Here is a 112,474-nt window from a genome sequence, read left to right as displayed (position 1 = left end):
CTGAACAGCGACCAGCTGCGCGCCATCGAAACTGCCGACATCAAGGCGCTGTCCACCACCGACCTGCGTGCGCTGGACAGCGACCAGGTCAACAGCCTCACCACCGATCAGTTGCGCGCCCTCACCTCCGCGCAACTCGCCGCGCTGACGACCGCGCCGCAAGTGGCCGGCCTGAGCACCAGCAACCTCAACGCGCTGACGACCGACCAGCTCGCGAAGCTGACGACCGGCCAGATCAAGGCGCTGACCAGCGACCAGATCCAGAACCTGACGACGACCAACCTGGATGCCCTGGGCACCGGCCAGTTCGCCGTCATGAACTCCGACCAACTGGCCGCGATGACGACGGCCCAGGTCCGCAACCTCGAAACGGCCGACCTGCGCGCCGTCACGACCGCGGCCCTGCGTGGCCTGAACTCCGACCAGATCAAGGCACTGAACACCGATGAAGTCGGTGCGCTGACCACCGGCCAGGTCGCGTCGCTGACGACCGACCAGCTGCTGGGTCTGACCACCGCCGACGTCGTCGCACTGTCCTCGGGCCAGGTTGCGGCGATGGGCTCGGCCCAGGTCGCCTCGCTGAACACCGACCAGCTGCGTGCCATCGAAACGGCCGACGTCAAGGCACTGACGACCGGCGACATCCGCGCGCTGAACTCGGACCAGCTCAACGCACTGACGACCGATCAACTGCGTGCGCTGACCAGCGCCCAGATCACGGCGCTGACGACCGACCAGGTCCAGACGCTGTCGACGGCCAACCTGAACGCGCTGACGACCGAGGAGCTGTCGCGCTTCACGACGGCCCAGGTCAAGGTGCTGACCACCGACCAGATCCAGAACCTGACGACGGCCAACCTGGACGCGCTGGGCACCGGTCAGTTCGCGGTCATGAACTCCGACCAACTGGCCGCGATGACCACCGCCCAGGTGCGCAACCTGGAGACGGCCGACCTGCGCGCCGTCACGACCGCCGCGCTGCGCGGCCTGAACTCCGACCAGATCAAGGCGCTGAACACCGATGAAGTCGGTGCGCTGACGACCGGCCAGGTCGCCTCGCTGACGACCGACCAGCTGCTGGGCCTGACCACCGCCGACGTCGTCGCGCTGTCGTCGACCCAGGTCGCCGCCATGGGCTCCGCCCAGGTCTCGTCGCTGAACACCGACCAGCTGCGCGCCATCGAGACGGCCGACATCAAGGCGCTGACCACCGGCGACATCCGCGCGCTGAACTCCGACCAGCTCAACGCGCTGACCACCGACCAGCTGCGCGCCCTGAGCAGCAGCCAGATCGTCAGCCTGACCACCGACCAGGTGCAGTCGCTGAGCACGGCTAACCTGAATGCGCTGACCACCGAGGAACTGAGCCGCTTCTCGACCGCTCAGGTCAAGGTGCTGACGACGGATCAGATCCACAACCTGACCACCGCCAACCTGGACGCGCTCGGCACGGGCCAGTTCGCGGTGATGAACTCCGACCAGCTGGCCGCCATGACGACGGCGCAAGTGCGCAACCTGGAGACGGCCGACCTGCGCGCCGTCACCACGGCCGCCCTGCAAGGCCTGAACTCCGACCAGATCAAGGCGCTGAGCACCGACGAAGTCGTCGCACTGAGCACCGGCCAGGTCGCGTCACTGAACACCGATCAGCTCAAGGGTCTGACCACCGCCGACGTCGTCGCGCTGTCGTCCGCCCAGGTGGCCGCGATGAACTCGGCGCAAGTCTCGTCGCTGAACAGCGACCAGCTGCGCGCCATCGAGACCGCTGATGTCAAGGCGCTGACCAGTGCCGACATCCGTTCGCTGAACTCCGACCAGCTGAACTCGCTGACGACTGACCAGCTGCGCGCCCTCACCAGCGCCCAGATCACCAGCCTGACGACCGACCAGGTCCAGACGCTGTCCACCGCCAACCTGAACGCGCTGACGACGGAAGAGCTGAGCCGCTTCACGACCACCCAGGTCAAGGTGCTGACGACCGACCAGGTGCAGAACCTGACGACGGCCAACCTCGCCGCGCTGGGCACCGGCCAGTACGCCGTGCTGAACTCCGACCAGTTGGCCGCGATGACGACCTCGCAGGTGCGCAACCTGGAAACGGCCGACCTGCGCGCCGTCACCACCGGCGCTCTGAAGGGCTTGATCTCCGACCAGGTCAAGGCGCTGACGACCGATGAAGTCGTGGCCATGACCACGGCCCAGGTGGCCGCGCTGTCGACCGACCAGCTCATCGGCATGACGACCGCCGACATGGTCGTGCTGTCGTCGGCCCAGGTCGCCGCGATGGGCTCCGCCCAAGTGGCCTCGCTGAACACCGACCAGCTGCGTGCCATCGAGACCGCCGACATCAAGGCACTGACCAGCGCCGACCTGCGCGCGCTGAACTCCGACCAGCTCAATGCGCTGACGACCGACCAGCTGCGCGCCCTCACCAGCGCCCAGATCACCAGCCTGACCACCGACCAGGTGCAGAGCCTGTCGACGGCCAACCTGAATGCGCTGACGACGGAAGAGCTGAGCCGCTTCACGACGGCCCAGGTCAAGGCCTTCAGCACTGACCAGATCCACAACCTGACGACGACCAACCTGGACGCGCTGGGCACCGGTCAGTTCGCCGTGCTGAATTCCGACCAGCTCGCGGCCATGACGACCGCCCAGGTGCGCAACCTGGAGACCGCCGACCTGCGCGCCGTCACAACCGCTGCCCTGCGCGGCCTGAACTCCGACCAGATCAAGGCCCTGACCACCGATGAAGTCGGCGCGCTGAGCACCGGCCAGGTGTCCACGCTGACGACCGACCAGCTGGTGGGCCTGACGACGGCTGACGTCGTCGCGCTGTCCTCCGCCCAGGTCGCCGCCATGGGCTCGGCCCAGGTCGCCTCGCTGAACAGCGACCAGCTGCGCGCCATCGAGACCGCTGACGTGAAGGCCCTGACCTCGGCCGACATCCGCGCGCTGAACTCCGACCAGCTCAACGCGCTGACGACCGACCAGCTGCGTGCGCTGACCAGCAGCCAGATCGTCAGCCTGACCACCGACCAGGTCCAGACCTTGTCGACGGCCAACCTGAACGCGCTGACGACCGAAGAGCTGAGCCGCTTCTCGACCGCCCAGGTCAAGGTGCTGACCACCGACCAGATCCAGAACCTGACGACGGCCAACCTGGACGCGCTGGGCACCGGTCAGTTCGCGGTCATGAACTCCGACCAGCTGGCCGCGATGACGACGGCCCAGGTCCGCAACCTGGAGACGGCCGACCTGCGCGCCGTCACCACGGCGGCCCTGCGTGGCCTGAACTCCGACCAGATCAAGGCGCTGACCACCGATGAAGCCGTGGCCCTCAGCACCGGCCAGGTCGCCTCGCTGACGACCGACCAACTGGTGGGCCTGACGACGGCCGACGTCGTTGCGCTGTCGTCCGCCCAGATCGCCGCGATGGGCTCAGCCCAGGTCTCGTCGCTGAACAGCGACCAGCTGCGCGCCATCGAGACGGCCGACGTGAAGGCGCTGACCAGTGCCGACATCCGTTCGCTGAACTCCGACCAGCTCAACAGCCTGACGACCGACCAGTTGCGCGCCCTCACCAGCGCCCAGATCACGGCCCTGACGACCGACCAGGTGCAGACCTTGTCGACCGCCAACCTGAATGCGCTGACGACGGAAGAGCTGTCGCGCTTCACGACCGCCCAGGTCAAGGCCTTCAGCACCGACCAGATCCACAACCTGACGACGGCCAACCTGGACGCGCTGGGTACCGGCCAGTTCGCGGTGATGAACTCCGACCAGCTGGCCGCGATGACGACCGCCCAGGTGCGCAACCTGGAGACGGCCGACCTGCGCGCCGTCACCACGGCCGCCCTGCAAGGCCTGAACTCCGACCAGATCAAGGCGCTGAGCACCGACGAAGTCGTCGCACTGAGCACGGCCCAAGTCGCGTCGCTGAACACCGACCAGCTCAAGGGACTGACCACCGCCGACGTCGTCGCGCTGTCGTCCGCCCAGGTGGGCGCGATGAACTCGGCGCAGGTGGGCTCCTTGAACAGTGACCAGCTGCGTGCCATCGAGACCGCTGATGTCAAGGCGCTGACCAGCGCCGACATCCGTGGCCTGAACTCCGACCAGCTCAACGCGCTGACCACCGACCAGCTGCGCGCCCTGACCAGCGCACAGATCACCAGCCTGACCACCGACCAGGTTCAAACCCTGTCGACGGCCAACCTGAACGCGCTGACGACCGAGGAGCTGACGCGCTTCACGACGGCCCAGGTCAAGGTGCTGACGACCGACCAGATCCAGAACCTGACGACGGCCAACCTGGACGCGCTGGGTACCGGTCAGTTCGCGGTCATGAACTCGGACCAGCTGGCCGCGATGACCACGGCGCAAGTGCGCAACCTGGAGACGGCCGACCTGCGTGCCGTCACCACGGCTGCCCTGCAAGGCCTGAACTCCGACCAGGTCAAGGCGCTGACGACCGATGAAGTCGGCGCGTTGACCACGGCCCAAGTCGCCTCGCTGAACACCGACCAGCTCAAGGGTCTGACCACGGCCGACGTCGTCGCACTGTCGTCGGCCCAGGTCGCCGCCATGGGCTCCGCGCAGGTGGCCTCGCTGAACAGCGACCAGCTGCGTGCCATCGAGACGGCTGACGTCAAGGCGCTGACCAGTGCCGACATCCGCGGCCTGAACTCCGACCAGCTCAATGCGCTGACCACCGACCAGCTGCGCGCGCTGACCAGCGCCCAGATCACCAGCCTGACCACCGACCAGGTGCAGACGCTGAGCACGGCCAACCTGAACGCGCTGACGACCGAAGAGCTGACGCGCTTCACGACGGCGCAGGTCAAGGTGTTGACCACGGATCAGATCCAGAACCTGACGACGGCCAACCTGGACGCGCTGGGCACCGGTCAGTTCGCGGTCATGAACTCCGACCAGCTGGCGGCGATGACCACGGCGCAGATGCGCAACCTGGAGACGGCCGACCTGCGCGCCGTCAGCACCGCCGCGCTGCAAGGCCTGAACTCCGACCAGGTCAAGGCGCTGACGACCGATGAAGTGGGCGCACTGACCACGGCCCAAGTCGCCTCGCTGAACACCGACCAGCTCAAGGGTCTGACCACGGCCGACGTCGTCGCGCTGTCGTCCGCCCAGGTCGCCGCCATGGGCTCTGCCCAGGTGGCCTCGCTGAACACCGACCAGCTGCGTGCCATCGAGACGGCTGACGTGAAGGCCCTGACCTCGGGTGACATCCGTGCGCTGAACTCCGATCAGGTCAACGCGCTGACGACCGACCAGCTGCGTGCCCTCACCAGCGCCCAGATCACCGCGCTGAGCACCGACCAGGTCCAGACCTTGTCGACCGGCAACCTGAACGCGCTGACGACCGAAGAGCTGTCGCGCTTCACGACCGCCCAGGTCAAGGTGCTGACCACCGACCAGATCCAGAACCTGACGACGGCCAACCTGGACGCGCTGGGCACCGGCCAGTTCGCGGTCATGAACTCCGACCAGCTGGCTGCGATGACGACGGCCCAGGTGCGCAACCTGGAGACCGCCGACCTGCGCGTCATCACCACCGCTGCGCTGCAAGGCCTGAACTCCGACCAGATCAAGGCGCTGAACACCGACGAGGCGGGCGCGCTGACGACCGGCCAGGTGGCTTCGCTGTCCACCGACCAGCTGCTGGGCCTGACGACGGCCAACGTCGTGGCCCTGTCGTCGGCTCAGATCGGCGCGATGGGCTCGGCGCAAGTCGCGTCCTTGAACACCGACCAGCTGCGTGCCATCGAGACCGCGGACGTCAAGGCCCTGACCTCGGGTGACATCCGCGCGCTGAACTCCGACCAGGTCAACGCGCTGACGACCGACCAGCTGCGCGCCCTTACCAGCGCACAGATCACCAGCCTGACCACCGACCAGGTGCAGAGCCTGTCGACGGCCAACCTGAACGCGCTGACGACCGAAGAGCTGTCACGCTTCACGACGGCCCAGGTCAAGGCCTTCAGCACCGACCAGATCCACAACCTGACGACGGCCAACCTGGACGCACTGGGCACCGGTCAGTTCGCGGTCATGAACTCCGACCAACTGGCCGCGATGACGACCGCGCAGCTGCGCAACCTGGAGACGGCCGACCTGCGCGCCGTCACCACCGCCGCCCTGCAAGGCCTGAACTCCGACCAGATCAAGGCCTTCACGACGGACGAGGCCAGCGCGCTGACCACGGCACAAGTGGCCGGCCTGAACACCGACCAGATCGCCGGCCTCACGACCGCCAACCTGGTGGCGATGACCTCCTCGCAGTTCGCGGCGATGGAAGCGGTGGACGTGCAGCAGCTGAACACGGACCAGATCCGCGCCATCGAGTCGGCCGACCTGCGCTCGCTGACCAACGCCTCGCTGCAGAAGCTGTCGGATGCCCAACTCGAGGCGCTGACCTCCGACCAGGTCGTCGGTCTGGCGGGCAAGGTAGCGGTGCTGACGACCGACCAGATCCACGATCTGTCGACCGCTCAGATCAACGTCTTCAGCACCAACCAGTTCGCGGTCATGACCACGGCGCAGATCGCCAACCTGACGGCGACTCAGGTCGGCAACCTGCAGACCGACGATCTGCGCGTGCTGTCCACGGCCAACATCCAGGCCATCGGCACCGACCAGTGGCAGGCGCTGACGACGGCCCAGTTCGCGACGCTGAAGGAGACCCAGATCGCCGCCATGACCACGGCCCAGGCCGCGGCACTGACGACGGACCAGGTCCACAGCATCACGTCGGACCAGATCCACAGCCTGAGCACCCGCGACATCGCCGCGATGAGCATGGCCCAACTGGATGCGCTGAGCACCGACGCCTTCCATGAGATGAGCGACGCGCAGTACAACGCCTACTTCGCGGTCACCCCGATCGCGCTGGATCTGGACGGCCACGGCGTCAACACGCTGGCTGCGGCCCAGGGCGTCAACTTCGACCTGCTGGGCACCGGCCACACCAACAAGGTGGGCTGGGTTGCCGGCAACGACGGTCTGCTGGTCCTGGACCGCAACCACGACGGCGTCATCAACAACGGCAGCGAGCTGTTCGGCATGGGCACCGTGCTGGCCAACGGCAAGCACGCCAAGGACGGCTACGTGGCCATGGCTGAGCAGGACAGCAACCACGACGGCAAGCTCGATGCGCATGACGCCAACTGGAAGCAACTCCAGGTCTGGGTGGACGGCAACCACGACGGCAAGACCGACGCGGGCGAGCTGAAGTCGCTGCAAGAGCTGGGCATCGCCTCGCTGGACCTGAACGCCGCCAAGGGCACGGGTGTGGACAACGGCAACCTCGTGGGGCTGGTCTCCAGCTACACGACGACCGACGGCAGCCAGCACCAGATGGCCGACGTGTGGTTCGCCAAGGACGTGCAGCCGCAAACGGCCCAGGCCCCTGTCACGGTCAGCCTGACCGATGTGCTGGCCGCGCCGGCCGATCCGCTGCTGGGCGCCGCACCGGTCGACCTCGCCAAGGCCGCCGTGCTGCCCGCGCCGGACGCCCACCTCGCGGCCATCGACCGCAAGCTGGCCGAGGACGACGAGCAGCGCCGCAACGGCAGCGCCTGGATCTGACGCCCGGCACCACTTTCTGATCTCCTGACGCCGGCACGGCGGTGCCGGCCCACCCAGGCCCTGCGGAGCAATCCGCAGGGCCTGTTCTTTTGCCGGTGGGTTTGCGCCCTCCTCCACCGTCCCGCAGGCCGTCGGCCGCGGCTGCAGTTCGTCAGGCGGCACTGCAGCCCGTCGGCAGCCCGGCGACCGCGACGGGTCAGCTCAGAAGAATGCCGCCCTGTCCGTCACGCCACGGGAGGCCTGCCTTGCACACCACCACCCAGCCCAGCCGGCCGCTTGCCAACGCGGCCGGCCTTTGGTTCCTCGTTGCTGCCACCGGCCTGAGCATCTTCGCCAGCTACATCGGCATCAGCTACGGCCGGGCGGCGATGGGCGGGCCGCCCGGCGAGTCGCGATGGGTGAGCGGCGACTGGCTGGGCAACTCGCTGCTCAGCGTGCACCTGGTGTTTGCGCTGCTGCTGACCGCCATCGGGGTGGCGCAGCTGGTGCCCGCCATCCGCCGCCGGGCGCCGGTGGTGCACCGCACGCTGGGCCGCGTTTTCATGAGCGGCGTGGTGCTGGGCACGCTCAGCGGCTTTTACCTGCTGTGGGTGCGCGGCACCGTCGGCGGCGTCGCGATGCATGTGGCCACCAGCCTGAACGGGCTGCTGATCCTTGCGTTCGCCTGGCTGGCGTGGCGCACCGCACGGGGCCGTCGCTTCGCCGAGCACCGGCGCTGGGCGTTGCGCCTGTTCATCGCGGTCAACGGCGTCTGGTTCTTCCGCGTCGGGCTGATGCTGTGGCTGATGGTCTGGCAAGCCCCGGTCGACTTCGACCCCAAGACCTTCACCGGCCCCTTCGTCAATGCGCTGAGCTATGGACAGTTCCTGCTGCCGCTCGCGGTGCTGGAGCTCTACCTGCGCGCACGCGGCCGCAGCATGGCGCTCGCCATCACACTGGGGCTGCTGAGCCTGGCGACGGCCGCGGGCATCTTCGGCGCGACGATGGGCCTGTGGTTACCCCGCCTTTGAGGCTTCAGCGGTAGTTCGCGAAGCTGGGCGCGATCTGGTCGTGCAGCACGCGCTCGTGCATCTCCAGCACCAGCGGGTGGAAGACATTGCCCAGCAGCTCGGTCCAGGCCAGCGGGTACGCGCTGGGGGTGCCGTCGGGGAATTGCACGCCGGTGCGGTCCTGCGGGTGGCGGGCGGGGTGCTCGCGCAGCGCGGCGAACTTGGCGTCCAGCACGGCATGCGTGCGCGACAGCCAGGCCGTCGTGAAGGGCGAGTAGCGCCGGCACACGAAGGCGCACAGGCCGATCAGCTTGTCGTAGTTGGCGCGCAGCACATCGCCCAGCGGCGGCGGAACAGGCGCCACGCCCTGCGGGCCGATCTCGGTGTAGCCGAGCACGTCGTGCCCGGGGTTGGCGCGCAGCCGCGCGAAGAACGGTGCCCACGGCCGCGACGTCTGCTTGACGTCTGTGTAGCCGCCGCCGTAGTGGTGCATCAGATAGACACGCAGGTAGTCCGCCTGGTGCGTGGCACTCAGGAAGGGGAATGCCGGGTGCAAGGGATGCTCCGGGTGCTGCCACGCTGCCAGATTGGCCGCGGTGAGCAACTGCACCGGGCAGCCCGCCTGGGTCTGGATGGACAGCAGCGCCTGCACGCGCTGGGCCGACATCGGGTTCAGCCCCGTCCATGTGCAGAACAGCAGCCCGCTGCGCAGCCCGTCGAACGCCCTCAAGTCTTCAATGGCTTGCATGCCCCATCGTAGGCGCCATCGTCGGCGTCCAAGCCAGGAATTCGCCCGGCCTGTGCAGGCTGTTCACGGCCCCTGCCGAGGTCGCCTGCGTCTAGCATCGCGGCATGCCTGCCTCGTCCACGCCGTTTTTCTCCATCGTCATGGCCACGCACCACCGGCCGGCCACGCTGGCGCGCGCGCTGCGCTCGCTGCGGGCGCAGCAGTGCGTCGACTTCGAGATCCTGCTCATCGCTGACGCACTGGACGCCGAAACGGCCCAGGTCGCCGCCGCCGAGCTGGGCCCGGCCGACACGTTCATGAAGCGCACGGGCGCCAATGGCCCCGCCGAAAGCCGCAACCGCGGCCTGGCGCTGGCGCGCGGCGAATGGGTCATCTTCCTGGACGACGACGACACGCTGGAGCCGCACCACCTGGCCACGCTGCAACCCCATTGCGAGCGCCCGGGCGCCCAGGTGCTGTTCACCGACATCACCATCGTCACCGAGGACCGGCAGCAACCGGGCATCCCCGAGCTGAGCCGCACGCCCACGCCGCTGGGCGACCGTGACCTGAACTCGCTGTGGGTCAAGAACTTCATCCCGCTGCACTGCCTGGCCTACCGGCGCGGGCTGCTGCAGGGGCTGTCGTTCGACGCCCACCTGGCGTCGCAGGAAGACTGGGACTTCCTGCTGGGCGTGTGTTCGCGGGCGATGCCGGTATTTGTGGCCGGTGGCGGCGCGGTCATGCACAAGGACTACGTGACCCCCGGCGCGAGGCGCGGCCAGCAGGAGACGTCCAACAACACCACCGTGGTGCTGGACTTCCTGCACGCCTACCGCCGCTGGCCGGCACCCTCCCCCGAGCTGAAGGCCGCGCGGGCGCAGCTGCTGCAGAGCGTGGGGCTGGCCTTGCCGGTCGAGTGGTTCTAGCCGCCCCGCGGGCCGAGCGCAGAACCGCTCCCAAGCCGGCCCGCCCTTGGGGGACCGACCCCGTACCCGCGGGCGAGGGGCTTCAGTTCAGTCGCCCCACTTGCCGATGTACTTCTTGTAGCTCTCCAGCCAGGCGTTGGAGCCGAAGCCGCCCTCGCTCTGGTGGGTGATGGCAATGGGCCAGGTCGACAGCCGCAGCCCGGCGTTGCGGGCCGTGCGGCAGAAGTCCATGTCGTAAAAGTGGAACTCGAAACGCTCATCAAAGCCCACCTGCTTCTCGCGCAGCACGTCGCGGCGCGCCGCCAGCAGCACCCCGTCCAGCAGCTCGCACTCCGCCGGCACCGGGCCGAAGGCCGAGATCTGGCCGAACGGTGACGGGCCGTGGGAGACGACGCCGCTGAGGTTGACGCGCTCGTCCCACTCGAACTTGGTGGTCGGGAAGGCCCAGGACGGCTGGCCCGGCACGCGACGGCGGTTGCCGGCCACGCCGATGACCTCGAAGCCGTGCACCGCGGCCATCACGTGCTCGAAGAAGAAGAAGTCGTCCAGCCAGACATCGTCGTGGATGAAGGTCAGCACGGGCGACGCATCCTGCGCGGCGATGCGCTCGTTGTACAGCGCCGGCAGGCCACGGCGGTTCTCGAAGAAGACGCGCGGCTTCAGGCGGTTGTCATGCGCCATGCGGCGCAGCGACAGGCCCAGGGCCGAGTGGCCCCAGAACTCGTCGGACGTCAGGCGGGTCGCGCAGACGAGATCGATCATGGCTTGGGTGCCAGTTCTCGCAGCACGCGCGCGGGGTTGCCGACGACCACCGCGCCGGCCGGCACGTCGCGCGTCACGACGGCACCGGCGCCTACCATCGCGCCCGCGCCGATGGTCACGCCTGGCAGGATGGTGGCGTTGGCGCCGATGCTGGCGCCGGCGCACACGGTCGTGCGCGCGAAGCTCTCCGGTCGCTGGCGGGAACGCGGGAAGGCGTCGTTGGCGAAGGTGGCGTTGGGGCCGATGAAGACGTCATCCTCCACGCGAAGGCCGTCCCACAGCTGCACGCCGCTCTTGACGGTGACGCGGTCGCCGACGATGACGTCGCCCTCGATCAGCACCTGCGCGCAGATGTTGCAATCAGCGCCGATGCGCGCCCCCTTCAGCACGACGCAGAACTGCCAGACGCGCGTGCGCTCGCCGATGTCGCTGGTCTGCACGTCGGCCATGGCGTGGATCTGGGCGCTCATGCGGCGGCTCCCTGCAGTTGGTCGGCACCGCAGTAGGCGTGCCAGGCGGCCAGGTAGTCGGCCTCGGCCGCGTCGCTGGTGCCCAGCGCCAGCGCGAGCTGCGCGACCTGGCACATGCCGGCGTCGCCCGCGTAATGCTGCAGCACGACCGCGCCCATGCGGCGAGCGACGGCGCTGCACTGCGCGGCGCTCAGGTGACCCAGCCGCTGCGCGGCCAGCGCCAGCGCGATCCAGGCCAGCACGCCCAGCTTGAAGATGCGGCCGCTCGTCTGCGACGTGTTCTGCTCGGGGCTGGTACGGAAGTAGCCCAGGTGTTCGTTGATGAAGATCAGCGGCGCCTGCTGGCTGGCCACCAGGAAGGCGCCGATGTCCTCCAGCCCCGTGAAGCTGACGCCGGCCAGGCGCGTCGTCAGCAACTCCTCACGCATGCCGGCACGGAAGGTGGCGTTGGAGAATTCGCCCAGCCAGTTGTTGGTGCCGGCCACCGTCTGGCCGAACAGCACGTCGGCGCCCAGCGTGAACAGGCGCTGCGGCTGCGCGGCCACGGCCGTGGGCACCGGCAGGCTGGCGATGGGCTGGCCCGACTCCAGCGCCGTCCAGCGGCGGCTGACGGCGCAGCTTGCGCGCGCCAGCGCATGGGCCTGCGCATGCTGCGCGTAGAAGTGCGGGTAGGGAATGTCGTCGTCGAGCTGCAGGTGGAAGAACTCGGTCTCGCCGCGGTAGTGCTGCAGCAGATGCCGGAAGTTGGCCCAGGCCCCCTGCCGCGGGCCGGGGATGACCTCGATGTTCAACGCCGGGTAGGCCGAGCGCGCGGCTGCGCTGCCGAGCGCGCTGACAAAGGCCTGGTCGGGGCTGTCATCCGACAGAACGACGCGGGCCGGCGGCAGCGTCTGGCTTTGCAGCGCCTGCATCAGCTCGCCGAGGTACTTGGCCTTGTAGGCCGGCACCAGCACCGTGATGTCGAAGCTCATGCGCAGGCCTTGACCGCGTCGATGACGGCGGCGATCTGCGCGGCCTGCATGCCGGGCCACAGCGGCAGGCTCAGCACCTCGGCATGGATGGCCTCGGCGATGGGCAGGTCGCCCGGACCCAGGCCCAGCTCGGCGTAGGCCGGCTGCAGGTGCGGCGGCACCGGGTAATGGATCATGGTGCCGATGCCGCGCTCGGTCAGCGCGGCCTGCAGCCGGTCGCGCGCCTCGTGGCGGATGACGAACAGATGCCAGGCCGGCTCGACGTCGTCCGGCACAAACGGCAACTGCAACGGCAGGCCGGCCAACGCCTGCAGGTAGTGCGCAGCAATCGCGCGCCGCTCGGCGGTGGCGGCCTGCAGGCCGTCCAGCTTGGCCAGCAGCACGGCGGCCTGGATCTCGTCCAGCCGCGAGTTGTAGCCCTTGATCTCGTTGTGGTACTTCTGGCGCGAGCCGTAGTTGCGCAGCACGCGCAGGCGGTCGGCCAGCGCTGCGTCCGATGTCGTCGCCCCGCCGCCGTCGCCAAAGGCGCCGAGGTTCTTGCCCGGGTAGAAGCTCCAGGCCGACAGGTCCGCCAGGTTGCCCACCGCGCGGCCCTTGTAGGTGGCCGCATGCGCCTGGGCGCAGTCGTCCAGCACGCGCAGACCGTGCTGTTTGGCGACGGCATTGATCGGGTCCATGTCGGCGGGCTGGCCGTACAGGTGCACGGGCAGGACGACCTTGGTCCGCGGCGTGATGGCCGCTGCGATGCGGGCAGGGTTCAGATTGAACGTTGCCGGATCGCATTCCACCGGCACGGGCGTCGCGCCGCACTGGCTGACGGCCAGCCAGGTCGCGATGTAGGTGTTGGACGGCACGATGACCTCGTCGCCCTCCCCCACGCCCAGCGCGCGCAAGCCCAGGTGCAGCGCATCCAGCCCGTTGGCCAGGCCCACGGCGTGGGCGCTGCCGCAGAAGCTGGCGTAGGCCGCCTCGAAGGCCAGCAGTTCCTGGCCCAGCAGATACCAGCCGCCGGCCGCGACGCGAGCCATGGCGGCGTCGATGGCGTCCTTGCTGGCCGCGTAGACCGGCTTCAGATCCAGGAAGGGAACGGCCACGCTCATCGTTGCGCCCCCTGCACGGCAGCCAGGAACTCGTCGTAGTTGCGGATGTAGTCCGCTGCCTCGTAGGTGTCGGAGGCCAGCACCAGCAGCACCGCGTCGGCCGAGAAGCGGTACTGGATGCCCCAGACCATGGGCGGGATGTGCAGGCCGACCTGCGGGCTGTCGAGCCTGACCTCGTCGCGGTGCTCGGCGTCGTCCAGCACGATGGTGCAGCTGCCCTTGATGCAGACGAGGAACTGGTGGCAGGCACGGTGCGCGTGCTCACCGCGCACTTCCTCGCTGGGTACGTCGTAGACGATGAAGAAGCGCTGCGGTGTGAACGGCAGGTGGGCGCCGATCTCGCCGAAGCTCAGCGCGCCGCGCAGGTCGACGATCTTGGGCAGGCGGTGCAGCGCGGCGCCGCGGGCGCTCAGCGCCGGCAGCGTGCCCGACATGGCCTGGGCCGACAGGCCTGTACCCGTGAGCGGCACCGCGGGTGTGTCCAGATAGCCCGTGATGTGCGCCGGGTTGCCGGCCACGATGGCGCGCGGCGGCACGTCGCGGGTGACCACGGCGCCGTCGGTGACCAGCGCACCGGGGCCGATGGTCACGCCGGCCCGGATGGTCGCGTTGGCGCCGATGCTGGCCCCCGCGCGGATGAGCGTGCGCAGCGGCTGGGCCTGGCGCCGCTGGCTGCGCGGCGCGGGGTCGTTGGTGAAGCTGGCATTGGGGCCGATGTAGACGTCGTCCTCGACATGCACGCCGTCCCACAGCTGCACGCCGCACTTGACGGTGACGCGGTCACCCAGCACGACATCGTTCTCGATGAAGACATGGTCGCAGACGTTCGCATCGGCGCCGATGCGGGCCCCGGGCAGCACGTGCGCGAACGCCCAGATGCGGCTGCCGGCACCGATGTGCGGCGTCTCCACCAGCGCATGCGAATGCACGAAGCAGTCCGCCGGCGGCTTGGCGCGCGGGTCCTTCCCGTCTGGCACGTTCATCCCTGAAGACCTTTCATTGGTGCGGCGTCCTCGTCGAGGCTGCCAATGATTTTCGCCGGATTGCCTGCAATGACGGACAGCGGCGGTGCCTGGAACCTGGGCGTCACGACGGCGCCCGCGGCCACCACGCTGCCGCGGCCGATGCGCGCGCCCTTCAGGATGATGGCGCGCGCGCCGATGAACACGTCGTCGCCGATCTCCACGTCCAGCGGGCCGGGGTCGGGTTGGCGGCGGTGCGCCAGGCGCAGGTCGTGCGAATTGCTGTCGCTGACGAACACCTCGGGCCCGACCAGGCAGCGCTCGCCGAAGCAGATGGCGGCACCCTCGGCGATCAGCACCAGCCGGTTGTTGAAGGCGCAGTCGGCGCCCAGCTCGATGAGCGAGGTCGGCGTGCGCGACTCGACATAGCTGCAGGCATAGCTACCCGGCGAGCGCACCACGCCGAACACGGCGCTGCCATGCACGCGGATGCGGCCCTGGCCCTTGAAGGACGTCGGCGTGAGGACGTTGAGCATCGGCTTGTCCATGCCGAACAGCTCAAGGCGCCCGCGGTCAGAGCAGTGGAAGTGGTAATGGACCAGCAGCGTGCGTATCCACGTCTCCAGCTCCAGGGGGTTGCTGCGTGCCAGCAGCCCGCGCAGACGTTCGATTCGCCGTTGCATAGGCACCTGTGACTCAGGACATGTCGGACAGGCGCAGTGTCTGCGAATTGATGGGGTCGTCCACGGTCGCGACGACGCGATGCGGCTCGTCGATGTGCTCCATCAGGCTCAGGCCGCGCGCGCCGGGCGCCGCAGCGCCGGTGTAGCGGATCTGCGAGGTGGGCTGGGCGTCCAGCATGGCGCTGTTGCACAGGCCGATGTTTTCCCACGAGGCGCGGCGCATGTGCGCCGTCCAGACATCGGGTTCGCTGTCCATCGGGTCGTCGATGGCGCGGCACACCACCGACAGGTAGCCGCTGTCCAGCCCCGGCACGTGGTTGTTTGGGTTGACCGCCGTGTGCGGGCAGAACAGGAAGTCGATGGGCACCAGCTTGAAGGTGCGCAGCAGGTAGTCCAGCATGGGCACCGAGTGGTACCAGAAGGTGTTCAGTTCGCGCTGCAGCGAGCCCTGGTGGTTGAAGGTGAGCGTGTGGTCGCCGCGCTTGATGACGTTGGTGGAGACCACCATCAGCCCGTTCTTCCTCAGCAGCGGCCGGATGCCGGCCAGCACGTGCATGGGCGAGAACACGTGGTACAGCACGCCCGAGAGGTTGATGAAGTCGAAGCCGCCGTGCGCGGCCAGCTTCTGGCTCAGGTCGTAGATCAGGCCGATCTGCTGGAACTCGAAGTCCACGCCATAGGCCTGCTTCAGCACGTTCATCTTCTTCTGGCAATGCGGAATGGCGTCGGTTGCCAGCACCTTGCGGGCACCCTTGCGTGCCATCAGCGCGGGCATCAAGCCTTCCATGCTGCCGATATCCAGGCAATCCATGCCGGACAGGTCGCAGTTGCGCATCATCATGCGCGGCAGCATGGGCGTGCGTGGCGTGTCGGCGCCCTGGGTGATGATGCCCGGCGCCAGTTCGACGCTGTAGTACCACCAGTCGCGCAACACCGACGCAAGCAGTTCTTCAGAAATCATGGGCTCTCCGTTGTCAGGCCGAATGTTTGGTTTTTACCGCAGTGGTGCCGACACGCCGCGGCCCATGCTCCAGATCAACGCCACGATCTGCTGGGCGTCGAACATCGCGTTCACGTGGGCCACGCGCATCGAGTAGTAGTCGCCCTCGGCGGCCATCACGTCGAAGAGGGAGCGGCGGCCCAGTTGCTGCCACTGCTGCAGCGTGGACGCGCGCACGCGGTCGCTGTTGCGCAGGATGTCGACGATGCGGCGTGCTCGGTCCAGCGTCGACGTGCCGACCTCGTGCATCTCCAACAAGCGGTAGCGCTTGGCCTCGATGGCTTCATCGCGCTGCAGCACGGTGGCGCGGTAGCGCTGCACGGCAGCACTGGCCTGGGCCTGGGCGCCGGGCTGCAGGATGGGAATGGTGACGGACACGCCGGCACCGATGTCGGTGGAGCGCGATTCGCCGGGGCCGCCGCCGGTGCGGAACAGCGCACTGGCGCTGCCGGTCAGGTTGACGGTCGGCTTCTGGCCGGCGATGACGGACTCGGCAAAGCTGCGCTGCGAGCGCGCCTGGGCTTCGGCCTGGGCCACGTCGGCGCCGATCAGGATGTCGCTTTGCATCTGCTCCAGGTCGGGCAGCACGGACAGCTGGGCCGTCATGCCGATGCTGGGCGGCAGCGGCTCGCCCACTAGGCGACGCATGCGCACCTCGGTCTGGCGCAGCGCCGACATGGTCTGCTCCAGCGACAGGTCGGCCTGCTGCAGGCTCTTCTGCGCCTGCACCAGCTCGCTGGCACGGCCGCGGTCGGCCTTGGTGATGATCTCCAGCGCGTCGACCAGGCAGGCCATCTTGCGCACGTACTGCGTGTAGACCTGGCCTTGCAGCACGTAGCGGCTGCGGTCCAGCGCCAGCGTCACGACATTGAGCGAGAGCTGTTCCTCGGCACTGCGCTGGCCTTGCTGCGCCACCTCGGCCAGCTCCTTGCGCCATTCGGTCAGCTTGGCGATGCGGCCGAAGTCGAACAGCGGCATGCTGGAGCTCAGCGTCGCATTGGCCTGCACACCTCGATTGACGGCCACGCCGCCGATGGTCTGGTGCACGCCGTTGGCGCCCAAGCTCAGCGTCGCCGTCGGCAGGCTCATCGCGCGCGTCTCGTCGAGGTCGGAGCGGGCCGCGTCGGTCAACAGGCGCACGGCGCCCAAGGCCTTGCTGCGCGTCATCGTCGCGTCGATCAGCGACTGCAGCGCGGCGCGCGGATCGGTGCTGGTCGTCTCCAGCGCGCTCATGTCGCGACCCAGGCGGGACAGGCCGGCGTCGTCTTCGTTGCAGCGCCCCTGGGACGGCGTCGTCGCGGCGGCCGCTGGCGGCGGTGCGGCAGCCTTGGGCGGACGCGACTGCGCGAGCGCAAGCGGCCCGGCGGCAACGAGACTGATGACGAGGAGATGGCGGATGGGGTACAGCATGGCCCCGTCACTAGACCATCCGCCCTCGCACCCCAAAGCCCGGAAAAGCGCCGCGACGCCCTGCCTGTTACCGTTCGCGCAGCGCTTCCTGTGACTTCATCATCGGCCGCAGCAGATAGCTCAGCACGGAGCGCTCGCCCGTCTTGATCTCGACCACCGCCGTCATGCCCGGGATGACCGGCAGCGTCTCGCCCTTGAACTTCAGGTTGTTGCGCTCGGCGGTGACGATGACGCGGTAATGGCCCTCGCCGCTCTTGTCGCCTTCGGTGACGGCGTCGGGGCTCATGTAGGTGACCTTGCCTTCCAGCCCGCCATAGGTGTTGAAGTCATAGCCCGCCAGTTTCACCTCGGCCGTCTGGTTCAGGCGCACGAAGCCAATGTCCTTGGGTTTGATCTTGGCCTCCACCAGCACCTTGGGGCCGATGGGAGCGATCTCCAGGATGGGCGCGCCGCTGGGCACGATGCCGCCGGTCGTGCTGATCTTCACGGTCTTGACGACGCCATGCACCGGCGACTTCAGCACCGTGCGCGTCAGCGCATCCTGGCGCACCACCATCTGCTCGTCCAGCTGCGACATCTCGCTCTGCACGCGCACCAGGTCCTGGCTCGCCTCCTGGCGGTAGCGCGACAGGCGCTCGGCGCGCTGCTGCTGGATCTCGTTGACCTGGCGGTTCAGGCGCATGACCTCGACGTCGCTCATCAGGCCGCTCCTGGACATGTCCTGGGCCAGCTTGAGCTCCTTGGAGATCAGCCCCAGGCTGCGGTTGATGGCCGAGACGGCCTCGTCCAGCACGCGCTTGCGGGCCTCGAAGGATTCGGCCTCGCCCTGCACGTAGCGGGCCTTGACGTCCACATCGGCCGGCCACTGCACGGTGGCGCGGCCGTTGGCCTCGGCCGTCAGCCTTGCGGCGGCGGCCTTCAGCGCCAGCAACTTGGCCTGGCTTTCGTTCTGCTGCGCCTCGACGCGCGTCGGGTCGAGGAAGGCCAGTTCCTGGCCGGCCTGCACCTCCTGGCCCTCGCGCACCTTCAGCTCGCGCAGGATGCCGGCGTCCAGGCTGGCAATGACCTGCTCGCGCCCGTCCGGCACGATGCGGCCGTCGCTGCGCGTGATCTCGTCCACTTTCGCCAGCGCCGACCAGGTGATGGCCACCGTGACGACGGCGCACAGCAGGTACAGCGCCCAGGTGGCGCGCGGCAGCGGCTCGTCGATCTGCGCGGCGTGGATGGCGCTGACGAACAGGCCTTCCTCCTTGGTCAGGGCCTTGCTGCTCATACGCTCGCGGAGCGCTGCACGGGCTGCGCCGACGGGTGCATGTGCACGCCCTCGCTGGGCGCAGCCGGGCGCACGCCGGACAGCGCCGCCAGCACCTGGTCGCGCGGGCCATCCATGACCACGCGGCCGCCATCGACGACGGCGATGCGCTGCACCAGCTCCAGCACGGCCGGGCGATGGGTCACGACGACCAGCGTGGCCGTGCCGGCCGCGTCGCGCAGCTGGCGCAGGAAGGCCATCTCGCTCTGCGCGTCCATGGAGCTGGTAGGTTCGTCCATCAACAGGATCTGCGGCCGCGTGACCAGCGCGCGCGCCAGGGCCACCAGCTGGCGCTGGCCGCCGGACAGCAGCTGGCCCATCTCGCCCACGGGCAGGTCCCAGCCCATCGGGTGAGACGAGACGACACGGTCCAGGCCGGTCAGCTTGGCCACTTCGACCAGACGGCTGGCGTCCAGGTGGGCGCGGCCCATCAGCACGTTGTCGCGCAGCGTGCCCAGGAACAGGCGCGGCTCCTGGCTGACGAAGCCGACGCGGGCGCGGTATTCGGCCGGGTCGACCTGGCGCAGGTCGATGCCGTCGACCTCGACCATGCCTTCGGTGGGCTGGTACAGGCCGCCCAGCATGCGCAGAATGGTGGACTTGCCGCTGCCGATGCGGCCCAGGATGGCGACGCGCTCGCCGGCCTCCAGGCGCATCGTCACGTTGCGCAGCACCTTGGGCGAGGCGGCGTCGGCCGACGGATGGCCGTGCGAGGTGGCCGCGGCCGGGTAGGAGAAGCCGACGTCATGCAGGCCCACCTTGCCGGTCACGGTGCCCAGCGGCACGTAGTTGCGCGAGCCGTCGCGCTCGACCGGCGCGTTCATCATCTGGTTCAGCGACAACATGGCCGCCTGCGCGCCCTGGTAGCGGGTGGCCAGGCTGACCAGGCTGCCCAGCGGCGCAACGGCGCGGCTGGCAAACATGACCGAGCCGATCAGCGCACCGGCGGTGATCTGCCCGTCATGGATCAGGTAGACACCCCAGACCAGGATGATCAGGTTGACCGCCTGCTGCAGCGTGGCGGACAGGTTCATGCTCCAGCTGGACAGCGCGCGCGACGTCAGCGCCGTCTCGGCGACGATGGCCGTCGTGTGCTCGTAGCGGCGCAGGAAGCGGCCCTCGGCGCCCGAGGTCTTCAGGTCTTCCAGGCCTTCCAGCGACTCCACCAGCGTGCCGTGCAGGTCGGCCGTCTCCTGCATGTTGGTGCGCATCGCGCGGCGCATGGCGCCCTGCATGGCCCAGGACATGCCCATGATGATGGGCACCGCCAGCACCAGCACCCAGCCCAGTGGCCCGCCAATGACGAAGGTCATGCCGATGAAGATGATCAGGAACGGCAGGTCCGACAACGCCGACAGCGTGGCGCCGGTGAAGAACTCGCGCACCATCTCCACCTGGGCCAGGTAGTGGGCATAGGAACCGGCCGACGCGGGCTTGTGCTCCATGCGCACGCCAAGCGTCTGGCGGTAGAGCTTGGCGCCGATGATGAGGTCGGCCTTGCGGCCGGCCAGGTCGATGAGGTGCGAGCGCAGCTGGCGCGCGAACAGATCGAACAGCAGCGCCACGGCGGCGCCTACGGCCAGCGTCCACAGCGTGACCATGGCCTGGTGCGGGATGACCTTGTCGTAGATGACCGACGTGACCAGGCCCGACACCAGCATCAGCACGTTGGACAGCAGCGCCGCCAGCATGGATGCGCGGTAGTAGGGGGTGAAGCGCTTCAGCGTGCCCCACAGCCAGTGCGAGGACAGGCCCTGGTCGCCCATCTTCAGCAGCGGCGATTCGGCACGCGGCCCCTGGGCGGACTCCAGCGGCGACACGGCCAGCATGAAGCCGCTGTACTCGGGCTCCAGCTCGGCCGTCGTGGCCGGCACGGCGGCGGCCTCGGGGCCGGGGAAGACGACCTCGTAGCGGCAGGCGCCCGCGGCGACCGTTGCGGGATCGTCCAGGCGGCGCACCAGCACGCAGGCGTCGCCGCCACCCAGCAGCAGCACGGCCGGCAGCAGCAGGCCGTTGATGTCGTCGATGCCCTTGCGCAGCAGGCCGGCGTTGTAGCCCGCCTCGCGCATGACGCGGATGGCGCCGTCCGGCGTCAGCACGCCTTCCAGCGGCACGCCGGCCCGCAGCGACTCGGGCGAGCGCGGCTTGCCGTGATGGCGGGTCAGCCAGGCCAGCGCCTGCAGCAGCGGGTCGCCGGCCGGCTGACTCTGCAGGTCGGCCAACGGGTCCGGCGGCGGCGGCGGCTCGCCGTTGGCGGCCAGGCGCAACCCCGGCGCCTGCGGCTGGCCGTCAAAGAAGGGGTCGTGGGGGCGCTGCGGCATCAGGCTGCGATCAGGATTTCGCGCGGGCCTCGAGGGCCAGGCGCTCGAACTCGCGTTCTATATCGCGCACCAGCGTCGGGATGTCAAACAACGGCGAGCGGCGGCCGTGTTCCGCCAGGTAACGCTTGTAAGACGCCGCGCGCGCCGGCTGGTTACCGATCTGCACCGCACGCTGCTCGTATTCCTCGAGCGTCGTCGTGATCAGGTCGGGCAGGCCCACGGCCGTCAGCAGGCTGCCGGCCATGCGCGAGATGTAAGTGCGGCCCGAGCGGGTCAGGAGGGGCGTGCCCATCCACAGGCAGTCGCTGGCGGTCGTGCCGGCGTTGTAGGGGAAGGTGTCCAGGAACAGGTCGGCGAGCTGGAAGCGGGCCAGGTAGTCGGCCGGCATGGCGCGCGGCGCGAACACCAGGCGCTCGGGCGTGACGCCCTCCTCCACCGCGACCCGCGTCAGGTTGGCCTGGGCGAACGGGTTGTCGGCCAGCAGCCACAGCACGCTGCCGGGCACCTGGCGCAGCACGCGCATCCAGCAGCGCCAGACCTGCTCGCTCATCTTGTGGTTGTTGTTGAACGCGCAGAAGACGAAACCATCCTCCGGCAGGCCGGCCTCGGTGCGGGTCGGCGCCTTGTTCGCCACGCGCTTGCGGTCGCTGACCTGGTAGCTGTGCGGCAGGTAGATGGGTTTTTCGGTGTGATACGGCAGCGACTCGGGCGGCATCACGAAGCGGTCGGCCAGGATCCAGTCCACGCCCGGCAGCGCCGACGTGGCGGGCAGGCCCAGGTAGCTGACCTGGATGGGCGCGCCGCGGTGGGCCAGGATGCCTGGGCGGGCGCCGCTGGTCAGGCCTTGCAGGTCGACCAGCACGTCGATGCCGGCCTCGGCGATCAGCTCGGCCGCCTGGCGGTCGGTGACGGCGTGCAGCGGCGTGTAGCGGTCCATGGCCGCCGTGATGCGCGCGCGCAGCGGCGTGCCGTCCTCGCGGCTCCAGCTGAACGCATGGATCTCGAACTTGCTCTTGTCGTGCAGCTCGTACAGCTCGGCCGTCAGCAGGCCCACGGCGTGCATGTGCAGGTCGCCGGACAGGTAGCCGATGCGGATCTTGCCTTCGCGCTGGCGGCCCTTGTGCAGCGGCGCCTCGGTGACCTTGGCGACCTTTTCCAGCACGAAGCGTTGCGCCGTCAGCAACTGCAGCGCCGGGTCATCGCTCTCGTCCAGCATGCCCAGCAGCGAGGTGCTCATCAGCAGGTGGTTGTGCGTGACTTCGCCAAAGGTCTGGTAGACCGGCCAGGCGCACTGCTTCTGGCGGATGTGCACATAGTGCTGGGCGACGTCGGTCTGGCGCGGGTCCAGCATCAGCGAGCGGCGCATCAGCGCTTCGGACTCTTCGTAGCGCTTTTGCTGCTCCATCAGTCGGGCGGCGTTGTTCAGCGCATGCAGACGCAGGCTCTGCGGGTCGGTGCCCAGGCCCTGCGGGTTCTCGTTCTCGTAGACGGTGCGCCATTCGGCCAGCGCCTCTTCTTCGCGGCCCAGGTGCTCCAGCTGGTGGCCCAGGTTCAGGCGCGCCTGCGCGAAGGCTGGCGCCTGCGCCAGCGCCATGCGATAGACCGTCTCGGCCTCGGCATGGCGGCGCAGCTCGCCCAGGATGGCGCCCCAGTTGAAGCAGGCGACGTAGTTCAGCGGCGACGCCGTGGCGCCGACCCAGTTCTGGTACAGCAGCGCGGCCGCGTCGGCGGCACCGGCCTGCTGCAGGCGCGACGCCGCCTCCATGACCTGCGGCAACGGCCATTGGCCGCCACGGGCCAGCTCAAGCCATTGCTCGACGAGAGCAAGGCCTTGAGGGGGGGCGGTGTTGGGCGTCGACATGTCCATGCGGCGGGCGGGCTGAGCGGATCGTCTCGCGATTTTCAAGCCGCGCCGGCTTCCGGAGCGGCGGGAATAGGCTGCGGTTTGCGCAGCATTTCCCGCCCCCGCCACCTCAAACTGGGGAGTTACCCGCCCAGATAGTCGTTCTTGCCCAGCGGCACGCCCGCGTGGCGCAGCAGCGCGTAGGTCGTCGTGGCGTGGAAATAGAAGTTGGGCAGTGCGAAATGTCTCAGATAGGTCGTGCCGTCGAACTTCAGCGGCTCACCGCTGCGACGCGGGATGACGATCTCGCGGCCCGCGCTGCCCTCGAAGGCATCGGCCGGCAGCGACAGCACGTAGTCGCGGGTCTTGCGGATGCGCTCGGCCAGCTCGTCCAGCGTCGCCTCGTTGTCCTCGTACTTGGGAATCTCCTGGCCGGCCAGGCGCGCCACGCAGCCTTTGGCGGCGTCGCTGGCGATCTGGATCTGCTTCACGAACGGCAGCATGTCGGGCGCCAGGCGCAGCGTCAGGTAGTTGTCGGGCGAGAACTTGCGCGCCTCGGCGTGGGCCTTGGCAGCGTCCAGCCAGTTCAGCATGTTGTCGAACATCTTGGCGAACGCCGGCACGCTGGCGGAGTGCATGGAAATCGAGGCAGTCATCGGGTGTCTCCTTTGAGGGAAACCGATGGTAGCCATCACGCCCGGCAGGTGCGGCGGGCCACGGCACAATCCCTTCAAACATGAAGCCCCCACGCTCACGTCGCTCGCCGCCCCCCACGGGGGCTTCGGTGCCCTTTGGGCGGGCGCGCGGGCCCAGACCATGAATGTCATCATCCTCGACGACTACCAGGATGCCGTGCGCAAGCTGCGCTGCGCGGCCAAGCTGGAGCCGCTGAACGCCAAGGTCTTCACCAACACGGTCAAGGGCATCGGCCAGCTGTCCGTGCGGCTGCGCGACGCCGAGGTGCTGGTACTGATACGCGAACGCACCGCCTTCCCGCGCCAGCTGCTCGAAAAGCTGCCCAAGCTCAAGCTCATTTCACAGACCGGGCGCGTCGGCAGCCACATCGACGTCGAGGCCTGCACGCGGCTGGGCATCGCTGTCGCCGAGGGTGTCGGCAACCCGGTCGCGCCCGCCGAGCTGACCTGGGCGCTGATCATGGCCTCCATGCGCCGGCTGCCGCAGTACATCGGCAACCTCAAGCACGGCGCCTGGCAGCAGGCTGGCCTGAAGGCCGCGTCCATGCCGGCCAACTTCGGCGTCGGCATGGTGCTGCGCGGCAAGACACTGGGCATCTGGGGCTACGGCAAGATCGGCCAGCTCGTGGCTGGCTACGGCCGCGCCTTCGGCATGCAGATCATGGTCTGGGGCGGCGAGGCCTCGCGCCTGAAGGCCGAGGCCGATGGCCACCAGGCCGCGCCCAGCCGAGAGGCCTTCTTCGCCGAGGCCGACGTGCTGTCGGTGCACCTGCGGCTGTGCGATGCGACGCGCGGCATCGTCACGCCCGACGACCTGGCGCACATGAAGCCGACGGCGCTGTTCGTGAACACCTCGCGCGCCGAGCTGCTGGCCGAGGGCGCCCTGGTGTCGGCACTGAACCGCGGCCGCCCCGGCATGGCGGCCGTCGATGTCTTCGAGACCGAGCCCATCCTGCAAGGCCACCCGCTGCTGCGGCTGGAGAACGCCGTCTGCACGCCGCACATCGGCTATGTCGAGCAGGACAGCTACGAGCTCTACTTCGACGCGGCCTTTGACAACGTGCTGAACTTCATCAAGGCGCAGCCCACGAACATCGTCAACCCCGAGGCTTTGAAGGTCCACCGCTGAAGTCGCCGTGCTGAACCGTCCGCAGTCCCTCACGCACCTGTTCGTCGCGTTCACGCGGCTGGCGCTGCAGGGTTTCGGCGGTGTGCTGGCGGTGGCGCAGCGCGAGCTGGTCGAGCGGCTGAACTGGATGACGAAGGAAGAGTTCGTCGAGATGCTGGCCATCGCCCAGGTGCTGCCGGGGCCCAACGTGGTCAACCTGTCGCTGATGGTCGGTGACCGCTTCTTCGGCACCCGCGGCGCGATGGTGGCGCTGGCGGGCATGTTGTCGGTGCCGGCCGTCATCGTGCTGGTCCTGGCCGCGGCATACGGTCAGCTGTCGCAGCACCCGATGGCCGTCAACGCGCTGCGCGGCATGGGCGCCGTGTCGGCCGGGCTCATCCTGGCCACCGGCATCAAGCTGCTGCCGGCGCTCAAGAAGAACCCCATGGGCCGCGCGACGGCACTGGGCCTCGCGCTGGCGGCGCTGGTCCTCATCGGCCTGCTGCGCTGGCCGCTGGTTGCCGTGCTGGCCCTGGTGGGCGGCGCGGGCATGGCGCTGGCGTGGCGCAAGCTGAAATGAGCCTCCCCGTCGATTTCGGCAGCCTGTTCCTGCACTTCCTGGTGCTGTCGCCGATGTCCATCGGCGGCGCCATCACGACGGTGCCGGAGATGCACCGTTTCCTGGTCGTGCAGACCGGCTGGCTGAGCGAGACCGAGTTCACGACGTCCATCGCGCTGGCCCAGGCGGCGCCCGGGCCCAACATCCTGTTCGTCGCCGTGCTGGGCTGGAACGTCGCCGGCCTGGCGGGTGCGGCGACGGCCATGGCGGGCATCATGCTGCCGTCGACGCTGCTGACGCTGGCCGCCACGCGCTGGGCGCGGGCCAACCGGGAGCACATCGCCGTGCGCGCGTTCTCGGCCGGCATGATGCCGCTGACGCTGGGCCTGATCATCGCCACGGGCTGGCTGCTGGCCCTGCCCTTCCTGCGCGTCGACGACCACCGCTGGGGCACGCTGGCCCTGATCGCCGTCACTATCCTGCTGACGCTGAAGACGAGGCTGGGCCTCGTCTGGATGGTGCTGGCGGGCGGCGTGCTGGGCGCGCTCGGCTTCGTATAGGACCTGCTAACGCGGCGGCAATGGTCCGCGAAGGCCCGTCGCAAGGGGCTAATCAAGGCGCAGCGCGCAGCTCGCACGCGCGTGCGCGCCAGCGATGCAACGCCGAGTAGCCCCTTGCGACGGGCCTTCCCGAAGGGTTGTGCCCAGAAAGGCCGCGCGCAGCGTTGCAAATCCTCGCCGGGTGTGCAACCCGGCTGCGGTTTGCGCCTTGCTCGCGGCCTTTCTGGGCACAACGCGGCCCGTTGCCGCGGTGTTAGCAGGTCCTCAGACGCCGATGCCGGCTTGGACGGTGGCCGAGCGCTTGCTGACCGGCGCGGTACCCAGCGTCACCTGCGCATAGACCTCGTCGGCGCGCGGCATGTAGATGGGCGTGTTGATGTCGGCCCAGCCGACGATCTCCTTGCCGCTGTCCTCGTCGAGCTTGGCGGTGTCGATGGCGCGCTTTTCGGAGTAGTTGACGGCACCCGCGGCCAGCACGGTGACGGCCTTGTACGAGCGCAGCAGCAGGCCGCCGCTGACCCACATGAAGGTGCTGATGAGGTCGTCGGCGCCGCTGTCGCCAGAGGGCAGCTTGTCGCCGGACAGGTCTTCGCCGAACAGCTTGATCTCCAGGCGGTAGGTGCGGCCGACATCGCTGGCGTCGAAGTTCATCGTGCCGGCGACGGTCACGTCGCGCTTGTCGCCGTTGGTGGCGCCGAGGGTGACGGTGGGGGTGGAAAGTGTGGCCATGACGGGCTCCTTGGTTCAGGTCGGTGGCAGGCCAGGATTGGTCTGCCTGCCGGTAATGACGCAAGGAGGTCGCCCCAGGGATCAACTCGGTGAATGTTCACCGCCCGCGGGCCGAGCGCCGGGCCGCTCCCAAGCCGGCCCGCCTGTGGCGATGTGCGAGCGGCTCAACGCCGCGAGCATCGCCGTCCCCTCGGGGGCTGAGGCCGGACACAAGATGCCCGGTGGGCATCTTGTGCCTGCCGAAGAGCTGCGGCACTGCCGCAGCGCGGTCTGCAAGACCGGCTGGGCGCGCCCCGCGTACTGCGTGGCGCGACCAGACGAGGGGCCTCAATTCGTGCCGAAGATCTTGTCGCCGGCGTCACCCAGGCCCGGGATGATGTAGCCGATGTCGTTCAGGTGGCTGTCGATGGCCGCCGTCCAGCAGCGCACGTCGGGGTGCGCCGTCTCCAGCGCTTTCACGCCCTCGGGCGCGGCCACCAGCACCAGCGCGCGCACGTCCTTGCAGCCGCGCGCCTTCAGCAGGTCCACCGTGGCGATCATGCTGCCGGCGGTGGCCAGCATGGGGTCGATGATGAGCGCCGTGCGCGCTTCCAGGTTGCCGACGAACTTGTCGAAGTAGTTCACCGGCTTCAGCGTCTCATGGTCACGCGCCAGGCCCACGACGGAGACCTTGGCGTTGGGCAGGATGTCCAGCACGCCGTCCAGCATGCCCAGGCCTGCGCGCAGGATGGGCACCACGGTGACCTTCTTGCCCGCGATCTGGTCGATCTCGGCCGGGCCGCTCCAGCATTCGATGGTGACCTTCTCGGTCACGAAGTCGGCCGTCGCCTCGTAGGCCAGCAGGCGGGCGATCTCGCCGGTCAGCTCGCGGAACTTCTTCGTCGAGATCTCGGCCTCCCGCATCAGCCCGATCTTGTGCTTGACGAGGGGGTGTTTGACTTCGATGACGGCCATGGCGAGCTTCCTTTTCTTCCTGAGTAGTCAGAATTATCGGCGCTGGCGCAGCACCTCATACAGGCACACGCCCGACGCCACCGACACGTTCAGGCTCTCGACAGCGCCAGCCATCGGGATGCGCACCAGTTCGTCGCAGGTCTTGGCCGTCAGCTGGCGCATGCCCTCGCCCTCCGCACCCAGCACGAAGGCGATCGGGCGCTTCAGGTCCAGGTCGTAGATGGAACGCTCGGCCTGGTCGGAGGTGCCCACCACCCAGATGTCGCGCTCCTTCAGCTCATTCAAGGTCCGTGCCAGGTTGGTGACCATCAGGTAGGGCACCGTCTCGGCCGCGCCGCTGGCCACCTTGGCCACTGTGGCGTTCAGGCCCACGGCGCGGTCCTTGGGCGCGACGACGGCGTGCGCGCCGGCGCCATCGGCCACGCGCAGGCAGGCACCGAGGTTGTGCGGGTCGGTCACGCCGTCCAGCACCAGCACCAGCGGCGGGCCTTCCACGGCGTCCAGCACGTCGTCCAGAGAATGCAGCTGGGCCAGCGCCTGCACGCGGGCCACGACGCCCTGGTGGCGCGGGCTGCCGGCAATCTGGCTCAGGCGCTCGTCGTTGCTCTCCACCAGCTTGGCGCCGGCCTCCTTGGCACGCTCGACGAAGGCGCGCATGCGCTGGTCACGCCGGGACGGATCGAAATGGACCTCGGCGACCGAGGCCGGATGGGTCTTGAGGCGGACGGTGACGGCGTGGAAGCCGAACAGGACGGACTTGGGCGAACTCATGGCCGCATTGTCGTCGGCCGGGTCAGCGGGCGGGCTGCTGGCGTCGCACGTGCTCCATCACGTTGACGAAGCTGTCCGTCCAGAAGCGCTGGCGGTTCTTGGCCAGATGGTCCAGCAGCGCGTCGTGGGCCTCCTTGGTCACGCTCAGGTGCTCGGCGCCCACGCCATGGAAGACGATGGCCACCAGCGCCCGCTTGGCCGCGGCTTGCTCCACCAGGGCGATCAACTGCTCCGCCGTCCAGCCCTCGACGCCGTAGACCGGCACCGCATAGGGGTCCAGCGCCAGCGGGTCGGTCACGAGGGCACCCCAACTGGCGCGGAAGGCGACGAAATGAGGCTTCAGCGCGGCCAGGTAGTCCTGACCGCTGGCCTTGCTGTCCAGGCAGGGGGGCGTGAAGGTGCGGCGAGTCTGGCCGTCCAGCGCCTGCAGCCAGGTGTTGGCCGCCACGACCTGCTCCTGCACCTGGGCCGGCGAGACGCGCTCCAGGTCACGATGGGGCTGCACCCACTCGCGGTTGGGCGCCTTGCTGGAGCAGGCGTGGAACAGGCTGTGGTTGCCCAGCTCATGGCCCGCCGCGGCGGCGGCTTTCCATTCGTTCTGGCGGCCAGGCAGCGTGGGGCCGTTGATGGGCACGTAGAAGCTGGCCTTCAGGCCGCGCTTGTTCAGCGCCGGCACGACATGGTCCAGCTGGCTGTCCAGGCCGTCGTCATAGCCCAGGCTGACGGCCGCCTGCGCGCCGCCCGGCCAGGCCAACGGTGCGGCCTGGGCGGCCAGCGCGACGAACAGGCCAACGGCCACGGCAAAGCTTCGCATCACATCCCCTTAACGCAACGATTGAGCGGCCATCAGCAGGCCGATGAGCACCGGCTGATGGACCATGTAGAAACTCAGCGACCAGCGCCCCAGCAGGGCCAGGGGCCGCGGTGCGCCGCCCTGCCACAGCTGCGGCCGCGCGCGGGTGGCGACAAAGCCCAGCAGCATGACGCCCAGCCAAGGCAGCACGGGCACGTAGTCCTCCGTGATGGGCTTGTGCGTGACCAGGCCGACCCAGTTCGTTCCGCGCGTGTCGAAGAACGGCAGTTGCACGACGTGGGGCGCGGCGATGGCCAACGCCGCCAGCGCCAGCAGCGCCCCGCCGGGCAGCCGGCTCAGGCCTAGCCGCAACAGCAGCAGCATCAGCGCGATGCCGTGCAGCACGCCAAAGCTGATCCAGCTGCTGGGGAACATGAACCACGAGCCCACTGACACCAGCAACGCACAGGCCGCCACCTGCGCCCAGCGCTTCCAGAAGCGGCCCGCGCCCTGCCCGGCCAGCACCGCGAATGCCTGTCCGCCACCGGCGCAGAACAGGAACAGGCTGACGATGGCGGTGCGCTGCCAGGTCCAGACGGGGTTGCGGTAAAAGTCCTGCCTGATCCAGCCGAAGTGGTTCAGGTCGAAGCTGAAGTGAAAAGCCGCCATCCAGACGATGGCAACGCCGCGCAGCGCATCAAGTCGATCGAGGCGGTCGGAGCGATGGCGCGTGTCGGCGGCGGCCGCGGCGGGCATGAAGCAGGGTCAGGGAGTCGGCGAGGAAGCCGGATTCTGGCCCCTGAGATTGCCTCGCTGCACGAAGCCTTGTTGCTGGCGTTGGCGCAAGCGCTCCTCGGCAATGCGGCGGCGCGCGATGCGGTCGCCCTCGTCGGGGTCGGCGGCGCTGTGCATGGCCTCAGCGCGCAGCCGCGCGTCGCGGCGGTCGCGGTCCCCTGTGTTGGTCTGCTTGGCCTGAGCGTCACGGCTGATGCCCCAGTCCGCGTCGGTGTAGCGACCCTGGCCCTTGCGGCATTGCCAGGCACGGCGCACCTCGTCCTGGAGGAACTGGCGCTCGGGGTCGCCGAGCGTCGTGGAGTTGGCACGAGTCTCCATGCTGCGGATCTCGCCATCGCCCGGGCAGCTGTTGCCCGCTGCGGCCGTCGGGCCTGGCGCTGCCGCGCCGGATGCCGCTGAGGCCGCCGCGCGTGCCGCCTCGGGCTTGATGCTGTCCACCACATTGGGCTGCAGGCTGCGCTCGGACACCGGCTGGCCGCTCCCGGGGCAGGGCTTGTCGCTGAAGCGCACCTGGCCGCCCTCCGCACATTTCCAGACCGGCTGCGCCCACGCAGCCGTGAGCGCCAGCCACAACCCCAGACCCACGATCACGTTCACAGTCATTTGCTTCATGACGAACCACCCCTGATTTGCAATCACGGTACAACGCCAACCCATGTTGCGGCGCTGACAGCCGCCGCGGCGAACTCCCTAGATTCTCGCTACCGCAACCGCTGCCTTGCACCCGCCATGACCAAGCGTCTGCTCACCCTCACCCTCGCCGCGCTGCTGGCGGCAACCACCGCCCACGCCCAGACCAAGGCTCCACCCCGCGCCGTCAGCACGCGCGGCGCACTGGACGCCGAGGAGATGAACAACATCGGCGTCTTCAAGCGCGTGTCGCCTTCGGTCGTGCACATCACGACGCTGGCCGTGCAGCGCGACTTCTTCTCGCTGCGCACCAGCGAGCAGCCCAGCGGCACGGGCACCGGCTTCGTCTGGGACGACACCGGCCACATCGTCACCAACTTCCACGTCATCCAGGGCGGCGACCGCGCCACGGTCACGCTGGCCGACCAGAGCAGCTATCCCGCCAAGCTGGTCGGCGCCTTCCCCGACCGCGACATCGCCGTGCTGCGCATCGAGGCGCCGCGCGACAAGCTGCCGGCGATTTCGGTGGGTGCCAGCCGCGACCTGCAGGTCGGCCAGAAGGTCTACGCCATCGGCAACCCCTTCGGGCTGGACCAGACGCTGACCACCGGCATCGTCTCGGCGCTGAACCGCGAGATCGAGTCGGTCACGCGGCGGACGATCAAGGGCGCCATCCAGACCGACGCGGCCATCAACCCGGGCAACTCGGGCGGGCCGCTGCTGGATTCGGCGGGTCGGCTGATCGGCGTGAACACGGCCATCTACAGCCCCAGCGGCGCGAGCGCGGGCATCGGGTTCGCCATTCCCGTGGACGAGGTCAACCGCATCGTGCCGCGGCTGATCCGCGACGGCCGCTTCATCCGGCCGGCGCTGGGGATCACGGCCGGGCCGGCCAATTTCGCGCAGGCGCTGGGGGCGCCCAAGGGTGTGCTGCTGGTCAACGTGGCGGACGGCAGCCCGGCAGCGGCAGCGGGCTTGCGGCCCTTCGGGCGGGACCGCAGCGGGCGCATCGTGCAAGGGGACGTCATCACGGCCGTGGACGGGCAGGCCGTGGCAGACCTGGATGACATGCTGTCGCTGATCGAGACGCGACAGATTGGGGAGAAGGTGACGCTCACCGTCTGGCGGGCGGGGCAACCGAGGAAAGTGGCGGCGACATTGGGTAGTTCGGACTGACCCTCAAACTGAAAATTGAATGGCTACAAACAGCGGGGGCGCCGTGATTCGAATCGACAAGCTCACAAGATTGATTGCTGTGTTCGATCAGTTCCACAGTGCTATGGAGACGACGGACGATCCGATGGCCAAGAGATTGGCGGCGAACTGGGCTGAGGTTCGAGGCAACTATGTCGCGCCGATTGAAGCTCCCCGCTCAGCGCTCGCAGCGGGAATGGAACAGGCGCTTCGGGAGACGCCAATGCTCCTAGGGTCGATGCACCTTGCAGCAAGAAAGGTCGCGGCTGAAGCTCTCGCTTCAGCCGTCGCTGCGCACTACCCAGATTTCGCAGTTAAGGACGAAGCACAGCTCAAGAAGATCAAAGTTCGCGGATCGATCCGCGGCGCACGCGAGTTCCACCTCGTTCGCCACCACATCGACATCCTGGAGGGTAAGCCAAGCGGGAAAGAAGAGCTGTTGCAGTTGTATGTGCTGGTTGGCAGATTTGAGGCAAACGGCACCTGAGCTCACCACGTAAAGTAGCGCCCCGCCCAGGCGCCACACGGCATCGGGCTGAATCGATAACGACAGGACACCCCATGGGCGCGCAATGGAAAGCCAAACACAAAGACATCGCCGCCAATGCGAAGGGCCGGCTGTTCGGCAAGCTGGCCAAGGACATCATGATTGCCGCGCGCAGCGGCGCTGATCCCAAGGACAACGCGCGGCTGAGGCTGGTGGTGGAGCAGGCGCGCAAGGTGTCCATGCCCAAGGACACGCTGGACCGCGCCATCAAGAAGGGCGCCGGCCTGACCGGCGAGACGGTCCACTTCGAGCAGGCCATCTACGAGGGCTTTGCGCCGCACCGTGTGCCGGTGATGGTGGAGGTGCTGACCGACAACGTGAACCGTGCCGCGTCGGACATGCGCGTGCTGTTCCGCAAGGGCCAGCTCGGCACCGCCGGGTCGGTGGGCTGGGACTTCGACCACCTCGGCATGATCGAAGCGGAGGCCACGACGCCCGGCGCCGATGCCGACACCGCCGCCATCGAGGCCGGCGCGCAGGACCTGCTGCCGGCCGACGAGGACGGCGTGGTCGTCTTCCTGACCGACCCGACCGACCTGGACCTGGTCAGCCGCGCATTGCCGGCGCAGGGCTTCACGGTGCTGAGCGCCAAGCTGGGCTACCGGCCCAAGAACCCCATCGACCCGGCCAGTCTGAACGCCGAACAGTTGGAAGAGGTGGAGAGCTTCCTCGCCGCGCTGGACGACAACGAGGATGTGCAGCAGGTGTACGCCGGGCTGGCGGGCTGAGACCGCTAATCGGCTGCAGCGCACTGCTGCAGCAACCACCGCTCAAACGCCTTCACCGCCGGCCGTGACTTGGCTGCCGGGTCGACGATGAGCCGATACGCGCGCGCCGACGCGATGTCGGCGTCGAACGGCGTGACCAACTGGCCGCTGGCCAGCAGCGCGTCCACCAGCGGCCGCCGGCCCAGCGCCACGCCCTGCCCCGCGATGGCGGCGGCAATGGCCTCGGAATAGCTCGAGAAGCTCAGCCGCGCCGCCGGCCGCAGGTCGACCAGGCCCCAAGCGCTGAGCCAGGGCTCCCACTCGGCTGGCATGCCGGTGCTGTCGCCGTCCATGGCCAGGTGCAGCAGCGTATGCCGGGCCAGGTCGCGCGGCTCGCGCAGCGGCAGGCCCAGCTCGCCCACCAGGCGCGGGCTGCAGACCGGCACCATGGCTTCGGCAAACAGCTGCTGGCCTTGGGCAGCGCCGACGGGGCTGTAGCGGATGGCCAGATCGAACCCCTCGCTGGCCAGATTGCGGTTACCCAGGCCCGCATCCAGCCGCACGTCGATGCCCGGGTGGGCGCGCGTGAAGCCGGTCAGCCGCGGGATCAGCCACAGCGACGCGAAGCCGGGCGTGGTCGTCAGCGCCAGCACCTGGCGCTGGTGCGGCTCGCGCACCGTGCGCACGGCCACGCGCAGCGTGTTCAGCGCGGCGGAGCAGGCCGAGTACAGCCGCTGGCCATCCTCGGTCAGCGCCAGCGCCCGGTGGCGGCGCTCGAACAGCGTCACGCCCAGCTCGTCCTCCAACGCACGGATCTGCCGGCTCATCGCGGACTGGGTGATGAAGCGCTCGGCGGCCGCCTGCGTGAAGCTCAAATGCCGCGCCGCCGCCTCGAAGGCGGCCAGCAGCTGCAACGGCGGGAGACGGTCTATGGGCTTGGTTGACATGATCTGACGGAATGCGAAACCTTCCAAATCATCGTTTGTCGGCATGGCAGTATGCCGCCAATATCCACGCCAGACGGCCAGAAGGCAAGCATGCCAACCCTGCATGCAAGCCGCGCCGCCAGGAGCACACCATGCTGATCGACGTCGCCCACACCCAACTGCTGCTGCAACGCGGCCAGATCTCCCGCCTGCCGCAAGCCCGCGCCACCCACCTGTGCAGCGCCTCCGGCACGCTGTGGATCACCATCGACCACGATGCCCGCGACATCGTGCTGGAGCCGGGCCAATGCTTCACGGTGCGCGGCGACGAGGCCGTCACGGTCAGCGCGCTGAGCGGCCCGGCCGTGCTGGACCTGCGCCCCGCCGCCGCGGGAGCCCGGGCGTGAACACGCTGGTCGAGCGGCCGGCGGCGCCGCGGGCCGAGACCGTCGGCGAGGTCTGGCAGCTGCCGGGCGGGCGGGCCATCCGCCTGCGCCCCATCGCCGCGGCCGACGCCGCCGCGGAGCAGGCCTTCTTCAGCGGCCTGTCGCTGGACTCGCGCCACAAGCGCTTCCACGTGGGCCTGCGCGAACTCAGCCCCTCGCTGCTGAAGCTGCTGACCGACGTGGACCAGCATCAGCATGTCGCCTGGGTGGCCGAGGCGCTGGCGCCGGGCTATCCGGTCGTGGCGGATGCCCGCTATGTGCACGACGCCGAGCGGCCGGAGCGCGCCGAATTCGCCATTGCCGTGGCTGACGATTGGCAGGGGCGCGGCCTCGGCCGGCGCCTCATCGCCCACCTGGCGGCCCATGCGCGGCAGCACGGCGTCCAACGGCTGCATGGCGACGTGCTGGCCGACAACCGCCGCATGCTGGCGTTGATGCGCGACCAGGGCGCACGCCTGCAGGCCCACCCCGACGGCGCGCAACTGGTGCGGGCCGTGATGGCACTCTCCGACGGCGCCTGAACTCCAGGGCCCGGCGATCATGCGGGCATGCGACGACTCCTCATCGCCGGCCTCGTGCTGGCCCTCGGCACGCTGGGCCTGAGCCTGGCTGCCGGCGAACTGCTGACCCGGCCCGCCCCCGCCGCTGTCGGGCCGCCCCCGACCGGCCTCGAAGCCAGCGAAGTGCGCATCCCCTACGGCGACGGCCAGCAGGTCACTGGCTGGTTCCTGCCCGGCCGCGCGGACGAAGGCACCGTGTTGCTGCTGCACGGCGTGCGCGGCAACCGGTTGCAGATGCTGGCACGCGCCCGCTGGCTGCAGCGCCAGGGCATCGCCAGCCTGGCCGTGGACTTGCCGGCGCACGGCGAGAGCAGCGGCGAGCGCATCACCTTCGGTCGCCGCGAGGCCCTCGGCGCGCAGGCCGCGCTGAGCTGGCTCCGGGCGCGGCTGCCGGCCGAGCGAGTGGGCGCCATCGGCGTGTCACTCGGCGGCGCGTCGCTGCTGTTCGCCCAACGGCAACCAGAGCTGGACGCCCTGGTGCTGGAGTCCGTCTACCCCACCATCACCGACGCCGTGCAAGACCGCCTGGCCATGCGCCTGGGCGCGGCCGGCGTGTGGGTGGCACCGCTGCTGCTGATGCAGATTCCGCTGCGACTGGAGTTCGGCACGCAGGATCTGCGCCCCGTGGACGCCATGGCCCATGTCCGCGCGCCGCTGCTGGTGGCGGCCGGCACCAAGGACTTGCACACGCGCTGGCCCGAGACCGAGCGGCTGTTTGCTGCCGCCCACGAGCCCAAGGCGCTGTGGGCCGTACACGGCGCGGCCCACGTCGACCTGCATGACTTCGACGCCGCAGCCTACGAGGCCCGGCTGCTGCCCTGGCTCCAACACCATTTGCGCAAAGCCCCGCCCTGACAGGGCCAAGCCCGCGCCGGCAAGATGCCGGCATGTCTGCCCTGCCCCCGCTCTCCATCCTTGACCTGGCGCCCGTCGTCGAAGGCGCCACCACCCGCGAGGCCTTGCTGAACAGCCTGGACCTCGTGAAGCTGGCCGACCAGCTCGGCTACACGCGCTACTGGGTGGCGGAGCATCACAACATGGAGGGCGTGGCCAGCTCGGCAACCGCCGTGCTGATCGGCCAACTGGCCGCAGCGTCGAGCCGCATCCGCGTCGGCGCGGGCGGCATCATGCTGCCCAACCATGCGCCGCTGACGATTGCCGAGCAGTTCGGCACGTTGGCCGAACTGTTCCCGGGCCGCATCGACCTCGGACTGGGCCGCGCGCCCGGCACGGACCGGCCGACGATGCGCGCGCTGCGGCGCAGCCTGGAGTCGACGGGCGAGGACGCCTTCCCCAACGACGTGCTGGAGCTGCAGAGCTATCTGGCGCCGGTGAGCGCAAGCGCCGTCGTGCGCGCCGTGCCTGGCCAGGGCACCGAGGTGCCCCTCTGGCTGCTGGGCTCCAGCCTGTACAGCGCGCAGCTGTCGGCCTACCTGGGCCTGCCGTTCGCGTTCGCATCGCACTTTGCACCCGAGATGCTGATGCAGGCGCTGCAGATCTATCGCTCGACCTACAAGCCCAGCGCACGCCACCCGAAGCCGCATGCGATGGTGGGCTTGAACGTCATCGTCGCGCCGACCGACGAGGAGGCGCAGTTCCTGTTCACGTCGGCCCAGCAGCGCTTCCTGGGCATGGTGCGCGGCCACCGCGGCAAGCTGCCACCGCCGGTGGCCAGCATGGACGCGCTGTGGTCGCCAGCGGAGGCGATGCAGGTCGAGCGCATGCTGAGCGAGGCCGTCGTCGGCTCGCCGGAGACCGTGCGCGCCGGCCTGGCTGCCACGCGGGAGCGCACGCAGGCGGACGAGTTCATCGTCGCCTGCGCGGTGCATGACCATGCGCTGCGTCGGCGCTCGTACGAGCTGCTGGCAGGACTTTGAGCCGACCGGCGCACGCGGCCGTCCGCATGCATGGCCGCTGACTGCGGTCATTGCCTTCGTCAGCGGCAACCTTGGGTGGCCACGGGGCAGGATCGCCGGGAACCGACGCTCAGATGCTCGACTGGCCAAATTGGCTCAAAGCCACCTTGAGCAGCGGGCGCTCGCGTCGCGATGCGAGGCAGCACAGGAAGTAGTCGATCCTCAGTTGCCTGCGTTCAAGCGGCACGCTGACCAGCCCTTTCATGGGCGCGAACTCCACCTCGTTGACGATGCTCAGCCCCATGCCGGCACGCACGGCATGGAAGATGGCTTCGCGGCTGTTGATCTCCAGCCGCGGCTGCAGCACGATGCCCGCCACGGTCGCCGCCTGTTCGAGCACTTGCCGCGTGCGCGAGGCCGGTTCCCGCAGCAGCAGCGGCTGGCGCGCCAGTTCCTGTAGCGACAGGTCGCGCCGCCGGGCCAGCGGGTGCGCGTCGGGCAGCACGACCACCAGCGAATGGCTCTCGTAGGGCACGATGTGCAGGCGCTCGGCCTGGCCGCTCTGCGCCCAGATGCCGATGTCGATGCGGAAGTCGCACAGGCGTTCGTGCACCTCGCTCTCGGTGGCCAGCGACAACTCCACCTTCAGTCCCGGCAGTGCCTGGTTCATGCGGGCGACGAAGGCGACGCCAATCGGTGGCGACACCGCGCCCACGCGCAACACGCCCACCTGCTGCCCCTTGAGTCGCTCCAGCAATTCGATGGCCTCGACCTCGTGGCCGAACAGCTCCTTGGTGAGCTGCAGCAACTGCTCGCCGGCAGGGCTCAGCAGGACCTGCTTGCCGCGGCGAAAGAACAGCTCCACACCGAACCGATCCTCCAGGTCGCGCACCTGCTCGGTGACGGTGGGCTGACCGATGTTCAGGAAAGCAGCGGCCGCCGTGAAGCCACCACGTTCGGCGACCGCATGGAAGGAGCGAAGTTGCTTGTGGTACTGGAACACGACTGCCCCTCTCGCTGCCGACGCAATGCATCGGTTGAACCGATGGATTTCTCAGAATAACCGATTGGACCGATTCCTCCTGGATACGCAAAGTCGCGCCATTTCCAGGAGACATGCATGCCCAAGCGGTATCACAACCCGGTCGCAATCCACGTCGGCGCCGGCAGCCTCGAAGCGCTTCCCCGCCTTGTCCAGGGCCGCCCGGTCGCCCTCGTCACCTTTCCCGAGGCCCGCGACCTGGGCCTGATCGACCGGCTCGAAGCCCTGCTGCCCGGGCAGTTGCGCTTCATCGTCGAGGATGTGCGGCCCAACCCCGACGTGGCCGAACTGGCGCCGCTGTACCAGCGGTTCTGGCAGCAGGCGGGCGACGACTGGATGGTGCTGGCCCTGGGCGGCGGCAGCAGCATCGATACGGCCAAGGCGCTGATGGTGGGCACCGAGTCGGGCGACTTCGAGCAGTTGCTCGAACTGCTGGACCGTGGCGCGCCGTTCACGCCGTCACGCAGCCTGCCGCTGGTCGCCGTGCCGACGACCGCGGGCACCGGCAGCGAGGTCACGCCCTGGGCCACGATCTGGGACGCCGCGCGGCAGAAGAAGTACTCCCTGCACCTGGACTGCACCTGGCCCGCCGCCGCGGTCATCGACGCGCAGCTGATGCTGAGCCTGCCACGCTCGGTTACGGTGGCATCGGGGCTGGACGCGCTGTCCCACGCGCTCGAGTCCATCTGGAACGTCAACGCCAACCCGGTCTCCGACAGCCTGGCCGTGTCCGCCGTGCGCGAAGTGCTGGAGGTGCTGCCGGCCCTGGCTGCGCGGCTGGATGACCTGGTACTGCGCGAGCGCATGGCGCTGGCGGCGCTGAAGGCGGGGTTGGCCTTCTCCAACACCAAGACCGCGCTGGCCCATTCGATCTCCTACGACATGACGCTGCGCCTGGGCCTGCCCCACGGCATCGCCTGCTCCTTCACGCTGCCCATGGTGCTGGGCCTGGCCTGGGGCCGCAGCGCCGACCGCGACGCCGTGCTGCACGAACTCTTCGGCACCGACCTGCCCGCCGCCCAGGCACGCCTGCGCGGGCTGCTGCAGGCGCTGGGCGTGAAGACCGAATTCACCGACTACGGCGTCAGCGACGCCGAAGCCGAGGCGATGACCGCCAAGGCCCTGCAAGGCCCGCGTGGCCGCAACTTCATCGGCGCTCCCGCCTGACACGACTCCTTGGAAGGAAGAACCTTGAACCGCACCCTCACCGTCAACGGCCGCAGCTACCCGTGGCCCAACGAACCCGTCGTCGTCGTCTGCGTGGACGGCTGCGAGCAGGACTACCTGAGCGAGGCCGCCGCCGCGGGCGTCGCGCCCTTCATTGCCCGCCTGCTGCAGGGCGACGCCGCATACACGGCCGACTGCGTCGTGCCCAGCTTCACCAACCCCAACAACATCTCCATCGTCACCGGCGTGCCACCGGCCCGCCACGGCATCTGCGGCAACTTCCATTACGACCGCGAGAGCGGCCAGGAGGTGCTGATGAACGACCCGCAATGGATGCGCGCGCCCACGCTGCTGGCCGCGTTCTCCGAAGCCGGCGCCAAGGTGGCCGTGGTCACAGCGAAGGACAAGTTGCGCCGCATGCTGGGCCACGGCCTGAAGCACGGCATCTGCTTCTCGTCGGAGAAGGCGGGCGAGGCGACGCTGGCCGAGAACGGCATCGAGGACGTGCCGGCGCTGGTGGGCATGCCGGTGCCAGACGTGTACAGCGCCGCGCTGTCGGAGTTCGTGTTCGCCGCAGGCGTGCGACTCATGCAGACCCGCCGGCCGGACCTGATGTACCTGTCGACGACGGACTACATCCAGCACAAGCACGCGCCGGGCTCGGCAGCCGCCAACGCCTTCTACGCCATGATGGACGGCTACCTCGCGCAGCTGGACCGGCTGGGCTGCGTCATCGCGTTGACCGCCGACCACGGCATGAACGCCAAGCACGACCCGGTCAGCGGCCGCCCCAACGTGGTCTACCTGCAAGACCTGTGCGACGCATGGCTGGGCCGTGGCGTGCAGGCAGGCGGCGCCCGCGTGATACTGCCCATCACCGACCCCTACGTCGTTCACCACGGCGCGCTGGGCTCCTACGCCACCCTCTACGTGGCCGGCGCGGCGGACCGCGCACTGATCCGCGAACGGCTGGCCGCCCTGCCCGGCATCGAGCTCGTGCTCGACAACGCCGAGGCCGCGAGCCGCTTCGAGCTGGCGCCCGACCGCATCGGCGACCTGGTCGTCGTCTCCGCCCGCTCGGTGGTGCTGGGAACCAGCGAAAGCCGGCATGACCTCTCGGGCCTGGACGCGCCGCTGCGTTCGCACGGCGGCGTCTCGGAGCAGAAGGTGCCGCTGCTGCTGAACCGCAGCCGCCACCCGGTCGCCGGCCATCGGCTGCGCAACTTCGACGCCTTCGCGCTGGCCCTGAATCCCTGAGGAGCACCCATGATCGAATTCCCCCGCCACGAGGCGATGCGCATCGACGGCCGCAAGGTCCTGCGCGATCGCGTCATCACCGTCCACTCGCCCTACAGCGGCGCCGCCGTCGGCACCGTGCCCAAGGCCCGCCTGGACGACGTGCGCGAGGCGCTGGAGACCGCGCACGCCTACCAGCCCACGCTGACCCGCTACGAGCGCGCCAGCATCCTGCGCCGCGCGGCCGAGCTGCTGCGCGAGCGCGCGTCCGAGGCCTCGGACCTCATCACCTCCGAATCCGGCCTGGCCAAGAAGGACTCGCTGTACGAGATCGGCCGCGTCTGCGACGTGCTCGGCTTCGCTGCCGACGAGGCGCTGCGCGACGACGGCCAGGTCTTCTCCTGCGACCTGACCCCGCATGGCAAGAAGCGCAAGATCATGTCGCACCGTGCGCCGCTGCTGGGCGTCATCGTCGGCATCACGCCGTTCAACCATCCGATGAACCAGGTGGCGCACAAGGTGGCGCCGGCCATTGCGACCAACAACCGCATGGTGCTCAAGCCGTCGGAGAAGGTGCCGCTGTCGGCGCTCTACCTGGCCGACCTGCTGTACGAGGCCGGGCTGCCGCCGCCCATGTTCCAGGTCGTCACCGGCGACCCCGCCGAGATCTGTGACGAGCTGCTGACCCACCCCTGCGTCGAGCTGGTGACCTTCACCGGCGGCGTGGCCATCGGCAAATACATCGCCGGCAAGATCGGCTACCGCAAGACCGTGCTGGAGCTGGGCGGCAACGATCCGCTCATCGTCATGGAGGACGCCGACCTCGAGCGCGCCAGCGACCTGGCTGTGGCCGGCTCCTACAAGAACTCGGGCCAGCGCTGCACGGCGGTCAAGCGCCTGCTGGTGCATGAGCCGGTGCTCGCGCGCTTCACGGAGCTGGTGGTCGAGAAGACGCGCCGGTGGCGCTTCGGCGATCCGATGGACCCGGCCAACGAGATGGGCACGGTCATCGACGAGGCGGCTGCGCGCCTGTTCGAGGCGCGCGTCAACGAGGCCGTGGCGCAGGGCGCGCGGCTGCTGACCGGCAACCGGCGCGACGGCGCGCTGTACTCGCCCACGGTGCTCGACCGCGTGCTGCCGGGCATGACGCTGGTGCGCGAGGAGACCTTCGGGCCGGTCTCACCCATCCTGAGCTTTCGCACCATCGATGAGGCGATCGCGCTGTCCAACTGCACGGCCTACGGCCTGTCCAGCGGCGTCTGCACGGACCGCTTCGACCACGCGACACGGTTCGCGCGCGAACTGCAGGTCGGCACCGTCAACGTCTGGGAGGTGCCCGGCTACCGCATCGAGCTCAGCCCCTTCGGCGGCATCAAGGACTCGGGACTGGGCCACAAGGAGGGCGTACAGGAAGCCGCCAAGAGCTTCACCCAGCTGAAGACGTTCACGTTCCCTTGGGGCTGAGACCCCGGTATAACCAAACAGGAGACAAGCCATGAGCATCTCGATCGAGGCCGGCGGCATCAAGGCCGTGGGCAGCAGCATCCGCACGGCGGGGCGGAGCTTTCGCCATTACCAGTGGCGCATGCTGCTCGCCGCCATGTTCTGCTATCTGTTCTTCTACACCGGCCGGCAGACTTTCGGTTTCGCCATCCCGGGCATCCAGAAGGAATTCGGTCTCAGCAAGGAGATGCTCGGCTGGGCCTCGGCCGCGCTGCTGTGGAGCTACGCGGTGGGCCAGGCCATCAACGGCAACCTGGCCGACAAGTGCGGCGGCCGGCGCGTCATGACCGCGGGCGCCATCCTGTCCTGCATCGCCAACTGGGTCACCAGCTTCGCCGTCGGCTTCAAGAGCCTGGCGATCCCTTGGGGCGTCAACGGCTACTGCCAGGCCCTGGGCTGGGCACCGGGCAGCCGGTTGCTGTCCAACTGGTGGTCGCGCCATGAGCGCGGCATGGTCTACGGCATGTACACCTTCGCCGCGGGCTGCGCGTCCGTGCTGTCCTTCGTCACGTCGCTGCTCGTCGTGGAGGTCATGCATCTCGAATGGCGCTGGATCTTTCGCCTGCCCGTGCTGCTGATGCTGGTGGGCGGCATCACCTTCTACCTCATCGCCCGCGAGCGCCCGCAGGATCTGGGTTTCAACAGTCCGGCCGACACGGGCGCCGGCGACGAGGGCGATCGCGCCAGCGTGGAAACCGATGCGGCAGAAACCTCCATGACACGCTACGCCGGCGTGCTGAAGAACTGGCGGCTGTTGCTGGCCTCGCTGTCGATCGGCTTCCAGAACGCCGCGCGCTACGGCCTGCTGGTATGGGTGCCGGTGCACTTCCTGGGCAGCAACTGGAGCAAGACGTCGGATGCGCTGATCGACCCGAAATGGATCACCGTCGCGCTGCCGGTCGGCATGGCGCTGGGTGCGTTCAGCAATGGCTGGATCTCCGACCGCCTGTTTGGCTCCAAGCGCTACAAGGCCATCGTGCTCTTCATGGTGCTCGGCGCCGCCACGTCCTTCCTGATGCATTCGCTGACCGGCCACAGCACGCTCGCGATAGGCGCGCTGTTCCTGGCCGGGTTCTTCGTCTATGGGCCGGCATCGTCGTTCTGGGCGCTGTGTCCAGACCTGGTCGGCGCCCGCCGTGCCGGCACGGCGACCGGGGTGATGAACTTCTTCTCCTATCTGTTCGCCGGCCTGGGTGAGCCGCTGATCGGCCGCATCATCGACCGGTCGGGCAACACGGGTGACGTGTTCTTCATCGTGTCCATGGCCTGCATCGCCAGCGCGGTGGTTGCGCTGTTCGTGCGGCGGTAGCGGCAGAAGAGCGCGGCCCCGGGCGGCAGTCCGGCGTTGGACAGTGAATGCCGTCGGGCGCGGCCATGCACCCCACGGACTACATTGGGCCTCGCCGACCTGAGCCCGACGCCAGCGCATGCAAACACAGACCTATTACGCCGCCACGGCCCCGCGCCGGAGCTTCCCGGCTCTGACCGGCTCGCCCATCGACGTGGATGTGGCTGTGCTGGGCGGCGGCTTCGCGGGGCTGGCCACCGCACGCGGACTGCAGGAGCGCGGCATCGCCAGCGTCGCCGTGCTGGAGGCGCAGACCATCGGCCATGGCGCCTCGGGCCGCAACGGCGGCTTCGTCTTCGGCGGCTACAGCCGCGACGCGGCGGACCTGGTGAGCGATCTGGGCCTGGCGCAGGCGCGCGAGTTCTACGCCCACAGCCGCGAAGCCGTCACGCTGATCCGCTCGCGCATGGACCGCCATGCCATCGCCTGCGATCGGCAGGAAGGCGGCGCCCTGCTGCTCAACTGGTTCAGGCACAGCCCGCGGGCCGAGCGCCAACTGCGCGACCAGGCGCGCTGGCTGCGCGAGAACTTCGGCGTCAGCTGGGAGGAGATCGAGCCGGCGCAGGTGCGCCAGTGGCTGGACACGGCGCGCTATGGCGGTGGGCTGCTGGAACGCGACGCCTTCCATTTCCATCCGCTCAAGTACGCACTGGGCCTGGCCGGTGTCATCGAGCAGGCGGGCGGCCGGGTGCATGAGCACAGTGCCGTGATGCACATCGACCGCCTTCCGGCCGGCGGCTTCGTGCTGCGCACCGCGCAGGAGGTCGCGATCCGGGCAGCCCAGGTCGTCGTGGCGGGCGGCGCCTACCTGAAGACCGTGCTACCTCCGCTGATGGGTGCCCGCCTGCCGATCGCAACCTATGTCATCGCGACCGAGCCGCTGCCACCCACGCTGCGGCCGATACGCACGCCTGCGGCGCTCTACGACAACCGTTTTGCCTTCGACTACTACCGGGCCTTGGGCGACCACCGCCTGTTGTGGGGCGGGCGGATCTCCATCCAGGAGCGCGATGCGGCCCGCATTGCCCAGCTGCTGCAGGCGGACATGCTCAAGGTCTTTCCTCAGCTCGCCGCCGTGCGCATTGACCACGCCTGGGGAGGCCTGATGAGCTATGCCCGCCACAAGATGCCCCAGATCGGCCAGTTGGCCCCGGGCCTGTGGTTTGCGCAAGCCTTCGGTGGCCATGGCGTGGCGCCGACCACGGTGGCCGGCGAGTGGCTGGCCGAGGCCATCAGCGGTCGCGCGGACCTGCCGGCTGCGTTGCAGCGTTATGGCTTGACGCCAGTGTTCGGCCAGGCGGGCCTGCTGGCGGCCCAGGCCAGCTACAGCTGGGCCGAACTGCGGGATGCGCTCAGGGAGCGGCTCACTTGATGCGCTGCTTTTCCAGCTTTCGCGCCAGCGTGCGCCGGTGCATGCCCAGCCGCCGTGCGGTTTCGCTGATGTTGAAGTCGGTCTCGGCCAGCACCTCGTGGATGCGTTCCCATTCCAGCGTCTTGATGGACGCCGTCTGACGCTCGGTCACCTCGACCTCGGCATCGCCTTGCCTGCGCGCGAACGCGGCCTCGATGTCGTCGGTGTTGGCCGGCTTGGCGAGGTAGTGGCAGGCGCCGAGCTTGATGGCCTCCACCGCCGTGGCGATGCTGGCGTAGCCCGTCAGCACGACGATCAGCACCTCCGGGTCCCAGCCGTGCAGCGCCTGCACGCAGGCCAGGCCCGACGCGCCGCCGGCGAGCTTGAGGTCCACGACGGCATGGCCCAGTTCGTCGTCCTCGGGGAGCTCGTCCAGCAGCGTCTTCATGTCGTCAAGCCCCGTGGCGCGCAGGCAGCGCCAGCCGCGGCGCTCGAAGGAGCGGGTCAGCGTGCGGGCGAAGCTGTCGTCGTCTTCGACGATCAGCAGCAGGCGGTCTTCTTCAGCGGTGGCGGGCATGAGTCAGGATTTTCGCGGCAGCAACGACGCCAGCGGCAGCGTCAGCACGACCTCGGCGCCACCGCCCTCGCGGTTGCGCGCGTCCAGCTGGCCGCCCAGCGTGCGCGCGACGTTGACGGACAGGAACAAGCCCATGCCGCGGCCGGGTTGGCCCTTGCTGCTTTGGTAGGGCTCGCCGAAGTGCTTGAGCCGCTCGGCATCGAAGCCCGGGCCGTCATCGAGCACGCTCAAGGCGAGCGTGCCCTCGTCCGGGCATGTCGCGACGAGCGTGAGCAGCGCACCCGGCGCGGCCTCGGCGGCGTTGTCCAGCAGGTTGCCGATGACTTGCTGCAGCGCGCTGTCCGAGATGATTTCGACGTCGGGCAGGCCTTCGCAGCGCAGCGCCAGCGTGGCCTGCGGGTGAGCCTGGCGCCAGCCATGGGCCAGGCCATCGATGAACGACTGCAGCGCCGTCAGGCGCGGCGCTTCGCCGCGGGCCTCGCCGGCCGACATCAGGATGCCGGTGACGATGGCCTTGCAGCGCAGGATCTGGCGCTGCATCTCCTCGATCTCCTCGCGCAGCTCGGGCTCGCCGGCGAACGGCGCCATGTGGGCCCAGTCGCCCAGGATGACGCTGAGCGTGGCCAGCGGCGTGCCCAGCTCGTGCGCGGCACCGCTGGCCAGCAGCCCCATGCGCACGATGTGGACCTCCTCGGCGGCGCGTTGGCGCAGCTCCGCCAGCTCGGCGTCGCGCTGGCGCAGGTTGCGGTTGATGCGCACGATGAAGACGCTGAGCAGGCCCACGTTGAGCAGGAAGCACAGCAGCAGGCCGCCCAGGTAGTTGGGCGACAGCGTGGTGGGCGAGGTGGCGTCCAGCAACAGCGGGCGGTGCCACTGCGTCAGCACGACGAAGCCGGTCAGCGTGCTGAGCACGATGGCCCACAGATAGGCCGGCCGCAGCAGCACGGACGCGACCGCCACCTGCAGCAGGTAGAGGTAGATGAAGGGGTTGTCGCTGCCGCCGGCCAGGTAGAGCTGGCCGGTCAGCACGCCCACGTCGACGAGCAGCGCGACGCAGAGCTCGATCTGCGACACCGGCTGCACGAGGCGGTTGCGCCACAGGCTGAACAGGTTGAAGGCGATGAGGATGCCCAGCAGGCTGAGCATCTCGGCCCAGGGCAGCTCGATGGCCAGGCCCAGGTGCACGACCAGCACGGTGGCAAGCTGGCCGCCGACGGCCAGCCAGCGCAGCTCGATGAGCTGGCGCAGGTTGGCGCGGCCGGCGCGCCGTTCAGGCGCGATGGCTACGGGTTCGGCGGTGATCGGGAGCGACGTGGTGTTCAAGGCGGGGCGCGCCGGCGCTCCTCGCGGACCAGGTAGAAGGCCGCGGCGGCCGCCATGGCCGCGAGCGCCAGCCAGGTGGCGGCGTAGACGGCGTGATTGTTGGCGAAACGGATGACCGTCAGGCCGGGGCGCGGGTAACGCAGCGGCTGGGCGGGGTCGGCGGACTCGTCGACGAAGTAAGGCGCGACTCGCTCGGCCACACCGAGCTGGGCGGCGATGCCGGCCACGTCGCGCGAATACCAGCGGCCTTCAGCAGGCACGTTGGCGCGCAGCGGGCCGCCGCCGGTTTCGGTGAGGCGCAGCAGGCCTGTCAGCTCGACGGGGCCGGCAGGCGCGGCATGCTGCTCGGGCGCGCGCTGCTCGGGCGGCACGAAACCGCGGTTGACGAGGACGGCGCTGCCGTCATCCAGCCGCAGCGGCGCGACGACCCAGTGGCCGCCACCCAGTTCGGTCGTGGCTTGCACCAGCACCTCGCGCGGCTCGAACCGGCCGCGCAGCCGCAGGCGGCGGTACTCGTCGGCCTTGGTGACGACGGCGGAGGCCGCAGGCGGCGCCACCGGCTCCGCGTGAACCTGCCGCTCGACGCGGGCCATCAGATCTTGCTTCCAGCCCAGGCGCTGGAACTGCCAGCCGGCCAGTGCGAGAAAGCCCAGGCTGGCGAGCGCCGCAGCAACGATCAGGGCGATCCGTGCGGCGCGGCCCATACCCGGTCAGGGCATGTTGCGCATCGCCGCGGGGTCGGGCGTCGGCATCATGTTGGCGTTCATGTGATACATGACCCAGACCGAGCCGGCCAGCATGATGACGACCAGCGCCACCGTGAACAGCAGGGCCAGCATGGACCAGCCACCTTCGACCTTGGCGTTCATGTGCAGGAAATAGATCATGTGCACGACCATCTGCACGGCCGCGAAGCCGAGGATGACGAAGCCGGTGATCTTGGGGCTGGGCAGCACCTTGGCCATGACCAGCCAGAACGGGATGGCGGTCAGGATGACCGACAGCACGAAGCCGGTGACGTAGCCCTTGATGGTGGCGTGGTAGGCGTCGCCATCGTCGTGATGGTCGTCGTGGCCGTGTGCGTCGTGAGCGTGGTCGGCCATCACAGCACTCCCATCAGGTAGACGAAGGTGAAGACGCCGATCCAGACGACGTCCAGGAAGTGCCAGAACATTGACAGGCACATCAGGCGGCGGCGGTTGGCGGGCGTGAGGCCGAACTTGCCCACTTGCAGCATCAGCGTGACCAGCCAGATGCAGCCGAAGGTGACGTGCAGGCCGTGCGTGCCGACCAGCGTGAAGAAGCTGGACAGGAAGGCGCTGCGCGCAGGGCCGGCACCTTCGTGGATGAGGTGGTGGAACTCGTACAGCTCGATGCCCAGGAAGCCCAGGCCGAACAGGCCCGTGATGGCCAGCCACGTCAGCACCTGGCTCTTGCGCTTGTGCTGCATCGCGATCATCGCGAAGCCGTATGTGATGGACGAAAACAGCAGCAGCGCCGTGTTGACGGCCACCAGCGGCAGGTCGAACAGGTCGGCGCCCGACGGGCCGGCCGCGTAGTTGCGGCCCAGCACGGCATACACGGCGAACAGCACCGCGAAGATGAGGCAGTCGCTCATCAGGTAGAGCCAGAAGCCCAGCATCGTGCTGCCGGGCGGATGGTGGTCGCCGGTGTCGTAGAAAACGACCGGGGCGCCGGACGTGGGAGCGGTCACGCTTGCAGTCATGTCGTTGGTCCCCGGTCAGGCCAGCGCGTCGAGGGCGCGGGTGCGCGCGTCTTCGGAGCGGGTCACGGCGTCGGCCGGGATGTGGAAGTCGCGGTCGTAGTTGAAGGTGTGCACGATGGACGCGATGACCGTGGCGGCCAGGCTCAGCGCGGCCAGGATGTACATGTGCCAGATCAGCGCGAAGCCCATGGCCGTGGCCAGCATCGCGATGATGAAGCCGGCGCCCGTGTTCTTGGGCATGTGGATGGCCACGAAGCCCTTGCGCGGGCGCTCGGCGCCACGGTGCTTCATGTCATACCAGGCGTCCATCTCGTGGGCGACGGGTGTGAAGGCGAAGTTGTAGTCCGGCGGCGGCGAGGCGGTGGACCACTCCAGCGTGCGGCCGCCCCAGATGTCGCCGGTCACGTCGCGCAGTTGCTTGCGGCGCATGATGCTGACGGCGATCTGGATCAGGAAGGCGGCTATGCCCAGCGCGACGATGCCGGCGCCGACGGCGGAGATGACGAACCAGATCTGCAGCGACGGGTCATCGAAGTGGCTGACGCGGCGCGTGATGCCCATCAGGCCAAGCACGTACAGCGGCGTGAAGGCGACCCAGAAGCCGATGAACCAGCACCAGAACGAGACCTTGCCCCAGAAGGCATCCAGGCGGAAGCCAAAGGCCTTGGGGAACCAGTAGTTGATGCCGGCGAACACGCCGAACACCACGCCGCCGATGATGACGTTGTGGAAGTGCGCGATCAGGAACAGGCTGTTGTGCAGCACGAAGTCGGCCGCCGGCACAGCCAGCAGCACGCCGGTCATGCCACCGATGCTGAACGTGACCATGAAGCCCACGGTCCACAGCATCGGCACCTCGAACTGGATGCGGCCGCGGTACATCGTGAACAGCCAGTTGAAGATCTTGGCGCCCGTCGGGATCGAGATGATCATCGTCGTGATGCCGAAGAAACTGTTCACGCTGGCGCCCGAACCCATCGTGAAGAAGTGGTGCAGCCAGACCAGGTAGGACAGGATGGTGATGACCACCGTCGCGTAGACCATGGACGCGTAGCCGAACAGCTTCTTGCGGCTGAACGTGGACACGACTTCCGAGAAGATGCCGAACACCGGCAGCACCAGGATGTAGACCTCGGGGTGGCCCCAGATCCAGATCAGGTTCACGTACAGCATGGCGTTGCCGCCAAGGTCGTTGGTGAAGAAGTTGGTGCCGAGGTAGCGGTCGGCCGTCAGCAGCGCCAGCGTGGCGGCCAGCACGGGGAAGGTCGCGACGATCAGCACGTTGGTGCACAGCGACGTCCACGTGAAGACGGGCATCTTCATCATCGTCATGCCGGGCGCGCGCATCTTGATGATGGTCGCGATCAGGTTGATGCCCGACAGCGTCGTGCCCACCCCCGCGATCTGCAGCGACCACAGGTAGTAGTCCACCCCCACATCCGGGCTCGCCAGGATGCCCGACAGCGGCGGATACGCCAGCCAGCCGGTCTTGGCGAACTCGCCGATGAACAGCGAGATCATGACCAGCACGGCACCGCCGGCGGTCATCCAGAAGCTGAAGTTGTTCAGGAACGGGAAGGCCACGTCGCGCGCGCCGATCTGCAGCGGCACGACGTAGTTCATGAAGCCGGTCACGAAGGGCATCGCGACGAAGAAGATCATGATGACGCCGTGCGCCGTGAAGACCTGGTCGTAGTGGTGCGGCGGCAGGAAACCGGCGTTGTCGGCGAACGCCATGGCCTGGTGGGCACGCATCATCAGCGCGTCCGCGAAGCCGCGCAACAGCATCACGACACCCAGGATGATGTACATGATGCCGATCTTCTTGTGGTCGATGCTGGTGATCCAGTCGCGCCACAGATGGCCCCAGAGCTTGAACTTGGTGATCAGCGCGAACACCAGCGCGCCGCCCAGCGCAACGGCGATGAAGGTGGCGATGAGGATAGGCTCGTGCAGCGGCAGCGCGTCCCAGCCCAGCCGGCCGAGGATGGGGTGCAGCTGGTCAGCAGCCTGGTGTTGTGCAACGACGGGATTGGACATCGCTCGGTCTCAGTTCTTCTGCGTGACGGCCTGGGCCACATCGATCTCGATGGGCAGTCCTTGCGGATTGGTTGGCGTGCACAGCGCCGCGACGACGATGCGCTCGCGCTTGCCACCCTCGAAGTCGCGCCAGCCCGTGCGCATCGTGCTGGCCACACCGCCCTTGCCGGCGCCGCCGGCGGCGTCGATGGCCATCATCTGGCTGGAGCACATCTTCTTGCCGTCGACGCAGCGGTCGACGATGGCGCTCCACAGGCCCGGCTCCACGCTGGCGTAGCGGCGGATGGGTTCCTTGGTGCTGGGCTCTTCGAGCTTCAGGTAGCCTGCACGCGTCAGCGTGTTGGCACCGGCCTTGTTGGACTGCACCCAGGCCGCGAATTCCTCGTCCGACTGGCCGTGGAACTTGAAGCGCATGTCGGAGAAGCCCGCACCGCTGTAGTGGGCCGACAGGCCGTCGTAGACGCCGGCCTTGTTGATGACCGCGTGCAGTTGCGTCTCCATGCCCGGCATCGCGTAGATCATGCCGGCCAGCGCGGGCACGTAGAAGGTGTTCATCACCGACGTGGACGTGAACCGGAAGTGGATCGGGCGATCCACGGGCGCTGCCAGTTCGTTGACGGTCGCAATGCCTTGCTCGGGATAGATGAACAGCCACTTCCAGTCCATCGCCACCGCGTAGACCTCCAGCGGCTTCACGTCAGCGGCCAGCGGCCTTCCCTCGGCCACGCGGTCCAGCGGGCGGAAGGGGTCCAGCTTGTGCGTGCTGATCCAGGTGATCGCGCCCAACGCGATGATGATCAGCAGCGGCGCACCCCAGATGACGAGTTCCAGACGCGTCGAATGGTCCCAGTCCGGGGCATAGGTCGCCTCGGTGTTGGACTGGCGGTAACGGTATGCAAAGAACAGCGTCAGCGCGATCACCGGCACGATGATCAGCAGCATGAGCAGCGTCGACGTGACGATGAGCTGCGCCTGCTGTTGAGCGATGTCACCATGCGGTTTCATCACGACGGCGTTGCAGCCGCTCAGGACCAGGCCGGACATCAAGACCGGGACGCGACAGAGGAGAGTCTTGTTGGGGTACATCCTGAGGTGCGCGCGAGGGTTAACGATCTTGCACGCAGCGATGGAATGTAAGTTGATTGAGGCAAATCAACTATTGGACATTTTGTCCTAGGCAAAGACGGAGACAGGCCGCCATGGCAAGCGCAAGCAGTACCTTTCATACCCCCCAGTCCGGCCCCCTGACAACCCGCACCGACGAGGACCTGGCCCCCGGCGACATCGCCGTCGGCGTCATCATCGGCCGGGCATCTGAATACTTCGACTTCTTCGTGTTCGGCATCGCCTCGGTGCTGGTCTTCCCGCAGGTGTTCTTCCCGTTCGCGGACCGGCTGACCGGCACGCTGTACGCCTTCCTGGTCTTTGCGCTGGCTTTCGTCGTCCGACCGGTCGGCACGCTGATCGGCATGTCCATCCAGCGCCACTTCGGCCGCTCGACCAAGCTGACCGCCGCCCTCTTCCTGCTGGGCTGCTCCACGGTCGCCATGGGCCTGCTGCCCGGCTATGCGGAGGTTGGCAGCACGGCCATCGTGCTGCTGGCGCTGTGCCGCGTGGGCCAGGGCCTGGCGCTGGGCGGCTCCTGGGACGGCCTGCCCTCGCTGCTGGCCCTGAACGCACCGCCGCACCGCCGTGGCTGGTACGCCATGCTGGGCCAGTTGGGCGCGCCGCTGGGCTTCTTCGTCGCGTCGGGCGTGTTCCTGTACGTGTTCGGCAGCCTGGATGCCAAGGACTTCCTGTCCTGGGGCTGGCGCTTCCCCTTCTTCACCGCCTTCGCGATCAACGTCGTCGCGCTGTTCGCCCGGCTGCGCCTGGTCGTCACGCACGAGTACGAGAAGCGCATGGAAGAGCATGAGCTCGACCCCGCCTATCTGCGCGAGCTGCTGCCGGCCCAGGGCCATCACATCGTCATCGGCGCCTTTGCGGCCCTGGCCAGCTATGCCCTCTTCCACCTGGTGAGCGTGTTCCCGCTGTCCTGGGTGGCGCTGTACGGCACCGAGGGGGTCGAGGACTTCATGAAGATGGAGCTGCTCGGCGCCGCCTTCGCCGCCGTGGCCATGCCCATGTCCGGGCTCATCGCCGACAAGATCGGCCGGCGAAGCTACCTCGGCACGATGGCCCTGGCCATCGGCGTGTTCGCGCTGTTTGCACCCTTCATGCTCGGCGGCGGCAAACCCGGCCAAGCTGCCTTCATCCTGATTGGCTTCGTGCTGCTGGGCCTGTCCTATGGCCAGTCTGCGGGCTCGGTGACGTCCAACTTCCTGCCGCACTTCCGCTACACCGGTGCCGCGCTGACGGCGGACATGGCCTGGCTGCTGGGCGCGGCCTTTGCACCAGTCGTGGCCCTGTTCCTGTCCTCGCGCTTCGGCCTGGTGTCGCTCAGCGTCTACCTGCTGTCCGGCGTGGTCTGCACGCTGGTGGCGCTGCGGGTGAACAAGCGGCTGCAAGCGGCGGCAGTGGTCCAGGACTGACAGGCTGCGGTCCAGCGAAAGGCGGGCTGCGGTCCGCCTTTTGTTTGCGCCGACAGTTTCCTTTCAAAGAAACTGTTCATATACTTCGCCGCATCGGAAACCAACGACGACATCATGGCCCTGACGCTGCACTACCACCCGCTCTCCTCCTACTGCTGGAAGCTGCTGATCGCGCTGGACGAGAACGGCACGCCGTTCGAGGCCCGCATGGTCAACCTCGGCGACCCGGCTGAGCGCGCGGCCTACGCGGCGTTGTGGCCCACCGCCAAGATCCCGCTGCTGGTCGACGGCGAGCGCGTGGTGCCGGAGACCTCCATCCAGATCGAGTACCTGGACAGTCGCCATCCCGGGGCGGTGCGCCTGCTGCCGGAGGACTTCGACGCGCAGCTGGAAGTGCGCCTGTGGGACCGCGTCTTCGACCTGCATGTGATGACGCCCATGCAGCGCTTCATCGGCCAGCAGCTGCGACCCGAGGCCGAGCGCGACGCTGCCACGCAGACCGGCGCCGTCAACGACCTCGGCGTGGCCTACGACCTCATCGAGAGCCATCTCGGCGAGCGCACCTGGGCGGCCGGCGAGGCCTTCAGCATGGCGGATTGCGCGGCCGCGCCGGCGCTGTTCTATGCGGCCATCGTCCGGCCCTTCTCGCCCGGCCACACGCGGCTGAGTGCCTATTTCGAGCGATTGCTGGCACGCCCGTCCGTGTGGCGCGCCATCGTCCAGGCCCGACCCTTCTTCCAGTACTACCCGCTGCGCCATGCCCTCCCCGCCCGCTTCCTCGGATGAGGGGCTGAACCAGCTGTTTGCCGCGCTGGCGGACGGCAACCGCCGCGCCATGGTCGACCAGCTCGCCCGCGGGCCGGCGTCGGTGTCCGACCTCGCCAGGCCGCTCGCTCTTCGCCTGCCCTCGGCAGTCAAGCACCTGGCCGTGCTGGAAGCCAGCGGTGTCGTGCAGTCGGACAAGCTCGGCCGCGTGCGCACCTACCGCATCGCGCCCGCGGCCTTCAACGGCCTGGAGGCCTGGGTGGCCGAGCGCAAGGCGATGTGGCACCGGCAGTTCGACGCGCTCGACGCCCTTCTTGCAGAACAGGACGAATCCCAGCCATGACGACGACGCCCACCGCCCACACCAGCTTCGTGCTGGAGCGCCAGTTCAAGGCCTCGGCCGCCCGCGTGTTCGCGGCCTGGGCCGACCCGGCCACCAAGCTGCGCTGGTCCGACTGCCATGCCGAGATGAACGCGACCGAGTTCAGCATGGACTTCCGCCCCGGCGGGCAGGAGACCTATCGCAGCGCCCTGCCGGACGGCACCCAACTGGCCGTCGACAAGGTCTTCCTCGACATCGTGCCGCAGGCCCGCATCGTCTTCGCCTACTCGATGGCCGCGAACGGCCGCGCGCTGTCGGCTTCGCTCGTGACCGTGGAGTTCACGGACACGGCCGCCGGCTCGGCACTCAAGTTGACCGAGCAGCTGGCCTACCTCGACGGCCACCAGGACGTGGAACAGCGCCGGCGCGGCACCGAAGAGGGCCTGGACCGGCTGCTGCTCGAAGTCGACGCGGCCTAGCCGAGAGACTTCCGCGCGTTCTGGAACATGCGCAGCCACGGGCTGTGCAGCGCGCGGTCGCCGCTGGTCCAGCTCATCTGCACGTTGCGGAACACCCGCTCGGGGTGCGGCATCAACGCCGTGAAGCGACCGTCCGGCGTCGTCACCGACGTGAGGCCACCCGGGCTGCCGTTCGGGTTGAACGGATAGGCCTCGGTCGCCTGGCCATGGTTGTCGACAAAGCGCATCGCCGTGATGACCTTGGCCGCATCGCCCTGGCGCGCGAAGTTGGCGTAACCCTCGCCGTGCGCGACGGCGATGGGCAGGCGGCTGCCGGCCATGCCCTGGAAGAACACGCTGGGCGACGCCAGCACCTCGACCAGCGACAGGCGCGCCTCGAACTGCTCGCTCTGGTTGCGCGTGAAGCGCGGCCAGGCGTCGGCGCCGGGGATGATGGGCGCCAGCGCGGCCAGCATCTGGCAGCCATTGCACACACCCAGGGCCAGCGTGTCCTGGCGCGCGAAGAAGGCGCGGAACTGTTCGGCCAGCACCGGGTTGAACATGATGCTGCGCGCCCAGCCCTCGCCGGCACCCAGCGTGTCGCCGTAGCTGAAGCCGCCGCAGGCGACGAAGGCCGCGAAGCCGTCCAGCTTGACCGCACCGGCGTGCAGGTCGCTCATGTGCACGTCGAAGCTGTCGAAGCCGCCCTGCGCCATCGCGTAGGCCATCTCGATGTGCGAGTTGACGCCCTGCTCGCGCAGGATGGCCACCTTCGGCCGGGCACCGGTGCTGACGAAGGGCGCCTCGGGCGCGAACGTCAGGTGCACGTGCAGGCCCGGGTCGTCGGCCTTGCCGGCGGCGGCGTGCTCGGCATCGGCACCGGCGGGGTTGTCGCGCAGCTGCGCGATGCGCCAGCTCACCTCATCCCAGGTCTGCTGCAGGCTGGTGAGGTCGGCGCCGAAGACCTTCTTCGCGTCGCGCCAGACTTCCATCTGCCGCTTCGGGTTCGGCTTGGCGACCACGTGCGAATGCCTGGACAGGCCATGCGCGCGCAGCACCTGCATGACGGCGTCACGGTCGGCCGCGCGCACCTGGATCAGCGCGCCCAGCTCTTCGTTGAACAGCGCGCGCAGCGTCAGTTCCTCGCGGCGGCCGCTGACCTGGGCCGCCCAGTTCTTCGAGTCGCCCATGTCGGCGCGGCTGTCGCTGATGCCGTCGCCTTCGGTGACCAGCAGGTCCACGTTCAGGCTCAGGCCGGTCTGGCCGGCGAAGGCCATCTCGCAGGCCGCTGCCCACAGGCCGCCGTCGGAACGGTCGTGGTACGCCAGCAGCTGGCCCGCGGCGCGCAGCTCGTTGACCGCGTCGACCAGCGCCACCAGCAGCTTGGGGTCGTCCAGGTCCGGCACGTCAGGGCCGAACTGGTTCAGCGTCTGCGCCAGGATGGAGCCGCCCATGCGATGCCGGCCCTGGCCCAGGTCGACGAGGATGACGCAAGAGTCCTCGCGCTGCAGCTCGGGCGTCAGCGTGCCGCGCACGTCGGCCACGCTGGCGAAGGCGGTGACGATCAGCGACACCGGCGCGGTGACCTGCTTGTCGTCCCACTTGGTGCGCATGGACAGAGAGTCCTTGCCGACCGGGATGGAGATGCCCAGCGCCGGGCACAGTTCCATGCCGACGGCCTTGACCGTGTCGAACAGCGCGGCGTCCTCGCCCGGCTCGCCGCAGGCGGCCATCCAGTTGGCGCTGAGCTTCACGCGCGGCAGCTCAATGGGCGCCGCCAGCAGGTTGGTGATGGCCTCGGCCACGGCCATGCGGCCCGAGGCCGGCGCGTTGACGGACGCCAGCGGCGTGCGCTCGCCCATGCTCATCGCTTCGCCGGCAAAGCCGCTGAAATCGGCCAGCGTGACGGCGCAGTCCGCCACCGGCACCTGCCAGGGGCCGACCATCTGGTCGCGGTGGTTCAGGCCACCCACCGTGCGGTCGCCGATGGTGACGAGGAAGCGCTTGCTGGCGACGGTCGGGTGGCGCAGCACGTCGAACGCGGCCTGCTCCAGCTTCACGCCGGACAAGTCCAGCGCACCGCCGTCACGCGCCACGCGGCTCACGTCGCGCTGCATCTTGGGCGGCTTGCCCAGCAGCACGTCCATGGGCATGTCGATGGGGTGGTCGGTGACTTCCGTGTCGCCGTCCACCAGCTTCAGGTCGCGCGCTTCGGTGACCACACCGACCACCGCGAACGGGCAGCGTTCACGCGCACACATCGCGGCGAAGCGGTCCAGGCTGCCCGGCGCGATGGCCAGCACGTAGCGCTCCTGGCTCTCGTTGCACCAGATTTCCTTCGGCGCCAGGCCCGACTCCTCCAGCGGCACCTTGCGCAGATCAAACCGCGCGCCGCGGCCGGCGTCGTTGACCAGCTCGGGGAAGGCGTTGGAGATGCCACCTGCGCCCACGTCGTGGATGGCCAGCACGGGGTTCTCCTGACCCAGGCCCCAGCAGTGGTTGATGACCTCCTGCGCACGCCGCTCGATCTCGGGGTTGCCGCGCTGCACGGAGTCGAAGTCCAGGTCGGCCGTGTTGGTGCCCGCGGCCATCGATGACGCCGCGCTGCCGCCCATCCCGATGCGCATGCCAGGGCCGCCCAGCTGGATCAGCAGGCTGCCGGCCGGGAACGCTATCTTCTTGGTCAGGTCCGAGCGGATGGCGCCCAGGCCGCCGGCGATCATGATGGGCTTGTGATAGCCGCGCCGCACGCCGTCCACGGCCTGCTCGTAGACACGGAAATAGCCGCCCAGGTTGGGCCGGCCGAACTCGTTGTTGAAGGCCGCGCCGCCCAGCGGCCCGTCGATCATGATCTGCAGCGCCGACGCGATGTGCGCGGGCTTGCCCACCGGGTGCTGCTCCCAGCTCTCCGACAGGCCCGGCAGGTGCAGGTTGGACACCGAGAAGCCCGTCAGCCCCGCCTTGGGCTTGGCGCCCCGGCCGGTGGCGCCCTCGTCGCGGATCTCGCCGCCCGCACCCGTGGAGGCGCCCGGGAAGGGCGAGATGGCCGTCGGGTGGTTGTGCGTCTCCACCTTCATCAGCACCTCGGCCTGCTCGGCGCGGGCCTGGTAGGCGGAGCCAGGCGCATCCGCGGCCATCCAGCGCTGGATGGCGTGGCCTTCCATGACGGCCGCGTTGTCCGAGTAGGCAATGACCGTGTGCTGCGGGTTCAGCTTCTCGGTGTTGCGGATCATGCCGAACAGGCTCAGCGGCTGCGCCTCGCCGTCGACGATGAATGACGCATTGAAGATCTTGTGCCGGCAGTGCTCGCTGTTGGCCTGCGCGAACATCATCAGCTCGACGTCGCTGGGGTTGCGGCCCAGCTTCTTGAAGTTGCTCTCGAGGTAGTCAATCTCGTCGGTGGACAGCGCCAGGCCGAACTCGACGTTGGCCTTCTCCAGCGCCACGCGGCCCTGGCCCAACACGTCCACATGCGCCAGCGGCTCGGCCGTGCGCTCGTCGAACAGGTGGGTGGTGTCCTCGCGCTTGAAGCAGACCGACTCGGTCATGCGGTCGTGCAGCAGCGCGGCGCAGGCGGCCAGTTCCTCTGCGCTCAGCGGCTTCGCTCCGCCCAGCAGGCCCGACTTAGTCGCGACGCGGTACTCGACGACGCGCTCGACGCGCTTGAGCACGAGGCCGCAGTTGCGCGCGATGTCGGTGGCCTTGGACGCCCAGGGGCTGACCGTGCCGAAGCGCGGCGTGACGACGACGAGGTCGCCCTCGGCACCCGCAGCCGCCGGCTCGCCATAGGTCAACAGCGCGGCGAAGCGCTCGCGGGTGTCGGCGTCCAGCGGCGCGTCCGTCCAGACCCAGTGCACCGCGCGGGCGCTGATGCCGGTGATGCGGCCACTGACCTCTTGCAGCCGGGCCAGCAAGGCCTGGGCGCGGAAATCGGAAAGAGCGTTGCCGCCCTCGAAATGGGTCAGATGCGGGGTCAGGGCCATGGAATCCGGGGAGGCTGGGCGCGGGCGGGCGCGCGGTTCTCGGAAGGCACGGCCCCAGGGCGAGGAGCGACGTGCGGAAGCACGGGATTCTACTGAGCGCGATCAGCCCCCGGGCGCCCGCCGCCTAGGCAAGCACCACGCCGGGGTCACGTCACCCGGTAGACATCCAGCACCACGCGGTCGGCCTGGCGCTCGCCGCAGGCCAGCGCCAGCACCTTGTTCAGGTGCAGCCAGGCCGGCGCGCCGGTCTGGAAGCGCATCACCGTGCGGAAGTAGTAGGCCTCGCGCGGCACGGCCTCACCACGGGCCAGCGCCGCCATCACCTCAGGCGCGGCGTGGCGCATGCCGTCGCTCTGCACCTCGATCAACCCGCCGTCCGTGGCCCGGATCACGTAGTGCGCCGCGATGTCCAGCACGCCATCGGCGCGCTGGACCTGCCAGTCGACGCCGCCTTCGACGATCTCGCCGTTCAACTCGGCGCCACTGACCGTGCCGCCCCTCAGCGGCACATAGCGCCGTTCACCGTATTTGGCCTGGCCCAGCGTGACGATCGCGCCCACACGGCAGAACACGCGGGTCATCGGCAGCAGTTGAGGCGGTGGCGGCGGGGTGTCGGTCATGGGTCGGCTGTCGGGGTGGGGTCGGTCGCTATGGACAGGGTAGCGCTGCGGCCTAGCATCGGTTGCCAGCATGCGCGCCGCGGCGCCTGCCGGGCGTCATCCGAGAAGATGACGCCCCCGCTCCCCTCCTTCGCCTGTCGCTCCCGTCCATGAAGTTCTGGCCCCTGCCCTCGCCCGCCGATGACACCCGTGCCGCCCTGGGCGCGGCGCTGGCCACGGTGGTCGGCGACATCGGCGAGCCCGGCTTCGCGCAGTCCGCGCTGCGCGGCCTCAACGCGACGCAGCTGCGCGCGGCATCCTGGGCCGTCTACGAGCTGCGGCCCACGGCGGCGCCGCTGCTGCACCTGTCGGCCAGCATCGGAGTGGCCGACACCACGCGCGACTGCTTCGCCGCCTACGTCGGCGGCCTGTACCGCCGCGACTGCAGCTTCGACGGCGTCGCACCGGGCCATGCCGCCGTGCTGCGCATGCATGCGGACGACGCGCCGACGCGCGACCACCGCGAGGCCATCTACCGCCGGCACGGCGTGCTGGAGCGGCTGTCCGTGGTGCACCGCGCGGCCGACCACTCGCTGCTCGCCGTCAACCTCTATCACCACCAGCACCAGGGCCTCTTCGGCGACGGCGAGGTGGCCGGTTTCGCCGACGCGGCGCCCGTGCTGCTCGCCGCCGTCCAGCGGCATCTGCGTCTGACACAGGCCACCGCGGCGTCGTCTGGCGACCCAGCGGCTCCGGCCGATGCGCGCCAGGCGCTGCGCTACCGCTGCCCGGCCCTGACCGAACGCGAACTCGACGTCTGCGAGCGGCTGTTGCGCGGCTGGAGCTACGACGGCATCGCCGCCGACCTGGGCCTGACGCTGGCGACCGTCAAGACCTACCGCGCCCGGGCCTTCGAGCGGCTGGGCATGCACTTCAAGAGCGAACTGTTCGCGGCGTTCCTGCCCCGGCACTGAAGCCTGGTCGCCCGGCGCTGTCGCCCTCTGGGATGACAGCTCCCGCAAGGCCCGAGCCGGACACTGCCGGGCCCAAGAACGGAGACTCAACATGCTGCTGCCCCGCCGCCAACTGCTGCTGAACGCCGCCAGCGCGACCCTGCTCGCCACCGGCCTGCCCTTGCCCGCCGCGGCCCAGGGCTTTCCCGAGCGGCCGCTGAAGCTGGTCGTCGGCTTCCCGCCCGGCACCGGGCCCGACGTGGTGGCGAGGCTGCTGGGCCAGAAGCTGGGCGAGCAGCTGAAGCAAAACATCGTCGTCGACAACCGCGCGGGCGCCGGCGGGCAGATCGCCGCACAGGCGGTGGCCAAGAGCCCGGCAGACGGCTACACCCTGCTGCTCGGCGAAGTCGGCTCCATCAGCATCGCCCCGCCGGCCTTCAGCAAGCTGCCCTACGACCCAGCCAAGGAACTGGTGGCGCTCTCCGAGGTCGTGCGCTCCGACTTCGTGCTGGTGGTGCCGGTTGCGTCGCCGTCGCAGACGGTGGCCGACCTCGTCAAGGCGGCGAAGGCCAAGCCCGACCGCTTGAACTTCGCAACCTTCGGCGCCGGCACGCCCGGTCACTTCGGCGCCGAGATGTTCGCCGAGCAGGGCGGCTTCAAGATCGAGCCCATCCACTTCCGCGCCACGGGCGATGCGGTGACGGCCATCGTCGCGGGCGAGGTGCAGGCCGCTTTCGTGACGACGGCGCTGGGCGCCGCGCAGATCAAGGCCGGCAAGATGCGCGCGCTCGCCACGACCGCGCCATCGCGATCGCCGCTGCTGCCCGACGTGCCAACCTTCACCGAGGCGGGACTTCCCAAAGTCGATTTCTCCGCCTGGTTCGCCGTCTTCGTGCCGGCCGGCACGCCGGTCGCCGCGCAAGACCTGCTCGCCACGCAGATCGCCGTGGCCGTGAAGTCGCCGGACGTGCGCCAGAAGCTGCAGGAAAGCGGCTTCGCCGTCACCGGCACGACGCGGGCCGAGGCCGAACGCACGGTCCGCTCAGAAGCGGCGCGCTGGGCGGCGGTGGTCAAGGCCACCGGCTTCAAGGGCGATTGAGCGCTGGCCATGCGGCGCGCGGCGTGACGCACCGCGCGAGACCTTATCGCCGGGCGCGAGCGCCCCTGCTCGGCCCGCCGATGTGGCGCCGAAAGACGAGCGGCTGCCCAGCGCGGACGAGCGGAAGATCGCTCCGCCGCCGCTCGCTCGGCCAGCCCTGCCGGCTGTCGACCACCCCCCGGAGTTCGTGACATTGCGCACGGGCCGCGAGCCCTCGTCGCAACAACTCGACACAGCTCGACAGCCAGCAAACAGCTGCCATCGGCAGACTGAATTCGCGGGTTCACGAGGGGCCCGCATCCACAGGCCACAGCGCCCTTGCGGGGCCACCAGTGTCAAAGGCAGTCCAACAATGAAACAACTCAAGCAACATCTGCAGTGGGGTCTGTGCGCCCTGACCTGCGCACTCAGCACCGCCGTGCTGGTCGCCTGCGGCGGCGGCGGCGGCGGAGCAGGCGACACGACCTCACAGGCGCCCGCCACGCCGGCGCCCTCGGCGCCCGGCGCCAGCACGGCGTCCGTCGTGGACGGCACGATCACGGGCTTTGGCAGCGTCATCATCGACGGCCAGCGCTTCGACGACAGCCTCGCCAAGGTCATGTTCGCCAACCGGCCCGACGCACAGACGGCCGGCACGCTGGGCGACCTACACACCGGCATGCGCGTGCAGGGTGAGCTGAAGGACGGCGTGCTGCAGAACCTGGTCGTGAACTTCGCGCTGGTCGGCAACGTGGGCGCGGTGGATGGCGCGGCCGGCACGCTGAACGTGTTCGGCCAGACCATCAAGACCACGACGACCGGCCAGTTGCCGACCGTTTTCGACGGCTTCAACAGCCTGGCGCAGCTGGCCGTGGGCGACCTCGTCAAGGTCAGCGGCACGGTGGCCGGCGACGGCAGCATCACAGCCACGCGCATCGAGCGCAAGGCCAAGGACGGCAACGAGCTGTACCGCCTCAGCGGCGCCGTGCAAGGCCTGGACACGACGGCCAAGACCTTCAGCCTGGCCGGCAACACCAGCGTGACGGTGAGTTATGCCGATGCCAAGCTGTTGCCCACGGGCGCCGTCATCGAGAACGGCAAGCTGGTCAGCGTCGTCGCGGCGCAGGCACCCACGGCCAGCGGCGGCAAGAACGTGTTGGCGGCCACCGTCGTGGAGATCAAGGCGCGCAAGCTGCCGGATTCCTCGGACACGACGGTGGGCGGCCCGATCAATGACTTCCAGAGCCTCGCCAGCCTGCGCATCGGCGACGTGCAGGTGGATGCCAGCACCGCGACGCTGAAGGAAGGCACCACCGCCGCCGACGTGGCCAACGGCGCGCAGGCGCAGGCGCACGGCAGCATCAAGGACGGCGTCATGAAGGCCGACTGGCTGCGCGTGTTCAAGAACGACACGGCGCTGAAGGCGCTGCTGATCGGCCAGATCACCGACTACGTGTCGCTGGCCAGCTTCACGCTGCGCGGCACGGTCGTCGACGCCAGCGCCGCCAAGTTCACCAAGGGCAGCGCGGCCGACGTGGCGGCCGGCGCGTGGGTGCAGGTCACCGGCCAGCTGACGCCCGCGGGCGTGAAGGCGACCGAGATCGCCGTGCAGCCGCCGCCGGCCGACAAGCCGCAGCGCCTGGCCGGTGCGATCAGCGGCGTCGACCTGACGGCCAAGACTCTCACGCTGCTGGGCACGACGGTGAAGTGGAGCGACACGACCAAGCTCAATCTCGACGTGAAGGGCGTGGCCACGCTGGCCAATGGCCTGACGGTCAATGTCGAAGGCAGCTATTCGGCCACCACGGGCGTCTTCACCGCGACCAGCATCACCGTGACGGCAACGCCCGGCACGGCCAAGACCATGGGCTTCTCGGGTATCGCCTTCAACGTGACCGAGTCCGGCTTGCAGATCGGCGGCTACACGGTGCAGATCACGGCCAACACCGTGCTGCAGCCGGCGGGCACCAAGCTGGCCGACCTCGTCAACGGCTCGCGCCTGAGCGTGAAGGTCACCATCAGCGGCACTGAAGGCAACATCAAGCTGACCGCTCTCAGCATCGAGCTGCAGAAGCCCGAGAAGGACGACGCCGGCAACGAATACGTCTACCTGGCCGGCCTGGTGGGCGACTTCGTCAGCAGCGCCAACTTCAAGGTCGGCGGCCAGAAGGTGGACGCCTCCGCCAGCACCGTGAAGTTCATCGACGGCGACGCCGCCAAGCTGGGCAACGGCGTCAAGGTCGAGATCAAGGGCAGCGTCAAGGACGGCGTGCTGGTCGCCAGGCAGGTGCACTTCATGCCCGGTTGAGCGCCATCCGCGCAACTTGCTGATCGTCAGGCCCGGCCCGCCCCTCGGTGCCGGGCCTTTTCGTGGGCGGCTGCAAGAATCGGCCGCCCATGAAAACTCTGCTGCGCCTCCTTGCCTCTTGCGTTCCGGCCCTCTCCACGCTGGCCGCTCTGGCCGGAGACCTGCCCCGCGAGCGGCTGCACCTCTACCTGCTGATGGGCCAGTCCAACATGGCTGGCCGCGACACGCGTGACCTGGCCGCGCAGGTGGACGACCCGCGAGTGCTGGCGCTGAACGCAGACGGCCAATGGGTCGTCGCCCGCGACCCCATTCATGCCAAGACCAGCCGCATCGAGCCAGGCGTGGGCCCGGGCATCGCCTTCGCACAGGCCATGCTCAAGGCCGGCGAGCCCGCAGCCATCGGCCTCATTCCCACGGCCGTGGGCGGAACGCCGCTGCGCCGCTGGGTGAAGGGCGGCGACCTCTACGAGCAAGCCCTGGCCCGCGCCCGCGAGGCCGCGAAGACGGGCGTCATCCGCGGCGTGCTTTGGCACCAGGGCGAGTCGGATTCGGACAGCGCCGCCAACGCCACCAGCTACGGCGCGCGGCTGGCGCGCATGTTCCAGGACCTGCGGCAAGACCTTGGCCAACCGGACCTGCCCATCGTCGTCGGCGAGATCGGCCAGTTCGTGTCGCCCCAGCGCCTGCCCGAAGCGGCGACGGTGCGCGACGCGTTGCGTCGCATGCCCGAGGCCCTGCCCGGCGTGGGCTTTGCCGACTCGACCGGCCTGGGCCACCTGGGCGACGAGCTGCATTTCTCCGCCGATGCCGCCCGCGAACTGGGCCGCCGCTTCGCCCGCGCGATGCAAGCGCTGCACACGCCAAGCCAGCCGTAACCGCAAGGAACCGCAGCCAGCGGGAAAGTACGGACTGCAGCCCGTCATTCCCCGAGTAGGATAGCGCTATCCAACAGCGACCCAGCGGCCGCGCCTCACCTCAGCTCGTTCCTCCCCATGACTCAATTCGCGCCCGATTCCCTCGTCGTCATGGGGGTCGCCGGCAGTGGCAAATCCACGCTGGCGGCCGCCGTGGCGCAGCGCATGGGGCGCACCTGGCTGGAGGGCGATCTGTTCCACAGCGAGTCCAACCGCCACAAGATGGCCCAGGGCCTGGCGCTGACGGACGAGGACCGCGCCAGCTGGCTGGCCAGCTTGTGCGAGCAACTGCGCCGGCATCCGGGCGGCGTGCTGGTGGCCTGCTCGGCGCTCAAGCGTGTCTACCGGGAGCAGTTGCGCCAAGCCTCGCCCGGGCTGCGCTTCGCCTTCCTGGACATCGCCAGGACCGAGGCCAACCGGCGGGTGTCGACTCGGGGCGAGCACTTCTTCGCCGCCAGCCTCGTCGACAGCCAGTTCGAGACGCTGGAGCGGCCGACGGGCGAACCCGGCGTGCTGCCACTGGACGCCAGCCAACCGCTGGACGACCTCGCCACCCAGGTCTGCCAGTGGCTGCGTGAGCCCCAGGCGCAGCGCTGAGCCATGCGCCAAGCTCCGCTCACCAAGCGCGAAATCGTCGGCTACGGCCTGGGCGACATGGGGTTCAACTTCTACTGGACCAACATCTCGACCTTCCTGCTGATCTTCTACACCGACGTGTTCGGCATCACGGCGGGCGCCGCGGCGACGATGCTGTTCGTCGTCAAGATCTTCAACGCCTTCACAGACCCCATGATCGGCGCCTTCGCCGACCGCACGCAGACGCGCTGGGGCAAGTTCAGGCCTTATCTGCTGTTCATGCCGGTGCCGCTGGCGGTGATCGCCGTGCTGACCTATTCCACGCCCGACTTCGGCCCCACGGGCAAGCTGGTCTGGGCCTATGTGACCTACCTGCTGCTGATGACGGTCTACACCAGCGTCAACCTACCCTACAGCGCCTTGTCGGGCGTGATCTCGGGTGACGCCAGGGAGCGCAATGCGGTCAACGCGTCCCGCTTCGTCTGCGGCTTCGCGGGCGGCACCCTCGTGACGGCCGCGTCGCCACGGCTGGTGGCCTGGCTGGGCGCCGGCGACCCGGCCCTGGGCTGGACGCTGACCATGGTGTTCTGGGGCGTCGCCGCCGCGCTGATCTTCGCCTTCACGTTCAGCGCCACCACCGAGCGCGTGCAGCCCGTGCAGGCCGAGCCGTCCAGCGTGCGCCAGGACATCGTCGACCTGCGCAGCAACCTGCCCTGGATCCTGCTGTTCTTCCTCGCGCTCATCATCATGCTCAGCATCACGCTGCGCATGACCAGCGCGGCCTACTACTTCAAGTACGTGGTCAACCGGCCCGAGCTGCTGGCCACCTTCATGCCGGCCTACCTGCTGGCCGCGGCCGCGGGCACGGCATGCACGCCGCTGCTCACGCGCTTCATCGACAAGCGCAAGCTGCTGATCGCGCTGATGCTCGCCTCCACCGTGCTGTCCACGGCCTTCCTGTTCGTGCCCAGCGACCAGATCGCGTGGATGTACGCGCTGCAGATCGCGCTGGGTCTGTGCCTGGGCCCGAAGTCGCCGCTGTCGTTCTCGATGCTGGCCGACTCGGCCGACTACAACGAATGGCGCAACGGCCGCCGCGCCACGGGCATGACCTTCGCCGCCAGCTCGTTCGCGCAGAAGCTCGGCACGGCGGTCGCGGTCGCCGTCATCGGCACGCTGTTCTCGGCACTGGGCTATGTGCCCAACGTCGCGCAGTCGGCCGAGTCCCAGGCCGGCATCGTCTGGCTGATGTCCGTCATCCCGGCCGGCTTCACGCTGCTGGCCGCGGTCATCATGGTCTTCTACACGCTGGACAACCCGACCATGGCGCGCATCCAGGCCGACCTGGCCGCGCGCAAGCCCGCCCTCTCACCCGCCTGAATCCCATGCTTCGTCACCTCGGCAGCGGCGAGCGCTGCGAACTCACCAGCCCCACGGCCCTGCCCCTGGCAGGCGGCTTCCTGTGGAACCGCCGCATGATGATCCAGGTCACCTGCCGCGGCTACGCCACCGCGCAGTTCATGCAGCCCGAACCGGCCAAGTACGCGCATGCGCCCAACCTGGAAGCCAAGAGCTTCATGCAGCCGGAGCAGGCCTACTACGCCCACCACCCCGGCCGCTTCGTCTACGTGAAGGACGAGGACACGGGCGAGCTGTTCTCGGCGCCCTACGAGCCGGTGCGCGCGCCGGTCGACGCCTTCAGCTTCGTCGTCGGCCGACATGACCTGCGCTGGACCGTGGAGCACCTGGGCGTGCGCGTGGAGATGACGCTGGGCCTGCCGACCGACGATGTCGTCGAGCTGTGGGAGCTGCGCGTCACCAACCTGTCGGGCCGGCCGCGACGCATCGGCGTGGTGCCCTATTTCCCCATCGGCTACATGTCGTGGATGAACCAGTCGGCGCAGTGGCGCGCCGACCTCAGCGGCATCGTCGCGAGCAGCGTGACCCCTTATCAAAAGGTGGCGGACTACTTCAAGAACCTGCAGCTCAAGGACAAGACCTATTTCCTCTGCGAGCGCACCCCTGATGCCTGGGAGGCGAGCCAGGCGGCGTTCGAAGGCGAAGGCGGCCTGCACAACCCGAGCGCGCTGCAGGCCGAGCGCTTGGCCGGTGGCGACGCCCGCTACGAGACGCCCGCCGCCTGCGTGCAGTACCGGCTGACGCTGCAGCCTGGAGAGGAGCAGACGTATCGCTTCCTGTTCGGCCCCGCGCTGGACGATGCCGAGATCGCGACCGTGCGCGAGACGCATCTGAGCGAAGCCGGCTTTGCCCGCGCTCGCGCGGCCTATGCCGACTACATCGACGGCGGCCGCGGCTGCCTGCGCATCACGACGCCCGACGCCGACTTCGACCGCTTCGTGAACCACTGGCTGCCGCGCCAGGTCTTCTATCACGGCGACGTGAACCGGCTCAGCACCGACCCGCAGACGCGCAACTACCTGCAGGACAACCTGGGCATGGCCTACATCGTGCCCGCCGTCACGCGCGGCGCGCTGCTGCACGCGCTGAGCCAGCAGGAAGCCAACGGCGCCATGCCCGACGGCATCCTGCTGATCGAAGGCGCCGAGCTGAAGTACATCAACCAGGTGCCGCACACCGACCACTGCGTGTGGCTGCCGGTCTGCCTGCAGGCTTACCTGGACGAGACGGGCGACTTCGCGCTGCTGGACGCCGTGGTGAACGGGCTCACGGTCGCCGAGCGCCTGGACGCCGCGATGGCCTGGCTGCAGCAGGACCGCGATGCGCGGGGCCTGAGCTTCATCGCCCAGGGCGACTGGTGCGACCCGATGAACATGGTGGGCTACAAGGGCCGCGGCGTGTCCGGCTGGCTGACCGTGGCCGCGGCCTATGCGATGAAGCTGTGGGCCGGCATCAGTGCCGACGCGGATCGCGCCGACGCCGCCACGCGCTGGCGCGCCGCGGCGCAGGAGTTGAACGACGCCGCCAACCGCCACCTGTGGGACGGTGACTGGTTCGCCCGCGGCATCACGGACGACGACGTGGTCTTCGGCATCAGCGCCGACACCGAGGGCCGCATCTACCTGAACCCGCAGTCCTGGGCCATGCTCAGCGGCGCGGCGAGCGAGGCACAGCGCGTGAAGATGCTCGCCGCCATCGAGGCCCAGCTCGACTCGCCGCATGGCGTGGCCATGTTCGCGCCGCCCTATTCCCGCATGCGCGACGACGTGGGCCGCGTGACGCAGAAGCACCCGGGCTCGGCCGAGAACGGCGCCGTCTACAACCACGCCGCCAGCTTCTACGTCCACGCTTTGTACGACAGCGGCGAAAGCGACCGCGCCTGGCACGCGCTGCGCCGCATGATCCCGGGGCCGGACGAGGCCGACCTGCTGCAGCGCGGCCAGCTGCCGGTGTTCATCCCCAACTACTACCGCGGCGCGCACCGCGAGTACCCGCGCACGGCGGGCCGCTCCAGCCAGCTGTTCAACACGGGCACGGCGGCCTGGGCCTACCGCTGCGTCGTCGAAGGGCTGTGCGGCCTGCGCGGGCAGGCGAAAGGCCTGCTGGTGAAGCCACAGTTGCCCGAGGGTTGGGACCGCCTCGACGCCGAGCGCGAGTTCCGCGGTGCGCGCTTCCAGCTGCGGGTGCGCCGCACGGGCCAGGCTCGCGTGCTGCTGGACGGTCAGCCGTTGGCTGACGGCCTCGTGCGCAACATCGAGCCCGGCCGCACCTACCGCCTGGACGTCGAGCTAGGCTGACGCCCGCCGCACGACCTGGAAGCCCAGGTCCAGGTTGGGCTGCTCCACCGGCTGGCCGCGCATCAGCTTCATCAGCATCTGCGCCGCCTGCTCGCCGATCTCGCGGCGCGGCGTGGCCACGGTGGTCAGCGGCGGCACCATCTGGTCGCTGCCCGGCAGGTCGTTGAAACCCGCCACCGCGACGCGCCCGGGCACCGCCACGCCCAAGCGCAGCGCCGCCAGCAACGCGCCCTGGGCCAGGTCGTCGTTGCAGAAGAAGATGGCATCGGTATCCGGCGCCTCGCGCAGCACGCGCTCCAGCATCGCGCCGCCCAGCGCCATCGACGAGGGCTCGGCGCTCAGCACTTTGTTGACGTGGTCGCCCAGGCCGGCCTGCATCAGCGCCGCCTCGTAGCCCTCGCCGCGCTCCAGCGTGCGGGGGTCGAGCTGCGCGGCCACGTAGGCGATGCGCCGCCTGCCGCCATCCAGCAGGTGTTGCGTGATGGCCCGCCCGGCATCGCGTTGCGAGAAGCCCACGCTGTGCCCGCCCGGCTCCACCTCGACCTCCATCACATGCACGCAGGGCACGCCGCTGCCCTCGATCAGCGCCGCCGCCGCCGGGCTGCGGTCGCGGCCCGTGACGATGAGGCCGGCCGGCCGGTGCGCCAGGAAGCTGCGCAGCACGGCCTCCTCCTCACCCGCGTCGTAGTGCGTCACGCCGATCAGCGTCTGGTAGCCGGCCGGCACCAGGCTGTTCTGCACGGCGTCTAGCAGTTCCACGAACAGCGTGTTGCTCAGCTTGGGGATCAGCACCGCGACATGGGAGCTGCGGCTGGACGCCAGCGCGCGAGCGGCCGGGTCCGGCACGTAACCGAGCGCGGTGGCGGCTGCGTGGACGCGTTCGGACAGGTCCTGGGCCACCGCGCGCTCGCCGCGCAGGGCCCGCGACACGGTGATGGGGCTGACCCCCGCCTCGCGCGCCACGTCGGCCAGCGTCACGCGGCCGGTGGCCCGCGCGCGTCGGGAAGGGGCGGCTGGAGACGTCTCGGGGGTGGGCATGGCTACATGGTATCCCCCATACCGGCAGGGAGATCGAACGCCTAGGATAGCGCAATCCAAACAGTCATCCTCACCCAGAGCGCTGGGCGATTCAGGGGCGGACGGTTTGTTTTTCACAGCATTGACGAAGCGCCCGCCCCTTTTTTTTGGATCAATCGGATAGCGCTATCCATAGCGTTTCACCCAGACCCACCGATCACCGCTTTAACGGTGACCCACGAAACCAGCGACACAAGCTGCCAACCAGGAGACATCCATGCGCAACCCCGGTCACAAAACCCTGATCCACCTCGCGGCCCTCGGTGCCTGCGCCGGCCTGGCCTTGCCGGCTCACGCCCAGACCGCCGACGCCACCCCGCCGGCCACCGAAGGCCAGCCGGACGCCGCCAGCGCTGCCAACGTGCTCGGCACCGTCGTGGTGTCCGGATCGCGCATCTCCGCCCGCGGCTTCAGCCAGCCCACGCCGACGACGCGCATGGTCGCCGCCGACCTGGAAAAGGTCGCCAAGCCCAACCTCTTCAACGCGCTGGCCGAGCTGCCCGCGCTGCAGGGCAGCACCGGCCGCACGACCAGCACCAACAGCACCAGCAGCGGCATCCAGGGCCTGAGCTCGCTGAGCCTGCGCGGCCTCGGGCCCATCCGCACGCTGACGCTGCTGGACGGCCAGCGCGTCGTCGGCGCCAACGTGACCGGCGTGACGGACGTGAGCCAGTTCCCGCAACTGCTGATCAAGCAGGTGGATGTGGTGACCGGCGGCGCCTCGGCGTCCTACGGCTCGGATGCCGTCGGCGGCGTCGTCAACTTCATCACCGACAAGCGCTTCACCGGCTTCAAGGCCAACGTCGAGGCCGGTGAGACCAACTACCACGACGACCGCAACACCACGCTGCAGGCTGCCTGGGGCCGCGGCTTCCTGGACGGCCGCGCGCACCTCTCGGCCAGCGTCGAGTACGGCCGCGAGAAGGGCGTGCCCTCCCCCCGCTTCGGCGGCGCGGGCGCCAATGGCCGCGACTGGTTCAAGAACCCGGCCTTCCAGGTGCGCCCGCTGGGCCAGACCACGGACGGCAAGCCGCAGTACACCTTCATCGAGAACGCGCAGCAGTTCCAATACGCCAAGTACGGCCTCATCACCAACGGCCCGCTGCAGGGCACGGCCTTCGGCAAGGACGGCGTGCCGTTCAAGTTCAACTACGGCTCGAACGGCGTGCCCACCGGCACGGGTGCGGTCACCGGCTGCGTCACGCCGTTTTGCGTGGGCGGCGACCTGGCCGGCACCGTGGGCGGCGGCACGACGCTGGGCATGAACATGACGCGCCAGGTGGCCTACACGCGCGGCAGCCTCGAGCTCAACGACGACCACGAGGTGTTCTTCACCCTCAACTACGGCAAGGTCGACTCACGCTTCACACCCAACCCGGGCGCGGCCAAGAACGACAACCTGACCATCCAGTGCGACAACCCGTTCGTGCCCGCGTCCATCCAGGCGCTGTGCGTGACGAACAACATCACCAGCTTCAAGTACGGCACGTCCAACGCGGTCTTCCCCAAGGACATCGAGGTCAACCCGGTGCGCACGCAGTTGCGCGCCGTGGTGGGCGCCAACGGCAAGTTCGACGCCTTCGGCAAGCCCTGGACCTATGACGCCTACGCGGCGCATGGCCAGAACACCATCGACATCAGCGTTGCCAACATGTCGCTGAACGCGCGCTACAACGCCGCCATCGACGCCATCCGCGGTCCCAACAACACCATCATCTGCCGCAACCCGGCCGCGGTCGCCTCGGGCTGCGTGCCGCTCAACATCATTGGCGACGTGCCCGCCGATCCGGCGGCGATGGCGTACATCGAGCCCGCCAACGGCCCGCACCAGCACTCGCGCCAGCGCCAGTCGGTCGCCAGCTTCGCCATCAACGGCGAACCGTTCTCGCTGTGGGCTGGCCCGGTGGCCGTGGCCTTCGGCGCCGAGGTGCGCAAGGAGCAGTACTACGTCACCGGCGACCCCTACGGCAACGGCGTTTCCGCCGCCACGCCCAACACCGCCGCCTACCCCGCCGACCCGCTGCTCAACACCAGCATTGGCAACAACTGGTACGCCGGCAACTATCACAACGCCGAGGGCAGCTACAACGTCAAGGAGGGCTTCATCGAGCTGAACCTGCCGCTGTTCAAGTCGGCGAGCCTGGGCGAAGCCAACGTCAACGTCGCCGGCCGCCACACGCGCTACTCCACCTCCGGCAACGTCGACAGCTGGAAGGCCGGCACCACCTGGAAGACCGGCGTCGATGGCCTGCGGCTGCGCGCCGTCACGTCCAAGGACGTGCGCGCGCCCAACCTCAGCGAGCTGTTCGCCGCGCCGCTGGTCGTCAACAACACGGTCAACTCCGGCGGCACCACGCTCACCGTGCAGCAGCGCACCATCGGCAACACCAAGCTGCGCCCCGAGATCGGCCGCAACACGACGCTGGGCATCGTGCTGGCCCAGCCCAAGTGGGCGCCGGGCTTCAGCGCCTCCGTCGACTACTTCGATATCAAGGTCAACGACGTCATCTCCTCGCTGACCGCGCAGCAGGAGGTGGACCTGTGCGCCGCCGGCAACCAGGAGATCTGCGCGGCGATGGACCTCGTCAGCGCCACCAAGTTCGTCACGCTGCAGGCCTTCAACCTCGCGTCCATGCGCAACAAGGGCTTCGACCTGGAAGGCGTCTACCGCTTCAACCTGGGCGGTGTCGGCCTGCCCGGCAGCCTGACGCTGCGCGCGCTCGCCACGCACACACGCAGCTTCGTGACCAACTCGGGCGTCGTCGGCACCATCCCGAGCGAGGCCGCCGGCGTCAACCTCGGCAACACGCCCAAGTGGAAGGGCCAGTTCTCGCAGTCCTGGGACACCGACGCGGCCAGCTTCACGGTCTCGCAACGCTGGATCAGCAAGGGCGTCTACAGCAACGAGTACATCGAGTGCCAGACCAGCTGCCCGACCGCCACGGTCGTCCACCCAACCATCCTGGACAACCAGATGAAGGGCGCCTTCTACTGGGACATCGGCGGCTCGTACAAGCTCAACAAGAACCTGACGGTCTACTTCAAGGTCGACAACCTGACTGACGTGGACCCCGTGGCGGCGCCACAGACGGGCACGGGCTACGGCATCAACCCCTTCCTGTACGACGTGCTGGGCCGGCAGTACCGCGTGGGCGCGCGCATGTCGTTCTGACGCGGCTAGTCAACGCCCAGGCTCAGGCCGCGCGCCTTCAGCCACGCCTCCGCCGCGGCAACGCTGGCGCAGCCGTGGAAGTTGGTCATCGCGGCGGCGCGGGCCGCCATGGGCTGGATGATGAGGGCCTGAAAACTGTCGGGGATGACCGTGGCCGCGGCGACAAGGCCGTGGGCCAGGGCGTCCTCGAAGAAGGCCCAGATGCCGTCCAGCGCCTCGGGCGTCGCCCCTTCCCAGGCGGCGGTGTCGCTGAGCAGGCCCCAGGGCCGGTCGGCATGCTCGCGCGCCAGGCGGCCGCCCTCCTCGCGCAGCCGCTCGGCCGCGACCTCGTTCCAGGTGCCCTCCAGGCGCAGCACCAGCACCTCACCCCGCCACGTCAGGCTGAAGTGGCCGTGCTGGCTCCACGCCGGTTTCATGGCATCAGGCGGGCGCCTGCATGCGGCCCACGACGTCGCGCACCTCGGCCAGCAGCGCGGGGACGTCGACGGTCGTCGGCTGGCGCTCGCGCAGCACCTGGCGGCCGCCCACCCACACGTTGCTGACGTGCTCGCGGCCGGCCACGTAGACGAGCTGGGCGGCTGCGTTGTAGACCGGCTGGCATTCGATGCTGTCCAGCGAAACGGCCACGACGTCGGCCAGCTTGCCGACCTCCAGCGAGCCCAGGTCGTCGGCGCGGCCCATGGCCTTGGCGGCGCGGATGGTGGCCATCTCCAGCGCCGTGCGCGCGGTGGCCACCGTCGGATCACCGGTGATGCCCTTGGCCAGCAACGCGGCCGAACGGATCTCGCCGAACATGTCCAGGCGGTTGTTGGACGCCGCACCGTCGGTACCGAGGATGGTGTTGACGCCGGCGGCCTCCAGCGCCTTCAGCGGCATCACGCCGGACGCCAGCTTCAGGTTGGAGTTGGGGTTGTGCACCAGGTGCACGCCATTCCGGGCCATCAGCTCGATCTCGTCGTTATTGAGGTGAACCATGTGGACGGCGATCATGCGCTCGTTCATCAATCCCAGCTTAGTCAACCGTTCCAGTGGCCGCACGCCGAACTGTTTCAAACCGTCTTCCACCTCGCCCGCCGTCTCATGGATGTGGCAGTGCATCTGGATGTCCAGTTTCTCGGCCAGGTCGCGCAGCTTGATGAAGGTTTCGTCGGACACTGTGTACGGTGCATGCGGCGCGCTGGTCCAGTCCAGCAGCTTCTCGCCCTTGTACTGCTCATAGGCGGCGATGCCCTTGGCGATGTAATCGTCCGGACCGCTGGCATAGCCCGTGGGGAAGTCGATCACGTTCATCGACACGGCGGCGCGCACGCCCGAGTCCACGGCGGCACGGGCCATCGCGGTCGGGAAGAAGTACATGTCGTTGATGTAGGTCGTGCCGCTGCGCAGGCCTTCGGCGGCTGCCAGCTTGGAGCCGAGGTAGGTCCATGCCTCGCTGACCCACTTCTTCTCCAGCGGCCAGATGTGGTTCTGCAGCCAGTCCATCAGCGGCACGTCGTCGGCAACGCCGCGCAGCAGCGTCATGGCCGAATGCGCATGGCCGTTGATGAGGCCGGGGATGAGGATCTGCTCGGGCAGCTCGACGCGCTCGGCCTGCGGGTACCGGGCCAGCAGCTCGGCGCGCGGGCCGATGGCGGCGATGCGCTCGCCGTCGATCAGCAGCGCGTGGTTTTCCAGCGTGTCTTCGCCGGCCTTCATCGTCAGCAGCCAGCGGGGCAGCAGCAGGGTCTGGGACATCTCTTGTTCTCCTTGTGGGATTCAGTTCTTCTGGATGAGAAGTTGCTCGACCTCGGCGCGGCGCGGCATCGCATCCTGCACGCCGGCGCGCGACACGGCCAGCGCCGCGGCGGCCTGCGCGAACGCGAGTGCGTTCGCGATGGGCTGGCCTTCGGCCAGCGCGGTGACGAGCGCACCGACGAGGGTATCGCCTGCACCGACGGTGTCCACCGCCTTCACCGGCAGAGCCGGCACGCGGCGCGGGCCTTGGTCGTCGACCCAGCACAGGCCATCGGCGCCCAGCGACACCAGCACGGCCGAGGGCCCCTTGGCGCGCAGCGCCCGGGCCAGCGCCTCGGGTTCGGCCACGCCGCCACCCAGCGTCGTGACCAGTGCCTGGGCTTCGAGCGCGTTGACGACGAGCAGATCGACCAAGGGCAGCAAGGATTCACAGCCTGGCCGGTAAGGCGCGGCATTCAGCAGCGTCTTCACGCCCGCCTCACGGGCGCGCTCGAAGGCGCGCGCGATGCTCTGCAGCGGCAGCTCCTGCTGGGCGATGAGCCAGCGCAGGCCCGTCAAGTCCAAGGCCTCGACCTGCGCCAGCGGCAGCGTGCCGTTGGAGCCCGCGACCGTGACGATCTGGTTTTCCGCATCCTCGGCGCCGACGACGATCAGCGCCACACCCGGCACCTCGTCGGCCGGCTGGACGACGGCGCGGGTATCAACGCCCTCGCCTTTGAGCTGCTCCACCATGGCCGCGCCGTTCTCCAGCAGGCCCACGCGGGCAGCCAGCGCGACGCGGGCGCCGAGGCGCGCCGCGGCCACCGCCTGGTTCGCTCCCTTGCCGCCCAGGCAGGAGCCGAAGCGCTGGCCACGCAGCGTCTCGCCTGGCAGCGGCAGGCGCGGTGCATGCACGATGAGGTCGCGATTGACGCTGCCGAGGACGAGGATCTCAGGTGCAGTCATCCAGTCTCCAAACGAAAGAACCCCTCGGAGGACCGAGGGGTTCGCGGTGAGGCGTGAGCCGATCAGCCGGCCATCAACGTTGGGCGATGGGCTTGACGTCGCGCGGCGTGGCGCCGACGAACAGCTGGCGCGGGCGGCCGATCTTGTACTCGGGGTCGCCGATCATCTCATTGAGCTGAGCGATCCAGCCGACCGTGCGGGCCAGCGCGAAGATGGCCGTGAACAGCGGCACCGGGATGCCGATGGCGCGCTGCACGATGCCCGAGTAGAAGTCGACGTTCGGGTAGAGCTTGCGGGCGACGAAGTACTCGTCTTCCAGCGCGATCTTCTCCAGCTTCATGGCCAGCTCGAACAGCGGGTCGTTCTGCAGGCCCAGCTCGTTCAGCACCTCGTGGCAGGTCTCGCGCATCAGCTTGGCACGCGGGTCGTAGTTCTTGTAGACACGGTGACCGAAGCCCATCAGCTTGACGCCGGAGTTCTTGTCCTTGACCTTGTTGACGAACTCGCCGATGCGGGCCACGCCGCCCTGCTTCTGGATGTCGCCCAGCATGTTCAGCGCCGCCTCGTTGGCGCCGCCGTGCGCGGGGCCCCACAGGCAGGCCACACCGGCCGCGATGGCCGCGAACGGGTTGGTGCCCGACGAGCCGCACAGGCGCACGGTCGACGTCGACGCGTTCTGCTCGTGGTCGGCGTGCAGCGTGAAGATGCGGTCCATTGCGCGCACCAGCACGTCATTGGGCTTGTACTCCTCGCACGGCGTGGCAAACATCATGCGCATGAAGTTGCCGGCGTAGCTGAGGTCGTTCTGCGGGTAGATGTAGGGCTGGCCGATCGTGTACTTGTAGGCCATGGACACCAGCGTGGGCATCTTGGCGATCAGGCGGATGGCCGAAATCTCACGGTGCTCGGGGTTATTGATGTCCGTGCTGTCGTGATAGAACGAGGACATCGCACCCACCAGGCCCGTCATGACGGCCATCGGGTGGGCATCACGGCGGAAACCGCGCAGGAAGAATTGCATCTGCTCGTTGACCATGGTGTGGTGCATCACACGGTCTTCGAAGTTGGCCTTCTGGGCCGCGTTCGGCAGCTCTCCGTACAGCAGCAGGTAGCAGGTCTCGAGGTAGTCGCAGTTCACCGCCAGCTGGTCGATCGGGTAGCCGCGGTACAGCAGCTCGCCCTTGTCACCGTCGATGTAGGTGATGGTCGAGTTGCACGACGCCGTCGACAGGAAGCCGGGGTCGTAGGTGAACTTGCCGGTCTGCGCGTAGAGCTTGCGGATGTCGATGACATCCGGGCCGATGCTGCCCTTGTACAGGGGCAGTTCCATCGAGGGGCTGCCGTCGGAGAACGACAGGGTGGCTTTCACGTCGGACGGGGTCATGGTGCAGTCCTTTGAGGCTTTGAAAAACTGGTTCAGGTGCGCAGTTCGGCGAGCACGCCTCGCACGGCAGTGGTGTTGATTTCACCACTGGGTTCCTTGCGGCGCAGTAACAGGTCGAGAAGATCGTTGTCGGCCAGGTCCATCAGTGCAGTCAGGCCGTCAGCATGACTGACGCTGATGCCGTCCGGGTGACGGTTGAAGAAGCGCTCGATGAGGAGGTCGTTCTCGAGCAGGCCCCGACGGCAACGCCAGCGCAGCTTGGACAGCGCGCGTTCATCGATCAGGGCCTCTGCTGCTTCAGCCATCGTCAGACCGCGCGGCGGACCATCAATTCCTTGATCTTGCCGATGGCCTTCGTGGGGTTCAGGCCCTTGGGGCAGACGTCCACGCAGTTCATGATGGTGTGGCAGCGGAACAGGCGGTACGGGTCTTCGAGGTTGTCCAGGCGCTCGGCGGTGGCTTCGTCGCGGCTGTCGGCGATGAAGCGGTAGGCCTGCAAGAGACCTGCCGGGCCGACGAACTTGTCGGGGTTCCACCAGAAGCTCGGGCAGCTCGTGGAGCAGCTCGCGCACAGGATGCACTCGTACAGGCCGTTGAGCTCGTCGCGCTCCTCGGGCGACTGCAGCCGCTCGGTGTCGGGCGGGATGTTGTCGTTGACGAGGTAGGGCTTGATCGAGTGGTACTGCTTGAAGAACTGCGTCATGTCGACGATGAGGTCGCGCACGACGGGCAGGCCCGGCAGCGGCTTGAGCACGATGGTGCCCGGCAGCGTGCGCATGTTCGTCAGGCAGGCCAGGCCATTCTTGCCGTTGATGTTCATCGCATCCGAGCCGCACACGCCTTCGCGGCAGGAGCGACGGAAGGACAGGCTGGGGTCGACGGCTTTGAGCTTGTTCAGGGCGTCCAGCAACATGCGCTCCGAGCCGTCCAGCTCGACCTCGAGGGTCTGCATGTAGGGCTTGGCGTCCTTGTCCGGGTCGTAGCGGTAAATCTGGAAGGTGCGCTTCATGATCTTCAATGTCCTTGGTCGGCGGCCGTCAGAAGGTGCGGACCTTCGGGGGGATCGATTCAACGGTCAGCGGCTTGAGGTTGACCGGCTTGTAGTCCAGACGATTGCCCTCGGAGTACCACAGCGTGTGCTTCATCCACTGCTCGTCGTTGCGGCCGTTGGGATGGGCCGGCGTGTCGCCGTAGTCGTTGACCGTGTGGGCGCCACGGCTCTCGGTGCGAGCGGCCGCCGAGACGATGGTGGCCTGCGCCGCCTCGATCAGGTTCTCCACTTCCAGCGCCTCGATGCGCGCGGTGTTGAAGACCTTGGACTTGTCCTTGAGCGTGATGTTCTTGACCCGCTCCGCAATCGCGGCGATCTGGGTCACGCCCTCGTTCAGCATGGCTTGCGTGCGGAACACGCCGGCATGCTGCTGCATCGCGGCGCGCAGGTCGTTGGCGACGTCCTGCGCATATTCGCCGCTGCTGCTGCTGTCCAGGCGGGCCAGGCGGGCCAGCGAGCGGTCCGCCGCGTCGGCCGGCAGCGCCTTGTGCGACTGCTTGCCCAGGTCTGCGGCGACCAGGTGGTTGCCGGCCGCGCGGCCGAACACCAGCAGGTCCAGCAGCGAGTTCGTGCCCAGCCGGTTGGCGCCGTGCACGCTGACGCAGGCGCATTCGCCCACGGCGTACAAGCCCTTGATGATCTCGTTGGGGTTGCCGTTCTTGGGCGCCACCACCTGACCGTGGATGTTGGTGGGGATGCCACCCATCTGGTAGTGGATGGTCGGCACCACGGGAATGGGTTCCTTGGTGATGTCGACGTTGGCGAAGTTGTGGCCAATCTCCAGCACCGACGGCAGGCGCTTGGCGATGGTGTCGCCGCCCAGGTGGGTCATGTCGAGGTTGATGTAGTCCTTGTTGGGACCACAGCCGCGACCTTCCTTGATCTCCTGGTCCATGCAGCGCGACACGAAGTCGCGCGGTGCCAGGTCCTTCAGCGTCGGCGCGTAGCGCTCCATGAAGCGCTCGCCGTTGGCATTGCGCAGGATGGCGCCTTCGCCACGGCAGCCTTCGGTCAGCAACACGCCGGCGTTGTGCACGCCGGTCGGGTGGAACTGCCAGAACTCCATGTCTTCCAGCGGGATGCCGGCGCGCGCCGCCATGCCCAGGCCGTCGCCGGTGTTGATGAAGGCGTTGGTGCTGGCCGCAAAGATGCGACCTGCGCCGCCGGTGGCCAGCAGCACGGTCTTGCCTTGCAGGATGTGGACCTCACCGGTCTCCATCTCCAGCGCCGTCACGCCGACCACGTCGCCTTCGGCGTCGCGGATCAGGTCCAGCGCCATCCACTCGACGAAGAACTGCGTGCGCGCCTTGACGTTCTGCTGGTACAGCGTGTGCAGCATCGCGTGGCCGGTGCGGTCGGCTGCGGCGCACGCGCGCTGCACGGGCTTCTCGCCGTAGTTGGCCGTGTGACCGCCGAACGGGCGCTGGTAGATGGTGCCGTCGGCGTTGCGGTCGAACGGCATGCCGAAGTGCTCAAGCTCGTAGACGACCTTGGGCGCTTCGCGGCACATGAACTCGATGGCGTCCTGGTCGCCCAGCCAGTCCGAACCCTTGACGGTGTCGAAGAAGTGGTAGTGCCAGTTGTCCTCGGACATGTTGCCCAGGGACGCGCCGATGCCGCCTTGCGCGGCGACGGTGTGCGAGCGGGTTGGGAAGACCTTGGACAGCACGGCCACGTTCAGGCCGGCCAGCGCCAATTGCAGCGAGGCGCGCATGCCGGAGCCGCCGGCCCCGACGATCACCACATCAAACTTACGGGTCGCAAGCTGCGCCATCAGAGTCTCCACAGAACCTGGATCGCCCAGCCGGCGCATCCCAACAACCAAACGATGGTGAACACCTGCAGCACGAGGCGAATGCCGACGGGCTGGATGTAGTCCATCCAGATGTCGCGCATGCCGACCCAGGCGTGATACGCGAGCGACAGGATGGTCACGAAGGTCAGCAGCTTCATCCACTGCTGCGAAAAGATCGCCGCCCAGCGGTCATAGCCGAGGGCGCCGGGCATCAGCACCTGCGCCAGCAGCACGACGGTGAACAAGGCCATCAGCACGGCGGTGACGCGTTGCGCCAGCCAGTCGCGCAGGCCGTAATGCGCACCGACGACGATGCGCTTCGAACCAAAGGTACTCATTTTTTGTTCTCCTCAGTACAGGCCGAACAGCTTGGCGCCCAGCAGCAGCGTCAGCAGCGTGCTCAGTGCCAGCGTGACAAGCGCCGAGCTGTGGCCCTGGGCCTTACTGACGCTGTGCGTCACGTCCATCCACAGGTGGCGCACACCGGCGATGAAATGGAACAGATAGCCCCAGATCAACCCCAGCGCCACGAGCTTGACGAACCAGCCGGGGATGCCTGCGGCACCCGCGACGAAGACGTTCGTGAAGGCTTCGAAGGAGATTTCGGAGCTCAGGCTGCTGTCCAGCATCCACATCACGAAGGGCAGCAACAGGAACATCAACAGCCCGCTGATGCGGTGCAGGATGGACACGATGCCGGCCGGCGGGAGGCGGTAGCTGACGATCTGCGTGACGTGAATATTGGTGTAGACCGGTCTTTTCTTGACGCTGTCCGTCATGGTCGTGCCCGTAATCAATGTGAAACCGAAAGATTCTAGGGCAGAGAGAAAGCCCGACCTTCGCGGTTGCTGCACTGCGGCATTGTCAGATTCAGTTCAACTCATTGCGGTAGTGATCCGCTTGCGTGTGGTAGAGGCCGCGACGCAATTCGACCGGTCGGTCGCCATAGGTATAGGCCACGCGCTCGACGCTGAGCAGCGGCTCGGCGGCCGTCACGCGCAGCAGCGCCGCCGCCTCCTCACTCGCTGCGACGGCACGCAGCTTCTCCTCCGCCCGCACCATGTGCACGCCGAAGCGCTCCTCGAACAGCGCGTAGAGCGTGCCCGGGTAGGCGTCGATCAGCGGCGCTGTCAGCCCCTCGAAGTGCCGCTCCGGCAGCCACAGGTCGTCCAGCACGACGGGCTGGCCGCGCCGCAGCAACAGCCGCCGCACCTCGATGACCGGCTCGGCGGTGCGCAGCTGCAGCGCGCGCGCCGTCTCGGCCGTGGCGCGGGCGCGACGGCAATGCAGCAACTCGCGTGTGAAGCCGCTCTCACCGTCGTCGGCAACCAGGCGCAGGAAGCGATAGGAATTGCGCGGCGCCGTGTGCGTCGCGACAAAGGTGCCGCGGCCCTGACGGCGCTCGACGAGATGCTCGGCTGTCAGCTCATCCAGCGCGCGCCGCACTGTGCCGGGGCTGGCATGGAAGCGCTCCGCCAGCGCGGCCTCGCTGGGCAACGCATCGCCGGGCCGCCACTCGCCGGCCGCCAGCGCGGCGACGATCAGCTGGCGGATTTGCTCGTACAGCGGGGCGGGCGGCCTTGGCTTGATTGGGGGCATGCGCGCATTGCAGCACAGGGTATGCCCGTACACTTGACGGGATTCGCCTTCCGATTTTTCAACTGCCCCCTCGGAGACCTCCATGAGCAAGAAACCCGTTCGCGTCGCCGTCACCGGCGCTGCCGGCCAGATCGGCTACGCCCTGCTGTTCCGCATCGCTTCCGGCGAAATGCTGGGCAAGGACCAGCCCGTCATCCTGCAGCTGCTGGAGATCCCCGACGAGAAGGCCCAGAACGCGCTGAAGGGCGTGATCATGGAGCTGGAAGACTGCGCCTTCCCGCTGCTGGCCGGCATCGAAGCCCACAGCGACCCGATGACCGCGTTCAAGGACACCGACTACGCACTGCTGGTCGGCGCACGCCCGCGCGGCCCCGGCATGGAGCGCGCCGACCTGCTGGCCGCCAACGCCCAGATCTTCACCGTGCAAGGCAAGGCGCTGAACGCCGTCGCCTCGCGCAACGTGCGCGTGCTGGTGGTCGGCAACCCGGCCAACACCAACGCCTACATCGCGATGAAGTCGGCGCCTGACCTGCCGGCCAAGAACTTCACCGCCATGCTGCGCCTGGACCACAACCGCGCCGCCTCGCAGATCGCCTCCAAGACCGGCAAGCCGGTGGGCGCGATCGAGAAGCTGGCCGTGTGGGGCAACCACTCGCCGACGATGTACGCCGACTACCGCAACGCCACCATCGACGGCCAGTCGGTGAAGACGCTGATCAACGACGAAGACTGGAACCGCAACACCTTCCTGCCCACTGTCGGCAAGCGCGGCGCCGCCATCATTGCCGCCCGTGGCCTGTCGTCGGCCGCCTCGGCCGCCAACGCCGCCATCGACCACATGCGCGACTGGGCCCTGGGCACCAACGGCAAGTGGGTCACGATGGGCATCCCGTCGGGCGGCGAATACGGCATTCCCAAGGAAGTCATGTTCGGCTACCCGGTCACCTGCGAAGGTGGCGAGTACAAGATCGTCGAAGGCATCAGCATCGACGAGTTCTCGCAGGAGTGCATCAACAAGACGCTGAAGGAACTGACGGACGAGCAGGACGGCGTCAAGCACCTGCTGTAAGCGTCGTCTTCAGCCAAGACAAAGGCCTCCCTCGGGAGGCCTTTTTCGTTGCCGCCTGCGGTCAGCGCGCGGTGGGTAGGCGGAAGGTCGACACGGTCTCCACCAGCTGCTGGGCCTGCGCCTTGAGGCCGTCGGCCGCGGCGGCCATCTGCTCCACCATGGCGGCGTTCTGCTGCGTGGCCTGGTCCATCTGCGTGACGGCCGTGCCGACCTGCGACACGCCCGCGCTCTGCTCGGCGCTGGACGAGCTGATCTCGCCCATGATGTCGGTGACCCGCTGGATGCTGCTGACGACCCGGTCCATCGTCGCGCCGGCCTGGTCCACCAGCGTGTTGCCGCGGTCCACGCGCTCCATGCTCTGCGAGATCAGTGTCTTGATCTCGCGCGCCGCCTCGGCGCTGCGCCCGGCCAGCAACCGCACCTCACCGGCCACGACGGCAAAGCCCCGACCCTGCTCACCGGCCCGCGCCGCTTCCACGGCGGCGTTCAGCGCCAGGATGTTGGTCTGGAAGGCAATGCCATCGATGACCGAGATGATGTCGCCGATGCGGCGCGAGCTGTCGTTGATGCCCTTCATCGTGTCGACGACCTGCTTGACGACCTGGCCACCCTCGGCCGCCACATGCGAGGCGTTCTGCGCCAGCTGGTTGGCCTGCTGCGCGTTGTCGACGTTGTTGCGCACCGTCGCGCCCAGCTCGTCCATCGATGCCGCCGTCTGCTGCAGCGCGCTGGCCTGGCTCTCGGTACGGGCGCTCAAGTCCTGGTTGCCGCTGGCGATCTCGGAACTGGCGTTGGCGACCGACTCCGAACCATCGCGCACCTGCTGCACGATGCTGGCCATGCTGTCGCGCATCGCGCTGACACCTTGCATGACGCTGGCGCGGTCGCCAGGCTTCACGTCGATGTCGACGCTGAGGTCGCCCTCGGCCAGCCGGCGCGTGATGCTGTTGACCGCAGAGGGCTCTCCGCCCAGCTGGCGCGTGATGCTGCGCGTGATCGCCAGACCCAGCGCCAGCAGCACGCCCACCAGCACCAGCACGCCAATGCCCACCTGCCAGACGCGCTGCCAGATAGCCTGGTTGACCGTGTCCACATAGACGCCCGAGCCGATGATCCAGCCCCAGGGCGCAAAGCCCTTCACATACGACACCTTGGGCACCGGCTGCTCGCTGCCGGGCTTGGGCCACATGTAGGGCAGGAAGCCCGCGCCGCTGGCCTTGACGATGTCCACCATCTCGACGAACAAGGTCTTGCCGGTCGGGTCCTTGCTGCTCGTCAGCGGCTTGCCGTCCAGCTCCGGCTTCATCGGGTGCATGACCATGACCGGCGTCATGTCGTTGATCCAGAAGTACTCGTTGCCGCTGTACCTCAGTCCTTTCACCGCCGCGAGCGCCGCCTTCTTGGCGTCTTCCTCGGTCAGCTTGCCGCTGGCGATCTGGCCATGGAAATGCGCCACCACGCCATGCGCCGCCTCCACGGCCTGGCGCACGGCCTGCTGGCGCTCGTTCATGATCAGCGAGCGCTCGGAGAACAACAGGAAGCCGGCGACCAGCAGCACGCCAAGGACGGCGCCCAAGGTCTGCAGGGCAAGACGGCGGGAACAACTGAGCGACTCGAGCAGGGTCATTTCTCGTCTCCGTGATGTCGTGTGCGCCAATCCTGTCACGGCCGACAAACATGTGACAGTGCGGAAAGCCGCCAGTCACTCGGCAAGCGTCGCAAATGCGCGACCGGTGTCACGGCCGCAGCGGCTTGCCGGCTGAGTACAGTGGCGCGATGAGCGCCCTCCTGCATCCCCGTCAGGCCTTGTTCGGCCATGAAATCGCCCGGCCTTCCCTGCCCGTCGTCGACCACTATTGCGGCGTCGAGGCCCGCATGAGGAAGAGCCTGGCCCTGCAGTCCGAACTGGGCCCGATCTTCGACATCACGCTGGATGCCGAGGACGGCGCCCCGGTCGGCGGCGAGGCCGAGCACGCGCTGCTGATCGCCGAACTGGCCACGAGCGCTGCCAACCGCTTCGGCCGCGTCGGCGCGCGCGTGCATCCCTGGGGCCATGCGGCCTTCGAAGCCGACGTCGACACGCTGATCGCCAAGGCCGGGCAGCGCCTGGCGTATCTGATGATCCCCAAGCCGGACAGCGTCGATGACGTGGACCGCGCCGCGGCCGCCATCGACGCGGCTTGCGAGCGCCACGGCCAGCCCAAGCTGCCGCTGCAGGTGTTGATCGAGACCCATGGCGCACTGCGCGAGGTCTTCCGCATCGCCGCCCATCCGCGCATCGCCTCGCTGTCCTTCGGGCTGATGGACTTCGTGTCGGCCCACGGCGGCGCGATCCCCAAGGCGGCGATGGAGCTGCCCGGCCAGTTCGAGCATCCGCTGGTCGTGCGCGCCAAGCTGGAGATCGCCGCCGCCGCGCATGCCTTCGGCAAGACACCTTCGCACTGCGTCGTCACCGAGTTCCGCGATGCCGCCGCGCTCGCCGCCGCGGCCCGCCGTGCGGCGCGCGAGTTGGGCTACACACGCATGTGGAGCATCCACCCGGACCAGATCCGCCCCATCGTCGACGCCTTCGCGCCGGCGGCCGACGAGATCGCCGAGGCGGCCGAACTGCTGCTCGCCGCGCAAGCGCAGCAATGGGCGCCCACCTCCTTCCGTGATCGATTGCATGACCGCGCCAGCTACCGCTATTTCTGGACCGTGCTGGAGCGCGCCGAACGCACCGGACGGCCGCTGCCCGCAGAAGCCCGATCGGCGTTTTTCCCCGTAGCCATCGGGTAAAGCACGCAGCCGTGTGCAGTCCGTCACGTCGGACAATGCCTACATCTGCTCACCCACGCGCGGCAGCTTTGCGGCCATCATTCGCGGCCGTTTCCCCTCTCCCCTTCGACCTCCAAACCGATGCAGTTCTCCTTTCTTCGCGGCAGCGCCGCCGCCCTGATCCTCTGCGCCGCCCTGCCCGCCCTGGCCCAGACCGCGCCCGCCAAACCCGCCGCTGCGAAGCCGGCGCCCAAGGCCGCCGCCAAGGCCGCACCCGCCAAGAAGACGCCGCCGCCCCCGCCCGAGCCCGTCCTGGTCGACGCCGACGAAACCCAGCTCGCCGCCTCCGAGCGCGCCTACCTCGGCAACTACGCCTGCGAGTTCAAGGAGACGGTGTTCATCGAAAAGCACCCCAAGGTCGCGGGTTACATCAACGTCGCCTGGAAGAAGCACCTGTTCACGATGAAGCCCGTGCTGTCGTCCACCGGCGCGCTGCGCCTGGAAGACGTGACCGGCCGCACGCTGATGATCCAGATCGCCAACAAGTCCATGCTGCTGGACACCAAGATCGGCCAGCGCCTGCTGGACGACTGCGTCCACCCCGAGCAGGAAAAGCTGATCGCCGCCGCCAAGGCCGCCAAGATCAACGACCCCGAGGCCGAAGCGGCCGCTGCAGCGCGCAACGGCCTGGGCATCACGCCCGTGGCCGGCAAGTGAGTCATCTCGCTTGAATCTGTCGACTCCGGTATGTAGAATGAATGCATACTTTCTGATGCATACCTGAGTCGCCGCCTCCGCGGCGCCCAGCCGCTGGAGGCGCCATGGAAGCCACTGTTGCCGAGCGAGGGCAGATCACGCTGCCCAAAGCCGTCCGAGACGCCCTGGGCCTGACCAAGGGCACGACGCTCAAGGTCGAGCTGGACGGCGGGCGCATCATCCTGCGCAAGGATGTCGGCGACGCGCTGTCCAAGATGCGCGGCCGCATCAAGCTGCCGGCCGGCACCACCACCGACGACGTGATGCGCGAGCTGCGCGGCCGCGCGCCCGGCGACCCCTACCCGCCCCCTGCGGACGAACCGGCATGATCGCTGTCGACACGTCCGTGCTCGTCGACTACATCGGCGACGGCCCCTCTGCCGACGAAGCCGAGCAACTGCTGCGCAGCGCGTTGTCCAACGGGCCCGTCGTCGCCTGCGACGTGGTGGTCAGCGAGGTCGTGGCCGGCCTGGGGCACAGCGACATCGTGCTGGAGACGCTGGAGGCCATCGGCATCGGCTTCTCGCCGTTGGAGCTGCGCTCGGCACTGCGCGCCGGCGAGATGCAGCGCCGCTACCGCCAGCGCCTGCCGGCCGACGCCGCGCCGCAGGACATCAAACGCACCGTCCCCGATTTCCTCATCGGCGCGCACGCCCTGCTGCAATGCCAGGGCCTGATCACCCGCGATGCCGGTTTCTTCCGTGACTACTTCAAGGGCCTGCGCATCATTGCGCCCAGGCCCTGAGCCTTTTTCATCCCGTTCCGTTTCAGGAGTCCCCCCATGCTCACCGCCTACCGCCAACACGCCGCCGAACGCGCCGCCCTCGGCATCCCGCCCCTGCCCCTGGAAGCCAAGCAGGTCGCCGAACTGATCGAGCTGATCAAGACGCCGCCGGCCGGTGAAGACGCGTTTCTGCTGGACCTGCTGACCCACCGCGTGCCCCCGGGCGTGGACGACGCCGCCAAGGTCAAAGCCTCGTTCCTGGCCGCCGTCGCGCACGGCGATATCTCGGTGGGCCTGATTTCCAAGGCCAAGGCCACCGAGCTGCTGGGCACCATGGTGGGCGGCTACAACGTGCATCCGCTGATCGAGCTGCTGGATGACGCTGAAGTCGCCGGCGTCGCCGCGGCAGGCCTGAAGAAGACGCTGTTGATGTTCGACTTCTTCAACGACGTCGCCGACAAGGCCAAGGCGGGCAACGCCCACGCCAAGGCCGTCATGCAGAGCTGGGCCGACGCCGAGTGGTTCACGTCGCGCCCCGAAGTCGAGAAGAAGATCACCGTGACCGTCTTCAAGGTGCCCGGCGAGACCAACACCGACGACTTGTCGCCCGCCCCCGACGCCTGGAGCCGCCCGGACATCCCGCTGCACTACCTGGCGATGCTGAAGAACACCCGTTCTGATGCAGCCTTCAAGCCCGAGGAAGACGGCAAGCGCGGCCCGATGCAGTTCATCGAGGACCTGAAGAAGAAGGGCCACCTGGTCGCCTACGTCGGCGACGTGGTCGGCACCGGTTCCAGCCGCAAGTCGGCCACCAACTCGGTCATCTGGGCCACAGGCCAGGACATTCCCTTCGTGCCGAACAAGCGCTTCGGCGGCGTCACGCTGGGCGGCAAGATCGCCCCCATCTTCTTCAACACGCAGGAAGACTCGGGTTCGCTGCCCATCGAGGTGGACGTTTCAAAGCTGGAAATGGGCGACGTCATCGACGTGCTGCCCTATGACGGCAAGCTGGTGAAGAACGGCGAGACCATCGTCGAGTTCAAGCTCAAGAGCGACGTGCTGTTCGACGAAGTGCGCGCCGGCGGCCGCATCAACCTCATCATCGGCCGCTCGCTGACCGCCAAGGCACGTGAGTTCCTGGGACTGCCCGCCTCCACGTTGTTCCGCCTGCCGTCGGCCCCCGCCGAGACCAAGGCCGGCTTCACGCTGGCGCAGAAGATGGTCGGCCGCGCCGTCGGCCTGCCCGAAGGCCAGGGCGTGCGCCCGGGCACCTACTGCGAGCCCAAGATGACCACCGTCGGCTCGCAAGACACGACCGGCCCGATGACCCGCGACGAGCTCAAGGACCTGGCCTGCCTGGGCTTCTCGGCCGACCTGGTCATGCAGTCGTTTTGCCACACGGCTGCTTACCCGAAGCCCGTGGACGTGAAGACCCACCGCGAACTGCCCGCCTTCATCAGCAACCGCGGCGGCGTGGCCCTGCGCCCGGGTGACGGCGTCATCCACAGCTGGCTGAACCGCCTGCTGCTGCCCGACACGGTCGGCACCGGCGGCGATTCGCACACGCGCTTCCCCATCGGCATCTCGTTCCCGGCCGGCTCCGGCCTGGTCGCGTTCGGCGCCGCCACCGGCGTGATGCCGCTGGACATGCCCGAGTCGGTGCTCGTCCGCTTCAAGGGCGAGATGCAGCCGGGCGTGACGCTGCGCGACCTCGTGCATGCCATCCCGCTGTACGCCATCAAGGCCGGCCTGTTGACGGTGGCCAAGGCGGGCAAGAAGAACGTGTTCTCGGGCCGCATCCTCGAGATCGAAGGCCTGCCGGACCTGAAGGTCGAGCAAGCCTTCGAGCTCAGCGACGCCTCCGCAGAGCGCTCGGCCGCCGGCTGCACGATCAAGCTGAACCCGGCGCCGATCAAGGAGTACCTCACCAGCAACGTCGTGCTGATGAAGAACATGATCGCCGACGGCTACGCCGACGCGAAGACGCTGCAGCGCCGCATCGAGAAGGTCGAGGCCTGGCTGGCCAAGCCCGAGCTGCTCGAAGCCGACAAGGATGCCGAATACGCCGCCGTCATCGAGATCGACCTGGCCGATATCAAGGAACCCATCCTCTGCTGCCCCAACGACCCGGACGACGCGAAGACGCTGTCCGAAGTCGCCGGCACCAAGATCGATGAGGCCTTCATCGGCTCGTGCATGACCAACATCGGCCACTTCCGCGCCGCGGCCAAGCTGCTGGGCGGCCAGCGCGACATCCCGGTCAAGCTGTGGGTGGCCCCGCCGACCAAGATGGACCAGAGCGAGCTGATCAAGGAAGGCCACTACGCCGCCTTCGGCACGGCCGGCGCCCGCACCGAAATGCCGGGCTGCAGCCTGTGCATGGGCAATCAGGCGCAGGTGCGTGAAGGCGCGACCGTCGTCTCCACGTCGACCCGCAACTTCCCGAACCGCCTGGGCAAGAACACCAACGTGTTCCTGGCCTCGGCCGAGCTGGCCGCCATCGCGTCCAAGCTGGGCCACATCCCGACGGTGCAGGAGTACCACGAGGCCATGGGCGTCGTGAACAAGGACGGCGCGGCGATCTACAAGTACCTGAACTTCGACCAGATCGAGGAGTACGCGGACACCGCCAAGGCCGTGGCCGCCTGAGCCTGACCGGCTTCAAGAACCAGCCCGCCGCGCGCAAGCCGGCGGGCTTTTTTGCGCTCAGCGCAGCAGCGTCGCCAGCTCGGTGTGGCCTTGAGCTTCGGCGTGTTCGGCCGCCGTCAGCCCGCGGGGGTCGCGGTCCGCCTTGCGCGCGCCGGCGGCGAGCAGCAGCTCCACCACAGCGCGCTCGCCCGTGCGCGCAGCGAGCATCAGCGCCGTGCGGCCCTGTGCATCTCGCCAGTGGACCGATGCGCCGGCCTGCAGGGCAGCGCGAGTTGCCGCGCCATCCGCGCGGGTGACGGCCGTCAGCAGCATGGCATTGGCTGGCGAAGCCTGGGACGCAGCCTCGGCGACGTCCGAGGCGGCCAGGCTTTGCGACATCTTCGGCGCCATCCGCGCCCGGGCCACGGCGCCGCCGGACAGCGCCAGGGGTGGCAGGGACGCGGAAGGCATCGCTGCTTCGGCCACCGCCGTCGGTGGCGGGACGGATGCAGCAGTCACAGCCGGTGCTGCTGCGGGTCGGACCGCCGCAGGTGGGGAGGTCGCCGGGCTGTCGAGCTGTGTCGCTGGCGCCGCCGCGCGCACTTCGCTTTCCTTCATCGGCTGCGGCAGAGTTGCATCCGCCACGATCAGGGGCGCCGGCGTTGCCGCTCGTGGCCGCGGCGGGCTGGCCTTGGCGGCATTGCGAGGCGCTTCGGCGGCGCGGGCAGGCGCGGGTTCGACCGCCGGGTCCACCTGGGCCACGACAGTGCCGGCAGGGGCCGGCTGGCCGGCGGCCAAGCGCGGATCGGCTGGCGCGCGTGGCTCGGAAGGCTGGCCCCGCCAAGCGAGGACGGCAGCCAGCAACAAGCCCGTCGCCAACACGCCGAGAGCGTACGGACGCCAACGCCAGGCCAGCTCGGACTGGGCCACCGGCACCGCATAGGCCGCCTGCGGCCGAGGCAAGGCCGCCATCAGCCGCGCGCGGCGCTGCTCGCGGCCGCCGTCGTCCCCCATTAGGGCTCGCGCATAGGCGGTCTCGGCGTCGTCCTTGGGCGTGAAGGGGTCGAACTCAGCCATCGCGCCACTCCTTCAGACGATGCCGCAGCGCCTCTCGCGCATAGCGCAGCCGGGTCTTGGCCGTTTCGGGGTGGGCCTGGGTCACGTCGGCAATCTCGGCCAGGCTGAGCTCGACCACGGTGAAGAGCAGAAAAGCCTCGCGCTGCTCGACCGACAGCGCGAGCAGCTCGCGCTCCACCGCCAGCACCAGGCGCTTTTCAGCCAGCGCCTGCTCGGGCGCCGCATAGGACGAGGCCAGGCCGTCCGGATCGGCCTCATCGTCCCCCAGCGGCGGCCGCGCCCGCAGATGGTCCAGCACCCGGTTGCGCAGCACCGTGTAGAGCCACGTCGAGAACCTGGCCTTGCCCGGCGCGAAGCTCGCGGCCTTGGCCGCCACGGCCAGCCAGCCGTCCTGGTGCAGGTCTTCCACCGTGGCGCGGTCCGTGGGGTGCAGCATCTGGCGCACAAAGGCAAAGGTCTTGCGGTCGTGGCGGCGGTAGAGCCGGTCGAAAGCGCCCATGTCGCCGCGCAGATAGCTGGCAACAAGGTCTTCATCGGCGGGTTCGCTCGCGGCCATGCGGCGCGGATGCTAAGGCCGCCGCATCACCAGCGTGCCGGTGGATCGGGCACATAACCGCCGCCGCTGTTCGGGAACGCACGCGGCAGTGCGGCCATGGGGCGGGGCATGATGCCCGCGGCAACCAGGTTGACCTGGCTGTCGTAGTGGATCTCCAGCAGCTGCTCGGGCTGGCTGCTGCGCCGCTGAAAGGCGGTGTGCTGGATGGGCGCCCATTCCGAGGCGCCATGCCCCGTGCCCAGCTTGACGCGCGCCCTGCTCTCGGCCTCGACACGCCCCGCGCTTTCCCGTGCCGCGGAGGCCTGAGCGGAGTCGGCCGCGGCGCCGTTCAAGCGGCTCAGCAGGCTGGGCGCTGCCGGAGCGGCCGGCATGGCTGCAACGGGCGGCGCCACCGGACTTTCGTCGGCCACCGGCGGCGCTGCCTCGCGGAACACTGCCGCGCCGATCACGCCCACATGGGCCGGCCGCCCCGTGCGCGCGGCATAGGAATCGCCAAGCGACGTGAACTCGAAGGCGGCGATGCGCTCATCGCTCTTGCGCCAGCCCGTGATGTCAAAGCTTTCGCCCGGGCTCAGCACGTAGCCCGACTGATGCCAACTCGCGGTGTCACCCGTGATGGCATTGACGCCGTCCACCGACAACACCACCAGCACGCGCTCACCGCTGCGGTTGCTGAGCCGGATGGCGTAGCGCGCACCGGGCGTGCCCGGGCTGTAGTGACGCCCCCGGCTGGGGTACTGGGCGAGTGCCGCGCCGCTGTCGCGGTCCACCAGTTGCATGTCCAGCAGAGGCGGCGGCAAGACGGCCGCGCAGCTGGCGTGCAGGCCGGCCAGGCCCGTGAGTGCGGCCAGCTGGAGCAAGGCGGTGCGGCGACGTGGTGAACTCATGGCGGATCCTTCGCAAAGGTGGGGACCTGTGCTTGTACGGAGCCGCGCAGCAAACGGGGTGAAATCTCAGGCGTGGGCGCTGGCGCTGCGTGAGCGGTGGGCTGCCGGACGAGCGGCCTACCGCTGCCTGATGCTGGACGAGGCGGGCAAAGAAAAAGCGGCCCGAGGCCGCTTTCACTTGGGGGTTGGCCGCTCAGGCCTTGATGTCCAGCAGCGCGCCCGTCGTGTTGATCTGCGTCTGCAGCACCTTCAGGTTCGCGACAAAGGCATAGGCCGCGGACTGCTGCTCGACAACCTCGTTGGCCGGGTTGATCTCGCGCTCCGGCACCTTGTCGACGTTGGTTGGCTCAACGCTCGGGCGGGCCTGGTTGCTGCTCGCCAGATTGGCGATGTTGGCCGCCGACGCGCGCAGCCGCTCGTTGGCAGACGAGATGCCGGACAAGGCGGTGGACAGGGCAACGTTCATGGAGATTCAGTTTTTTGGCGCTCTGACCGCTACATCGGCCGCGCTGACGTGAACTTTAGAACATTCGGCAAAAAACCCTGCATTTCCAAGGATCGCCGCGTCAGCAAACGTGAAATCAGCCCGCCAACTCCTCGTAGCCGCCGGCGGAAACGAAGACCCGGACGCTGTCGCCCCCCGCCGCCTTGGCCTCGGTACAGGCCAGCGCGGCACCGCCCAGCACGGCATCGACCGTGGTCAGCGTCGGCTGGATCTGCACAACGCCCAGGCTCGCCTTCACGCGGGTGCGATGCAGGCCCCAGCGCAGCCGATAGCTGGCGACGGCCGAACGCACCTTCTCGGCAATGATCTGCGCGTAGTGCTGGTCGCAGTCGGGCAGCAGGATGGCGAAATGGTCTTCCTCCAGCCGCGCCACGAGGTCGGACGCGCGCACCTTGCCAATCAGCATCTGGCCCAGGCCGTACAGGAAATGGTCGCCCACCTCGGCCCCCATGCCCTGGATGACTTCGCCGAAACGGTCGACATCCAGCCACAGCACGGAGACGGGCTCGCTGCGGCGGCTGCCGACATGCTCGCCCAGGCGGCGCTCGAACTCGCGGCGGTTGGCCAATTCGGTGACGGCGTCGTGCTTGGCCGTCCAGGTCGGCTGCAGGCGCAGTGCGCGGGCGGCGCTGACATCCTCGACGATCCACAGCGCCTCGCCGGCCGGCGCGTCCCAGTTCAAGGGCGAGGCCTGCAGCCGGCCCCAGAAGCGATGGCCGTCGCGCTTCACGTATTCGATCTCTTCGTCAAGCGGCTGGCCGGCGGCAAAGGCCGCGGCGGCGCGTTCGTGCAGCGCCGTGTGGGCCATGTCGGTGGTGTGGACGCCGCGCGTGCCCTGGCCGCCCAGGTCGCTATCGTCGCCGAAGCCGAACAGGTGGTTGAACTCCTCGCTGACGACCTCGAAGCGCTGGCCGGACACGAAGGCCACCGCGGTGGGTGCACGAACCAGCAAGGCGCGCAGGCGCGCGACGGTGGGATCCTCGATGGGGGCAGCGCTGCTCATAAGAGTCTCCTGATCGGTCTTTAAACCCGACTATCGCAGGACTGGTCGCTTTCGACCATGCTGCAGATCACGGGCCGCGCGCCTACGGCGCGATCTGTTCGGCGTAGTCGTAAAGCGCCGACAGGATGCCCTCGCCGCGCTCGTCGGCGGCCTCGCCCAGTTGGTCGATACGCTCCATGAAGGCCGCCAGCGTCTGCGCACCGCCCTCGCCTTCATGCAGGCGAGCCGCCAGGTGTACCTGCCAGCGCTCGGCTTCCTCGGCGGACAGGCTCTGCGGAAAGTTGCGCGCGCGCCAGCGGAAGACCAACTCGTCCAGCCGCCCGTCCTGGAAGGCCAGCTTGCCCTGCGCCGCACGCTCGGCGAGTTGCTCGGGCGGCGTCGTGCGCACGCGGTTCAGCGCGCGGCGGTCTTCGTTGCCGATGAAGCCCCCGTAGAGGTCTTCGTCCACGTCGGCCGCCTCGAAGGGCTCGCGCTGGAAGACGTCGCCCCACAGGCCGTCCAGCAGCCGGCCCTTGTCGGCCAGCAGCTTAGCGTTGGCGAGCTGCGCTTCGACGTCATGCCCCCAGCGCTCGGCCATCGCGGGGCTGAGCGTCTTCAGGTTGCCGATGACGATGGGGCTCTTGTTGACGTGGATGGTCTTGATGGGCAGCCGCGTGACGCCTTCGGGCAACGCGTCCTGCTTGGTGAACATGCGCTCGCGGATGGCGGCGGCGTTCAGCGTCAGCAGTTCTTCCGGCGACACGGCGCAGTCCCAGACGATCAATTCGTTCTTGTTGGTCGGGTGCGGCGCCAGCGGCCACACCATCGCGATGCAGCCACGCTCGGGGCCGTACATGCCGGAGATGTGCAGGAACGGCTTGCCGATGCCGATCTCGTCCCACACGGCCTGTTTGGTACGCAGCTTCAGGCAGAAGTCCCACAGCTTGGGCTGCGCCAGGCGCAGCTTGCGCGCCAGCGCCACGGTGGCGCGCACGTCGGACAGCGCATCGTGCGCGGCCTCGTGGGCCAGGCCGTTGGCGGCGGTCAGATGCTCGAGCTTGAAGCTGGGGCGGCCATCCTCGTGCCTCGGCCATTCCATGCCGTCAGGGCGCAGCGCATAGGCGCAGCGCACGACGTCCAGCAGGTCCCAGCGGCCGCAGCCGTTCTGCCATTCGCGCGCATAGGGGTCGATCAGGTTGCGCCAGAACAGATGGCGGGTCACTTCATCGTCGAAGCGGATGCTGTTGTAGCCCACGCCCACCGTGCCCGGCAGCGCCATCACGGTCTCGATGCTGGCGGCGAACTCATGCTCGGGCACGCCTTGGGCCAGGCAGTGCTGGGGCAGGATGCCGGTCAGCAGGCAGGACTCGGGGTCGGGCAGGTAGTCGGGCGCCGGCTGGCAGTACAGCATCAGCGGCTCGCCGATCTCGTTCAGTTCGGCATCGGTGCGCAGGCCGGCAAACTGGGCCGGGCGGTCGCGTCGGGGAACGCGGCCGAAGGTTTCGTAGTCGTGCCAGAAGAAGCTCAAATCGGTCATAGCCGGCACGATAGCGCAGCGCTAGAGTGGCCTGCCATGAGAGTTGCCCTGCTGCTGCTCGTCGCCTGCACGGCTGCGCAGGCCGACGACGCGATCTCGCCCGACCGGCCCGACTTCACGAACGGCCCCGACGTGATGGCCGCCGGGCGCTGGCAGGTCGAGACCAGCGGCGCCTGGCAGCGCGATGGTGCCGCGCGGCTGCGCTCGACGCCGACGCTGCTGCGCCTGGGCGTGGGCCACGACCTGGAGCTGCGGCTGGACACGCAGGGCGCGCTGCGCCAGCGCAACCCGGGCGCCAGCGGCCGCGCGGACCTGGGTCTGGGTTTTAAGTGGCAGCTGCAGGACGGTGACGGCGAGCGACCGGGCCTGGGCTGGCTGTTCGAGGTGATGACGCCCAGCGGCAGCGGGCCGTTCAAGGGTCAAGGCCTGCGGTCGGCGCTGAGCTTCCTGGCGCAGTGGGAGCTGCCGGCTGGCTGGTCGCTGGGCACGATGGCGGGCCTCTTCGTCGAGCACAACGACGACGGCCAGCGCTACACCGCGGGCGTCCTGTCCGCCAGCCTCGGTATCCCACTGGGCGAGAAGCTGCACGGCTTCGCCGAGATCGCCGGCCAGCAGCTCACGTCGGTGCGCAACGGCGGCAACGTCGTCACGGCCGGCACCGGGGTGGCCTGGCAGGCCACGGCCGACGTTCAGCTTGACACGGCCGTCTTCCGCGGCCTGAATCGCCACACACCCGATTGGGCGTGGACGATCGGGCTGTCGCTGCGCTTCTAGCGCTTCTTGACGACGACGCTGCCGATGGAATAGCCGGCGCCGAAGGAGCAGATGACGCCGGCGTCACCCGCCTTCAGGTCGGCGCGGTGGTGGTGGAAGGCAATGATGGAGCCGGCCGACGCGGTGTTGGCGTACTCGTCCAGGATCAGCGGCGCGACCTCGCTGCCGGCGTCCGCCCCGACCAGCTTCTTGATGACCAGCTGGTTCATGCCCTGGTTGGCCTGGTGCAGCCAGTAGCGGCGCACCTGCGTGGGCTCCAGGCCCAGCTTGGCCAGGTGCGCTTCGATGTGCGCGGCGGCCATGGGCACCACCTCCTTGAAGACCTTGCGGCCCTCCTGGTAGAAGGTCAGGTCGCGGGCGTCGGGGTCGCGGTCCTCGGCGCGGTTCATGAAGCCGAAGTTGTTGCGGATGTTGCTGCTGAACTGCGTGGCCAGTTGGGTGCCGAGGATTTCCCACTGGTCGGCGGCCGTCGCGGTCTCGGCGCGCTCGACGATGATGGCCGTGCAGACGTCGCCGAAGATGAAGTGGCAGTCGCGGTCGCGCCATTCCAGGTGGGCCGACGTGATCTCGGGGTTGACGACCAGCACGCACTTGGACGCACCGGAGCGCACCGCGTTGAAGGCCTGCTCCAGCGCGAAGGTGGCCGACGAGCAGGCCACGTTCATATCGAAGCCGTAGCCGCCGGCGCCCAGCGCCTGCTGGATCTCGACCGCCATCGCCGGGTAGGCGCGCTGCATGTTGGCGCTGGAGCAGAGCACGGCGTCGACATCTGCCCCCGTCTTGCCGGCTGCGGCGAGCGCCTGCCGGGCCGCGTCGGCGGCGATCTCGGCCATCAGCGAGATCTCGTCATCGCCGCGCGGCGTGAAGCGCGGGTACATGCGGGTCGGGTCCAGCACGCCGTCCTTCTCGATGACGTAACGCTGCTTGATGCCCGACGCCTTCTCGATGAACTCCACGCTGGAGTGTGTCAACGCGGAACGTTCGCCGGCGGCGATGGCGGTCGCGTGCTCGGTGTTCTGCAGGTCGGCATAGGCGTTGAAGGCCTCGACCAGCTCGGCGTTGGTGATGACATGGGGCGGGCGGTACAGGCCGGTGCCGCTGATGACCACGGCCGGGAATGAAGCTTGCATATGGATGACGGAAGCCGCCGCCTGCTGAAGTACGAAGCCTGAAATTTTACCGAGCCAACCTGGTGCCCTCTCTACGCACTAGCCTGGGGCCATGCGCCAAGACATGAACGACGACAGCCTGCTCCCTCCCGACGACACCTTGCGCCTGGCGCTGCACAACGAGGTGCACGCCCGCCCGCCGGCGCGCATCCGGCTGCCGGCGGTCATCGTCCACATCGCCGTGCTGAACGACGGCATCAGCCGCGCCGACGAGCATGCGCACCTGCAGCGCCTGCCCGGCCAGCAGGGCCTGGCCGAGGCGGCGTTGAACGCCAACTTCCTGCGCCTGCGGTGCGGCGAGTTCTCGCTGAAGTGGGAGCGCCACGCCGAGTTCACGCGCTATTCGGTCGTGCAGCCGCTGCCCGCTGACGCCGAGGCCAGCGCGCAGACGCTGGATGCGCTGCCACTGCGCGTCGCGCCGGACTGGCTGGGCCGCATCCCGGGGCGCACCTTTGCGGCCATCAAGCTGGTCATGATCGAGCGGCCCTTGACCTTTGCCCCCAGCGCGCTGGCCGAAGCCCGGGCCTGGTTCGGCGCCCACGCCGTCGTCGCGTCGACGATGGGCGGGCATTCGCTGGTCGTCACCGACTTCTGCCTGCGCGCGACCGGCTTCGAGCACATCGTCGTGCTGGCCGAGCCCGGCACGCCCGAGACCCGCGCCGGCCGCATCTGCCAGCGCCTGCTGGAGCTGGAGACCTACCGGCTGATGGCGCTGCGCGGCCTGCCCGCGGCCAAGTCGCTGGGCGCAACGCTGGCGGACGTGGAGGCGACGCTGGCCGACATCACCGCGCGGCTGGAGAAACGCGGCGCGTCGGAGGCCGAGCTGCTGGACGACCTGATCTCGACGGCCGCGCGCATCGAGCATGCGACGGCCGCACACCAATACCGCTTTGCCGCGACGCAGGCCTACCAGGCCATCGTCGAGCAGCGCATCACGGAGTTGCACGAAGGCAAGGTGGCGGGCACGCAGTCGCTGGGCGAGTTCATGCAGCGCCGGCTGTCGCCCGCCATCGCCACCGTCAGCGCGACGGCGCAACGGCTGGCGGCCCTGTCGCAGCGCATCTCACGCGCCAGCGCGCTGCTGCGCACGCGGGTGGACATCGCCACCGAAGCGCAGAACCAGCAGCTGCTGGCCCAGCTGGGCGAAGGCCAGCGCACGCAGCTGCGCATGCAAGCCACCGTTGAAGGCCTGTCGCTGGCCGCCATCACCTACTACGTCGTCAGCCTGCTGCTTTACGGCGCCAAGGCGCTGAAGGCCGAGGGCTGGCTGCCGTTCAGCCCCGAGCTGGCGGCCGGCGCGTCCATCCCGGTCGTGCTGCTGCTGGTGTGGCAGACGACGCGGCGCATCCACCGCAAGATCTTCAACCACCACTGACCAGGATTTCCAGGCCCGGCGCGCGCAAGGCCTGCAGCTGCGCCTCGTCGGCTTGCGGCGTGACGATCAAGGTCGACAGTGCTGTCAGCGGTGCGACGCGGTAGGGCGACACCTTGCCGAGCTTGTCGCTGCTGGCCATCAGCACCGTCTCGGCCGCACCGGCCATCAGCAGCGCCTTGACCTGGGCCTCCTCGGCGTCGCCGGTCGACAGCCCGAAGCCGGCGTCCACGCCCGTCACGCCCAGGAAATAGCAGTCCGCCCGCAGCGCCTGGATGGCCTGGGCCACGCCAGCACCCACGGCCACGCCGGAATGCTTGAACAGCCGCCCGCCCAGCATCAACACCTCCACGCCGGGATGCTCGATCAGCGCCGCGGCAATGACCGGGCTGTGCGTGGCGACCGTCGCGCGCAGCGCGGCCGGCAGCTGCCGGACCATGGCCAGCGTGCTGGTGCCGCCATCGACAAAGACCAGCTGACCGTCGGTCACCAGCGACGCGGCCAGGCGACCCAACGCGCGTTTTTCATCGACGGCGATGTCGCTGCGGCGTGCCAGATTGGCCAGCGCCGGCGACACCGGCAGCGCCCCACCATGCACGCGCTGCAGCGCGCCGCGCGTGGCCAGGTCGCGCAGGTCGCGGCGGACGGTGTCCTCGGACACCTGCAGGCGCTCGGCCAATTCACGCGCCAGCACGCGGCCGCTCAGGCGCAGTTCATCCAGGATGGCCAGGTGGCGTTGTTCGGTCAGCATCTGTGGGGTTGCATGGTTTTGCGTTATTTTGCATGATTAATTGTCAATTCAGGGATTTTCATGCAAACACAGATCCAAACCCGCATCGCCGACCTGCCGCTGCCCGAGCGCGTTCGCGTCCAGCAGGTGAAGCTGCTCTCGGACAACTGGTACACGCTGAGGACCACGCGCTTCGACTTCCTGCGCAGCGATGGCCAGTGGCAGACCCACGACCGCGAGACCTATGACCGCGGCAATGGCGCCACCGTGCTGCTCTACCAGCGCGCGCACCGCCGCGTGCTGCTGACGCGGCAGTTCCGCTACCCCGTGTTCGTCAACGGCTGGCAGCGGCTGATGGTCGAGGCCGTGGCTGGGTTGCTGGACGCAGCCGACCCGGTCAGCTGCATCCGCGCCGAGGCCGAACAGGAGGCCGGCGTGCGCGTGCGCGAACCGCAGCCGCTGTTCGAGGCCTACATGAGCCCCGGCTCGGTGACCGAGAAGCTGCACTTCTTCGCGGCCGAGTACGAGGACGCCGACCTGGTTTCGGAGGGGGGCGGGCTGGTCGACGAGGGCGAGGACATCGCCCGCTTTGAGCTGGACTTCGACGAGGCCATGCGCCAGGTCGAGGCCGGCGAGATCGTCGATGCCAAGACCATCATGCTGCTGCGCTGGGCCCAGCGCCATGTGTTCGGCCCGCCGCCACGGCGCGGCCCGCTGCTGGTCTTCATCGCCGGCCCCTACCGCAGCGGCACCGGCGACCGCGAGGACGCCATCGCCGCCAATGTGCAGGCCATGCAGCACGCTGCGGTGCAGGTCGCGGCGATGGGCCATGTGCCGTTGCTGGGCGAATGGGTCACGCTGCCGCTGATCGCAGCCGCGGGTGGGCAGCGCGGCGACGCCGTCTGGAACCGCGTCTTCCACCCCCACGCGCAAGCCGTGCTGGAACGCTGCGACCTGCTGCTGCGCATCGGCGGCGAATCCGCCGGTGCGGACCTGATGCTCAAGGCGGCGCTGGCCCGTGGCCTGGCGGTGCACCACGGGCTGGAAAGCCTGAAGTCCCTGACCGCCACCGCAGTTGCGTAGAATCAATCACCGGGCCCAAATTTTGGCGTCCGGTTTTTTTTGCCCGCTTGAAAAGTGGGCCAAGGGAAAGCCGGCAGAGCCAAGTCAAGCGCTCGCAGCCCAGGTCGCGCACTGCCAAACGCGCGCCGCAACTGTGAACACCACTGACATGGAAATCTTCGACTACGACAACATCCTGCTGCTGCCGCGCAAATGCCGCGTGGACAGCCGCTCCGACTGCGACACCTCCGTGCAGTTCGGCCCGCACCGCTTCAAGCTGCCGGTCGTGCCGGCCAACATGAAGACCGTCATCGATGAGCCCATCACCGAGATGCTGGCCCGCGAGGGCTACTTCTACGTGATGCACCGCTTTGACCTGGACAGCCTCGCCTACGCCAAGTCCATGCGCGACAAGGGCTTGCTGGTCAGCCTGAGCGTGGGCGTCAAGCCGGCCGACTTCGAACTCGTCGACCGGCTCGCGGCCGAGGGCGTGGGCGCCGACTACCTGACCATCGACATCGCCCACGGCCATGCCGAGAGCGTGCAGCGCATGATCGGCCACATCAAGCACAAGCTGCCCGACGCCTTCGTCATTGCCGGCAACGTCGGCACGCCCGAGGGCGTCATCGACCTGGAGAACTGGGGCGCGGACGCGACCAAGGTGGGCGTGGGCCCGGGCAAGGTCTGCATCACGCGGCTCAAGACCGGCTTCGGCACGGGCGGCTGGCAGCTGTCGGCGCTGAAGTGGTGTGCCCGCGTGGCCACCAAACCCATCGTCGCCGACGGCGGCATCCGCCATCATGGCGACATCGCCAAGAGCGTGCGCTTCGGCGCCAGCATGGTCATGATCGGCTCGCTGTTCGCCGGCCACGAGGAGTCGCCCGGCACGACCGTCGAGGTCGACGGCAAGCTGTTCAAGGAGTACTACGGCTCGGCGTCCGACTTCAACAAAGGCGAGTACCGCCACGTCGAAGGCAAGCGCATCCTGGAGCCGGTCAAGGGCCGGCTGGGCGACACGCTGCGCGAGATGGAGGAGGACTTGCAGAGTTCCATCTCCTACGCAGGCGGCACGCAGCTGACCGACCTCAAGAAGGTCAACTACGTCGTGCTCGGCGGCGAGAACGCCGGCGAACACTTGTTCATGTAACGCGACATGGACTTCGCCACCTACCGCCGCCACGACGCCTCATCACTGGCCGCCGAGATGGCGGCGGGTCGGGTGGCCGCTGCATCCCTGCTCGACCTGGCCCTGGCGCGGCTGGCCGAAGTCCAACCCAAGCTCAACCCGGTCTGCCGGCTGATGGAGGCCGAGGCCCGCGCCCAACTGGCGCGCGGTGTCCGCTCAGGCGTGCTGGCCGGCGTGCCCTTGCTGATCAAGGACGCCGCCCAGGACTACGCCGGCCTGCCCACCAGCTTCGGCAGCCGCGCCCTCGCGAGCGTGGCACCGGCGCGCGAGCACGCCCATGTCGTGCGGCGCTGGCTGGACGCCGGCCTTGTCATCTTCGGCAAGACCAACACGCCCGAGCTGGCACTCAAGGGCGTCACCGACCCGCAGGCCTTCGGGCGCAGCAGCAACCCCTGGGACACCCGCCGCACGACCGGCGGCAGCAGCGGCGGCGCGGCCGCGGCTGTCGCGGCGGGCGTGGTGCCCATGGCGGCCGGCAACGACGGCGGCGGCTCCATCCGCATCCCGGCCGCCTGCTGCGGCCTGGTGGGCCTCAAACCCTCGCGCGGGCGCGTGTCGGTGGGCCCGGGCCAGGGCGAGGTCTGGTTCGGCGCCAGCAGCGAGGGCGTGCTGTCGCGCAGCGTGCGCGACACGGCGCTGGCGCTGGACATCCTCAGCGGCCCCGAGCCTGGCGACCCGGTCGCCCTGCCCTCGCCGTCCACCGCCTTCGTCGCCCAGACGCAGGCACCGCTGCGCCGCCTGCGCATCGCCTGGTGCGCCGATTCGCCGATCGGCGAGCCCGTGCACGACGAGGCCCGGCTGGCCGTGGAGCGAACCGTGGCCCTGCTGCGCGAGCTGGGCCACACGGTGGAGCCCGCCCGCCCGGACATCGATGGCCCGGCGCTGGCCAACAGCTACCTGCACATCTACTTCGGCCAGGTGCCGGCCGCGCTGCACCGCGCCGTCGCGCTGGGCGGCCGCGAGGCCGACTTCGAGCCGCTGACCCGCGTCATCGCCACGCTGGGCCGAGCCACCAGCGCCGAGCGGCTGACGCTGGAGCTGCAGCGCTGGAACGACTATGCCCGCGCGCTGGCGGCGCTGCATGCGCGCCACGACCTCTACCTGACGCCCACGCTGGCCTCGCCGCCCGTGCTGCACGGCACCGGTGACCCACCGCCGCTGCAGATCGCCGCCCTGGGCCTGCTGCGCGCGTCGGGGCTGCTGGGCCTGCTCAAGCGCGCCGGCCTGCTCGACGGCGTGGTCCACCAGATGGCCACCGACAGCCTGCGTCACGTGCCATTCACGCAGCTCGCCAACCTGACCGGCACGCCGGCGGTGTCGCTGCCGCTGCACTGGACAAGCGACGGCTTGCCGCTGGGCGTGCAGTTCGTCGGCGCGCCGGGCCAGGATGGGTTGCTGCTGCAACTGGCCGCCGAGCTGGAGCGGGCGCGGCCCTGGTTCGACCGCGTGCCGCCCGGCTAGCCGAAACGCACGGACGCCTCGAACCCCGGCTCGGCGTTGCGCAGCTCCAGCCGCCCGCCGTGCGCCTCGGCCACGAGCCGGCACAGGCACAGGCCCAGGCCCACGCCGCCCTCCCCGCGCGTGCGCGCCGAGTCCGGTCGGTAGAACGGCTGACCCAGGTGCGGCAAGGCATCCGCCGGCACCCCGGTGCCGAAGTCGCGCACGGTCAGCCCCACGCCCTCGCCCGAGCGCTGCAGGCTGAGCTGCACCGCGCCGCGCGCGGCGTCGTTGTGGCGCAGCGCGTTCTGCACGAGGTTGCGCAGGCACAGCTGCACGCGCAGCCGGTCCAGCTTCAGCAACGGCAGGCCCGGTTCGATGTGCAGTTGCACGCCCGGCTGCGCCTGCTCCTGCACCAGCACGGCCAGGTCGACGTCCGACAGCTGCAGCGCGCTGTGGCCCGAACCCAGCCGCTCGCTCTCCAGCAGCGCGGTGATGAGGTCACGCATCTGCGCCAGCTCCAGCAGCAGCGCATCGCGCGACTCGCCCTCGCCCACCAGTTCGGCATGCAGGCGCGCGCGCGTCAGCGGGCTGCGCAGCTCGTGGCTGATGGCCAGCAGCAACGCGCGCTTGCCGTCCAGCATGGCCTGGATGTCGGCGGCCATCTGGTTGAAGCGCATGGCCAGGTCGCCGATCTCGTCGCGGTGGATGACCGGCACGCGGTGCGCAAAATGGCCGCGGCCAAAAGCCTCGGCGCCGATGGCCAGTGCATGCAGCGGCCCGACCATGTGGCGGATCATGCCGAAGGCCAGGCCCGTGACGACCAGCAGCGCCGGCACGGCCCACAGCAGGCCGTAGGCGCTGCCCTCGGAGCCCCACAGGATGGCGCTGCTGGCCAGGGCCAGCACGAAGAAGACGGCGATCAGCCGCGCGCCCAGCGAATGCTTGAACCGCGCGTGTTGCCGGTGCCAGCGCTGGTGCCAGCGGTGGCGCACGCGCCAGCGGTAGTCCCAGTCGCGCCGCATGCGCTGGGCGCGCTTCTTCTGCTTGCGCTGCCAGCGCTCGCGCCAGTTGTGGTCGTAGGGGTGATGCCTCATGGCTTGTCAGGCAGCGCGAAACAGTAGCCGGCGTTGCGCAGCGTCTTCAGCGCCGCCAGCGGCTCCAGCTTGCGGCGCAGGCGGCTGACGAGGATGTCCACGGCGCGCGTGTAGAGGTCGGCCTCTTGGCCACGCAGGCGGTTCAGGATGTCGTCTCGCGAGAAGACCTTGCCCGGCTCGCGGGCCAGCATCAGCAGCAGTTCGTACTCGGTGCCGGTCAGCTCGACCAGGCCGCTTGCGCAGCGCACCTCGCGGCGCGCCGCGTCGATCTCCAGGCCCTCGAAGCACAGCCGCGTCGCCGTCTGCGGCACGGCGGGCGCCGCGACCGGTGCAAGGCGCGTGCGGCGCAGGATGGTCTGCAGCCGCGCGGCCAGCTCGCGCGGCTCGAAGGGCTTGGGCAGGTAGTCGTCGGCGCCCAGCTCCAGGCCCACCACGCGGTCGGTCAGGTCGCCGCGCGCGGTCAGCATCAGCACGGGGATGTCGCGCCAGGCATCGGCGCCGGCGCGCAGCCGCTTGCAGAACTCGAAACCGTCCATCTCCGGCAGCATGCCGTCCAGGATCAGCGCATCGAAGCGCTCGGCGGCCAGGCGTCGCAGCGCCGCGCTGGGGCGGGTCACGGCTTCGAGTTGCAGGTCGAAGCGGGCCAGGTATTGCGTCAGCGGCCCCGCCAGGGCCTCGTCGTCGTCAATCAGCAGCAGTCGGTGCATGTCGCGATTATTTGGCGCGAACCAAGGTGATGGCCCGCTCGGGGCAGGCCGTGACGCAGTGGCCGCAGGCTTCGCAGGCGGCGGCGTTGGGCGTGAAGGCCTGCTCCCAGCCATGGGCCATGCCCCTGAGCTTGCCGAACAGCGTCAGGCCCTGGCGCTCCTCGGGCGCCACCTTGACCAAGGTGAACACGTTGAACGGACAGACAGCGATGCACTCGCCCTTGCCCTCGCAGCGGTTGCGATCGATGTGCGGCATGAATCGGCCGCGGGGCTGCGTGCCGCAGTGCGCGTCCATCACGCGGTTGCGTGCCGGCCGGCAGAGCCGAAGCGCCGCATCATGAAGCGCAGCACCTGGCGCTGCTCGGCGTCGAGCGAGTCGAAGAAGTCGGCAAAGGCCGTGACGAGACCCGGGCCGGCGGCGCGCAGCGCGTCCAGCCTGGCATCGAGCAGCTGTTGGGCCGACGCGCGGGCGAACTGCTCGCCGGCGACCAGGCCCGCCAGCTCGGGCCCGCGGGCCAGGCTCTTCAGCGCGTCGCGCTGCTGCTGGAGTTGTTCGAGCCAGGCGCCGAGGCGACGCTGCTGGCCGTCGTCCAGGTCCAGCTTGCGGCCCATGCGTGCGACGAGGAGATGGGCGAAGCCATCCGCATGACGGCCCAGATGATGGCCGTGATGGCCGTGGCCAAAGTGGTGGTGGAACTCGTGGTGGGCGTGCCAGCGACGAAAAAAGTTCATGGGGTGCTCCGTGGGGGCGCTCGAGGCCCGGGGTTGGGATGGCACTCATGATTCCGGTCGGCGCCGCGCAGAGCATCTCGACGCGGTATCGCCGGGTTTCGTTTTGTTTCGACGCGGCCGCCGTTTAGCACGCCGGGCCAGCGCGTCGCTCTCCCCAAACCCGCAGGACCGTTCCGTCACCGCAACGTCAACCGTGGCGGGCGGGATTTCCCCAGGCACTGCCTGGCCGACATTCCGAAAAATAAAACGAACGGTCGTGCTTTTGTTGGGGAAGACGACCGTCTTCATTCCACCCCGACGGAGACAACCCATGAACGTTTCGATGCAGGGCTGGCGCCGCCGCGCCGCCCGGGGAGCCGCCTTCTTTGGCGGCCTGTTGGCCCTGGGCCTGGGCCATGCCCAGGCCGCGAACCTGAGCTGCCGTGCCGCAACGCCGCTGGAGGCGGCCACCTACACCACGCCGCTGGCGATGCCCGGCGTGGTCTCGCCCAGGGACGGCACCTGTTTCATCAGCGGGCTCAAGGTCACGCGGCCTGACGGTGTGCGCCTGGCGGCCAACGTCTTCCTGCCGGCCGGCGCCAGCAGCGGCAGCGCGCCGGCCACCTACCCCGCGGTGATCTTCGTGACCAGCTGGGCCGTGGCCGACTTCTTTGAATACCTGGGCCAGCAGCAGCGCCTGGCGCGCGATGGCTACATCGCCGTGGCCTACACCACCCGCGGCTTCTGGGACTCGGAAGGCGTCATCGGCGTGGCCGGCCCGCTGGACGTGGCCGACGTCAGTGGCGTGCTGGACTGGACGCTGGCCCAGACGCCGGCCGACCCGGCGCGCATCGGCGCGGCGGGCATCTCCTACGGCGCCGGGCTGTCGCTGCTGGCGCTGGGCAACGAGCCGCGCCTGCGCACCGCCGTGGCCTTGTCGGGCTGGGCGACGCTGGTCGACCAGATGTACGGCAACCAGGTGCCCAACCCCACCTGGCTGAACATCCTGCAGCTGTCGGGGCAGATCACCGGCCGGCTGGACCCCATCGTGGCCGAGTACAACGCCGCCATTCAGAACCCCGACACACCGGCAGCCAAGATCGCCGAGATCACGGCCTGGGGTGTGCCACGCTCGCCCAGCAGCGCCGTCGCGGCCATCAACCGCCGCGGCGCGCCGGTCTTCATCGGCAAGAACTGGCAGGACGACATGTTCTCGCCCAACTCCACGCTGGCCATGTTCAGCGCGCTGACCGTGCCCAAGAAGCTGATGCTGCAGCCCGGCATCCACGCGTCGGCCGAGATCCCCGGCGCGCTGCTGGATGTGGACAACGCCATCTGGGACCAGGCGCACCGCTGGTTCGACCGCTGGCTCAAGGGCCGGGCCAACGGCATCGATAACGAGCCCAAGGTCTCGCTGCAACCCAAGTTCAGCGGCTACCGCGAGACGCTGTCGAGCTGGCCGGCGCCCGAGTTGCGCAACCTGGACTACCAGCTCACGCCGCGCGGCGCCGTGCGCTGGGAACTCTCCTGCCTGTGCTGGCGCGGCATCAGCGGTGGCCTGCAGACCGGCCTGCGCGCCACCAGCGGCAGCGACAGCATCAACAACGCGCTGGACACGTCGGCCACCACTGGGCCTATCCCCGTGCTGTCGCCGCTGGCCGAGAGCGTCGGCCTGCCGGTGATCAACCAGCTGGCCACCGTGCTGCCCGCCTTTGGCGTGCGCTACGAGGGCCCCTGGCTCAGCCAGCCGCTGAAGGTTCGCGGCGTGCCGGCCCTGAAGCTGCGGGCCATCCCCTCGCAAAAGCGCGGCATGCTGGTGGCCTACCTCTATGACGTCGACATCGCCGGCTTCGGCACGCTGATCACCCACGGCGCCCGTGCGGTGCATGCCGCCACGCCGGGGCAGTCGCAGGACTTCAGCTTCGACATGGTCGCCACCGGCTACGACGTGCCGGCCGGCCACCGGCTGGTGCTGGTGTTCGACACGCAGGACAGCCTCTACGGCCCGCCGGTGCGCGCCGGTGAACGCTTCGACATGGCGCTGGACTTCGGTGCCGGCAGCCCGCTGCAACTGAAGCTGCAGACGCGCTGATCCACCCAGGGGGCCGTGCGGAGCGGCCCCCTACAATCGCGGACCCCCAAAACGCCTCTTTTTCGCCCCTCTTTGCAGGCGGGCGACGCCGCGATGACCGAACTTGCCAAGTCCTTCGAACCCGCCGCCCTGGAAGCCCATTGGGGTCCCAAGTGGGAAGCCGCCGGCCTCTATGAGCCGACGCTGGACCCGGCCAAGCCGTCGTTCTCCATCCAGCTGCCGCCGCCCAATGTGACGGGCACGCTGCACATGGGCCACGCTTTCAACCAGACGGTGATGGACTCGCTGACGCGCTACCACCGCATGAAGGGCGACAACACGCTGTGGGTGCCGGGCACCGACCACGCCGGCATCGCCACGCAGATCGTCGTCGAACGCCAGCTGCAGGCTGCAGGCCAGAGCCGCCACGACCTGGGCCGCAAGAACTTCGTCGCCCGCGTGTGGGACTGGAAGCAGGAGAGCGGCAACACCATCACCGGCCAGATGCGTCGCCTGGGCGACTCGGTGAGCTGGGGTCACGAGTACTTCACGATGGACGAGAAGCTGTCCACCGTCGTCGTCGAGACCTTCGTGCGGCTGTTCGAGGAAGGCCTGATCTACCGCGGCAAGCGCTTGGTGAGCTGGGACCCGGTGCTGCAGTCCGCCGTGTCGGACCTGGAAGTGACCAGCGAAGAGGAAGACGGCTCGCTGTGGCACATCCGCTATCCCCTTGCCGATGGCTCGGGCTCGGTGGTGGTCGCAACAACCCGACCTGAAACCATGCTGGGCGACGTGGCCGTCATGGTCCACCCCGAGGACGAGCGCTATGCCGCGCTGATCGGCAAGCTGGTCAAGCTGCCACTGACCGATCGCGAGATCCCGGTCATCGCCGACGACTACGTGGACCGCGAGTTCGGCACCGGCGTCGTCAAGGTCACGCCGGCGCATGACACCAACGACTACGCCGTCGGCCAGCGCCACAACCTGCCGATGATCGCCGTGCTGGACCTGCAGGCCAAGATCAACGACAACGCGCCCGTGGCCTACCGCGGCCTGGACCGCTTCGTCGCCCGCAAGCGCGTCGTGGCCGACCTGGACGCGCAAGGCCTGCTCGTCGAGGTCAAGAAGCACAAGCTGCAGGTGCCGCGCTGCGAGCGCACCGGCCAGGTCATCGAGCCCATGCTGACGGACCAGTGGTTCGTCGCCGTCACCAAGCCCAGCGCCGACGGCAAGAGCATCGCCGACAAGGCCATCGCCGCCGTCGAGACCGGCGCCGTCAAGTTCCACCCCGAGCAGTGGGTCAACACCTACAACCACTGGATGGGCAACCTGCAGGACTGGTGCATCTCGCGCCAGCTGTGGTGGGGCCACCAGATCCCGGCCTGGTACGGCACGGGCGGTGAGCTGTTCGTCGCGCGCAGCGAAGAGGAGGCGCAGGCCCGCGCCAAGGCCGCCGGCTACCTCGGCGAGCTGACCCGCGACCCCGACGTGCTGGACACCTGGTACTCGTCGGCGCTCGTCCCGTTCTCCACGCTGGGCTGGCCCGAGAAGACCTTGGAGCAGGAGCTGTTCCTGCCCTCGTCCGTGCTCGTGACCGGCTACGACATCATCTTCTTCTGGGTCGCCCGGATGATCATGATGACCACGCACTTCACCGGCAAGGTGCCGTTCAAGGACGTTTACATCCACGGCCTGGTGCGCGACTCGCAGGGCCAGAAGATGAGCAAGTCAGAGGGCAATGTGCTGGACCCGGTGGACCTGATCCAGGGCGTCGACCTCGACACGCTGATCCAGAAATCCACGCAAGGCCTGCGCAAGCCCGAGACGGCGCCCAAGGTGGCGGCCCGCGTGAAGAAGGAGTTCCCCGAAGGCATGCCGGCCTACGGCGCTGACGCGCTGCGCTTCACGATGGCCAGCTACGCGAGCCTGGGCCGCAACATCAACTTCGACACCAAGCGCTGCGAGGGCTACCGCAACTTCTGCAACAAGCTCTGGAACGCGACGCGCTTCGTGCTGATGAACACCGAGGGCCAGGACTGCGGCCTCGCCCATGAGCAAGGCCACTGCCCGCCCGGCTACATGTTCTTCAGCCAGGCGGACCGCTGGATCAGCAGCGAGCTGCAGCGCGTGGAAGCCGCCGCGGCGCAAGGCTTTGCCGAATACCGCCTCGACAACGTCGCCAACGGCATCTACAGCTTCGTCTGGGACGAGTACTGCGACTGGTACCTGGAAATCGCCAAGGTGCAGATCCAGACCGGCGACGAGAGCCAGCAGCGCGCGACCCGCCGCACGCTGATCCGCGTGCTGGAGACGACGCTGCGCCTGCTGCACCCGATTGCGCCCTTCATCACCGAGGAGTTGTGGCAGACCGTCGCCCCCGTGGCCGGCCGCAAGGCGACCGACTACATCGGCCAGGCGCCCTACCCCGTCAGCCAGCCGGAGCGCATCGACCCCGCGGCCGATGCATGGATGGCGCAGCTGAAGGACGTCGTCGGCACCACGCGCAGCCTGCGCAGCGAAATGGCGCTGAGCCCTGCCGAGCGCGTGCCGCTGCTGGTGGGCGGCGACCTGAGCTTCCTGTCCGAAGCCGCCGCCGTGCTGAAGGTGCTGGCCAAGCTGAGCGCCGTCGAGCTGATCGCCGACGAGGCCGAGTTCGTGAAGCAGAGCGCAACCTCGCCCGTCCTTGTGCATGGCGCGGCCAAGCTGGCGCTGAAGATCGAGATCGACGTCGAGGCCGAGCGCGCCCGCCTGACCAAGGAAGCCACGCGCCTGGAAGGCGAGATCGCCAAGGCCGAAGCCAAGCTCTCCAACGAGGGCTTCGTCGCCCGCGCGCCGGCCGCCGTCGTCGAGCAGGAGCGCGCCCGCGTGGCGGGCTTCAAGGAGACGGTGGCACGGCTGCTGGAGCAGATCAAGCGCCTGCCGCCTCAGTAGTAGTCGACGACCTTGGGTTTGGCCTTGTTGCCCTTGGGTGACGGGCCCAGCAGCTCGTCGATGCTGCGCGCCACGGCCCAGGCCGCGCGCACGCGCGACTCGCGCGTGGTGCCCGCCAGCCGCGGCGTCACCTGCAAGGTGCCCAGGCCATGCAGCGGCCGGCCCGACTCCAGCCAGCCTGGCTCCATGCTGTCGAACCACGCCGCGCGCAGCTTGCCGCTGCGCAGGGCCTGCGCCAGCGCGACTTCGTTCATCAGGCCTGACTGGCTGAGGCCGACGAGCACCTGCCCGGGCCTGGCGCTCTCCAGCTGGCGCTCGCCGATGAGGCCGCGAAAGCGCTGGAAGTACGGCAACAGCAGCACCAGCCCGTCGCTGTGCTCGACCAGGTCCGACAGGCTCACGGACTCGATGCCCCAGCGCGCCCACATCGCGTCGCTGGGGTGGACGGCGGGGTCATAACCGATGACGCGCGAGCCGAAGGCCTGCAGCAGCTGCGTCAGCACCTGGGCCGTGGGCGTCAGGCCCAGCAGGCCTATCGTCGAACAACCCAGCTCGCGCCCCACTTTGAGGCCATCACTGCCCTCGATGGGGACACGGCGCAGCAGGCTCAACAGCGCACCGATGGCGAACTCCGCCTCTGCGCTGGCCGTCGACGTCTGCGAACGCACGACCTCCACCCCGGCCTTGCGGCAGGCTTCCATGTCGATGTTCTCGGCACCGCCACTGGCGCGGCCGATGGCGCGCAGCGTGCGCGCGGAACGCAGCAACTCGGCATCGATGCGCACCTCGGGCGGCGCGATCAGGGCGCGCGAGTCCTGCAGCCCCTCCAGCAGTCCGTCGAAGTCGCCGACGAGCTCTGGCGCGAAACGTGCATCGTGACGTTCGGCAAGCCACTGCACGACGTCGGCTTCCAAAGGTTCCAATATCAGGACGGTCATGCTCTTTTGTGCCCAACTCAAGGGTCATAACCGTCACAACCCGCGTGACACAATCGCCGCGCCCTTGTCCAACCAGTGTACCCATGGCCTCCAAATCGCCGATCACCAAAGCCATCTTCCCGGTCGCCGGTCTCGGCACGCGCTTCCTGCCGGCCACCAAGGCCCAGCCCAAGGAAATGCTGCCGGTGGTCGACAAGCCGCTGATCCAGTACGCGGTCGAGGAGGCTTACGCCGCCGGCGTGCGCGAGATGATCTTCGTGACCGGGCGCCACAAGCGCCCCATCGAAGACCACTTCGACATGACTTTCGAGCTCGAGGTGGCGCTGGAGAACGCCGGCAAGCAGGAGCTGCTGGACGTCGTGCGCAGCGTCAAGCCCGACGACATGGAGTGCATCTACGTGCGCCAAGCCCAGGCCCTGGGCCTCGGCCACGCGGTGCTGTGCGGGCAGCGCCTGGTGGGCAATGAGCCGTTTGCCGTGCTGCTGGCGGATGACCTGATGGTGGGCGAGACGCCCATCCTGAAGCAGATGGTCGACCAGTTCGCCGACTGGCGCGCCTCCATCCTCGCCGTGCAGGAAGTGCCGGCCGAACACACGCGGCGCTACGGCATCGTGGCCGGCACCCAGGTCAACGCAAACCTGATGGACGTGACCCGCATCGTCGAGAAGCCCGCCCCCGAGGACGCGCCGTCGCGCCTGGGCGTGGCCGGCCGCTACATCCTGACGCCGGGCGTCTTCCACGAGATCGCCAACCAGCCGCGCGGCGTGGGTGGGGAGATCCAGCTGACCGACGGCATCGCCGGCCTGCTGCGCCGCGAGAAGGTGTTTGCCTATCGCTATGAAGGCAAGCGCTATGACTGCGGCAGCAAGGAAGGTTTCCTGCAGGCCAACGTCGAACTGGCACTGGCCCACCCGCAACTGGGCCCGGGCTTCAAGGAATTCCTGCAGGGCCTGAGCCTGTGAGGCAACGCTGAACGGGTCGCCCGCCCCGCGGCCACCCGTTCAGCGCCGGCGCAGCGTGTGGATGAACTCGTCGCCCGACGCGTTCTGCGCGACCAGTTCATTGCCGGTCTGACGCGCGAAGGCCTGGAAATCGCGCATCGAGCCCGGGTCGGTCGACACGACACGGAGCAACTCGCCGCTGAGCATCTCGGCCAACGCCTTCTTGGCCTTCAAGATGGGCAGGGGGCAATTCAGGCCCCGGGTGTCGAGTTCGCGCTGCATGTCCATCTTTGCATCCATCTCGTCATTCTCGCTTGAGGTCCAACCACTGCGGCTCTATGCCGCGCAAACGCAGCCAGGTCGCCAGCGCCTGGCCCGTGCCCTGCGGCCAGCAACGCACATCCTCGGGCGCGATGAGCTTGTATTCGGCCAGCTCGGGCGACAGGCGGATGTCGCCCCGCGCTGCCGCGTGATAGGCAATGATGATCTGGTTCATGCGCTGAAAGTCCCAGACGCCCAGAAGGTTCAGCGCGTCGACCTCCAGCGAAGTCTCTTCCGCGATCTCACGCCGGATGCCGTCCTCGGGCGACTCCCCGGCCTCCAGGAAACCGGTGATCAGGCCGAAGAAGCGCCCCGGCCAGGCCGCATTGCGCGCCAGCAGCACCTGGCCGTCGCGG

The 112,474-nt window shown here is 68.8% G+C and carries 100 protein-coding genes and 1 pseudogene (2 of these 101 only partly in view); 44 read left to right on the top strand and 57 right to left on the bottom strand.

The window, feature by feature from the left end; all coding sequences use genetic code 11:
• Positions 1-7,611: the 3' portion of a hypothetical protein gene (locus tag AC1D29_RS05045; protein ID WP_477894805.1), read on the top strand. The gene continues 3,285 nt to the left of window position 1, outside the view; only the last 7,611 of its 10,896 coding nucleotides appear in the window; its start codon lies beyond the left edge, outside the window; its stop codon occupies positions 7,609-7,611.
• Between the two features lie 245 nt (positions 7,612-7,856).
• Positions 7,857-8,621, top strand: coding sequence for a DUF2306 domain-containing protein (locus AC1D29_RS05040; protein ID WP_477894804.1), 765 nt, complete (start codon positions 7,857-7,859; stop codon positions 8,619-8,621).
• Positions 8,622-8,625: 4 nt separating this feature from the next.
• Here AC1D29_RS05040 and AC1D29_RS05035 read toward each other — a convergent pair whose 3' ends face one another.
• Positions 8,626-9,348 carry a glycosyltransferase family 32 protein gene (locus AC1D29_RS05035; RefSeq protein ID WP_477894803.1) on the bottom strand — a complete coding sequence of 241 codons (723 nt, stop codon included), beginning with the start codon at positions 9,346-9,348 and terminating at the stop codon, positions 8,626-8,628.
• Between the two features lie 104 nt (positions 9,349-9,452).
• On the opposite strand from AC1D29_RS05035, the gene AC1D29_RS05030 reads away from it, so the two are divergent.
• Positions 9,453-10,256 (top strand): glycosyltransferase family 2 protein, encoded by an 804-nt coding sequence (locus AC1D29_RS05030; protein ID WP_477894802.1) that lies wholly within the window; start codon positions 9,453-9,455, stop codon positions 10,254-10,256.
• A gap of 87 nt (positions 10,257-10,343) precedes the next feature.
• Here the strand turns inward: AC1D29_RS05030 and AC1D29_RS05025 are convergent, their stop codons facing one another.
• The 12 genes from AC1D29_RS05025 to AC1D29_RS04970 all read right to left on the bottom strand — a co-directional run bounded on the left by AC1D29_RS05025 (position 10,344) and on the right by AC1D29_RS04970 (position 23,746).
• Positions 10,344-11,018, bottom strand: a complete 675-nt coding sequence (locus AC1D29_RS05025) for a hypothetical protein (protein WP_477894801.1) — start codon at positions 11,016-11,018, stop codon at positions 10,344-10,346.
• The gene (locus tag AC1D29_RS05020) at positions 11,015-11,488 is read right to left on the bottom strand and encodes an acyltransferase (RefSeq protein ID WP_477894800.1); all 474 of its coding nucleotides are present in this window, start codon (positions 11,486-11,488) and stop codon (positions 11,015-11,017) included. Before AC1D29_RS05020 ends, AC1D29_RS05025 begins: the two co-directional genes overlap by 4 nt.
• A complete protein-coding gene (locus tag AC1D29_RS05015) occupies positions 11,485-12,459 on the bottom strand; it encodes a glycosyltransferase family A protein (RefSeq protein ID WP_477894799.1) in 975 nt (324 codons plus the stop codon). Before AC1D29_RS05015 ends, AC1D29_RS05020 begins: the two co-directional genes overlap by 4 nt.
• The gene (locus AC1D29_RS05010) at positions 12,456-13,559 is read right to left on the bottom strand and encodes a DegT/DnrJ/EryC1/StrS family aminotransferase (RefSeq protein WP_477894798.1); all 1,104 of its coding nucleotides are present in this window, start codon (positions 13,557-13,559) and stop codon (positions 12,456-12,458) included. Before AC1D29_RS05010 ends, AC1D29_RS05015 begins: the two co-directional genes overlap by 4 nt.
• Positions 13,556-14,542, bottom strand: coding sequence for a WxcM-like domain-containing protein (locus AC1D29_RS05005; protein ID WP_477894797.1), 987 nt, complete (start codon positions 14,540-14,542; stop codon positions 13,556-13,558). The genes AC1D29_RS05010 and AC1D29_RS05005 overlap by 4 nt, the downstream gene beginning before the upstream one ends.
• A complete protein-coding gene (locus AC1D29_RS05000; RefSeq protein ID WP_477894796.1) occupies positions 14,539-15,204 on the bottom strand; it encodes an acyltransferase in 666 nt (221 codons plus the stop codon). Before AC1D29_RS05000 ends, AC1D29_RS05005 begins: the two co-directional genes overlap by 4 nt.
• A 13-nt stretch (positions 15,205-15,217) precedes the next feature.
• Complete coding sequence (locus AC1D29_RS04995; RefSeq protein WP_477894795.1) at positions 15,218-16,165, bottom strand: class I SAM-dependent methyltransferase; 948 nt, start codon at positions 16,163-16,165, stop codon at positions 15,218-15,220.
• Positions 16,166-16,198: 33 nt separating this feature from the next.
• On the bottom strand, positions 16,199-17,614 hold the full coding sequence (locus AC1D29_RS04990) for a TolC family protein (protein ID WP_477894794.1): 1,416 nt from the start codon (positions 17,612-17,614) through the stop codon (positions 16,199-16,201).
• Positions 17,615-17,681: 67 nt separating this feature from the next.
• Positions 17,682-18,887: a beta-barrel domain-containing protein gene (locus tag AC1D29_RS04985; protein ID WP_477894793.1), complete on the bottom strand. Its 1,206-nt coding sequence runs from the start codon at positions 18,885-18,887 to the stop codon at positions 17,682-17,684.
• Positions 18,884-21,247 (bottom strand): type I secretion system permease/ATPase, encoded by a 2,364-nt coding sequence (locus AC1D29_RS04980; RefSeq protein ID WP_477894792.1) that lies wholly within the window; start codon positions 21,245-21,247, stop codon positions 18,884-18,886. The genes AC1D29_RS04985 and AC1D29_RS04980 overlap by 4 nt, the downstream gene beginning before the upstream one ends.
• Before the next feature lie 10 nt (positions 21,248-21,257).
• Entirely contained in the window at positions 21,258-23,114 is a 1,857-nt protein-coding gene (locus tag AC1D29_RS04975; RefSeq protein ID WP_477894791.1) for an O-linked N-acetylglucosamine transferase, SPINDLY family protein, read from the bottom strand.
• Between the two features lie 119 nt (positions 23,115-23,233).
• Positions 23,234-23,746 carry a DUF1993 domain-containing protein gene (locus AC1D29_RS04970; RefSeq protein ID WP_477894790.1) on the bottom strand — a complete coding sequence of 171 codons (513 nt, stop codon included), beginning with the start codon at positions 23,744-23,746 and terminating at the stop codon, positions 23,234-23,236.
• 160 nt (positions 23,747-23,906) lie between these two features.
• On the opposite strand from AC1D29_RS04970, the gene AC1D29_RS04965 reads away from it, so the two are divergent.
• Genes AC1D29_RS04965 through AC1D29_RS04955 form a run of 3 tightly spaced genes read left to right on the top strand, consistent with a single transcriptional unit; the run spans position 23,907 to position 26,012 of the window.
• Positions 23,907-24,914, top strand: a complete 1,008-nt coding sequence (locus AC1D29_RS04965; RefSeq protein WP_477894789.1) for a D-2-hydroxyacid dehydrogenase family protein — start codon at positions 23,907-23,909, stop codon at positions 24,912-24,914.
• Between the two features lie 7 nt (positions 24,915-24,921).
• Positions 24,922-25,473, top strand: a complete 552-nt coding sequence (locus tag AC1D29_RS04960; RefSeq protein WP_477894788.1) for a chromate transporter — start codon at positions 24,922-24,924, stop codon at positions 25,471-25,473.
• Entirely contained in the window at positions 25,470-26,012 is a 543-nt protein-coding gene (locus AC1D29_RS04955; protein WP_477894787.1) for a chromate transporter, read from the top strand. Before AC1D29_RS04960 ends, AC1D29_RS04955 begins: the two co-directional genes overlap by 4 nt.
• Before the next feature lie 264 nt (positions 26,013-26,276).
• Here AC1D29_RS04955 and AC1D29_RS04950 read toward each other — a convergent pair whose 3' ends face one another.
• The 6 genes from AC1D29_RS04950 to AC1D29_RS04925 all read right to left on the bottom strand — a co-directional run bounded on the left by AC1D29_RS04950 (position 26,277) and on the right by AC1D29_RS04925 (position 30,666).
• Positions 26,277-26,741, bottom strand: a complete 465-nt coding sequence (locus AC1D29_RS04950) for a hypothetical protein (RefSeq protein ID WP_477894786.1) — start codon at positions 26,739-26,741, stop codon at positions 26,277-26,279.
• A gap of 327 nt (positions 26,742-27,068) precedes the next feature.
• Positions 27,069-27,695 (bottom strand): uracil phosphoribosyltransferase, encoded by a 627-nt coding sequence (gene upp, locus AC1D29_RS04945; protein WP_477894785.1) that lies wholly within the window; start codon positions 27,693-27,695, stop codon positions 27,069-27,071.
• Positions 27,696-27,728: 33 nt separating this feature from the next.
• Positions 27,729-28,466, bottom strand: a complete 738-nt coding sequence (gene rlmB / locus AC1D29_RS04940; protein ID WP_477894784.1) for a 23S rRNA (guanosine(2251)-2'-O)-methyltransferase RlmB — start codon at positions 28,464-28,466, stop codon at positions 27,729-27,731.
• A gap of 22 nt (positions 28,467-28,488) precedes the next feature.
• Positions 28,489-29,280 (bottom strand): polysaccharide deacetylase family protein, encoded by a 792-nt coding sequence (locus tag AC1D29_RS04935; RefSeq protein WP_477894783.1) that lies wholly within the window; start codon positions 29,278-29,280, stop codon positions 28,489-28,491.
• 9 nt (positions 29,281-29,289) lie between these two features.
• On the bottom strand, positions 29,290-30,015 hold the full coding sequence (locus AC1D29_RS04930) for an acetyltransferase domain-containing protein (RefSeq protein WP_477894782.1): 726 nt from the start codon (positions 30,013-30,015) through the stop codon (positions 29,290-29,292).
• Between the two features lie 9 nt (positions 30,016-30,024).
• A complete protein-coding gene (locus AC1D29_RS04925; RefSeq protein WP_477894781.1) occupies positions 30,025-30,666 on the bottom strand; it encodes a hypothetical protein in 642 nt (213 codons plus the stop codon).
• 117 nt (positions 30,667-30,783) lie between these two features.
• Here AC1D29_RS04925 and AC1D29_RS04920 point away from each other — a divergent pair, with 117 nt between their 5' ends.
• The 3 genes from AC1D29_RS04920 (at position 30,784) to AC1D29_RS04910 (ending at position 33,153) form a co-directional block, all read left to right on the top strand.
• On the top strand, positions 30,784-31,860 hold the full coding sequence (locus AC1D29_RS04920; RefSeq protein ID WP_477894780.1) for a S1C family serine protease: 1,077 nt from the start codon (positions 30,784-30,786) through the stop codon (positions 31,858-31,860).
• 19 nt (positions 31,861-31,879) lie between these two features.
• The gene (locus tag AC1D29_RS04915; RefSeq protein WP_477894779.1) at positions 31,880-32,365 is read left to right on the top strand and encodes a hypothetical protein; all 486 of its coding nucleotides are present in this window, start codon (positions 31,880-31,882) and stop codon (positions 32,363-32,365) included.
• A 74-nt stretch (positions 32,366-32,439) separates the two neighbouring features.
• Positions 32,440-33,153, top strand: coding sequence for a YebC/PmpR family DNA-binding transcriptional regulator (locus AC1D29_RS04910; RefSeq protein WP_477894778.1), 714 nt, complete (start codon positions 32,440-32,442; stop codon positions 33,151-33,153).
• Positions 33,154-33,158: 5 nt separating this feature from the next.
• Here AC1D29_RS04910 and gcvA read toward each other — a convergent pair whose 3' ends face one another.
• On the bottom strand, positions 33,159-34,079 hold the full coding sequence (gcvA, locus tag AC1D29_RS04905) for a transcriptional regulator GcvA (protein WP_477894777.1): 921 nt from the start codon (positions 34,077-34,079) through the stop codon (positions 33,159-33,161).
• A 131-nt stretch (positions 34,080-34,210) separates the two neighbouring features.
• Here gcvA and AC1D29_RS04900 point away from each other — a divergent pair, with 131 nt between their 5' ends.
• Genes AC1D29_RS04900 through AC1D29_RS04885 form a run of 4 tightly spaced genes read left to right on the top strand, consistent with a single transcriptional unit; the run spans position 34,211 to position 36,941 of the window.
• Positions 34,211-34,465 (top strand): DUF2917 domain-containing protein, encoded by a 255-nt coding sequence (locus tag AC1D29_RS04900; RefSeq protein ID WP_477894776.1) that lies wholly within the window; start codon positions 34,211-34,213, stop codon positions 34,463-34,465.
• Positions 34,462-35,025, top strand: coding sequence for an N-acetyltransferase family protein (locus tag AC1D29_RS04895; RefSeq protein WP_477894775.1), 564 nt, complete (start codon positions 34,462-34,464; stop codon positions 35,023-35,025). Before AC1D29_RS04900 ends, AC1D29_RS04895 begins: the two co-directional genes overlap by 4 nt.
• Positions 35,026-35,052: 27 nt before the next feature.
• Positions 35,053-35,919, top strand: a complete 867-nt coding sequence (locus AC1D29_RS04890; protein WP_477894774.1) for an alpha/beta hydrolase — start codon at positions 35,053-35,055, stop codon at positions 35,917-35,919.
• Between the two features lie 41 nt (positions 35,920-35,960).
• Complete coding sequence (locus AC1D29_RS04885; protein ID WP_477895165.1) at positions 35,961-36,941, top strand: LLM class flavin-dependent oxidoreductase; 981 nt, start codon at positions 35,961-35,963, stop codon at positions 36,939-36,941.
• Positions 36,942-37,050: 109 nt separating this feature from the next.
• Here AC1D29_RS04885 and AC1D29_RS04880 read toward each other — a convergent pair whose 3' ends face one another.
• Positions 37,051-37,923 carry a LysR substrate-binding domain-containing protein gene (locus AC1D29_RS04880; protein WP_477894773.1) on the bottom strand — a complete coding sequence of 291 codons (873 nt, stop codon included), beginning with the start codon at positions 37,921-37,923 and terminating at the stop codon, positions 37,051-37,053.
• A 117-nt stretch (positions 37,924-38,040) separates the two neighbouring features.
• On the opposite strand from AC1D29_RS04880, the gene psrA reads away from it, so the two are divergent.
• The 5 genes from psrA (at position 38,041) to AC1D29_RS04855 (ending at position 44,588) form a co-directional block, all read left to right on the top strand.
• On the top strand, positions 38,041-39,129 hold the full coding sequence (gene psrA / locus AC1D29_RS04875; RefSeq protein WP_477894772.1) for an iron-containing alcohol dehydrogenase PsrA: 1,089 nt from the start codon (positions 38,041-38,043) through the stop codon (positions 39,127-39,129).
• 24 nt (positions 39,130-39,153) lie between these two features.
• Positions 39,154-40,386, top strand: a complete 1,233-nt coding sequence (gene phnA / locus AC1D29_RS04870; protein WP_477894771.1) for a phosphonoacetate hydrolase — start codon at positions 39,154-39,156, stop codon at positions 40,384-40,386.
• A 9-nt stretch (positions 40,387-40,395) separates the two neighbouring features.
• Positions 40,396-41,829, top strand: coding sequence for a phosphonoacetaldehyde dehydrogenase (gene phnY, locus AC1D29_RS04865; protein WP_477894770.1), 1,434 nt, complete (start codon positions 40,396-40,398; stop codon positions 41,827-41,829).
• A 31-nt stretch (positions 41,830-41,860) separates the two neighbouring features.
• Positions 41,861-43,177 (top strand): MFS transporter, encoded by a 1,317-nt coding sequence (locus AC1D29_RS04860; protein WP_477894769.1) that lies wholly within the window; start codon positions 41,861-41,863, stop codon positions 43,175-43,177.
• Positions 43,178-43,295: 118 nt separating this feature from the next.
• Positions 43,296-44,588: an NAD(P)/FAD-dependent oxidoreductase gene (locus AC1D29_RS04855; protein WP_477894768.1), complete on the top strand. Its 1,293-nt coding sequence runs from the start codon at positions 43,296-43,298 to the stop codon at positions 44,586-44,588.
• Here the strand turns inward: AC1D29_RS04855 and AC1D29_RS04850 are convergent.
• The 7 genes from AC1D29_RS04850 to cyoA are packed head-to-tail and all read right to left on the bottom strand — an operon-like array spanning position 44,581 to position 51,277.
• Positions 44,581-45,144 carry a response regulator transcription factor gene (locus tag AC1D29_RS04850; RefSeq protein ID WP_477894767.1) on the bottom strand — a complete coding sequence of 188 codons (564 nt, stop codon included), beginning with the start codon at positions 45,142-45,144 and terminating at the stop codon, positions 44,581-44,583. The two genes, AC1D29_RS04855 and AC1D29_RS04850, sit on opposite strands and share 8 nt — an antisense overlap.
• Before the next feature lie 3 nt (positions 45,145-45,147).
• Positions 45,148-46,467: an ATP-binding protein gene (locus AC1D29_RS04845; protein WP_477894766.1), complete on the bottom strand. Its 1,320-nt coding sequence runs from the start codon at positions 46,465-46,467 to the stop codon at positions 45,148-45,150.
• Entirely contained in the window at positions 46,464-47,171 is a 708-nt protein-coding gene (locus AC1D29_RS04840) for an SURF1 family protein (protein ID WP_477894765.1), read from the bottom strand. Before AC1D29_RS04840 ends, AC1D29_RS04845 begins: the two co-directional genes overlap by 4 nt.
• Positions 47,172-47,177: 6 nt before the next feature.
• Positions 47,178-47,570, bottom strand: coding sequence for a cytochrome o ubiquinol oxidase subunit IV (gene cyoD / locus AC1D29_RS04835; protein WP_477894764.1), 393 nt, complete (start codon positions 47,568-47,570; stop codon positions 47,178-47,180).
• Positions 47,570-48,193, bottom strand: coding sequence for a cytochrome o ubiquinol oxidase subunit III (gene cyoC, locus AC1D29_RS04830; RefSeq protein ID WP_477894763.1), 624 nt, complete (start codon positions 48,191-48,193; stop codon positions 47,570-47,572). Before cyoC ends, cyoD begins: the two co-directional genes overlap by 1 nt.
• Positions 48,194-48,208: 15 nt before the next feature.
• Positions 48,209-50,233, bottom strand: a complete 2,025-nt coding sequence (cyoB, locus tag AC1D29_RS04825; protein WP_477894762.1) for a cytochrome o ubiquinol oxidase subunit I — start codon at positions 50,231-50,233, stop codon at positions 48,209-48,211.
• Positions 50,234-50,242: 9 nt separating this feature from the next.
• Entirely contained in the window at positions 50,243-51,277 is a 1,035-nt protein-coding gene (gene cyoA / locus AC1D29_RS04820) for a ubiquinol oxidase subunit II (RefSeq protein WP_477894761.1), read from the bottom strand.
• Positions 51,278-51,432: 155 nt separating this feature from the next.
• Between cyoA and AC1D29_RS04815 the strand changes: the two genes are divergently transcribed.
• From AC1D29_RS04815 to AC1D29_RS04800, 4 genes are all read left to right on the top strand, one after another.
• Complete coding sequence (locus tag AC1D29_RS04815; protein ID WP_477894760.1) at positions 51,433-52,764, top strand: MFS transporter; 1,332 nt, start codon at positions 51,433-51,435, stop codon at positions 52,762-52,764.
• Between the two features lie 114 nt (positions 52,765-52,878).
• The gene (locus AC1D29_RS04810) at positions 52,879-53,550 is read left to right on the top strand and encodes a glutathione S-transferase family protein (protein ID WP_477894759.1); all 672 of its coding nucleotides are present in this window, start codon (positions 52,879-52,881) and stop codon (positions 53,548-53,550) included.
• Entirely contained in the window at positions 53,522-53,872 is a 351-nt protein-coding gene (locus AC1D29_RS04805) for an ArsR/SmtB family transcription factor (protein ID WP_477894758.1), read from the top strand. The genes AC1D29_RS04810 and AC1D29_RS04805 overlap by 29 nt, the downstream gene beginning before the upstream one ends.
• A complete protein-coding gene (locus tag AC1D29_RS04800) occupies positions 53,869-54,330 on the top strand; it encodes an SRPBCC family protein (RefSeq protein WP_477894757.1) in 462 nt (153 codons plus the stop codon). The genes AC1D29_RS04805 and AC1D29_RS04800 overlap by 4 nt, the downstream gene beginning before the upstream one ends.
• On the opposite strand, the gene purL is transcribed toward AC1D29_RS04800, so the two are convergent.
• Positions 54,327-58,292 (bottom strand): phosphoribosylformylglycinamidine synthase, encoded by a 3,966-nt coding sequence (purL, locus tag AC1D29_RS04795; protein WP_477894756.1) that lies wholly within the window; start codon positions 58,290-58,292, stop codon positions 54,327-54,329. The two genes, AC1D29_RS04800 and purL, sit on opposite strands and share 4 nt — an antisense overlap.
• A 146-nt stretch (positions 58,293-58,438) precedes the next feature.
• The gene (locus tag AC1D29_RS04790; protein ID WP_477894755.1) at positions 58,439-58,912 is read right to left on the bottom strand and encodes a DUF3237 family protein; all 474 of its coding nucleotides are present in this window, start codon (positions 58,910-58,912) and stop codon (positions 58,439-58,441) included.
• A gap of 149 nt (positions 58,913-59,061) precedes the next feature.
• Here AC1D29_RS04790 and AC1D29_RS04785 point away from each other — a divergent pair, with 149 nt between their 5' ends.
• The 7 genes from AC1D29_RS04785 (at position 59,062) to AC1D29_RS04755 (ending at position 68,436) form a co-directional block, all read left to right on the top strand.
• The gene (locus tag AC1D29_RS04785) at positions 59,062-59,865 is read left to right on the top strand and encodes a helix-turn-helix transcriptional regulator (protein WP_477894754.1); all 804 of its coding nucleotides are present in this window, start codon (positions 59,062-59,064) and stop codon (positions 59,863-59,865) included.
• A 91-nt stretch (positions 59,866-59,956) separates the two neighbouring features.
• The gene (locus AC1D29_RS04780) at positions 59,957-60,943 is read left to right on the top strand and encodes a Bug family tripartite tricarboxylate transporter substrate binding protein (protein ID WP_477894753.1); all 987 of its coding nucleotides are present in this window, start codon (positions 59,957-59,959) and stop codon (positions 60,941-60,943) included.
• A gap of 352 nt (positions 60,944-61,295) precedes the next feature.
• Entirely contained in the window at positions 61,296-63,230 is a 1,935-nt protein-coding gene (locus AC1D29_RS04775; RefSeq protein ID WP_477894752.1) for a DUF5666 domain-containing protein, read from the top strand.
• An 89-nt stretch (positions 63,231-63,319) separates the two neighbouring features.
• A complete protein-coding gene (locus tag AC1D29_RS04770; RefSeq protein ID WP_477894751.1) occupies positions 63,320-64,105 on the top strand; it encodes a sialate O-acetylesterase in 786 nt (261 codons plus the stop codon).
• A 117-nt stretch (positions 64,106-64,222) separates the two neighbouring features.
• Complete coding sequence (locus tag AC1D29_RS04765) at positions 64,223-64,741, top strand: gluconokinase (protein ID WP_477894750.1); 519 nt, start codon at positions 64,223-64,225, stop codon at positions 64,739-64,741.
• Positions 64,742-64,744: 3 nt separating this feature from the next.
• Positions 64,745-66,100: an MFS transporter gene (locus AC1D29_RS04760; protein ID WP_477894749.1), complete on the top strand. Its 1,356-nt coding sequence runs from the start codon at positions 64,745-64,747 to the stop codon at positions 66,098-66,100.
• Between the two features lie 5 nt (positions 66,101-66,105).
• Positions 66,106-68,436 carry a GH36-type glycosyl hydrolase domain-containing protein gene (locus AC1D29_RS04755; RefSeq protein ID WP_477894748.1) on the top strand — a complete coding sequence of 777 codons (2,331 nt, stop codon included), beginning with the start codon at positions 66,106-66,108 and terminating at the stop codon, positions 68,434-68,436.
• Here AC1D29_RS04755 and gntR read toward each other — a convergent pair.
• On the bottom strand, positions 68,428-69,474 hold the full coding sequence (gene gntR, locus AC1D29_RS04750; RefSeq protein WP_477894747.1) for an HTH-type transcriptional regulator GntR: 1,047 nt from the start codon (positions 69,472-69,474) through the stop codon (positions 68,428-68,430). The genes AC1D29_RS04755 and gntR overlap by 9 nt on opposite strands.
• A 256-nt stretch (positions 69,475-69,730) precedes the next feature.
• On the opposite strand from gntR, the gene AC1D29_RS04745 reads away from it, so the two are divergent.
• A complete protein-coding gene (locus AC1D29_RS04745; protein ID WP_477894746.1) occupies positions 69,731-72,685 on the top strand; it encodes a TonB-dependent receptor plug domain-containing protein in 2,955 nt (984 codons plus the stop codon).
• A gap of 5 nt (positions 72,686-72,690) precedes the next feature.
• Here the strand turns inward: AC1D29_RS04745 and AC1D29_RS04740 are convergent, their stop codons facing one another.
• The 10 genes from AC1D29_RS04740 to AC1D29_RS04695 form a co-directional block, all read right to left on the bottom strand.
• Positions 72,691-73,101: a hypothetical protein gene (locus AC1D29_RS04740; protein ID WP_477894745.1), complete on the bottom strand. Its 411-nt coding sequence runs from the start codon at positions 73,099-73,101 to the stop codon at positions 72,691-72,693.
• A 4-nt stretch (positions 73,102-73,105) separates the two neighbouring features.
• Complete coding sequence (locus AC1D29_RS04735; RefSeq protein WP_477894744.1) at positions 73,106-74,419, bottom strand: TRZ/ATZ family hydrolase; 1,314 nt, start codon at positions 74,417-74,419, stop codon at positions 73,106-73,108.
• Between the two features lie 21 nt (positions 74,420-74,440).
• Positions 74,441-75,364, bottom strand: coding sequence for a ribokinase (locus tag AC1D29_RS04730; RefSeq protein ID WP_477894743.1), 924 nt, complete (start codon positions 75,362-75,364; stop codon positions 74,441-74,443).
• A 73-nt stretch (positions 75,365-75,437) separates the two neighbouring features.
• Positions 75,438-76,748 (bottom strand): citrate synthase, encoded by a 1,311-nt coding sequence (gene gltA / locus AC1D29_RS04725; protein ID WP_477894742.1) that lies wholly within the window; start codon positions 76,746-76,748, stop codon positions 75,438-75,440.
• A gap of 32 nt (positions 76,749-76,780) precedes the next feature.
• Entirely contained in the window at positions 76,781-77,053 is a 273-nt protein-coding gene (locus tag AC1D29_RS04720; RefSeq protein WP_477894741.1) for an FAD assembly factor SdhE, read from the bottom strand.
• 2 nt (positions 77,054-77,055) lie between these two features.
• Complete coding sequence (locus tag AC1D29_RS04715; protein ID WP_477894740.1) at positions 77,056-77,757, bottom strand: succinate dehydrogenase iron-sulfur subunit; 702 nt, start codon at positions 77,755-77,757, stop codon at positions 77,056-77,058.
• A gap of 28 nt (positions 77,758-77,785) precedes the next feature.
• Complete coding sequence (sdhA, locus tag AC1D29_RS04710) at positions 77,786-79,573, bottom strand: succinate dehydrogenase flavoprotein subunit (protein WP_477894739.1); 1,788 nt, start codon at positions 79,571-79,573, stop codon at positions 77,786-77,788.
• On the bottom strand, positions 79,573-79,932 hold the full coding sequence (gene sdhD / locus AC1D29_RS04705) for a succinate dehydrogenase, hydrophobic membrane anchor protein (protein WP_477894738.1): 360 nt from the start codon (positions 79,930-79,932) through the stop codon (positions 79,573-79,575). The genes sdhA and sdhD overlap by 1 nt, the downstream gene beginning before the upstream one ends.
• Positions 79,933-79,944: 12 nt before the next feature.
• Positions 79,945-80,373 (bottom strand): succinate dehydrogenase, cytochrome b556 subunit, encoded by a 429-nt coding sequence (gene sdhC / locus AC1D29_RS04700; RefSeq protein ID WP_477894737.1) that lies wholly within the window; start codon positions 80,371-80,373, stop codon positions 79,945-79,947.
• A 91-nt stretch (positions 80,374-80,464) separates the two neighbouring features.
• On the bottom strand, positions 80,465-81,193 hold the full coding sequence (locus AC1D29_RS04695; protein WP_477894736.1) for a GntR family transcriptional regulator: 729 nt from the start codon (positions 81,191-81,193) through the stop codon (positions 80,465-80,467).
• Positions 81,194-81,275: 82 nt separating this feature from the next.
• Between AC1D29_RS04695 and AC1D29_RS04690 the strand changes: the two genes are divergently transcribed.
• A complete protein-coding gene (locus AC1D29_RS04690; protein ID WP_477894735.1) occupies positions 81,276-82,262 on the top strand; it encodes a malate dehydrogenase in 987 nt (328 codons plus the stop codon).
• Between the two features lie 61 nt (positions 82,263-82,323).
• Here the strand turns inward: AC1D29_RS04690 and AC1D29_RS04685 are convergent, their stop codons facing one another.
• On the bottom strand, positions 82,324-83,889 hold the full coding sequence (locus AC1D29_RS04685; protein WP_477894734.1) for a methyl-accepting chemotaxis protein: 1,566 nt from the start codon (positions 83,887-83,889) through the stop codon (positions 82,324-82,326).
• 149 nt (positions 83,890-84,038) lie between these two features.
• On the opposite strand from AC1D29_RS04685, the gene AC1D29_RS04680 reads away from it, so the two are divergent.
• The 5 genes from AC1D29_RS04680 (at position 84,039) to acnB (ending at position 89,148) form a co-directional block, all read left to right on the top strand.
• The gene (locus AC1D29_RS04680; protein ID WP_477894733.1) at positions 84,039-85,040 is read left to right on the top strand and encodes an HpcH/HpaI aldolase/citrate lyase family protein; all 1,002 of its coding nucleotides are present in this window, start codon (positions 84,039-84,041) and stop codon (positions 85,038-85,040) included.
• Positions 85,041-85,160: 120 nt separating this feature from the next.
• Positions 85,161-85,736 (top strand): hypothetical protein, encoded by a 576-nt coding sequence (locus AC1D29_RS04675; RefSeq protein ID WP_477894732.1) that lies wholly within the window; start codon positions 85,161-85,163, stop codon positions 85,734-85,736.
• A 104-nt stretch (positions 85,737-85,840) separates the two neighbouring features.
• Positions 85,841-86,104, top strand: coding sequence for an AbrB/MazE/SpoVT family DNA-binding domain-containing protein (locus AC1D29_RS04670; protein WP_477894731.1), 264 nt, complete (start codon positions 85,841-85,843; stop codon positions 86,102-86,104).
• Positions 86,101-86,520 (top strand): type II toxin-antitoxin system VapC family toxin, encoded by a 420-nt coding sequence (locus AC1D29_RS04665; protein WP_477894730.1) that lies wholly within the window; start codon positions 86,101-86,103, stop codon positions 86,518-86,520. Before AC1D29_RS04670 ends, AC1D29_RS04665 begins: the two co-directional genes overlap by 4 nt.
• A gap of 36 nt (positions 86,521-86,556) precedes the next feature.
• A complete protein-coding gene (acnB, locus tag AC1D29_RS04660) occupies positions 86,557-89,148 on the top strand; it encodes a bifunctional aconitate hydratase 2/2-methylisocitrate dehydratase (protein ID WP_477894729.1) in 2,592 nt (863 codons plus the stop codon).
• Between the two features lie 57 nt (positions 89,149-89,205).
• Here the strand turns inward: acnB and AC1D29_RS04655 are convergent, their stop codons facing one another.
• The 6 genes from AC1D29_RS04655 to sbcB form a co-directional block, all read right to left on the bottom strand.
• A complete protein-coding gene (locus tag AC1D29_RS04655; protein WP_477894728.1) occupies positions 89,206-90,204 on the bottom strand; it encodes an ankyrin repeat domain-containing protein in 999 nt (332 codons plus the stop codon).
• Positions 90,197-90,760 carry a sigma-70 family RNA polymerase sigma factor gene (locus AC1D29_RS04650; protein WP_477894727.1) on the bottom strand — a complete coding sequence of 188 codons (564 nt, stop codon included), beginning with the start codon at positions 90,758-90,760 and terminating at the stop codon, positions 90,197-90,199. The genes AC1D29_RS04655 and AC1D29_RS04650 overlap by 8 nt, the downstream gene beginning before the upstream one ends.
• Positions 90,761-90,786: 26 nt before the next feature.
• Positions 90,787-91,647 (bottom strand): hypothetical protein, encoded by an 861-nt coding sequence (locus AC1D29_RS04645; protein ID WP_477894726.1) that lies wholly within the window; start codon positions 91,645-91,647, stop codon positions 90,787-90,789.
• A 193-nt stretch (positions 91,648-91,840) separates the two neighbouring features.
• Positions 91,841-92,113: a flagellar basal body rod protein gene (locus AC1D29_RS04640; RefSeq protein ID WP_477894725.1), complete on the bottom strand. Its 273-nt coding sequence runs from the start codon at positions 92,111-92,113 to the stop codon at positions 91,841-91,843.
• A gap of 115 nt (positions 92,114-92,228) precedes the next feature.
• Positions 92,229-93,155, bottom strand: a complete 927-nt coding sequence (locus AC1D29_RS04635; protein WP_477894724.1) for a GGDEF domain-containing protein — start codon at positions 93,153-93,155, stop codon at positions 92,229-92,231.
• Between the two features lie 82 nt (positions 93,156-93,237).
• Entirely contained in the window at positions 93,238-94,671 is a 1,434-nt protein-coding gene (sbcB, locus tag AC1D29_RS04630) for an exodeoxyribonuclease I (RefSeq protein WP_477894723.1), read from the bottom strand.
• 36 nt (positions 94,672-94,707) lie between these two features.
• Here sbcB and AC1D29_RS04625 point away from each other — a divergent pair, with 36 nt between their 5' ends.
• On the top strand, positions 94,708-95,445 hold the full coding sequence (locus tag AC1D29_RS04625) for a transporter (protein WP_477894722.1): 738 nt from the start codon (positions 94,708-94,710) through the stop codon (positions 95,443-95,445).
• Here the strand turns inward: AC1D29_RS04625 and AC1D29_RS04620 are convergent.
• Positions 95,442-96,575 carry a beta-ketoacyl-ACP synthase III gene (locus AC1D29_RS04620; protein ID WP_477894721.1) on the bottom strand — a complete coding sequence of 378 codons (1,134 nt, stop codon included), beginning with the start codon at positions 96,573-96,575 and terminating at the stop codon, positions 95,442-95,444. The two genes, AC1D29_RS04625 and AC1D29_RS04620, sit on opposite strands and share 4 nt — an antisense overlap.
• Positions 96,576-96,666: 91 nt before the next feature.
• Between AC1D29_RS04620 and AC1D29_RS04615 the strand changes: the two genes are divergently transcribed.
• Positions 96,667-97,989: a DUF3422 family protein gene (locus AC1D29_RS04615; RefSeq protein ID WP_477894720.1), complete on the top strand. Its 1,323-nt coding sequence runs from the start codon at positions 96,667-96,669 to the stop codon at positions 97,987-97,989.
• Here the strand turns inward: AC1D29_RS04615 and AC1D29_RS04610 are convergent.
• A complete protein-coding gene (locus tag AC1D29_RS04610) occupies positions 97,976-98,737 on the bottom strand; it encodes a DeoR/GlpR family DNA-binding transcription regulator (RefSeq protein ID WP_477894719.1) in 762 nt (253 codons plus the stop codon). The genes AC1D29_RS04615 and AC1D29_RS04610 overlap by 14 nt on opposite strands.
• Positions 98,738-98,797: 60 nt before the next feature.
• Here AC1D29_RS04610 and AC1D29_RS04605 point away from each other — a divergent pair.
• The 3 genes and pseudogenes from AC1D29_RS04605 to AC1D29_RS04595 all read left to right on the top strand — a co-directional run.
• Positions 98,798-99,400: pseudogene (locus AC1D29_RS04605) on the top strand (NUDIX domain-containing protein); the annotation flags it as partial.
• A 547-nt stretch (positions 99,401-99,947) separates the two neighbouring features.
• The gene (locus tag AC1D29_RS04600) at positions 99,948-100,925 is read left to right on the top strand and encodes a GMP reductase (RefSeq protein WP_477894718.1); all 978 of its coding nucleotides are present in this window, start codon (positions 99,948-99,950) and stop codon (positions 100,923-100,925) included.
• A 6-nt stretch (positions 100,926-100,931) separates the two neighbouring features.
• Entirely contained in the window at positions 100,932-102,425 is a 1,494-nt protein-coding gene (locus AC1D29_RS04595; RefSeq protein WP_477894717.1) for an amidase, read from the top strand.
• Here AC1D29_RS04595 and AC1D29_RS04590 read toward each other — a convergent pair.
• Genes AC1D29_RS04590 through AC1D29_RS04575 form a run of 4 tightly spaced genes read right to left on the bottom strand, consistent with a single transcriptional unit; the run spans position 102,422 to position 104,937 of the window.
• Positions 102,422-103,498 carry an ATP-binding protein gene (locus tag AC1D29_RS04590; RefSeq protein WP_477894716.1) on the bottom strand — a complete coding sequence of 359 codons (1,077 nt, stop codon included), beginning with the start codon at positions 103,496-103,498 and terminating at the stop codon, positions 102,422-102,424. The two genes, AC1D29_RS04595 and AC1D29_RS04590, sit on opposite strands and share 4 nt — an antisense overlap.
• On the bottom strand, positions 103,495-104,205 hold the full coding sequence (locus AC1D29_RS04585; protein ID WP_477894715.1) for a response regulator transcription factor: 711 nt from the start codon (positions 104,203-104,205) through the stop codon (positions 103,495-103,497). Before AC1D29_RS04585 ends, AC1D29_RS04590 begins: the two co-directional genes overlap by 4 nt.
• A gap of 7 nt (positions 104,206-104,212) precedes the next feature.
• Entirely contained in the window at positions 104,213-104,461 is a 249-nt protein-coding gene (locus AC1D29_RS04580) for a 4Fe-4S dicluster domain-containing protein (protein ID WP_477894714.1), read from the bottom strand.
• Positions 104,462-104,499: 38 nt separating this feature from the next.
• A complete protein-coding gene (locus tag AC1D29_RS04575; protein ID WP_477894713.1) occupies positions 104,500-104,937 on the bottom strand; it encodes a hypothetical protein in 438 nt (145 codons plus the stop codon).
• A gap of 310 nt (positions 104,938-105,247) precedes the next feature.
• Between AC1D29_RS04575 and AC1D29_RS04570 the strand changes: the two genes are divergently transcribed.
• On the top strand, positions 105,248-107,008 hold the full coding sequence (locus tag AC1D29_RS04570) for a CocE/NonD family hydrolase (RefSeq protein ID WP_477894712.1): 1,761 nt from the start codon (positions 105,248-105,250) through the stop codon (positions 107,006-107,008).
• Between the two features lie 93 nt (positions 107,009-107,101).
• Complete coding sequence (locus AC1D29_RS04565; protein WP_477894711.1) at positions 107,102-109,918, top strand: valine--tRNA ligase; 2,817 nt, start codon at positions 107,102-107,104, stop codon at positions 109,916-109,918.
• Here AC1D29_RS04565 and AC1D29_RS04560 read toward each other — a convergent pair.
• On the bottom strand, positions 109,912-110,856 hold the full coding sequence (locus AC1D29_RS04560; RefSeq protein WP_477894710.1) for an NAD(P)-dependent oxidoreductase: 945 nt from the start codon (positions 110,854-110,856) through the stop codon (positions 109,912-109,914). The two genes, AC1D29_RS04565 and AC1D29_RS04560, sit on opposite strands and share 7 nt — an antisense overlap.
• An 83-nt stretch (positions 110,857-110,939) precedes the next feature.
• On the opposite strand from AC1D29_RS04560, the gene galU reads away from it, so the two are divergent.
• Positions 110,940-111,818, top strand: a complete 879-nt coding sequence (gene galU, locus AC1D29_RS04555; protein ID WP_477894709.1) for a UTP--glucose-1-phosphate uridylyltransferase GalU — start codon at positions 110,940-110,942, stop codon at positions 111,816-111,818.
• Positions 111,819-111,857: 39 nt separating this feature from the next.
• Here galU and AC1D29_RS04550 read toward each other — a convergent pair whose 3' ends face one another.
• Positions 111,858-112,085 carry a sulfurtransferase TusA family protein gene (locus AC1D29_RS04550; protein ID WP_477895163.1) on the bottom strand — a complete coding sequence of 76 codons (228 nt, stop codon included), beginning with the start codon at positions 112,083-112,085 and terminating at the stop codon, positions 111,858-111,860.
• Positions 112,086-112,101: 16 nt separating this feature from the next.
• Positions 112,102-112,474, bottom strand: partial view of an NUDIX domain-containing protein gene (locus tag AC1D29_RS04545; RefSeq protein WP_477894708.1) — the 3' portion only. 161 nt of this gene lie beyond the right edge of the window; the window shows 373 of its 534 coding nt (coding positions 162-534); the start codon falls outside the window, past its right edge; it ends in the stop codon at positions 112,102-112,104.

It is taken from the genome of Roseateles sp. P1_C6, assembly GCF_056406315.1.
This window is presented reverse-complemented; position numbering and strand designations above follow the sequence as displayed.

What these genes read in the sequence shown, in the direction of transcription:
- AC1D29_RS05035 (WP_477894803.1), bottom strand. Translation starts at nt 9,348, where the DNA reads ATGCAAGCCATTGAAGACTTGAGGGCGTTCGACGGGCTGCGCAGCGGG.
- AC1D29_RS05030 (WP_477894802.1), top strand. Translation starts at nt 9,453, where the DNA reads ATGCCTGCCTCGTCCACGCCGTTTTTCTCCATCGTCATGGCCACGCAC.
- AC1D29_RS05025 (WP_477894801.1), bottom strand. Translation starts at nt 11,018, where the DNA reads ATGATCGATCTCGTCTGCGCGACCCGCCTGACGTCCGACGAGTTCTGG.
- AC1D29_RS05020 (WP_477894800.1), bottom strand. Translation starts at nt 11,488, where the DNA reads ATGAGCGCCCAGATCCACGCCATGGCCGACGTGCAGACCAGCGACATC.
- AC1D29_RS05015 (WP_477894799.1), bottom strand. Translation starts at nt 12,459, where the DNA reads ATGAGCTTCGACATCACGGTGCTGGTGCCGGCCTACAAGGCCAAGTAC.
- AC1D29_RS05010 (WP_477894798.1), bottom strand. Translation starts at nt 13,559, where the DNA reads ATGAGCGTGGCCGTTCCCTTCCTGGATCTGAAGCCGGTCTACGCGGCC.
- AC1D29_RS05005 (WP_477894797.1), bottom strand. Translation starts at nt 14,542, where the DNA reads ATGAACGTGCCAGACGGGAAGGACCCGCGCGCCAAGCCGCCGGCGGAC.
- AC1D29_RS05000 (WP_477894796.1), bottom strand. Translation starts at nt 15,204, where the DNA reads ATGCAACGGCGAATCGAACGTCTGCGCGGGCTGCTGGCACGCAGCAAC.
- AC1D29_RS04995 (WP_477894795.1), bottom strand. Translation starts at nt 16,165, where the DNA reads ATGATTTCTGAAGAACTGCTTGCGTCGGTGTTGCGCGACTGGTGGTAC.
- AC1D29_RS04990 (WP_477894794.1), bottom strand. Translation starts at nt 17,614, where the DNA reads ATGCTGTACCCCATCCGCCATCTCCTCGTCATCAGTCTCGTTGCCGCC.
- AC1D29_RS04985 (WP_477894793.1), bottom strand. Translation starts at nt 18,887, where the DNA reads ATGAGCAGCAAGGCCCTGACCAAGGAGGAAGGCCTGTTCGTCAGCGCC.
- AC1D29_RS04980 (WP_477894792.1), bottom strand. Translation starts at nt 21,247, where the DNA reads ATGCCGCAGCGCCCCCACGACCCCTTCTTTGACGGCCAGCCGCAGGCG.
- AC1D29_RS04975 (WP_477894791.1), bottom strand. Translation starts at nt 23,114, where the DNA reads ATGGACATGTCGACGCCCAACACCGCCCCCCCTCAAGGCCTTGCTCTC.
- AC1D29_RS04970 (WP_477894790.1), bottom strand. Translation starts at nt 23,746, where the DNA reads ATGACTGCCTCGATTTCCATGCACTCCGCCAGCGTGCCGGCGTTCGCC.
- AC1D29_RS04965 (WP_477894789.1), top strand. Translation starts at nt 23,907, where the DNA reads ATGAATGTCATCATCCTCGACGACTACCAGGATGCCGTGCGCAAGCTG.
- AC1D29_RS04955 (WP_477894787.1), top strand. Translation starts at nt 25,470, where the DNA reads ATGAGCCTCCCCGTCGATTTCGGCAGCCTGTTCCTGCACTTCCTGGTG.
- AC1D29_RS04950 (WP_477894786.1), bottom strand. Translation starts at nt 26,741, where the DNA reads ATGGCCACACTTTCCACCCCCACCGTCACCCTCGGCGCCACCAACGGC.
- upp (WP_477894785.1), bottom strand. Translation starts at nt 27,695, where the DNA reads ATGGCCGTCATCGAAGTCAAACACCCCCTCGTCAAGCACAAGATCGGG.
- rlmB (WP_477894784.1), bottom strand. Translation starts at nt 28,466, where the DNA reads ATGAGTTCGCCCAAGTCCGTCCTGTTCGGCTTCCACGCCGTCACCGTC.
- AC1D29_RS04935 (WP_477894783.1), bottom strand. Translation starts at nt 29,280, where the DNA reads ATGCGAAGCTTTGCCGTGGCCGTTGGCCTGTTCGTCGCGCTGGCCGCC.
- AC1D29_RS04930 (WP_477894782.1), bottom strand. Translation starts at nt 30,015, where the DNA reads ATGCCCGCCGCGGCCGCCGCCGACACGCGCCATCGCTCCGACCGCCTC.
- AC1D29_RS04925 (WP_477894781.1), bottom strand. Translation starts at nt 30,666, where the DNA reads ATGAAGCAAATGACTGTGAACGTGATCGTGGGTCTGGGGTTGTGGCTG.
- AC1D29_RS04920 (WP_477894780.1), top strand. Translation starts at nt 30,784, where the DNA reads ATGACCAAGCGTCTGCTCACCCTCACCCTCGCCGCGCTGCTGGCGGCA.
- AC1D29_RS04915 (WP_477894779.1), top strand. Translation starts at nt 31,880, where the DNA reads ATGGCTACAAACAGCGGGGGCGCCGTGATTCGAATCGACAAGCTCACA.
- AC1D29_RS04910 (WP_477894778.1), top strand. Translation starts at nt 32,440, where the DNA reads ATGGGCGCGCAATGGAAAGCCAAACACAAAGACATCGCCGCCAATGCG.
- gcvA (WP_477894777.1), bottom strand. Translation starts at nt 34,079, where the DNA reads ATGTCAACCAAGCCCATAGACCGTCTCCCGCCGTTGCAGCTGCTGGCC.
- AC1D29_RS04900 (WP_477894776.1), top strand. Translation starts at nt 34,211, where the DNA reads ATGCTGATCGACGTCGCCCACACCCAACTGCTGCTGCAACGCGGCCAG.
- AC1D29_RS04890 (WP_477894774.1), top strand. Translation starts at nt 35,053, where the DNA reads ATGCGACGACTCCTCATCGCCGGCCTCGTGCTGGCCCTCGGCACGCTG.
- psrA (WP_477894772.1), top strand. Translation starts at nt 38,041, where the DNA reads ATGCCCAAGCGGTATCACAACCCGGTCGCAATCCACGTCGGCGCCGGC.
- phnY (WP_477894770.1), top strand. Translation starts at nt 40,396, where the DNA reads ATGATCGAATTCCCCCGCCACGAGGCGATGCGCATCGACGGCCGCAAG.
- AC1D29_RS04860 (WP_477894769.1), top strand. Translation starts at nt 41,861, where the DNA reads ATGAGCATCTCGATCGAGGCCGGCGGCATCAAGGCCGTGGGCAGCAGC.
- AC1D29_RS04855 (WP_477894768.1), top strand. Translation starts at nt 43,296, where the DNA reads ATGCAAACACAGACCTATTACGCCGCCACGGCCCCGCGCCGGAGCTTC.
- AC1D29_RS04850 (WP_477894767.1), bottom strand. Translation starts at nt 45,144, where the DNA reads ATGCCCGCCACCGCTGAAGAAGACCGCCTGCTGCTGATCGTCGAAGAC.
- AC1D29_RS04840 (WP_477894765.1), bottom strand. Translation starts at nt 47,171, where the DNA reads ATGGGCCGCGCCGCACGGATCGCCCTGATCGTTGCTGCGGCGCTCGCC.
- cyoD (WP_477894764.1), bottom strand. Translation starts at nt 47,570, where the DNA reads ATGGCCGACCACGCTCACGACGCACACGGCCACGACGACCATCACGAC.
- cyoC (WP_477894763.1), bottom strand. Translation starts at nt 48,193, where the DNA reads ATGACTGCAAGCGTGACCGCTCCCACGTCCGGCGCCCCGGTCGTTTTC.
- cyoB (WP_477894762.1), bottom strand. Translation starts at nt 50,233, where the DNA reads ATGTCCAATCCCGTCGTTGCACAACACCAGGCTGCTGACCAGCTGCAC.
- cyoA (WP_477894761.1), bottom strand. Translation starts at nt 51,277, where the DNA reads ATGTCCGGCCTGGTCCTGAGCGGCTGCAACGCCGTCGTGATGAAACCG.
- AC1D29_RS04815 (WP_477894760.1), top strand. Translation starts at nt 51,433, where the DNA reads ATGGCAAGCGCAAGCAGTACCTTTCATACCCCCCAGTCCGGCCCCCTG.
- AC1D29_RS04810 (WP_477894759.1), top strand. Translation starts at nt 52,879, where the DNA reads ATGGCCCTGACGCTGCACTACCACCCGCTCTCCTCCTACTGCTGGAAG.
- AC1D29_RS04805 (WP_477894758.1), top strand. Translation starts at nt 53,522, where the DNA reads ATGCCCTCCCCGCCCGCTTCCTCGGATGAGGGGCTGAACCAGCTGTTT.
- AC1D29_RS04800 (WP_477894757.1), top strand. Translation starts at nt 53,869, where the DNA reads ATGACGACGACGCCCACCGCCCACACCAGCTTCGTGCTGGAGCGCCAG.
- purL (WP_477894756.1), bottom strand. Translation starts at nt 58,292, where the DNA reads ATGGCCCTGACCCCGCATCTGACCCATTTCGAGGGCGGCAACGCTCTT.
- AC1D29_RS04790 (WP_477894755.1), bottom strand. Translation starts at nt 58,912, where the DNA reads ATGACCGACACCCCGCCGCCACCGCCTCAACTGCTGCCGATGACCCGC.
- AC1D29_RS04785 (WP_477894754.1), top strand. Translation starts at nt 59,062, where the DNA reads ATGAAGTTCTGGCCCCTGCCCTCGCCCGCCGATGACACCCGTGCCGCC.
- AC1D29_RS04780 (WP_477894753.1), top strand. Translation starts at nt 59,957, where the DNA reads ATGCTGCTGCCCCGCCGCCAACTGCTGCTGAACGCCGCCAGCGCGACC.
- AC1D29_RS04775 (WP_477894752.1), top strand. Translation starts at nt 61,296, where the DNA reads ATGAAACAACTCAAGCAACATCTGCAGTGGGGTCTGTGCGCCCTGACC.
- AC1D29_RS04770 (WP_477894751.1), top strand. Translation starts at nt 63,320, where the DNA reads ATGAAAACTCTGCTGCGCCTCCTTGCCTCTTGCGTTCCGGCCCTCTCC.
- AC1D29_RS04765 (WP_477894750.1), top strand. Translation starts at nt 64,223, where the DNA reads ATGACTCAATTCGCGCCCGATTCCCTCGTCGTCATGGGGGTCGCCGGC.
- AC1D29_RS04760 (WP_477894749.1), top strand. Translation starts at nt 64,745, where the DNA reads ATGCGCCAAGCTCCGCTCACCAAGCGCGAAATCGTCGGCTACGGCCTG.
- AC1D29_RS04755 (WP_477894748.1), top strand. Translation starts at nt 66,106, where the DNA reads ATGCTTCGTCACCTCGGCAGCGGCGAGCGCTGCGAACTCACCAGCCCC.
- gntR (WP_477894747.1), bottom strand. Translation starts at nt 69,474, where the DNA reads ATGCCCACCCCCGAGACGTCTCCAGCCGCCCCTTCCCGACGCGCGCGG.
- AC1D29_RS04745 (WP_477894746.1), top strand. Translation starts at nt 69,731, where the DNA reads ATGCGCAACCCCGGTCACAAAACCCTGATCCACCTCGCGGCCCTCGGT.
- AC1D29_RS04740 (WP_477894745.1), bottom strand. Translation starts at nt 73,101, where the DNA reads ATGAAACCGGCGTGGAGCCAGCACGGCCACTTCAGCCTGACGTGGCGG.
- AC1D29_RS04735 (WP_477894744.1), bottom strand. Translation starts at nt 74,419, where the DNA reads ATGTCCCAGACCCTGCTGCTGCCCCGCTGGCTGCTGACGATGAAGGCC.
- AC1D29_RS04730 (WP_477894743.1), bottom strand. Translation starts at nt 75,364, where the DNA reads ATGACTGCACCTGAGATCCTCGTCCTCGGCAGCGTCAATCGCGACCTC.
- gltA (WP_477894742.1), bottom strand. Translation starts at nt 76,748, where the DNA reads ATGACCCCGTCCGACGTGAAAGCCACCCTGTCGTTCTCCGACGGCAGC.
- AC1D29_RS04720 (WP_477894741.1), bottom strand. Translation starts at nt 77,053, where the DNA reads ATGGCTGAAGCAGCAGAGGCCCTGATCGATGAACGCGCGCTGTCCAAG.
- AC1D29_RS04715 (WP_477894740.1), bottom strand. Translation starts at nt 77,757, where the DNA reads ATGAAGCGCACCTTCCAGATTTACCGCTACGACCCGGACAAGGACGCC.
- sdhA (WP_477894739.1), bottom strand. Translation starts at nt 79,573, where the DNA reads ATGGCGCAGCTTGCGACCCGTAAGTTTGATGTGGTGATCGTCGGGGCC.
- sdhD (WP_477894738.1), bottom strand. Translation starts at nt 79,932, where the DNA reads ATGAGTACCTTTGGTTCGAAGCGCATCGTCGTCGGTGCGCATTACGGC.
- sdhC (WP_477894737.1), bottom strand. Translation starts at nt 80,373, where the DNA reads ATGACGGACAGCGTCAAGAAAAGACCGGTCTACACCAATATTCACGTC.
- AC1D29_RS04695 (WP_477894736.1), bottom strand. Translation starts at nt 81,193, where the DNA reads ATGCCCCCAATCAAGCCAAGGCCGCCCGCCCCGCTGTACGAGCAAATC.
- AC1D29_RS04690 (WP_477894735.1), top strand. Translation starts at nt 81,276, where the DNA reads ATGAGCAAGAAACCCGTTCGCGTCGCCGTCACCGGCGCTGCCGGCCAG.
- AC1D29_RS04685 (WP_477894734.1), bottom strand. Translation starts at nt 83,889, where the DNA reads ATGACCCTGCTCGAGTCGCTCAGTTGTTCCCGCCGTCTTGCCCTGCAG.
- AC1D29_RS04680 (WP_477894733.1), top strand. Translation starts at nt 84,039, where the DNA reads ATGAGCGCCCTCCTGCATCCCCGTCAGGCCTTGTTCGGCCATGAAATC.
- AC1D29_RS04675 (WP_477894732.1), top strand. Translation starts at nt 85,161, where the DNA reads ATGCAGTTCTCCTTTCTTCGCGGCAGCGCCGCCGCCCTGATCCTCTGC.
- AC1D29_RS04670 (WP_477894731.1), top strand. Translation starts at nt 85,841, where the DNA reads ATGGAAGCCACTGTTGCCGAGCGAGGGCAGATCACGCTGCCCAAAGCC.
- AC1D29_RS04665 (WP_477894730.1), top strand. Translation starts at nt 86,101, where the DNA reads ATGATCGCTGTCGACACGTCCGTGCTCGTCGACTACATCGGCGACGGC.
- acnB (WP_477894729.1), top strand. Translation starts at nt 86,557, where the DNA reads ATGCTCACCGCCTACCGCCAACACGCCGCCGAACGCGCCGCCCTCGGC.
- AC1D29_RS04655 (WP_477894728.1), bottom strand. Translation starts at nt 90,204, where the DNA reads ATGGCTGAGTTCGACCCCTTCACGCCCAAGGACGACGCCGAGACCGCC.
- AC1D29_RS04650 (WP_477894727.1), bottom strand. Translation starts at nt 90,760, where the DNA reads ATGGCCGCGAGCGAACCCGCCGATGAAGACCTTGTTGCCAGCTATCTG.
- AC1D29_RS04645 (WP_477894726.1), bottom strand. Translation starts at nt 91,647, where the DNA reads ATGAGTTCACCACGTCGCCGCACCGCCTTGCTCCAGCTGGCCGCACTC.
- AC1D29_RS04640 (WP_477894725.1), bottom strand. Translation starts at nt 92,113, where the DNA reads ATGAACGTTGCCCTGTCCACCGCCTTGTCCGGCATCTCGTCTGCCAAC.
- AC1D29_RS04635 (WP_477894724.1), bottom strand. Translation starts at nt 93,155, where the DNA reads ATGAGCAGCGCTGCCCCCATCGAGGATCCCACCGTCGCGCGCCTGCGC.
- sbcB (WP_477894723.1), bottom strand. Translation starts at nt 94,671, where the DNA reads ATGACCGATTTGAGCTTCTTCTGGCACGACTACGAAACCTTCGGCCGC.
- AC1D29_RS04625 (WP_477894722.1), top strand. Translation starts at nt 94,708, where the DNA reads ATGAGAGTTGCCCTGCTGCTGCTCGTCGCCTGCACGGCTGCGCAGGCC.
- AC1D29_RS04620 (WP_477894721.1), bottom strand. Translation starts at nt 96,575, where the DNA reads ATGCAAGCTTCATTCCCGGCCGTGGTCATCAGCGGCACCGGCCTGTAC.
- AC1D29_RS04615 (WP_477894720.1), top strand. Translation starts at nt 96,667, where the DNA reads ATGCGCCAAGACATGAACGACGACAGCCTGCTCCCTCCCGACGACACC.
- AC1D29_RS04610 (WP_477894719.1), bottom strand. Translation starts at nt 98,737, where the DNA reads ATGCTGACCGAACAACGCCACCTGGCCATCCTGGATGAACTGCGCCTG.
- AC1D29_RS04600 (WP_477894718.1), top strand. Translation starts at nt 99,948, where the DNA reads ATGGAAATCTTCGACTACGACAACATCCTGCTGCTGCCGCGCAAATGC.
- AC1D29_RS04595 (WP_477894717.1), top strand. Translation starts at nt 100,932, where the DNA reads ATGGACTTCGCCACCTACCGCCGCCACGACGCCTCATCACTGGCCGCC.
- AC1D29_RS04590 (WP_477894716.1), bottom strand. Translation starts at nt 103,498, where the DNA reads ATGAGGCATCACCCCTACGACCACAACTGGCGCGAGCGCTGGCAGCGC.
- AC1D29_RS04585 (WP_477894715.1), bottom strand. Translation starts at nt 104,205, where the DNA reads ATGCACCGACTGCTGCTGATTGACGACGACGAGGCCCTGGCGGGGCCG.
- AC1D29_RS04580 (WP_477894714.1), bottom strand. Translation starts at nt 104,461, where the DNA reads ATGCCGCACATCGATCGCAACCGCTGCGAGGGCAAGGGCGAGTGCATC.
- AC1D29_RS04575 (WP_477894713.1), bottom strand. Translation starts at nt 104,937, where the DNA reads ATGAACTTTTTTCGTCGCTGGCACGCCCACCACGAGTTCCACCACCAC.
- AC1D29_RS04570 (WP_477894712.1), top strand. Translation starts at nt 105,248, where the DNA reads ATGAACGTTTCGATGCAGGGCTGGCGCCGCCGCGCCGCCCGGGGAGCC.
- AC1D29_RS04565 (WP_477894711.1), top strand. Translation starts at nt 107,102, where the DNA reads ATGACCGAACTTGCCAAGTCCTTCGAACCCGCCGCCCTGGAAGCCCAT.
- AC1D29_RS04560 (WP_477894710.1), bottom strand. Translation starts at nt 110,856, where the DNA reads ATGACCGTCCTGATATTGGAACCTTTGGAAGCCGACGTCGTGCAGTGG.
- galU (WP_477894709.1), top strand. Translation starts at nt 110,940, where the DNA reads ATGGCCTCCAAATCGCCGATCACCAAAGCCATCTTCCCGGTCGCCGGT.
- AC1D29_RS04550 (WP_477895163.1), bottom strand. Translation starts at nt 112,085, where the DNA reads ATGGACATGCAGCGCGAACTCGACACCCGGGGCCTGAATTGCCCCCTG.